The following is a 115343-nucleotide window of genomic DNA, read 5'->3' on the forward strand; positions in this document are numbered from 1 at the left end:
GCCCGCACCGCGACCACCCCGAACCTCACCACGACCGCGCTGCTGGAGAGCCTGCCCGGCAACGCGTGGACGGTCAGCGACGAGGTGCCGTTCACGTCCTCGCTGCGCTGGTCCGGCATGACCACCCGCACCGACACGTGGATCCTCGGCGCCCCCGACGCGCTCACGACCGGCGAGCTGCACGAGCGGGTGGCGCGGAGCGCGGATCAGGGGCTGCGGGTGCTGCTGCTGGCCCGTTCCAGCGGCAGCCTCCGGGACGGTGACGGGCATCCCGCGCTGCCCCGGATCGAACCGGTGGCGCTGGTCGCGCTCGCCGACGAGCTGCGGCCCGAGGTGGCGCACAGCATCGGGCAGTTCCACGCCGACGGCGTGGAGATCAAGGTCCTGTCGGGCGATGATCCCCGTACGGTCGCAGCGCTGGCCGCCCGCGCCGGCCTCGACGACGGCGGGGGTCCGGTGAGCGGCGCGGGCCTGGACCGCCTCGACGACGCGGCGTTCGACGCGCTGGTCGCCCGGACGACGGTGTTCGGCCGCGTCGCCCCCGAGCAGAAGGAACGGATCGTCGCGTCGCTGCGCCGCCAGGGCCACTACGTCGCGATGATCGGCGACGGCGTGAACGACGCCCGCGCGCTCAAGGGCGCCCAGGTCGGCGTCGCGATGCGCAGCGGCAGCGCGGTCACCCGGGACGTCGCCGACATCGTGCTGGTCGACGACTCGTTCGCCGCGCTGCTGCCCGCCCAGCGTGAGGGCCGCCGCATCATCGCCGGCATCGGGATCTCCATGTACGTCTTCCTGGCGCGCGTCGCCACCCAGGGACTGGTGATCCTGGCGGTCAGCATGCTCGGCCTCGGGTTCCCGTACTCGCCGACGCAGGTGGGGCTGACCCTGCTGACGGTCGGGGTGCCCACGTTCTTCCTGACGGTGTGGGCCGAGCCGCTGCCCCCGGACAAGCGCCTGCTCACCAATCTGGCGCGCTTTGTGCTCCCGGTGGCGGTGGTCACTGCGGGGTTCGGTACGGCGATCTACGCGTATCTCTACGAGACGGTGAGCCAGGGGTTCAACGACAGCACACCGGCCGAGGTCATCAGCCAGTTCGAGCGCTACACCGGGCTGAGTTACACCGACACCGACTTCACCGCGGCGGCGGCGACGATCGGCGCGCAGACCGGCCTGTCGACGTTCTTCTGCCTGGCGTCGTTCGTGCTCATTCTCTTTCTGGCGCCGCCGTTGCCGCTGTTCGCGGCGTGGACGACTCCGGTGCGCGATCGGCGACCGGCCGCGCTGGTGGGCGTACTCATAGCGGTCTTTGCCGCCGTTCTCTTCGTCCCCGTGCTGTCGGACTATTTCGGGCTGACCGGCCCGGCCGGACCCGTTTTCGAGGTGGTGCTGCCGGCATTGGTGCTGTGGTTCGCAGCGCTCACGGCGGCATTTCGCTTCCGGCTGCTGGAGAGGGTCCTGGGGCTGGGTTAACTCACGGCCATGATGTGCCGGAGTCTCTGGTGGGGAACGCCCGCGGCGGCGAGCTGCGCGGCGATCCGGGCCGAGGAGTGGTCCAGGAAGACGACGACGTGATGGTCGTCGCCGAGCGCGCACGCCGCGGTGAGCGTGCCGAGGTTGATGGGGTCGAGCTCGGAGACGTCGTGCAGGTCCAGGATCAGGCGCATGGGGCGGACGTGCCGGACGGTGTGCACGAGGACCTGACGGAGCTCGACGGCGTCCTCCGGTCCGATACGGCCGTGCGGGCGCAACTTCACACTGCCGTCGGGACACGTCTCGACGTCAACTGGCGAGTCGGACATCGGCTGACCTTCCGTAACCAGGTGTTGGTGGAGCCGTAAGAATAGGGTCGCGCGCCGATCACGTCGATCGATGCCGGAAGAATTCATCTTCGAAGTGGTGACTTTTCTGACCGCCGCCGGACGTTGCCGGGACACGCCCCGTTTGCCATCCTGAAATGGATGCCGCAACGCGGACATCCCGGACGAGTGTGTGTCGTACCCGGCCTGCCAAGACGACCACTGTCAAAGGTGGGTTCGTCATGGCCTGGTTCGTTCTCGTGCTGTCCGGAATGCTGGAAACCGTCTGGGCAGCCGCCCTCGACCGCAGCGCCGGCCTCAGTCGCCCGCTGCCCGCCGCTCTGTTCGGCGTCACACTCGTGCTCAGCATGTCCGGTCTCGGTTATGCGCTGCGCACCATCCCGGTCGGCACCGGCTACGCCGTGTGGGTCGGTATCGGCGTCGTCGTCACCGCGGTCTACGGGATGGTGTCGCTCGGCGAGCCGGCGTCGCTGCCCCGGATCGGCTGCCTGCTCCTCGTGGTGGCCGGGGTCGCCGGCCTCAAGTTCCTCTAGGCCGCGACGCGTTTCTCCAGGGCGCGCGTTTTCCGATCGTCGCCGAAACGGGGGCACTTGCCCGTAGCTCTCACGGGTGAACGTCGGGGTGACCCAGGCCGTCGATCAGCAGGGTGCACACGGCGTCGAGCTCGTCCTCGACGCCGGGGGTCTGCCAGTCGCCGGTGTGGGCGGGGTGGTGGAAGCGGGTGGTGGCCGAGAAGACGGCCAGGGCCAGCGCGGCCGGGTCGGCGTCCCGGAACACGGCGCTGGTGACGCCGTCGGCGAGGATGCCCTGCAGCTGGCGCAGCAGATCGGTCACGTGCTCGGCCGCCGCGTCGCTGTTCTCGGTGACCAGGATGCGGTACGCCGCGAACAGTTCCGGATCGTCGTGCGCCTTCGCGCGCTTCGACGCCAGCAGGGCGGCGAGCCAGCTCCGCAACCGTTGCCGGGGCGGGATCTCGCTGTCACTCGCGATCGCGGCCAGGGCGTCGCGGTCCTGGTTCAGCCAGCGCCGGGAGACCGCCTCGCGAAGCGCCGTCTTCGACGGGAAGTGCTTGTAGACGGCGGCGTGGCTGACGCCGAGTGCCCTGCCCACGTCGACCACGGTCGCCTTGGCGGGCCCGTGGCGGCGCAGCACATCCTCAGTGGCGGACAGGATCATCTCCGCGTCGAGCGGCCCACCGGCGCGCATCAGACCTCACCGCTCAGCAGGCTGGACATCCCGCCAGCATAGTGCCCAGCCATCCCCTTGGTAACAGAATTCAAATTGTGTAACCTGAACCCCGTTCCCGACGGAAGAGGGTTTGATCATGACCATCCTGGTGACCGGCGCCCGAGGACACGTGGGCGCCGCCGTACTGGACGGACTGCTGGCCGCCGGCGCGACCGTGCGGGCGTCCAGCCGCACCCCGCGGCCCGGGGAGTTCCCCTGCGGCGCTGAGGTGGTGCGCGCCGACCTGGCCGATCCGAGCACGTTCCCGGAGGCGCTGGCCGATGTCCGCACGGTGTTCCTCTACGCGCATCCGGCGACCGCGACCGAGTTCGCGGCGGCGGCCCGCAAGGCCGGGGTGGAGCACGTGGTCCTGCTGTCCTCCGGCTCCGTGCTGGCCGCGGACGCCGCCACCAACCCGATCGCCGCACAGCACCGCGCGGCGGAGCGGGCGCTGGACGACGCCGGCCTCGGCCGGACATTCGTGCGGCCCGGCTACTTCGCGACGAACTCGCTGCGCTGGCGGTCAATCCGCACCGATCGCGTGCTGCGCACCGCGTTCCCGGACGCGATCACCGCACCGGTGCACGAGCGTGACATCGCCGCGGTGGCGGTGCATGCCCTGCTGGACGAGCCCCGCAATGCCGCATATCCAGTGCTCGGCGCGGGCCCGGTGACCATCCGTGACCAGGTCGCCGCGATCGCCGAGGCGCTCGGCGAGCCGGTGCGCCTGGCGGAGATCGACGTCGACACCTACCGCGCCGACCTGCTCACACAGCTGCCCGGGCCGATCGTCGACCGCCTGCTCCAGGCCGGCGGCAGCGTGCCGCAGCTGCCCGCCGAGGTGGCGGTCGATGCCGTCACCGGACTGCTGGGCCGGCCCGCGCTGACCTTCGCCGACTGGGCCCGCGACCATGCGGCCGACTTCCGCTGAGCCGATCAGGAGATCGCTGCGCATGCCCTTCGTGCCCCGGCTCGGCCATCGCGGTGGCCGAGCGGCAGAGCGTTCGCCGCCGGCGTTCCGGCCGGGTGGGTGACGATGGACGAGGCCGACGGCCAATCGAAGTCGCTGCGCGTCTTCATGGAGGAACACGACCAGCCGCACGTGGTCCGCGGCTATTGGCTTCTCGCCCGGCGCACCATCAGCACCGGTGAGCTGGCCTACTACGTCTGTTACGGATCCCGGAAAACCCGGTTGATGGACCTGGCCCGGTGGTGGTCACGCCGGCGCCGCAGAATACTAGGGCGCCACGCGGCCGTGGGTCTCGAAGGCGGCGTGGGTCAGCGGCATCAGTGCCGCCCACTGCGCCTCCATCCGCTCCGCCACCATCTCGATCTCGCGCTGCGGGAACGACGGGACCTTCGCGTTCTCGCGCTTGGTGCGCAGTGACAGGAAATGCATCAGCGAGCGGGCGTTGCACGTCGCGTACATCGAGGAGAAAAGACCGACCGGGAGCACGGCCCGCGCCACTTCCCGGGCGATCCCCGCTGCCAGCATTTCCTGGTACGCCGCATAGCTGTGCCGGTACGCGGATTCCATCGCCGTGACCGTTCGCTCGTGCTGTTCCGCGGTGCCCTCGGCGAACTCGTACTTGCCGGGACGCCCGAACTGCACGAGCGGGCGGTCCTCGGCCGGCGTGTAGAACACCGGCTCCAGCTCCCGGTAACGCCCGCTCTCCTCGTTGTAGGACCAGCCCGCGCGGTGCCGGTGGAACTCGCGGAACACGAAGATCGGCGCCTGGACGAGGAAGGTCATCGAGTTGTGCTCGAACGGCGTACCGTGCCGATCCCGCATCAGGTAGTTGATCAGGCCCTCGGACTTCCCGGGATCGGCGTCCAGCTCCGCCAGCGACGCCTCGCCCGCGGTCGACACCCGCGCGGCGAACAGCACATCCGCGTCCGCCGCCGCACTCTTCACGAGGGTGACGCTCACGTCGTGGCGGAAGTCAGGCTCGGTCATTGCGGATACGTTACTTGCCCTCGGCCCGGTCACCCGTCAGCGAATCGCGCGCGTCCCGCCACGCCCCACCATCACCCAGAAGCACATTCCGCAGGTACGCCGAAACGAGCCGGGCCACCGTGGCGACGCGAGCGGGATCCTCGTCGGTGGTCTCGGCCGCGTCGTACCCGGAAATGCCACCGAGGCCGTGCTCCGCTCCGGCCAGGACCACCAGATCCTTGGGGCCAGGCGCCAGTGTGTACGGGTCGGTGTGCCATTCCCAGCCCGCGGTCGTCAGGTGCGGGGAGGCATCGCGGTCACCGGCGATCACCAGCGCCGGCGTGGCCATCGTGGTGAAGTCGGTGGTCGAGAAGAAGGAGTAGTTCTTCGCCGCGAACTCACTGAGCGCGTCCCCGCCGCGGCCCGGCGCGGCGAGCAGCACGCCGGCCTTGATCCGGGGTTCGGCCAGGTTCACCTGCTCGCCGTCGAGCGGGTCGGTCAGGCGCGCACCCAGCAGCAGGCTCGCGGTGTGCCCGCCCAGCGAGTGCCCGGCGACGGCGACCTTGGTGCGGTCCAGGCGGCCTTTCAGCTGCGGGACCGCGTCCTCGATCGGGTCGAGCCGGTCGAGGACGCGGGTCATGTCGAGCGCCCGGGTACGCCAGAACAGCGGCGCCTCGGCGTCATCGGGATCCACCCTCTGCGCCAGCGTTTTCGAGTCGAGGTGGGTCGGCTGGATCACGGCGAAGCCCTGCTCGGCGAGGAGGGTGACCAGGGGCGCGTACCCGTTGAGTGATGACAGGTTGTTCGACGCGCCGTGACCGTGCGACAGCAGGACGATAGGGAGGCGCTCACCGGTTGTCGGTGCGGTCACCTTTACCTGCAGGTCAACGGCGCGGCCGGGAGCCGCCAGGACGATCGGGCTGACCGAGAAGATCATGACTTGCCCTCCGATGCGATAAGTGGAACCTTGTTCCGTCATCATGTGGAACTTGGTTCCGCTTTGTCAAGGCTGCCGCCCCCGCCCACGTCCCCCGATCGGAGGGCAGTTCTGGATTGTGGGGTCGGACTCCGCTGAGCCGGGTCCCCGGGGCGCGCCGAAACCCATGGAGCAAGATGGGGTCAGTGGGACAGCACCAACCGGACGACGCCCCGGCGCCGGACCGCGCGATGAAAACGGACGACCGCACGCCCCGGTCGCCCGCCGCCGCCCCTGCCCGCACCACGGACTTCACCGCCCTTGGCCTCCCCGCCCGTCCCGAGCCTGCGCGTTCGGACCTTCCGCCTGCTGATCAGGGCGTTGAGGGTGCTGGTGCCGGGGTTTCCGGCCCTGAGACAACTGCGGATCCGGCCCTTGATCCGGAGAATGCGGCGCCGCAACGACGCGGGCAGCCGGAGGGTTCCGCGCCGCAACCGCCCGGGCCGCCGGAGGGTTCTTCGGCGCGGCTTCCCCGGCGAGCTGCGGCGGGGTCTGCCCGGCGGCCGGCGCGGGGTGGGCCGCGGGAGCTTCAGCCGCATCGGATGGCGCTGGCGCTGGCATTGGTGTCGGCGGGTCCGCCTTTGATCATTATCAACGGGCTGAAGGGCGTACCGGTCGCTGTTGCTGGGGTGCTCTATGCGGCCTGGCTGTTGATCGGTAAGAAGTTGCCGCGCCGGCGCCGGTGATCGTTCGTTACCGGGGCAGGTAGCCGAGGGCTTTCTCGGCGCACGTGTCGACGGTGGTGCGGGCGTCCAGGCCGAGGCTTTCAATGGCGACCAGCGCGGTGAACACCACGTCGGCGAGTTCTCCGGCGACGTCCTCGCGGGTGTGGGTGACGCCCTTGCGCGGGTTCTGGCCGAGGACCCCGATCCAGGCCTGGACCGCCTCGCCGGCCTCCTCCGTGATCTTCGCGATCCGCAGCGTCAGCTCCAGATCCTCGGTCCCGTTCCGCTCGTCGAGCGCCGCCCGCCACGTCCGCGCCGCGTCCCACACCGTCATGTCGTCATCAGCCATGCCGGTAATCTCACATCCCGCACCAATCGATCCGGGGGAGGGGTGGTCATGGGCGCGAAGACCGCGTTGCTGGCTTTCACGAAGGGCGACCTGCGGCCGGCGCTGCTCGGGGCCGGCGCGGGAGACCGGGTCAGGGCCGAGGAGCTGGTGCGGCAGATCCATCCCGGGTACGCCGTGACGCCGATCGAGGACGGCCTCCTGTGGGACTGGTGCTACCCGCCCGACGATGTCACCTATGTGGCGATGCTGCCCGGTGCTGAGCTGCTGTGCGACCGGAGGCTGATCCTCGATCGCCCGTCCGAGCTGCCCGAGGACCTGCTGCGGGCCGGTGCGGGGCGGCGGATCGTCATGCACGGCATGCATTCGGTCAGCGACTGGCTCGGCTTCGCGGTGTGGGACGACGGGGTGCTCGTGCGGTCGCTCAGCCTGTCCCCGGACAGCGGGATCGTGGAGACATCGGCGAACCGTACGACTTCGAGCGGTCGTACTGGGCGGGTGAGCACCCGGTCGGCGTGACGTTCACCGGACGCCCGTACCCGCTGCCGTTCCACCCGCTGGAGCTCGGCGAGGACGCGCTGCGAGCCCTGTTCGGTTTCATCCTGGAAGGGCACCCGGAACCGGACGACGTCGACCCGTTCGACGTGCCCGTGCACGGCTTCCGCGTCGAGGACCCCACGGGGCAGGAGCAGGTGGCCCGCGCGGCGGCGCTCGCGGCCTGGATGAAGGCAGCGGGTCCCCCTCGGACAGCGCGCTGGGAATCCATTCAGGGACAGTGAGGGCACACCGTCGGGCAGGGCGTCAGCGGGTCCCGGGTGGCGAGGCCGCTGTGGTGCAGGACGGTCGTGACGGTTTCCTCGAAGGTGCTGACCTCGGGGATGACGGTTTCGCCGGGGGTGGCGAGCAGGTCGCGGGGGGAGTACCACTCGCGCATCTGGTCGGCGGTGACGGGGATCGGTTCGTCGCGGCGGAAGTGGCGGCGGACGGTTTCGTCGAAGGAGACGTCGAGGTAGAAGACATGGGCGGGGCCGGGGTGGCCGGTGATGAGGTCCCGGAGCGCCGTGGCGTAGCGGTCGGTGTGGAGGATTCCCTCGAGGACGACGTGGTAGCCGAGGTCGAGCGCGGTCCGGGCGGTGGCCGCGATGAACGCCGGGGCGACGGGGCCGATGGCGGTGCTGTCGTGTTCGCGGAGAATGACGCGGCGGAGGTGGTCCTGTTCGAGGAGGGCGCAGCCCCGGCCGTACCGCCGGCGTATCTCCCGCGCAGCGGTGGTTTTGCCGCTACCGGAATTTCCTCGCATGACCACCAGCGTCGGGTCCTCTGTCATGGGGAACGGTAACAAGTGTCAGAGCCAGGTGGTGGCCGGCCACACCACGCCGAGGAGCCGGCCGTGGGGCGTATCAGGACCGGGGGTAGCGCGCGCCGTTGAAGGTGACTCTGAGGGTGTACACGGATGATCCCGCGGTGATGAAGAGGTGGTTGAGTTTCGGCCCGCCGAACGTGAGGTTCGCGACCGGTTCGGGCAGCAGCAGTTTGCCGATCAGGGTGCCGTCGGTCGCGAAGCAGTGCACGCCGTCCCAGGCCGCTGCCCAGATGCGGCCGGAGTCGTCGGCGCGCAAGCCGTCGAAGCGGCCGTTGTCGCAGGTGGCGAAGATGTCACCGCCGGTGAGATGCCCGTCGGCGGTGACGTCGAAGACGCGGATGTGGCTCGGTTCCTGGCGGGTGTCGGCGATGTGGAGGCGTTGCTCGTCGGGGGAGAACGCCAGGCCGTTGGGGCGGCAGAAGTCGTCGGCGACGACGCGCAGGTCACCGGTGGCAGGGTCGAGGCGGAAGACGTAACAGTTGTCGTCGAGCTCGCTCGGGGCGAGGTTGCCCTCGTAGTCGCTGGTGATGCCGTAGGTCGGGTCGGTGAACCAGATCGTGCCGTCGCCGCGGACGACCACGTCGTTGGGGCTGTTGAGCCGCCTGCCCTGATAGCGGTCGGCGAGCACGGTGAGGGTGCCGTCGTGCTCGGTACGGGTCACGCGGCGGTTGCCCTGCTCGCAGGTGACCAGCCGGCCCTGACGGTCGACGGTGTTGCCGTTCGCGTAGCCCGAGCCGGTGCGGAAGACGCCGACCGTGCCGGTGGTCTCGTCCCAGCGCAGCATGCGGTCGTTGGGGATGTCGCTCCACACCAGATACCGGCCCGCGGGGAAGTACGCCGGGCCCTCGGTCTTGCGGGCGCCGGTGTGCAGGCGTTCGACGACAAAATCACCGTCGCAGTATTGGAAGCGCTCGTCGATCAGCCGGAACTCGGCCGGGATGGAATACGTCATGCTCATAGCCCCCGATTCGAGACAGCGTTCGGACGAATCATAGGCATTCAGAATCTGCTACGGTCAAGTCGACTTTGAGGCAGATGAGGTTCGTATGGTGGATGACGTTGACCGCGCGCTGCTCGTGCTGCTCCAGCAGGACGCGACGCAGTCCTACGAGACGCTGGGGCAGGCGGTCGGGCTGTCCGCGGGTTCGGCCCACGCACGGGTACGCAAGCTGCGTGACCGGGGCGTCATCCGCCGGACCACCATCGAGGTCGACCCCGCGGCGATCGGGCGGGGTGTCTGCGCGTATGTGCTGATCAAGGCCGGTGAATGGATGGGTGACCCGCCCACCCGGGACGCGCTGCTGGCCATCGCGGGCATCCAGGAGGCGCACATCGTCGCCGGGGCCGCGTCGCTGCTCGTCAAGGTCCGCACCGCGACCACCGAGGAGTTGCAGGCCACGCTGCGCGAGATCTTCGCTGTTGAAGGGGTGACCGGCACCGAGACCGTCGTCGTGCTGGAGACGTTCTTCGAGAAACCGGTCCGGCCGTAGGCGACGCCCCCGGACCGGGCGCCGCCCTGGGCGGCTACCGGACGGTGATGCCGGTGGCGACGCAGGTCACGCCGTCGGGCTCGGTGGCGACCTTGGTGGGCTCGGCGCCGGTGTCGTTGCCTTCGAAGATCTCGCAGACGTGGGTGTCCTCGGGGAGGGTGACGTCGGTGATGGTGACCTTGTCGCCGAGGTTGCCGTTGACGCCGGCGAGGACCTTGCCGGTGCCGGTGGCGGTGACGTTCGAGATGGCGACCGTACGCGCGGCCTGCTCGTCGCAGTTGCCGCAGGAGCGGTAGAGCTTGCCGAAGTCGCTGACCGTGAAGTCCTTGATGGTGACCGAGCCGCCGGCGAGCCGGTTGTCCTGGAAGACCTTGTCGGTGCCGAGCGCCGCGGAGCCGCCCTCGACCAGGACGGTCGCGTTCGTGCCGAGGAACGTCGCGGCGTCCTCGCCGACGTCCTCCCAGGTCACGTCGCGCAGGGTGCAGCTGCCCAGGCAGTGCACCCCGTCCGCGGCCGGGACGCCGAGGATCACGTTGGTCAGCGTGGCGCCGTCGGCCAGCTCGAACATCGCGTCCTGGCCCTCGTCCTGGCCGCCGTCACCGAGCGCGCCGTCCGCGATGAACCGCTTGCCCGCGCCGTCGAAGACCCCGTCGACCTGGATCGTGGCGGTGACGGTCTCCGCCGACTCGGCCGCCGAGGCGAACTGGGTGGTGACCGTCGCCGCCACGGCTGCCAGTGCGACGGCTCCGGCGGCGATGAGCCGGGTCGTTCTGCGCGATCGTTGTGCCATGTGCTGCCTCCCAGGGTCGGGGCGGTCCACGGAGATGGGCCGCTGGGGCATTACACGGGTGGATCGGCTCGGCGGATTAATTAGGACAATTGACTAATCCGCTGGTACTTCCGCGGGTTCGTCCGGGACCGGCTCCGGAACCGGGTCGCTCAGCTGCTCGCGTACGTAGATCCAGAAGACCGCGATGAGTGCGGCGATCGGCACCGCGAGGAGGCTGCCCACGATGCCGGCGAGGCTACCGCCGAGCGTCACGGCCAGCAGGACCACCGCCGCGTGCAGACCCAGGCCGCGGCTCTGCACCATCGGCTGGAAGACGTTGCCCTCGAGCTGCTGCACGGCCACGATGATGGCCAGCACGATCAGGGCGTCGGTCCAGCCGTTCGAGACCAATGCGATGAGTACGGCGACAAAGCCCGCGAACAGTGCCCCCACGATCGGCACGAACGCCGTGACGAACGTCAGCACCGCCAGGGGCAGCACCAGCGGGACGCCCACGATCCACAGGCCGAGGCCGATGAAGACGGCGTCGAGCAGACCCACGAAGGCCTGCGAGCGCACGAACGCGCCCAGCGTGTCCCAGCTGCGCCCGGCGACCGTGGGCACGTCGACGGCGAGCCGGCCGGGCAGCTGGCGGGCGAGCCACGGCAGGAACCGCGGGCCGTCCTTGAGGAAGAAGAACATCAGAAACAGCGCCAGGATGGCCGTGACCAGGCCATTTACGACGGTGCTGACCCCGGTCACGGTGTAGTTGACGATGTCGCCGACGCTGTTCTGGATCCTGTCGAGGGCGGTGTCGAGCGCGCTGGTCACCTGATCGTCACCGATGTTCAGCGGCGGCCCCGACGCCCATTCGCGCAGATGCTGGATGCCGTCGACGACCCCGCTGGCGAGCTCCGGCGACTGCGAGGCCACCGGCACCGCGATCAGCACCACGGTGCCCGCGAGCACGAGCAGGAAGAGCACGGTCACGAGCGCGGCCGCGAGTGCCGGTTTCCAGCCGCGTTTGCGCAGCCACCGTACGGGTGGCCAGGTCAGTGTGGTGAGCAGCAGCGCCACGACGAGCGGCCAGATGACCGACCACATCTGACCGAGAATCCACAGGACCACGCCTGTCATGAGCAGAACGAGCAGCGTCTCCAAAGAGATCCGTGCCGAGGTGCGCAACGCGGTGCGCGTCTTTACTGGGTTAAGCGAGCCGGCCATGTGATCACCCTATGAGCTAAGGCCTGTTTCATAACTGAGGCCGGGCTGCGGCGGGTCCAGTTATGAAACAGGCCTAGGAGCGTTCTTTGAGGTGGGACGCAGGTGCCCGTGAGGTTCGACGGGCATGCTGCGCGGACATCGGTGGACAAATGTGGTGGAGAGGCTCTTGTGAGTGCGTTTCGCGTACCGGGTCGGCTCATGTTCTGGCGCTCCCCGGAGGGCCAGCCCGGCTGGGCACGCCCGGCGCTGCTGGGCATAGCCCTGGTCGCCGCGATCCTCTACGGCCTGCGCATCCGCGACAGCGGTTACGCGCTCTACTACTCGGTCGCCGCCAAGAGCATGTCGGTGAGCTGGAAGGCGTTCTTCTACGGCGCCCTGGACCCCGGCGCGACGATCACCATCGACAAGCTCGCCGGCTCGTTCGTCCCGCAGGCACTCTCGGCGCGGATCTTCGGCTACCACGCGTGGTCCCTGACACTGCCCCAGGTCATCGAGGGCGTCATCGCCGTCCTCGTGATGTACCGGATCGGACGGCGCTTCGCCGGGCCCGCCGCAGGTCTGCTCGCCGCGGCCCTGTTCGGCTTCACGCCCATCATCGCCTCCATGTTCGGCCACCCGATGGAGGACGGGCTGCTCACCCTGTGCCTCGTCCTCGCCGCCGACGCCTTCCAGCTCGCGCTGATGTCACGCCGGCTCGGCCCGCTGGTGCTCTCCGGCGTCTGGGTCGGCGTCGGCTTCCAGGCCAAGATGCTCCAGGCCTGGCTGATCCTCCCGGCCATGGGCATCACCTACCTGATCGCCGCGCACGGCGGGTGGCGGCGCAGACTCGGTCACCTCGCCGCCGCGGGCGCGGTCGCCCTGGCCGTCTCGATCTCCTGGGTCGCACTGTACGAGATCACGCCCGACTCCGACCGCCCCTATGTGGACGGCAGCACCAACAACACCGCCATCGCCATGGTCTTCGGCTACAACGGCATCGACCGCTTCGGCCTTCACGTCCCCGGCGCGGTCCGATCGATGTTCACCGGCGGCGGCAATCAAGGTCAAAATCCCGCTGTGGGTACGCCCGGAGCCGACCAGAGTGCCCAGAATGTCCCGGGCGGCCAGGGTGACCCGGCGGGACAGGGCTATGCGGGAGGTCAAGGCTTTCCGGGTGGGCAGGGTGATTCGGGTGGCCGGGCTGAGCGGGGCGGGGCGGGTGGCGGTGGCGGGCCGGGCGGGGGCGGTGACGGGGCGTCCAAGCTGGTCGGCGCCCGGTACGGCGCGCAGATCGGATGGCTGTACCCGCTGGCGCTGCTCGGTCTGATCTTCGGGCTGGTCGCCGCCGGCCGCGCACCCCGGACCGACGCGTCGCGCGCCAACTACCTGTTCTGGGGACTGTGGCTGGTCACGGTGGCGGCCGTGTTCAGCAAGATGTCGATCCCGCACACGGCGTACATGTCGTCGCTCGCCCCGGCCCTGGCCGCGTTGTCCGCCGCCGCGATCGTCCGGGCCTGGCGCGGCCTGCGTGACGGCAGCGCCCGCTGGCAGCTTCCGGCGCTGGTGGTGGCGGAACTCGCGTGGACGGTCTACCTGGCCGGCCAGTTCCCGGACTTCCTGCCGTGGCTGCGATGGACGGTCCTGGGGATCGGCATTGTCGCGCTCCTGGTCGTCGCTGCGGTGTTCGTGCCGCGGCTGCCCCGGCCGGGTGGACGTGTGCTGACGGTGGCGATGGCACTCGCGGTCGCTGCGATGGTGGCGGTGCCTAGCGTCTGGGCCGGTTCGGTGCTGGATTCCCGGTACTCGGGCAGCGCCTTCGACGCCTCCGCCGGCCCGAGCAGCGGTGGTTTCGGCGGCGGCGGGGGCGGTGGCTTCGGCGGCGGCAACCGGCAGGCCAACGGTGGTGCCGCGAACGGTGGCGGTTATCCGGGCGGCGGTAACCCCGCAGGTGGCGATCCCAGCGGGGGCGGTGCGACCGGTGGTGGTTTTCCCGGCGGCGGGGCGAATGGTGGCGGCTTCCCCGGTGGTGGCACGAACGGTGGCGGCTTTCCCGGGGGAGGGGCGAACGGTGGAGGCGGGTTCCCCGGCGGGGGTGGTCGTGGTGGACCGGGCGGGGACACGACGGCGACGTTGACCGCGGAGCAGCAGAAGCTCGACGACTACCTGACGGCGAACCAGGGCACGGCCCGCTTCGTGGCGGCGACCACCTCCTGGAACACCGCGTCGCCGTACATTCTGGCGACCGGGCACACGTACATGCCGATGGGTGGCTTCAGCGGCAGCGTGCCGCAGCCGACCCTCGCCGGTGTCCAGAAGCTGGTCGGCCAGGGCGACCTGCACTACTTCATGCTCGCGGCATCCGGAGGCAGAGGCTTCGGCGGCCCGGGCGACGGCAGTGGCGGCACCACCCAGGCCATCTCCGACTGGGTCACCGCCACCTGTGCTGCCGTGTCCGACCCGGCGGTGCCGGCGGATCAGCCGCTCTACCGCTGCGGCTGACCCTTCGCAGCCCGCTCGTTCCGAAGGTCATCGTCAGGCCGGCCGGTGTTTACACCAGCCGGCCTGATCCGTGTCAGAGAGTCTTCCAGCGTGGAGGGTCCGCCGGGAAGATCCCGTTCTGACTGCAAACAACCTGCAAACGGGTTTGTCTTCACATCGACATCCGTCTGTGTTGTCCTGGAAACAGGTAAGCGCTTGCTTCGGGCAAAGCGGGCACGGGAACGGTCCCGCCAGCGGATGAGCCGGTCGTGCCGGCCCTGCGGGAACGGGCCGTCGAGGCGGCCCGGCCCGTCATGGCGATGGCATCGACTCGACGCCTGCCGTGATCCGGCAGCGCCCCACCTCCGGGCCGCGATCCCCCGCGCGGCACAACAGAATTGCTAGGAGAACACCATGCGCAAGAAGATGCGCCATCTCGTGCTGGCCGCTTCCGCCGGTGCGACCGGTCTCGCTCTCATCGCGGCGGCCGGAACAGCGAACGCAGCCGACCGCCCCGCGGCCGGGACCGAGAAGGCCGCAGCCGGGCAGGCCGCGGCCCCACTGGCAGCGGTCGATCAGCTGGTCGGCTGGGCCACCCAGAACGGCGGCACCACCGGCGGCGGTAGCGCGGCGACCACGACCGTGACCAGCGCTTCCGCCCTGACGACCGCCGTCGGTGCGACCGCGGCCTCGGTCATCCGGGTGTCCGGGACGATCAGCTGCAGCGGCATGCTGCGCGTTCGTTCCAACAAGACGATCATCGGCAACGCGGGTTCCGCGATCGTCGGGTGTGGTCTGAACATCAACGGCGACAAGAATGTCATCATCCGCAACCTGACGTTCCGCGGGTGGGACGACGACGCGATCAACGTGCAGACGTCCGCGACGAACATCTGGATCGACCACAACACGTTCAGCGACGGGTACGACGGCGCGGTCGACATCAAGCGTGGGTCGGACTTCGTGACCGTGAGCTGGAACCACGTGTTCGACCACGACAAGTCCATGCTGCTGGGTCACAGTGACAGCAACGCCAGCCAGGACACCGGGCACCTGCGGGTGACCTACCACCACAACTGGTTCGACGCGTCCACGCAGCGGCACCCGCGGGTGCGGTTCGGCAACCCGGTGCACGTCTACAACAACTACTACTACAACAACAGTGGGTACGGCGTCGCGTCGACCGAGGGCGCCGGTGTCCTGGTCGAGAACAACTCCTTCGAGGGTGTCGCCGACCCGTATCACCTGGGTGAGGCCGATTCCGGACCGGGGACGCTGGTCGCGCGGGGCAACCTGCTGGTGAACTCCGGTGCGGGCCAGACGGGTGGCAGTGTCGCGAGCATTCCGTACAGCTACACGGCGGATGCCGCTAGCGCGGTGAAGTCGGCCGTCACGGCGAGCTCCGGCGCGGGACGCATCGCGCTCTGACCGGGATCGATCGGGCGACCGATGACCGGGGCCCCCGCCGCACTGTCGAGGCGGGGACCTCCCACGTCCAATACACAATGACGTTCATCAATTCATATTCGTCATGTGGCAGAAATCGCCACGACATATTGCGAGGTGGGTTGTGAGCGGTAACAGTGCCCTGATGAGCAGACTCGCAGCATTGGCCGGCGCGGTCACCCTGGCGTTGATCACCACGGGTGCGACCCCGGCGCAGGCCCTGGCGGCCTATCCGAATCCCGGCGTCGTGACCGGCGACACGGGCATCCACGATCCGTCCATGGTGAAGACACCGGCCGGGACCTACCTGGCGGCGTACACCGGGGCGAACATCCAGCTGAAGACCTCGGCCGACCGGACGGCCTTCCGCAACGCGGGCGCTGTCTTCCCGGGCGGTGCGTCGTGGACGACCGCGTACACCGGGGGCAGTAACAATCTGTGGGCGCCCGATATCTCGTACCGTAACGGCCGTTATTATCTCTATTACTCCGCGTCGACGTTCGGGTCCAACAAGTCGGCGATCTTCCTGGCGACCAGCACCACGGGCGCGTCCGGGAGCTGGACGAACAACGGCCTGGTGATCGAGACGTCGGCGGCGAACGACTACAACGCGATCGACCCGAACCTCTACGTCGACCCGTCGGGAAACTGGTGGCTGACGTTCGGATCGTTCTGGTCGGGCATCAAGATGGTCGCCCTCAACGCGTCCACCGGGAAACGATCGGATTCGACCGTGCGTTCGCTCGCCGGGCGCGGCGGCGGGGCGATCGAGGCGCCGTACCTGGTCAAGCACGGCTCGTACTACTACCTGTGGGTGTCGTTCGACCGGTGCTGCGCGGGGGCTGCCAGCACGTACCGCATCATGGTCGGGCGTTCGACGAGTGTGACCGGGCCGTTCGTCGGCCGTAACGGCACGGCGATGACCTCCGGCGGGGGCACCGAGATGCTCGCCTCGCACGGCTCGATCCACGGCCCCGGCCACCAGGCGGTATTCACCGACACCGACGCGGATGTGCTCGTCTACCACTACTATGCAGACAGTGGTGCGTCATACCTGGGAATCAACCTGATCGGCTACGACTCGGCGGGATGGCCCTTTGTCTACTGAGGATCTGCGGGTCGGCGATGCCGGGATCGCCACCTACGTCACCGACCCGCCACTCGACATCAGGCTCGGCCCGCGCCCCTACCTGCACCCCATCCGCACGCTCGGCGGCGTGCCGGTCACCGAGGCGCTGCCGTTCGATCACCCCTGGCACCTCGGCGCATCCCTCGCCATGCAGGACGTCAACGGCGTCAACTTCTGGGGCGGGCGCACCTACGTGCGTGACAAGGGCTACACCTGGCTCGACGACCACGGCCGCATCACCCCGGACGGCGCGGGCTTCCGGTGGCAGGACCAGGCCGGAACCACGCTGCTCACCGAGGAGCGCAAGGTCTCCGCGCGGGTCGCGCCCGGCGGCTGGGAACTTCGCTTTCAGTACGCCCTGAGCGCACCCGCCACCCGCGACATCACCCTCGGCAGCCCCGCCACGAACGGGCGCCCCGGCGGCGCGGGCTACGGCGGCTTCTTCTGGCGTGCGACGCCCGGCGACGCGGTGGCGTACACGCAGTCGGCGATCGGCGAGGAAGCGGTCAACGGCAGCGCTGCCCCGTGGCTCGCGATCCGCGTAACCCCGGGCGAGGAGCAGCAAGAGGCCGTCGGCGTGCAGCGAGCAGTCAGCGGCGTGCAGCAAGCGGCCGGCGCCTACACGTTGGTGTTCCGGGGATTGCGGGACGACGACCGGTGGTTCGTCCGCACGGGGGACTACGTCGGGGTGTGTGCCGCGCTCGCCTTCGAGCGTCCGCTGGTCATCCCGGCGGGCACGCGCATCACCCGCGAGATCAATGTTCTAGTGGCCGACGGTGTGGCGGGACCGCCCATGCCACCCCTGCTTCGGAGGGCAGTGCCGACTCCCGCGCGGCCCGTCGCAGCACCTCGTTGACGCCGAGGATGACCCGGACCCCGCCGCGCGTCTCGACGTGCGGCGGCCCGAGCAGTGTGGGTGGCGGCAGGTCCGGGGCGGTCAGGGCCTCGATCAGACCCGTGAACGATTCCGTGCGCGACAGCGGCGCGATCAGGGGCACGGCCGGGTCGCCGCGATGCGCGATCAGGTTCTCCAGCAGACCGGTCCGGCCGTCGACCGCTACGAGGCCGGGCTCGCCGGGCAGCATCAGCCGGTCGGTCGGGTATTCGAGGACGGCCCGGCCCGCGCTGGCGTCGACCGCCACCTCACCCGCGATGAAGTCCTCACCCGCGAGCGTCACCGCGATGAGCAGCCGGAGACCGGTCGCGAACGTGATCCGGGCGAACGCCGTGTCGTCGGCCTCGATCTCCCGGGTGCGGTAACGCTCCACCTCCAGGTCCGTCGCCGGCCCCGCCCCGGCGGCGTCCGCCGTCGCGAGGCACTGCATGAGCGCGTGCGCGAGCGGGTTGACCAGCACGCCGTCCACGACCGCCTGCCCGCCGACGCTGCGGCGCCCCGCCCACGGGGCCCGGGCGTAGTACGCGTCGTCGCGCTGCCAGGACGCCACCGCGGAAATGCCGGTCACCTTCTCCTGGGCGACGGCGTCCCACAGCCGGGCGGCGGCCCGCGACCCGAGCGCCTGGAACCCGACCTGACAGGCCCGGCCGGTGGCGCGCACGGTGCCGGACAGTTGGCGGTGCTCGGCGAGGGTCCGGACGGGCGGCTTCTCCAGCAGCACATCGGCTCCGGCGTGCAGCGCGTCCTCGGCGATCGCCAGGTGCGTGTGCGGCGGCGTACAGATGATGACCACGTCGGGTGCGGTCCGCGCCAGCAGCTCCCGGTGATCGGTGAAGGCCCGCGCGCCGTCCGGCACCGGGGGATCGGGCTCGATCGGCTGCGTGTCGGCCAGGCCCACCAGGACGGTGCCGTCGAGGCCCGCCAGGTGGCGGCGGTGGTGGCGGCCGTGGCCGTTGGCGCCGATCAGCGCGACCCTCGTCGTCACACCGCACCCGCCACTGTTGCCTCCACACCGTGTTTGTCCAGCGTTGCCAGCCATTTCACCAGACCCGCCCGGACGGCGTCGTCCTCGGCCAGCTCCGCCGGGAACACCTCGCGCAGCCCGAGCAGTGAGTCGACCACTGCCTCGGGGGTCGAGCCGCCGTCGGCCAGGCGGGCGCGGATCCGGCCGGCGAGGGGGTCGTCGAGCAGCAGTGGCCGGCCGTCGTCCGCGCTGCCCTGGACGAATCTCATCCACGCCGCGACCACGAGCAACGCCCAGGTCGGCACCGCACCGGCGGCCCGGCGGTCCTGGATCGTGTGCAGGACCCGCTGGGGGAGCTTCTGCGAGCCGTCCATAGCGACCTGCACCGTACGGTGACCCATCGCGGGGTTCGCGAATCGTCCGAGCACCGACTCGCCGTACTCCGTCACCGTCACGCCCTCGGGCGGGGTGAGACTCGGGGCGATGTCCTCGGCGATCAGCCGGCTCATCAGCTCGCGCATCCCGGGGATGGCGAGCGCGTCCGCGATGGTCTCCCGGCCCGCGAGGGCACCCAGGTACGCCAGTGCGGAGTGCACGCCGTTGAGCGATCGCAGTTTCAGGCGCTCCCAGGGGCGGGCGTCATCGGTCATGACCGCCCCGGCGAGCTCCCACGCGGGACGCCCGCCCGGGAACGCGTCCTCGATGACCCACTGGCGGTAGGGCTCCGCGGAGACCGCCGCGAGGTCGTCCATGCCGAGGTTGGCTGCCGCCAGGGCCAGCGACTCGGGCGTGGCCGCCGGGACGATGCGGTCGACCATGGTGCCGGGGAAGCTCACCTGGGCGGCCAGCCACTCCCGGGCGCCCGGATCCACGATCCGCTCCATCACGGCGCGCAGATAGCGGCCGTTCGAGGGCAGGTTGTCACAGGTGACCAACGCGATCGGGCCGGCGTCCGCGCGGCACCGCGCGTGGAGGGCGCGAGCGAGGAGGGCTGGAACTGCCGCGCCCTGGGCGTACCCCTTCTCGGTGATGGTGAGGGTGACCACGCGCACGGCCGCGCTGGCGATCAGGGCGACCACCTCATCCGGCTGGGAGTGAGCGTGCAGCAGGCCGGAGAGCGCGCCCACCACCCGGGTCTCGCTGCCGTCCGCGGACAGACTGGTGACGCTGAACAGGCCGTCCTGGGCACGCAGGGCATCGAGGACGCCGGTCGAGTGGGGTGCCACGCCGACCGTGCCCCAGTCGCCGCCGCCCTTCGCCATGGCCTCCTCGGTGTAGACGGCCTGGTGCGCGCGATGGAACGCGCCGAGCCCGAAGTGCACGATCCCGGTCCCGGCGTCACCCGGCGTGATCAGCGGGCGGGTCGCGTCGGTGAGGGCGGCGAGTCCGAGCCTCATCGCCACACCGGGCCGTCCGGGAAGCCGAACTCGGCGATCGATTCCGGTCTCATGGTGGCGCTGTAGCCGGGCTCGGACGGCAGGACGTACTTGCCGTCGTGGGTGCGGACCGGGTCGGTGAAGTGTTCGTGCAGGTGGTCGACGTACTCCACCATGCGGCCGTCGAGGCTGGTGCCCACGCGCAGATAGTCGAAGGCGAACAGGTGCTGGACCAGCTCGCACAGGCCGACACCGCCGGCGTGCGGGCAGACCGGGATGCCGAATTTGGCTGCCAGCAACAGCTCCGCGAGCACCTCGGGGACCCCGCCGACGCGGCAGGCGTCGATCTGCATGACCCGGACGGCGTCGGCCTGCAGGAGCTGCTTGAAGATGACGCGGTTGGCGGCCACCTCGCCGGTGGCGACCCGGATCGGGGCGACCGCGCGCTGGATCCGGGCGTGGCCCAGGATGTCGTCGGGGTGGGTGGGCTCCTCGATCCAGTACGGGTCGGCCTCGGCCAGCGCCTCCATCCGGGTGATCGCCTCGTCGACGTCCCAGATCTGGTTGGCGTCCATCATCAGGACGGCGTCCGGGCCGATCTCCTCGCGGATGATGCGGGCCCGGCGCAGGTCGTCCTCCGGGTCGCCGCCGACCTTCATCTTCATCGCGCGCCAGCCCTGCGCGTACGCACTGCGCGCCAGCTCCCGCACCTTGTCGTCGGGATACCCGAGCCACCCGACGCTGGTCGTGTACGACGGGAGCCCGTCTGCTTCGAGCTCGGCGCGCCGCTCGTCGAGCCCGGTGAGCCCCTTGTCGAGGATCGCGGCCGCGTCCTGAGGCGTGAGCGCGTCGGTGATGTGGTGGAAGTCGACGCAGCCGATCAGCTTCTCGGTGGGAAGCTCGGCCAGGAAGCGCCACAACGGCTTGCCCGCCTCCTTGGCGTGCAGATCCCAGACGGCGTTGACGATCGCCCCGGTCGCCATGTGGATGACGCCCTTCTCCGGCCCCAGCCACCGCAGCTGGACGTCCACGCTGAGCGAACGCGCGAACGCCACCGGATCGGCCCACAGTTCCTCGAGCGTCCTGCCCTGCACGTGATGAGCGAGGGCGCGCACGGCCGCGCAGGTGAGCTCGTTGCCGCGCCCGTTGGTGAACGTGAACCCGGCGCCGGTGTGCGGCCCGTCGGTGTGCAGCTCGACGTACGTGGCCGAGTAGTCGCCCTTGTTGATCGAGTCCGAGCCGTCCCCGGCCGCCGCGGTGGGGAACCGGACGTCGTGCACGTCGACGCTGGTGATTGTCGTCATCGGGACTCCACCTCTTGCGTGGGGGAACGCCGGGCATCCAGGCGGAAGACCCGTTTGGGCAGATGGTAGGCGAGGTCGGCGATCGTCTCCGCGGCCTCGTCGAAGGGCAGGCGGTCCTGGACGACCAGGGACGCCAGGTACGCCGCGTCGACCCTGCGGGCGATGTCGTGGCGGACCGGGATCGAGCAGAACGCCCGGGTGTCGTCGACAAAACCGGCCGTGTTGTAGAAGCCTGCGCTGTCCGTGACCGACTCGCGGAAGCGGCGCAGCCCGTCCGGGGTGTCCAGGAACCACCAGGGGGCGCCGAGGTAGAGCGCCGCGTACCCGCCGGCCAGCGGCGCCAGCTCGCGGCTGAACGCGGTCTCGTCGAGCGTGTACAGCACGATCCTCAGCCGGGGATCGTTGCCGTGCAGGTCCAGCAGCGGCTGCAGTGCGCGTACGTAATCCGTGGCCTGGGGAATGTCGCCCCCGACGTCTCGGCCGTGCGCGGCATGGAGCCACGTGTTGTGGTTGCGGACGGCGCCGGGGTGCAGCTGCAGCACCAGGCCGTCGTCGAGCGACATGCGCGCGAACTCGACGAGCATGTGGGCGCGGAACGTCTCCGCGTCGGCCGGCGAGGCCTCCCCGCGCAGGGCCCGGGTGAACAGCTCGTTCGCCTCGGTCTCGCTCAGGGCGACCGTACGCGCGGTGGGGTGCCCGTGATCCGACGACGTCGCGCCCGCGGCGATGAAGGCCTCGCGCCGGGACCGCAGCGCGGCGAGGAACCCGGGGAACGTCGCGGTGTCCAGCCCGGTGATCTCCCCGAGCCGCGCGACCTTCCCCGCCCAGCCCGCGAACTCCATGTCCACGACCTCGTCCGGCCGGAACGTCGTGATCACCCGCCCGCCGGGCCCGCCCCACCCGTCGGCCTCGAGCTTCGCGTGCCGGGCGAGATCGTCGAGCGGTGACTCGGTGGTGGCCAGCACCTCGATCCCGAACTGCTCGAACAACGCCCGCGGCCGGAACGCGGGCTCGGCGAGCCGCGCCGCGATCGCGTCGTAGACCTCGTCGGCGGTCTCGGCCCGCAGCGGCGTGTCGATGCCGAACACGGTGGAGAACGTACGCTCCAGCCACAGCCGGGACGGCGTACCCCGGAAGAGATGCCAGTTCGCGGCGAGCAGCCGCCAGATCGTCCGCCCGTCGGTCTCGACCCCGGCGTCCTCGGCGGACGACGGCACGCCCAGCCGCGCGGGCGTGATGCCCTGGGACAGCAGCATCCTGGTCACGTAGTGGTCCGGCACGACGAGCAGGCGCGCCGGATCGGGGAACGGCTCGTCGTCGGCCAGGATGCGCGGGTCGACGTGGCCGTGCGGGCAGATCAGCGGCAGCTCGCGGACCGAGGCGTGCAGCTCGGTGGCGATGTCACGCTGCCGTGGATCAATCGCGAAGACGGGACCGGTCACGATCACCCCTTTCGAGGAGCGGGAAGGGAGAGCAGGTCGTCCACCCGGACCGGAGCGCCGGTCCGCAGGGACTCGTTGGCGGCGAGACCGGTGAGCAGCGCGAGTGCTCCGTCCCGGGCGGTGGCAGAGCGTTCGAGCGGGTCCACGGCGGTGCCGAGCAGTACCGAGGTCATCCGGGAGTCCGCACCCCCGTGGCCGCCCTTCTCGTACGCGGGGATGGGCACTTCCACGGGTGGTTCCCAGTACGTCCGCAGTGTGAGCGTTCGCCGTCCCTGTTCGGGGTTCTCGACGACGCCGTGCACCGCCGCGCCCTTGAGCTCGCCGGCTGCGACGGGGCTGACGTGGTCGCTCTCCACGACCTCGAGCTCGAGCCGGCCCTTGCTGCCGTTGACCATCAGGCGGTAACCCTCCCACGGCGCGTACGCCGTGAGGTGGTACGTCATCGTGGCGCCGGTGTCGTACTTGACCAGGACCGCCATGTCGTCCTCGATGGTGACGCCGGGGGCGAACACGTTGAGGTCCCGCTGGTAGCCGTCGTCCTTCTCGGCGTCGAGGTACAGCGCCTGCAGCCGCGGGTTCGCGTCGAGGTGCAGGGCGAACGGGTCGTCCGCGGCGGCGGGGCTGCCGTGCACCCGGTCGTACGGGCGGGCGTAGCCGTGGCGGGCGCCGTCCGGGCCGTAGAAGAAGAGCTGCCCGGACGCGAACACCGAGACCGGTGCCGCGCCGAGCCACCAGTTGACCAGGTCGAAGTGGTGACCGGCCTTGTGGACGAGCAGGCCGCCGGAGTGCTCCTTGTCGCGGTGCCAGCGCCGGAAGTAGTCGGCGCCGTGCCGGACGTCGAGCAGCCATTCGAAGTGCACGGAGCCGATCTCACCGATCGCGCCCGAGGCGAGCAGGGACCGTACCTGTTCGTGCAGCGGGTTGAAGCGGTAGTTGAACGCGACCGAGACCGTGCCGCCGGTGCGGTCGATCGCATCGAGGATGGCCCGGCAGCCGGCGACGTCGACCGTCATCGGCTTCTCCGTGATGACGTCGCAGCCCGCCTCGAGGGCGGTCACGATGTGTCCCGCATGGGTGTCGTCCACGCTGGTCACGACGACGGTGTCGACCTTCTCGCGGGCGAGCAGCTCCGGCAGTGACACATAGCCGGGCACGGGGGAGTGACCCGCCGCGCGCAGCCAGTCGTTGTGGACGTTCATGCGGTGCTGGTTGGGGTCGCTGATCGCCACCAGGTCGTGCGGTGAGGCGGTGATCGCGGTGACGAACATTTCCGCTCGGGCCCCGGTTCCGATCAGGGCGAAGCGTCGGGGCATGTGGTCCTCCGCTACAAACGTTTGCAGGAAAGTTAGACACGTCGATGTGGCTCGGTCAACGCTCAATCCCATTTGTCCGTAAATAGACCGGGTGGGAGCGCGTCCAGTTACGCAGATGAAACAAACTGGCATTGACAGCACTGCAACCGCTTGCATTAATGGCTCACACAGTGACGGACGTCACTATGTCGATCATGAATGGAACAGGGAGGTGGCGACAGTGCCGTCCACCATCCGTGACGTCGCCCGGGCCTCGGGGGTGCACATCTCCACGGTGTCCCGGACCTTCTCCGCCCCGCACCTGGTCAACGTGGAGACCCGCAGCCGCGTGCTGGCCTGCGCCGAGCAGCTCGGCTACCGGCCCAACCGTGCGGCCCGGGCCCTGATCACCGGCCGCACCTGCAACATCGGCCTGATCGTCGCCGACATCGCCAACCCGTTCTTCCCACCCCTGATCAAGGCCGCCGAGGCCCAGGCGCGCCGGCACGACAACCACATCTTCGTCGCGGACACCAACGAGGACGCGATCGTCGAGGAGGAGCTGGTCCGGGCCCTGGCCAAACAGGTCGACGGCGTGCTGCTGTGCAGCCCCCGGATGAGCAACAGCCTCATCGAGCAGCTCAGCCGCGAGGTGCCGCTCGTCGTCGTCAACCGCCAGATCACCGGCCTGCCCGCGGTGGTCATGGACGTGGCGCAGGGCGCGCGCCTCGCCATCGAGCACCTGATCGGGCTCGGGCACCGCAGGATCGCCCTCGCGGCCGGTCCGCGTGGCTCCTGGACCAGCAAGGAGATCCGGCGCGCCGCGATGCTGGCGGTGCGGGGGCCCGGCCGGGAGCTCGTCATCACCGGCCCCAACGCGCCCACCGAGAACGGCGGCCTCGCCGTCGCCGACCAGATCCAGAAATCGGGTGCCACCGCGGTGCTCGCCTACAACGACCTCATGGCCATCGGCCTCATCGAGGGACTCCACACCCGCGGGATCCGGGTGCCGCAGGACATCAGCATCGTCGGTATCGACGACATCACGCTGAGCCGGCTCACCCGCCCCAAGCTGACCACCGTGGCGACCCCCACCGCCGCCGCGGGCCGCGCCGCCGTCGACATGTTGCTCGCCTACGGCGACGACCGGCGCACCACCGCACTCATCAACCTGCAGACCGAACTCGTCATCCGCGACTCCACCGCGCCGCTCTCCTCTCAGGGGAGTGGCGCGGCACCCGTAGTTACGCCGAGCACGACCGAAACGCCGAGCTGAAGCTTAGGAGCGATCTGTCATGACAGGCCATATCTCCCGCCGCAAGCTACTCGCCGCCGCCGTGGCGGTCCCCGTCCTGATGGGAACCGCCGCCGCCTGCGGTGACGACGAGGGCGGGGACGACGGCAACGTCGAGCTCTCCGTCTTCTGGTGGGGTGCCGAGGCCCGGGCCGCCCTCACCGAGAAGGCCCTCGCGCTCTACACCAGCAAGCACCCCACTGTGACGTTCAAGAAGACGTGGCAGGCCAACCAGGGCTACTTCGACAAGCTCGCGACGCTCACCGCGGGCGGCAACCCGCCCGACCTGTTCCAGATCGACGACAACTACATCGCCGAGTACGCGTCCCGCAACGTCACCCTCGACCTGACGCCCTACAAGGACGACGGCCGGCTCGACGTGTCGAAGTTCCCCGAGAGTCTCTGGAAGTACGGCGAGGTCGACGGCAAACTCGCCGGGCTCGCGTTCGGGGAGAACACCCAGGGCCTCGTGTTCAACAAGTCGCTGCTCGACAAGTTCCAGCTGCCCGCACCGACGACCGGGATGACCTGGGAACAGCACATCGCCTGGGCCGTCACCGTGTCGAAGACGGCCAAGGTGCCGGGCACGATGGACCCCAGCGGCAGCTACCAGGCGTTCTGGGTGTGGCTGCGCCAGCAGGGCAAGGACCTCTACAACGGCAAGGAGCTCGGGTTCACCGCCCAGGACGTGACCGCCTGGTTCGAGCTGTGGAAGGGCGCCCGGGACAAGGGCGCGACCCCGCCCGCCGACGTCATCCACGAGGGCAACGTCACCGACATCAGCAAGCAGCTCGTGGTCACGGGCAAGGCCGCCACCTCGTGGGTGTGGGCCAACCAGATGCCGGAGCTGAAGAAGAACACCAAGGACGAGCTCGGCGTGGTCGCCTTCCCCGGTGACCCCAGCGCCCAGTGGGCCCGCGCCTCCATGTACTTCTCGGTGTTCCGCGGCAGCAAGCACAAGGACACCGCGGTCGACGTCGCCAACTTCCTCGCCAACGACCCCGAGGCCGGCAAGATCCTGGGGACCGACCGCGGGCTTCCTTCCAATCTCGATGTACGCAAGGTGGTCGCCGATTCCGTCACGGACCCGGCGATGAAGCAGTCCATCGCGGTCGAGGCGGAGCTGGTGCCCAAGTTCGGGCCGGCGCCCGCGGTGCCGCTGCCGGGGCACAGCAAGGTGAAGACGGAGCTGGTCAAGGCCGCCGAGGAGGCCCAGTACGGGCGGCAGACCCCGGCCCAGGCCGCCGAGGCGTACGTCACCGCCGCCAAGTCCGCGATCGGTCAGGGCTGATCCGTCGTGGCCGTCATGAGTCCCGCGCCGCCCAGGGAGCCCGCCGTCGTCCGGCGGGCCCCCGGGCGGCCCCGCCGGCGCGAGAACCTGCCCGGATACCTGTTCCTCAGCCCGTGGCTGCTCGGGCTCGCCGCGATCACGGCGATCCCGATGCTGCTGTCGCTCTACCTGAGCTTCACCGATTACGACGTGCTCACCCCGTTCACCGAGGCGAACTGGGTGGGCTGGGACAACTACCAGCGGATGTTCACCGCTGACCCGTCGTTCTGGCACTCGGTGCGCGTGACGGTGACGTTCGCGCTCATCGCCGTACCGTTGAAATTGGCCGCCGCTCTCGGGGTTGCCCTGCTGTTGAACCGGGTCTTCCGCGGGGTCGGCATCTTCCGGGGGTTGTTCTACCTGCCGTCGCTGCTGGGCGGCAGCGTCGCGGTGGCGATCGTCTGGGTCAGCATGTTCAACCGGGGCGGCGCGGTCAACTCCCTGCTCGCGGTCTTCGGCATCGAGGGCGCGCCCTGGGTGAGCGACCCGAAGTACGCCCTGCAGACGCTGATGCTGCTGGCGATCTGGCAGTTCGGCGCCCCGATGGTCATCTTCCTGGCCGGGCTCAAGCAGGTGCCCGTCGAGCTGTACGAGGCCGCGTCGGTCGACGGCGCCGGGAAATGGCGGCAGTTCAAGCACATCACGCTGCCGATGCTCTCCCCGGTCATCTTCTTCAACCTGGTGCTGGAGACCATCCACGGTTTCCAGGGCTTCACGTCCGCCTTCGTGCTGAGCAACGGCACGGGCGGCCCGGTCGACTCCACCCTGATGTACACGCTGAACCTCTACATCAACGGCTTCGTCCAGCTCGACATGGGATACGCGTCCGCGATGGCCTGGGTGTTCCTGGTCGCGATCGGGCTCATCACCGTCGTGCTGTTCCGCACCGGCCGGTTCTGGGTCCACTACTCCGACAGCGAGGGCGGCTGATGCGCACCTGGATCCGTCCCACGGCCCTGGTCCTGATCGTGGCCGTGGTGCTCTACCCGCTCTTCTGGATGGTGGGCACCGCCTTCAAGTCCCCCGAGGAGATCGTCAGCAACATCGGCCTGCTCCCCGAGCACTTCACCCCGTCGAACTTCACCAGCGGCTGGTCCAAGTTCGACGTCGGCTTCGGCCGCTTCTTCCTCAACAGCGCGATGGTGGCCGGCCTCACCGTCGTCGGCAACGTGGTGTCGTGCCTGCTCGCCGCCTACGCCCTGGGCCGGCTCCGGTTCCGGCTGCGTGGCATGTGGTTCGCCGTGATGATCGGGACGCTGCTCCTGCCCGGGCACGTACTCATCATTCCGCAGTACATCCTGTTCCGAAGCCTCGGCTGGGTCGGCGGCGAATGGCCGTACCTCCCGCTGCTCGTGCCGCACTTCCTGGCCACCGAGGCGTTCTTCGTCTTCCTCATGGTGCAGTTCATGCGGGGCATCCCCCGCGAACTGGACGAGGCGGCAACCATCGACGGCGCTTCCCCGTACCGGATCTTCCAGCACGTGATCCTGCCGCTGAGCCGCCCCGCCCTGGTGACCACCGCGATCTTCTCGTTCATCTGGACCTGGAACGACTTCTTCCGCCAGCTCGTCTACCTGTCCGACCTCAAGGACTACACGGTCCCGGTGGCACTGACCCTGTTCATCGACTCGACCAGCGAAACCGCCGTCGGCCCGATGTTCGCCATGAGCCTGCTGTCACTGATCCCGGTGTTCCTGTTCTTCGTCGCATTCCAGCGCATGCTCGTCGAGGGCATCAACACCAGCGGTCTGAAAGGCTGAGAATGGACCCCCGCACCTGGCGCGACACGGCCCGCGCCGCCGCCGACCTCGCCGTGCTGGGCTTTCTGGTAACGGGGGCGGCGCTCCCGGTGGTGACCGCGGGCGCGGCGATCACCACCGGCAGCGCCGCGATCCGCCACCACCTGGAGACGGACTCCTGGCCGCCGGCCCGGTCACTGTGGGCAACCTTCCGCCGCTCCCTGCTACCGGGCCTGGCGGCGACGCTGTTGCTCCTGGTGGTGGCAGGCCTGGTGACTGCGGACGTCTTTGCCGTACGCGCGGGAGTGGTCCCGGGTGGCGTACCGCTGGCGGTGCTCCTGGTTCTGCTCGCTGTGGTGGCGGTCGGCTTCGCCGGCCTGCTCGCTGTAGCCGCGCCGCAACACCAGCCGATCGCCCGGGCGCGCGCCCTCGCCCGCCGTCCGGGCCGCCTGGCCGCAGCCGCCGGGATCGTCATCCTCGCGTCCGCTCTGGCCCTGATGGTCCACCCGGTCGTCGCCCCGGTCATGGTCGGCTACGCCCTCTTCGCCCTGCACGTCGTCGCGAACCGCGAGCGGGTAGAAAGGGGTGGTGCCAGGGAAATTCACGAATGAGAACTGAACCGGTCACCGAGGAAACGATCAGCGCGAATCGGCGGTTGGCGCGGGAGCGGCCGGGTGTCGGTCTGCCTGCGTTGGGTCGGTGTCTGCTGCGGTTCGGGTGGCAGGTCGGTCGGGAGCAGCCGGGGCAGCGCCTGCCGTACTTCGAGGAAGCCTGTGCGATCTATCGGGGCCTTGTTGCCGGGGGAGCTGAGGAGCATCTCAATGCTGCCGCGCATGCGGTCGCGTCGCTCGGTTTGCAGTACTCGGTCGCCCACGCTGATGATCTTGCTCTGGCCGCACGTGGGGAGGCTGCGGCATTCGCGCGGCGGGTGAATCTCGGCAGGGATGCCGTACACAAGGAAACCAAGATTCTCATGGATCTGGCGCACGGGCTTGCCGAGGCCGGGCGGTTCGGCGAAGCCGTGACGGTGCAGCTCGAGATCGTCGATTTCTGTCGCGCGTCCGGGGCGCCGGGTAGTTATCCCTTGCCCGACAGCGTGGCGTGGTCGCTGTTGGACCTTGCGATCTACCTCGATCTGGACGGGCGGACCGAGGCGAGCCTGGAGATCGAGCAGGAGATCCTGACGCTGCAGCGCCGCACGGCCGAAGCGGAGCCGCGCCGTGCGACCGGAATGGTGATCTGGATGGCCGGGGCCGCGCTCCGGTTTCTCGATGTCGGCGACGGGCTGTCGGCGCGAGACCTCCTTCGGGAGGCCGTGGCCGCGTGCGATCAGCTCCCGGCCGAGGGTGGTATGGCCAACTTCGGCTTTCATCAGGGCGTCCAGGCCGCGCTCTTCGCCCGATCCGGTGCCCGGGACGAGCGGTCAGAAGCCGGACGGCCGGTCCCGGTCGGCGTCGACCCGGGCCGGAGCCGCCAGCCGGTTGCCGGCCGGGGCCTGCATCATTGGGCGTTCAGCGTGCGGGAGGACTACCGCGCCGGGCTCGAGGCGATCGATCAGGCGATCGCCGATGCCGGAGCGGTTCCGCACGACGCGGCCGGGCTCGGCACTCTGCTGCGTCGACGCACCATCCGTCAGTCGGTGCTCTGCCATGGCCCGCGGGACTTCGCGGACGAAGTCATCCCTGCGTTGGCGTCGAGCGTCGACGTCGAGCGTCGGCTCCTCGGCGCAGGGAGGCTGAGCCGGGCGTTGATCGACCAAGCGCTCGGGCACCTCGTAGCCGGTGCCAACGCCCGGGCTGTCGGCGCTCTGCGTGAGGCGGGTCAGGCGGTGTAGAACGGGGTGGTGTTGGCGAGCATCCAGGCGGTGAGGGGGTCGTTCTCATCGCGGAGGACGACTGTGTCGACCGGGTAGGGGACGGGGGAGCGCTGGGTCGCGGTGCGGACCGCCTCGGCGACCGTGCGGGCGACCGATTCGTCCTGGGTGCGGATGCCGATCAGCAGCGCCGGGGGCTCCTCGCCCACTTGGGCCAGCGCGCGGCGGGCCTCGGTCACCGCGGGGATCGCGCTGAACGAGGCGGCGACGGCGGCCAGGAGCTCGGTTGGCTCCTCGACCGGGTCGCCGAGGCGCATGCGGCGGCCGGCCGGGACCTGGCGGGACTCGCCGCGCAGGACGTCGACGCCGCCCGGGTGGATCGGGAGGCCGATCTCGCCGCCGGGGTTGACCGCGAGGCCCAGCTGCGGTGCCATCAGGGCGGCCAGCTCGCGGCCGGTCAAGACCATGTGCGCGGTGTCGGCGGCGGCGCGGGTGAGCTGTTCCGCGGAGGTGTACGCCGCGACGTACGGACTCTCCTCGATGACCAGCACGGGAAGCTGGGTGTTGCCCTGCGCGTCGGCGCCGCCCGGGAGGGGGACCCACAGCTGGTTGTCGCGCAGGGCGTGCAGCAGCTGATCGGGGGTGGCGGCACCGGAGCGGGCGCCGGCCAGGACCGATTCCAGGGGATTGGCGGGGAAGGGCATCAGGGAATCCTAGTCGCCGACGGCTTTGCGGAGGGTGTCCTGCGTGGCGCCGAAGCGGCCGGGGGGATCGTCCGGGGCGTCGTTCATCAGGTAGAAGTCGGCGAAGTTGTCGCGCGGGGCGGAGTACAGGAAGTCGACGTGCTGCTTGCCGACGGTGAGGGTGTCCTCCGCGGGGCGGTCGGTGCGGGCCAGGTCGGCCTCGAGGTCGAGGAGCCTGGGCAGCCAGAAGGCGCCACGGCGGCCCTCGCCCCGCACGTCGGTGACGAGCTGGGCGACGGCCGCGCGGGCCGTTTCCAGGCGGTCGGTGGGGGACTGGGTCATGGCAGGGGCTCCGATCCGACTACCTTCACCTTGGGTCTGATCTCCCACGGCGTGGGGATGAAGATCTGGTTGCCGCCGCCGACGTAGACGCCGCCCATGTTGCCGACCGGGCCGGGGTAGACCTTGGTGCCGGCCGGGATCTCCACGGCGTACACCGTATTGATGTCCGAGACGCCGGTCAGCAGCTGGGTCTGCGGGTCCACCCACTGGGCCTTGACCGCGCTGTCGATCCGGACGTGCGCGACGCTGTCCGGCGGGTCGGTGGTGAACCACTGGCCCAGCGGGTTGGTCTCGTCGCCGGCACGGAAGAGCACCCTGTTCTCGGGCAGCGTCACCTCGTCGTAGCGGCCGCCGGCGTAGTTCGCCGCCGGGGTGCCCCCGAGGTCGGCGAGCGGGCCGGGGTTCTCCACCATGTTGAACGTGTAGTCGCCGGGGACCTTCGGGGCGAGCGGGTCGGCGTCGACCGCCTTCGCCGCGCGCGGGAGCTTGTTCTTCAGCGAGGTCAGGATCTCGCCCAGCTTGTCGATCATCGGGCTGAGCCGCTTGAGGCTGTTGAGCAGGCCGCGCACGAAGTGCTCGATCTTCGCGACCCACTTGGCGACCAGCGAGCTGACCTGCCCGATCACGACCGGGGTGGCGAGACCCAGGGTCAGGCCCTCCTCGGCCAGCCACTCCGGAAGGCGGACCGCGAGGGTGGCCACGAAGTCGGCGATCAGGTCGCGGACGATGCCGCGGACCAGCCCGACGAGCAGGCCGGCGCCCTGGACGGCGTACGAGATGCCCTGCGACGACGTGGCGATGCCCTCGAGCGCGGTCAGGTGGGCCGAGGCGTGCTCGCGGTACGCGTCACCGGACGCGCCGAACCAGCCGGACACCTCCGAGCCGAGCCGCGACGCGTACTCCGCGCGGGCCGAGTCGGTGAACTTGCTGACGTTCGACCAGGTGGCGGCCTGCGCGGCGACCGCGTCGGCGTTGCCGGCCAGCCAGTCGAGGGCCTCCTTGAGCGGCTTGACGTGCTCCATCAGCCAGCCCACGCCCCACGACACCAGGGCGCCGAGCGGGTCCAGGGCCGCGGACAGCAGGTCCAGCGCGCCGCCGACGCCGCCGAGGGTGACGTCGACCCAGCTGTCGTTCTGGATGCCGGTGGTGATCTGGTACGCGTCCTCGACCAGCCCGAGCCCGGTCGACCAGTTCGTCGAGTCCTGCGTCGCGACGACCAGCGGGTTGGCGCTCACAGTGGCAGCTTCAGCGTGGAACCGATGGACTTCGCGGTGTTCTCGTCGGTGACCGACGCGCCGTCGGCGGTCGCGCGCAGCCCGTCGGCCGTCTCGTGGAGGGCGTCGATGCTGCCGTCGAGCGCGTCGACGACCATGCCGAACACGGGCGACAGGATCGCGGGCAGGAACTGGCACAACTGCCCGAACGCGCCCGTATCCATGGTCACCTCGTGCACGGCCCCGCGTGCCTGCTCCATCGCGGCGCCGACGTTGTCGACCGTGGCGGCGTGCCCGCGCACCGCGTCGATCGGCATCTGCAGTCCGTCAGCGGCCATCGCGGCGCACCTCGTCCGGCTCCGGCTCCTCCGGGAAACGGCGGCTGAACGAGTCGACGACCGCGCGCCCGGTCTCGGTGTCGGTGCCGACGGTCTCGCGCACCTGCTCGGCGACCTCTTGCGTCAACCGGCCCTGCGCTGCCCGCATGACGGTCAGGATCTCCGCGCTGAGCTCGGCGCCGGTGCGGCGCCCGGCGGCCCGGTCGTCCAGGTCGAGGCCGACGATCTGCCCCGACGCACCGACCGTCACCGTGATCGTGCCGTCCTCGCTGCGCGCCTTCGCGCTCAGCGCTGCCACCTGCCGGGCCAGCTGCGCGGTCCGTTCGGCCTGGGTGTTGACCCCGGCCACCCAGGAATCCAGCCAGTCCTCCGCCGCGTCCACGTCACGCACGTCAGCAAACCCCCCGTTTGTCCGTGTGGCACGTTAGGAGACCGGCCGTTACCTGTGCAACCCCGCTATCCGGCCCGGAGGGCACCCGTACGGCCGCATAGGCTTGCGGAGTGCCGAGGCTGGTTGATCACGAGGAGCGCCGGGCCGAGCTGCTGGCGGCGGCGTGGCGGGTCGTGCGCAGCCGGGGCGTCGAGGGCACCACGACCAGGGCGATCGCCGACGAGGCCGGCTGCTCGCTGAGCGTGCTCGCGCACTTCCTCGGCGGCAAGGACGACATCCTCGTGGCGGCGCAGACGGCGGTCTACGACCGGATCGTCGCGCGGGCGTTCCTGCTCGGCGGGGAGCTGTCGGGGTTGGCGGCGCTGCGGGCCGCGCTGGACGCGGTGCTGCCCGCGGATGCCGAGCGGGCGGCGGACGCGCACGTCAACGTGGCATTCGCGGGGGCCGCGCTGTCGCATCCACGGCTGGCGGAGTCGCGGCGGGCCTCCCACGTGCGGATCCGCGAGCTGCTGCGGGTCTGCCTGCGCGAGGCCCGGGAGCTCGACGAGCTGCGCCCCGGCGTCGATGACGACGCGGCCATCGACGACTTCCTCATCCTCGTCGAGGGCAGCACGCTGCTCAGCCTCGTCGACGGCTGGGCGGGCGGGGCCGGCCACGGCGACCGCCTGGACCGCCTCGCCACGGCCTACATCGACCAGCTGCGGAAGTGATCAGCTCCGTGCGCGTTCCTGGGTGATGAGGTCGCGATACCAGTACCAGGAGTCCTTGCGGGTGCGGGCGAGGGTGCCGGGTTCGACGTACACGAGGCCGAAGCGTTCTTGGTAGCCCGCGGCCCATTCGAGGTTGTCGAGAGCTGACCACACGTAGTAGCCGCGGACGTCGACGCCGTTGGCGATGGCGTCGGCGACTGCGCGGAGGTGGCCGTCGAGGTAGGCGATGCGGCGGGGGTCGTGGACGCGGCCGTCGGGCCCGGGTGGCGCGTCGTGGAAGGAGGCTCCGTTCTCTGTGATGATGATCGGGGGGAGGTTGGGGTAGCGCGACCGGAGGGTGCCGAGGATCTCGGTGAGGGCGGCGGGGACGATGGCCCAGCCGAAGTCGGTGCGCTCGTCGCTGGGGACGGGGACGGGTGAGAACGGCAGGCCTTCGGGTACGTCCACCTCGAGCACGCCGTGGTAGTCCTTGCCGGCGCGGGGCGCCTCGATCATCGTCGGCTCGTAGAAGTTGACGCCGTAGAAGTCGAGCGGCGCGCTGATGAGTTCCAAGTCGGTGGCGAGCGTGTCGTCGTCCACGCCGAGGCCGGCCCGGATCAGGTCGTCGGGATACTCGCTGCGCAGGATCGGGTCGGAGAACGTCCAGTTGGTGAGGTTGGCGAAGAGACCGGCGGCTGCCACGTCGGCGGGGTCGTCGCTCGCCGGGTGGACCGGGAAGTGCTGGCCCGCCACGCCGATCGAGCGGGCTCCGAACGCGCGCAGCACCTGGGTCGCGAGGCCGTGGGCGCGCAGCTGGTTGTGGGCCGCTGGCAGCGCCCCGAGGCCGAGGTTGCGGGCGGGGGCGTGGGAGCTCAGGCCGTACCCGTAGAGGGTCTGGACGTTCATCTCGTTCATGGTGATCCAGTCGTGGACCCGGTCGCCCAGGCGGGACACGAGCACCGCCGTGTAGTCGGCGAGCGCTGCCGCGGTGTCCCGGTTCAGCCAGCCGCCCTTGTCCTCCAGGGCCTGCGGCAGGTCCCAGTGGTAGAGCGTGGGCACCGGGCGCACGCCCTTGGCCAGCAGTTCGTCGACGAGCCGGTCGTAGAAGTCGAGGCCGCGTTTGTTGACCGGGCCGCGCCCCGACGGCACGACGCGGGGCCAGCTGAACGAGAAGCGGTAGTCGTGGGTGCCGGCGTCGGCGATGTGCGTGACGTCCTCGGCGTACCGGTGGTAGTGGTCGATGCCGTCGCGCTGGTCGGTGAAGGTGTCCCAGATGCTCGGGCCCTTGCCGTCGAGCTCGGCCGCGCCCTCGATCTGGAACGCCGAGGTGGCCATGCCGAACCGGAATCCGGGCGGGAACGAGGGCAGGGACACGGATGCAACCTCCTAGGTGACGGACCCGCGCAGGCGCGGCAGACAGGCGAGCCCGAGCAGCGCCACGGCGGCGGTGATCAGGTAGAGCACGGGGTAGCCGCCGGCCCGGGTGACCACGACACCGGCGATGACCGGGGCGATCAGCTGGGGCAGGGCGGCGGCGATGTTGGCGACGCCGAGCATGGTGGCGCGGGACTCGGCGTCGGGCAGGACACCGGTGATCACGGCCAGGTCGACGGCCACGAACAGGCCCCAGCCACAGCCGAGCAGCCCCGAAGCGACCAGGACCGCCGGGACCGTGGGGACCAGGGCGAGCACCACGAACCCGAGGGCCAGCAGGACCGCTCCGCCGGCGATGAAGATCCGGCGGCGCCGGTGGCGGTCGGAGAGGATGCCCCCGATCGTCGCGGCGACGGCGGTGAACGCGACGTTGATCAGCGTGGCGATCAGGACGAGGGCGCCCGGGTCGGCGACACCCACCCGGTCGTCGAGGTAGTAGAAGAGGTAGACGAGCAGCAGCGCATTGGCGAGGTTGAGCAGGAACCGGATCAGCCACGCCCAGCCGAAGACGCGGGTGAAGCGGGGCCGTGCCCAGGTCGTGGTGCTCACGACCGTTTCCCGGTGGCTGATCAGCAGGCTCGCGATCAGGGCGGGGACCGCGACGACCAGGGCGAGATACCCGATGCGTACGTCACCGGCGGCGACCGCGACGGCCGTGCCGAGGACCACGCCGACGATCTGGGCCACGCCGAAAAGGGCGCCGACCGTGCCGCGCTGCTCCTCGGGGACCCGGTCGCCGAGCATCGCCGCCAGGGCCGCGAGGGGGCCGTTGAGCCCGGCCTGCACGAGCACCCAGCCGAGGATCATGACCGCGGGCGATTCCGAGGCTGCCAGCACCGCGAGGCCCGCGACGCCGGTCGCTGTGCCGGCGAGCATGATGGGACGTCGCGTACCCAGCCGATCCGAGGCCGCACCCCAGAGCGGGTTGGCGATCAGGGAGGCTGCCGCGCCCACGCCGCTGACCAGGGACAGCAGCGCTTCTTTGCTCAGGCTGCCGGACGCAGCGATGTCCGAGGCCTGCGACGGCAACAGGATCTGGATCGGACCGAACCACCCGGCGGCGACGCCGACCATGGCCAGGACGTAGGCAAAAATCCAGCCCCGCCCCACCTTGGCCGGCGCCACCACCGGTGATGTCACGACTGAGCCATCTTTGTCATGCCCTCATGGCCCTCACCGGCAAGGCCGTTGTCGGCTCGCGGTGAGTGAGGTTCGGTGCAATCGGTCATGACCGAGCCGTCTTTGTCATGCCCTCATGGCCCTCACCGGCAAGGCCGTTGTCAGCTTGCGGTGAGTGAGGTTCGGTGCAATCGGTCATGACCGAGCCCGCTCCCACATGGCGGTGTAGGACTCGGCACCGTTCATCAACTGCGAGCGCAGTGCGGGGCCGTCGGAGCCGGCCTGGCCGATCAGGTCGTTGACCCAGTCGGCGTAGACGCCGTACTGCGCGACGCCGTCGGTGTTGATGTCGAACGTGCGGGTGCCCATCACCTGTTTACTGACGGACGTGCCGTTCGGGGCGGTGAACGGGTACGCGAACGGCTGGGTGGCCGCGGTCAGCCGGGGCTGCGGCTGCTGGGCGAACCCGTTGACGTCGGTGCCCACGCCGTAGCCGGTCATGCCGGTGGCGTGCGGGAGCGCCTTGTTGGCCCGCCATTCGGCGAGGAAGTTGGGCTGGCCGTTGCCGGAGTCGGTGACGGAGAACCCGTAGGTCGCGACGAAACCGCCCAGCGCGAGGATCCGGTCGACGATCGCGCGGTCCGACCAGGTGTGCACGGAGACGACGCCCGGATAGTGGGCCGCCTCGGCGCGGTCCAGGACGGCCGAGGCCGTCCTCACCCCCATGTGGTCGATGTGGATGACCATGCCGCGCTCCATCATCCGGTCGATGAGGTACGCACCCAGCGTCGTCAGTCCCCGCACGTTGCAGATCGGCCCGCTGGGATACACCGGCGCGATCGTGCCCGGGGGCAGGTTCAGCTCACCGAGCGCGAGCAGCCGGGCGATGTCATCGCTGACCAGGGGCTGCTCGTTGTCGTGCGCGCCGGTGCAGGAGGTCGCGGTCCACCAGTGCCCGGTCGACACGAGGTTGCCGATGTTGACGGCCGCCCCGGTCAGGCCCTCGTCGAAGCGGGTGCCGCCGAACGCGTTGTCGAACTTGTGCACCGGGTAGAGGCCGCTGACGCCCATCGCCTGGAGCTCGTCGAGTCCCGCGTCGATGTCGCCGGTGGTGCACTGTGGCACGTTGGAGATCTCGCGGCAGCCGAACAGCTCGGAGATCTCGACGCCGATGGTGACGGCGAGCTTGCCTTCGGCGGCGATCCTGCGTACATCCGCCGGGGTCTTCGCCAACCGGAACCAGCCGCGGCCGGGACCGCCGTTCTGGGCGTCGATGTAGTCCTGCATGGAGGTGAGGTAGCGGTACTGGACCCGCACCCCGTCCATCTCGTCGCAGGGGGTGTCGCGCAGCGGGTACAGCTCGCAGATCACCCGGTTGCCGACCAGCAGCGCGTTGAGCACCCGCTCGCCGGAGCGCCAGGTCCGTTCGATGCTGCGGTAGTACGACTGCTCGTGCAGCAGGCTCTCGGGCTGCGGCCAGTCCCCGAACGTCGGCCAGCCGTCCTCGGCCGAGTTGACCGGGTCGGTGCCGCCGATGATGGCCTCGAAGATCGCGCCGACGCCGAGCGTGGCGTGCGACGGGCAGCCGGCCTGGGCGACGGTGACGCCGCCCGGGGCCCACGCCTCGCCGCAGTGCATCTGGCCGCCGAACGCCGCACCCGCGGTGATGTGCGCGTGCGCGTCGATCCAGCCGTTGAGCTTGCCCGCGGAGGTGACGCCGGGGGCGGCGGTGCCGGTGACGCCGGTCGCGACGTCGGGGGTCGCCGAGCAGCCGGTGGCGGTGGCTGTCGCGAGGGTGGCCGAGCCGGCGCCGACGCTGCCGAGGTACGACCCGAGCTGCTGCCCGGTCAGTGTGGAGACCAGCCGGTAGCGCCCGTCGGCGTAGCTCGCCGTCCAGTCCGCGCGGTCGCCGTAGGAGCTTCCGGCCATGATGAAACCGATGATGCTCTGGTACGCGTACCCGCCGGTGGAGTCGCGGACCGTGAACCGGCTGAGCTGGGTCGCCTCGAACCGGAACGGCTCGGCGGCGGACTTCGTGGCCGTGAAACCGTAGCCACCGGCGCCGTTGCGGTTGACGTAGCCGAGCGAGGTCGTGCCGTTGAACGCCTGCAGCGTCACGCAGGCGTTGTCGAGGTCGTAGGTGGGCGCCCAGGCGGTGGCGGCCTGGGCGCTCGCGGGGATCGTCAGGGTGGCACCTGCGAGCACGGTCGTGAGCAGGGCACGCAGGGGCGAAGAAGGCAGGGGCATGGGGGCACCTTCCTTTTGGTGGATCAATTGATCGACCAAGGGCCCTCAGGATAGGGATCGGCCTATGTGACTGGCAACACTTCGGGGGAGAACCGATCGCCGTACCGTCCGGCAAGCGCGCGGGCCCGCCCGGCGAAATCGGCGTGTTGCCGGGCGAAGCGGATCGCGCCGCCGGTCCACGCGGGGAAACCGATGCCGAGCAGCGACCCGATGTCGCCGTCCGCCTCGGAGCGCAGCACCCCCTCGTCGAGGCAGCGCAGCGCGTCGAGGGACTCGGCGAACAGCATCCGGTCCTGCAGATCCTCGAACGGCACCCGGTCGCCGCCGGCCATCTCCGCCAGGCCGCTCCACAGCCGGGCGCGGCGACCGTCCACGTAGTCGTAGAAGCCGCGGCCCGCCGCGCGTCCGGGCCGGTCGTGGGTGGTGAGCAGGGTGTCGATGACGGCGTGCGAGGGCAGGACCGTGAACGTGGGGTCGGCTGTCTCGTACTGGCCGCGGATGTGCCGCAGCAGGCTGAGCGAGACCTCGTCGGCGAGCGCGAGGGGGCCGGTGGGGTAGCCCGCGGCGAGCGCGGCCCGCTCGATCGACGGCGCGGGCACGCCCTCGGCCAGCATCCCGATCGCCTCGTCGATGTACTTCCCGATGACCCGGCTGGTGAAGAAGCCACGCCCGTCGTTGACCACGATCGGGGTCTTGCGGATCCGCCGGGCCAGGTCGAACGCCCGCGCCAGGGCCGCGTCGCCCGTTTCCGCGCCGACGACGATCTCCAGCAGCGGCATCTTCGCGACGGGGGAGAAGAAGTGCATCCCGATGAAGTCACCCGGCCGGGTGACGCCGCCTGCCAGCTCGGTGATGGGCAGCGTCGACGTGTTCGAGGCGAGCAGCGCGCCGTCTTTGAGCAGCGGTTCAACGTCGGCGAAGACCTTGCGTTTGAGGGCGATGTCCTCGAAGACCGCCTCGATCACCACGTCGCAGCCCTCGAGGTCCGCGAGGTCGGCGGTGGTCGTGATGCGCGGGTGCGTGGCGGCCCGGGCGGCGGCTTCCTCGGTGACGTCCCGGACCACGACGTCCAGGCCGGCGCGGGCGCAGGCGTGCGCGATCCCGGCGCCCATCATCCCGGCGCCGAGGACCGCGACCCGGCGTGCGGGCGGCACCTCGACGGCGGGCCGGCTCGCGCCGCCGTTGACCGCACGCAGGTCGAAGAAGAACGCGCCGATCATGTTCTTGGCGATCTGCCCGGTCAGCAGCGACACGAGATACCGCGTCTCGATGTCGAGTGCGGTGTCGAGGTCGACCTGCAGGCCCTCGACGGCTGCCGCGAGGATGGCCTCGGGCGCCGGCAACCGGTTGCCCTTCAACCGCTGCCGCAACACCGCCGGGTACGCGAGCAGCTGCTTCTCCGGGCGCGGTTCCCCCCAGGGCTGTACCGCGTCCGGGTGGGCCGCGATCCAGTCCCGCGCCCGGTCCAGCATCGCCCCGGGCGTGGCGACCACCTCGTCGACCAGGCCGGCGTCGAGCGCGTCGGCAGGCCGTAACTGCTTGCCGCTGAGCAGGAACGACTCGAGGGCTTTCCGCAGACCGAACATCCGCACCGTACGGGTGACGCCGCCCGCGCCCGGCAACAGCCCGAGGGTCACCTCGGGGAAGCCGAACCGCGACTCCGGCACGTCGAGCGCGATCCGGTGGTGACAGGCCAGGGCGATCTCCAGGCCGCCCCCGAGCGCCGAGCCGTTGAGCGCCGCGACGACCGGCACACCGAGGGTTTCGAGGCGGCGCAGGTCGCGCTTGACGGTGGTGAGCAGCTCGGTCAGCGCGGGGGCGTCGGCCGGCGTCGCCTTGATCATCTCGGGCAGATCACCGCCGGCGAAGAATGTGGACTTCGCGCTGGTCACGATGACGCCGGTGAGCGTGTCCCGTTCCGCTTCGAGGCGGTCCAGCGCGGCGGTCATGGCTTTCGCGTACGCGCGGCTCATGGTGTTCGCCGACTGCCCCGGGGCGTCGAGGGTGAGGACAGCGACGCCATCGTGGCCTCGTTCGTAGGAAACAGGCATCAGCAGCGCTCCAGGATCGTGGCGACGCCCATGCCGCCGCCGACGCAGAGGGTGATCAGGGCCCGGCGCAGGCCGCGACGTTCCAGCTCGTCGAGCGCGGTGCCGATCAGCATCGCCCCGGTGGCGCCGAGCGGGTGCCCGTACGCGATGGCCCCGCCCGTGACGTTGACCTTCTCCGGGTCGAGCCCGAACTCGGCGATGTAGGTGAGCACCACCGCCGCGAACGCCTCGTTGACCTCGAACAGGTCGATGTCGTCGACGGTCAGCCCGGCCCTGGCCAGGACCTTGCGGGTGGCGGGGATCGGCCCGGTCAGCATCAGCGTCGGGTCGGTCCCGGTGCTGGCCGCCGCGACGATCCGCGCTCGCGGCGTCAGCCCGGCGGTCTCGTTCCCGATCAGCACCAGCGCGGCGCCGTCGACGACGCCCGAGGAGTTCCCGGCGTGGTGGACGTGGTCGATCTCCTCCAGCCAGTGGAATTTCTGCAGCGCCACGTCGTCGAAGGGCGTACCCGCGAACGACGGTTTGAGTTTCCCCAGGTCAGCAGCCGTGGTCCCGGGCCGCGGGTGCTCATCGGCGGCGAGCAGCACGAGTCCGTTGCGGTCACGGACCGGCACGACGTCGCCTTGATGGAGGCCTGCGCGTTGCTGGGAGATGACAGCCCAGGCGTCGACGTCGTCGCGGGTGAAGCCGCGCAGGGTCGCCAGGAGGTCGGCGCTGACACCCTGCGGGACGAACGAGGTGGCGAGGGCGGTCTCCGGGTCCATCGCCCAGGCGCCGCCGTCGGAGCCCATCGGGACCCGGGACATCGACTCGACGCCGCCGGCGAGGATCAGGTCGTCCCAGCCGGAGCGGACCTTCGCCGCCGCGATGTTGACGGCTTCCAGCCCGGACGAGCAGAAGCGGTTGAGCTGCATCCCGCCGACGCTCTCGGGCAGGCCTGCCAGGAGCGCCGCGGCCCGGGGGAGATCGCCGCCCTGCTCACCGACCGGCGTGACGATCCCCATGATCAGGTCGTCGACCTTACCCAAAGGGATGCGGTCATTGAGGTGAGAGATCAGTCCGGTGACCAGGGAGATCGGCTTGACGCCGTGCAACGCGCCGGTCGCCCTGCCCCGGCCGCGGGGAGTGCGCACCGCGGCGTACACATAGGCTTCAGAAGTTACGGGGGCTTCAGAGGGCACGGGCGATCAGCTCCTTCATGATCTCGTTGGTGCCGCCGTAGATCTTCTGGGCGCGGGCGTCGGTGTACATCTGGGCGATCGGGTATTCGGTCGTGTAGCCGTAGCCGCCGAACAGCTGCAGGCAGCGGTCCACGACCTCGCACTGGCCGTCGGTCAGCCACCACTTCGCCATCGAGGCCGTCGCGGTGTCGAGCTCGCCGCGGGCGTGCCGGGCGATGCAGTCGTCCAGGAAGACGCGGCTCACCCGGGCCCGGGTCGCGCATTCGGCGAGGACCATGCGGGTGTTCTGATGGCCGATCAGGGGCTTGCCGAACGCGTGCCGTTCTTTGGCGTACGCCGTGGCCAGCGAGACCGCGCGCTCCATGGCGGCGACGGCGCCGATCCCGATCACCAGGCGCTCCTGCGGCAGGCTGCCCATGAGCTGCGCGAAGCCCCGCCCCTCGGCGCCGCCGAGCAGGCCGGCCGCGGGCACCCGGAAACCGTCGAAGAACAGCTCGGCGGTGTCGTTGCCGCGCAGCCCGATCTTGGAGAGCAGCCGCCCGCGCCGGAAACCGTCCGGGTCGCCGGCGACATCGGCGATCAGCAGCGACACCCCGGCGGCGCGCGCGTCCGGGTCGGTCTTCGCGGCCACCAGCACCACGTCGGCCAGCCCGCCGTTGCTGATGAACGTCTTCGCGCCGTGCACCTCGTAGTGGTCGCCGTCGCGGACCGCGCGGGTGCGCATGGCCTGCAGGTCGGAGCCGCCGTCGGGCTCGGTCATCGCGATCGCGCCGACCAGGTCGCCGCTGCACAGGCCGGGCAGCCAGCGCCGTTTCTGCTCCTCGGTGCCGAACGCGACGAGGTACCCGGTGACGATGCCGCTGTGCACGGCCAGGCCGAGGCTGGTGTCGCCGGCGTACGCCTGCTCGTGCAGCAGCACGGCCTCGTGGGTGAAGTCACCGCCCCCGCCGCCGTACTGCTCGGGCACGGACAGGCCGAGCAGCCCCAGCTTCCCGGCGCCGCGGTAGTGCTCGCGATCGGGGTGGCCCTGGGCGAGGACGCGATCGGCGTGCGGCAGCACCTCCCTGGTGAAGAAGTCGCGGACCAGCTCGGCGAGATCGTCGTGCTCCACTGCCATCCGTCCACGATGGCCCCGCTATTGGCGCACTGTCAATAGCTCGGCGCAGCGTTGCGGATCGTCGGGGAACGGCACGTGCCCACAGCCGTCCAGGGCCACGTGCCGGGCCCCGGGGAGCAGGTCCCGGGCGCGTCTGGCCTGCGTACGGTAGGGGAGGATGGCATCTCGCGTACCCCACGCGATCGTGACCGGAAGCCCGTCCAGGGCCGGCGGCCGCCAACGGCCCATCGCGTTGCGGGTGGTGACGAAGCCCGGCCACGTACTCAGCGCGCGGGCATCCTCCAGGCAGGTCCGCGGCGCCACCCGCACCGGGTCGGCGAAGAACAATCCGCACAGGACCGACCGGCCGGGCCGGGTGTCGAGGAGCCTGGGCAGCAGGGGCCGCAGCGCGATCGCCCCACCGCGCGCGGCGGTGACCGCGCTCTGGCACCAGAGCCGCCCGGGAGTACGCCAGAAACCGATCGGGGAGAAGGCTGTGACCGCGCTGACCAGGCCCCGGCCGGCGAGTTCCAGCGCGATGCCGCCCCCGAGCGAGTTGCCGGCGACCTCGGGCCGGTCGATGCCGTGCTCGTCGAGGAACCCGGCGACCCGGTCCGCGAACTCACCGACCGTCCCGGGGCCCGGCAGATTCAGCCCGATCACCTCGCGGTGCCGGGACACCTCGGGCACCACCGGCGCCCAGGCCTGCCGGCGGCTGCCGAGGCCGTGCAGCAGGATGAGCGGGGGACCTTCGCCGCGCCTCTCGTAAGCGATCACGTTGACACTCTGCCAATAGCGGTGTCACGTTGTCGCATGGAGTACGACTACGACGTACTGATCGTCGGATCAGGGTTCGGCGGTTCGGTCAGTGCGCTCCGGCTGACCGAGAAGGGTTACCGGGTCGGGGTGCTCGAGGCGGGTCGCCGGTTCGCCGACGACCAGTTCGCGCGCACGTCGTGGCGGTTGCGGCAGTATCTGTGGGCGCCGGCGCTGGGTTGCTACGGGATTCTGCGGCTCACGCTGCTGCGGGATGCGCTCGTCATGTCCGGTGCGGGGGTGGGCGGGGGCTCGCTCGGTTATGCGAACACGCTGTACGAGCCGCCGGACGCGTTCTACGCCGATCCGCAGTGGGCGTCGATCGCCGACTGGAAGAGCGAGCTCGCGCCGTTCTACGACCAGGCGTCGCGGATGCTCGGCGTCGTCACCAATCCGCTGCGGACGCGCGCGGACGACGTACTGCGCGAGGTTGCCGAGGATTTGGGGGTAGGAGAGACCTTTCGGCGTACCCCGGTAGGGGTCTATTTCGGACCGCCCGCGGCCGATCCCTTCTTCGGGGGAGCGGGGCCCGCCCGCGAGCCCTGCACCGCGTGCGGCGCGTGCATGACCGGGTGCCGGGTCGGCGCGAAGAACACGCTGGTCAAGAACTATCTCTACCTCGCCGAGGCCGCGGGGGCGGTGGTCCATCCGCTGACCACGGTCACCGAGGTGCGACCCGGGCCGGGCGAGGGTTACACCGTGCGGACCCGGGCCACCGGCGGGCTGCGCCGGCGCGACCTCACCGCCCGGCAGGTGATCTTCGCAGCCGGGGCGCTCGGCACCCAGCGGCTGCTGCTGCGGATGCGCGACCGGGGCCGGCTGCCGGGCATCTCCGCGCGGCTCGGCGAGCTGAGCCGGACCAATTCCGAGTCCATCCTCGGTGCCCGGTCCCGGCGCCGTGACCACGACTTCAGCCGGGGCATCGCGATCACCTCGTCGATCCACCCGGACCCGGTCACGCATGTCGAACCGGTGCGGTACGGGCCGGGGAGCAACCTGCTCGCGCTGCTGTCGACCGTGCTCGTCGACGACACCGGTGGCCGGTCCCGCGTGCTGGCCGGGCTGCGCCGGCTGATGCGGGCAGGGCGCGACCTGCGGCTCTACCTCTCACCGCGGCGCTGGTCGCAGGAGACGATTGTGCTGCTGGCGATGCAGCCCCTCGACAACTCGATCACGCTGTTCCGCCGGCGGGGACGGCTGACCAGCCGTCCGGGGGTCGGTGAGCCCAGTCCGGTCTGGGTGCCGGCCGCGCACGACGCCGCCCGCCGGGTCGCGGAGAAGATCGACGGCGTGCCGTTGGGTGCCGCCACCGAGTTGGTCGGACGGCCGGTGACCGGCCACTTCATCGGTGGGTGCGCGATCGGGTCCGACGCCGCGACCGGGGTGGTCGATCCCTACCAGCGTCTGTACGGGCACCGCGGCCTGCACGTCGTCGACGGCTCGGTCCTCGCGGCGAACCCCGGCGTCAACCCGTCGCTGACCATCACCGCGCTCGCCGAACGAGCCATGGCGTACTGGCCGGACGCGAGATCCTCCGATGTGTACGCCCGCGGCCCCCGCGTCGCGCCCGTCGATCCCGTCGTGCCGCCCGGTTCGCCCGGGGAGTTTAGGCTCCAGGAGTGAATCTTGAAGCGGTCGGCGGGCGCAGGCGGCTCGAACCGGACGTGCGGCGCGGCGAGATCCTCAGCTGCGCGGTCCGGCTGTTCGGCGAGCGCCCGTACGCCGAGGTGTCGGCGACCGACATCGCCCGCGCGGCCGGCGTGGCCCGGGGCCTGATCAACCACTACTTCGGCACCAAGAAGGACCTGTATCTCGAGGTCATCCGGGTGATGGTGACGATCCCCGAGGTGGCCGTCGAGCGGCTGCCCGAGGGGGACCTGGCGATCCGGGTGGACGCCAGCGTCACCTGGTTCCTCGACGTGGTCTCCCGGCACAGCACGTCCTGGCTCGCCGCGATCAACGCGACCGGGCCGGGCCGGGACGCCGACGTGGACCGGGTGCTGGCGCAGGCCGAGGACGTCGCCGCCGACAGTGTGCTGGTCGCCGTGGGTCTCGCGGGTGCGGCCGGGCACCGCGAGGAGCTGCGCGGCATGATCCGCGCCTATGTGGCCCTGGCCCGGGCGACGGCCGGGGAGTGGTTGCAGCGCGGTGTGCTCACCCGCCCGCAGGTGCATCTGCTGCTGGTGACGACCCTGCTGGCGATCGTGGAACGCGTCGTACCCGAGGCTATTGGCAACCTGCCAACAGATTGCTAACGTTCCGCAGCATGACGGCCACCCATGGTGGCGCTGCCACCCTCTGTTCCGCGTTTCAGGCCACTGTCGCCCGGATCCCGGACGCCGTCGCCTTGCGCACCGCCGGCGGCGGCACCACCTTCACCTGGTCCCAGTACGCCGCCCGCGTCCGCGAGATCGCGTCCGGTCTCCGCGCCCTCGGGGTCGGCGCGGGAGACACCGTCGCCCTGCTGCTCACCAACCGCCCCGAGTTCCACCTCGTCGACACCGCCGTCCAGCATCTCGGTGCCGTCCCTTTCTCCTGCTACCACAGCTCGTCGCCCGAGCAGGTCGGCTATCTGCTCACGGCATCCGGTGCCCGCACGGTGATCACCGAGAGCCGCCTCGCGCCGCTGCTGCACGGCCGCCCCCTCGACCACCTCGTCTCCGTGGACGGCGCCCCCGGCGTCAGCCTCGACGACGTGATCGCCGCGGGGGAGCCGGACTTCGACCTGGCCGCCGCGGCCGCCCGGATCACCCCCGACCACCTGCTCACCATCGTCTACACCTCCGGCACCACCGGGGCACCCAAGGGCGTGGAGATCACCCACGCGAACATGACCGCGATGTGCCGGATCAGCGCGGCCGCGCTCGGCATGGTCGAGGGTGACCGGCTGATCTCGTTCCTGCCCTCCGCCCACATCGCCGACCGCTGGGCCAACCACTACCTGCACAGCTGGTGCGGCACCGAGCTGACCACGCTCGCCGATCCGCGCGAGATCGTCGGTGCGCTGCTCGACGCCCGGCCCACGCTGTTCGGCGCGGTGCCGCAGGTGTGGCAGCGGATCGCGGGTGGCCTGCAGCGCCTGCCGCGCGAGGTACCCGACCCGCTCGCCCGGCTCGGCCTCGACCAGGTACGGCTCGCGATCACGTCAGCAGCCCCGACACCGCCCGCCGTGGTCGCATACTTGATCTCTGCCGGCGTGCCGCTGAGCGAGGGCTGGGGGATGTCGGAGCTGGCCGGGATGGCGACGATGAACCCGCCGGGCGCCGTCCGCCCCGGCACCGTCGGGCTCCCGCTGCCTGGTGTCGAGACCCGGCTCGAGGCGGACGGGGAGCTGCTGGTCCGCGGCCCGATGGTGATGCGCGGATACCGGGACCTGCCCGACGAGACCAGGGCGGTCCTCGACGACGACGGCTGGCTGCACACCGGGGACATCGCCACGGCGGACGCCGACGGCTACCTCACGATCGTCGACCGCAAGAAGGAACTGCTCATCACCGCGGGCGGCGAGAACATCGCCCCCGCGCCGATCGAGCAGGCGCTCCTGACCCACTGCCCGACGGCGTCGCACGTCGTGGTCGCGGGGGAAGGGCGGCCGTACCTGGTCGCCCTGCTGGTCTCGGACTCCCCGTCCGATGATCTCGAGGCGGGGATCGCCGCCGCGAACGCCACCCTCTCCAAGGTTCAGCAGATCCGGGCGTTCGCCGTGGTCACCGACGCGTGGGACCCGGGAGGCGACCTGCTGACCCCCACCATGAAGGTGCGGCGGCGGCCGGTGCTGCGGGCGTACGCCGATCGCCTCGAAGCCCTCTACCCGGACGCCTGAATGCCGCGCATCGCGATCATCGGGGCCGGCTTCGGGGGCATCGCGGCCGCCGCGGCACTGTTCGAGGCCGGCTTCCGCGACGTGGTGCTGCTCGAAAAGGCCGACCGGCTCGGCGGGGTGTGGCGCGACAACGAATACCCGGGGTGCGCGTGCGATGTGCCGGCGCCGCTGTACTCATACTCCTTCGCGCCGAACCCGGACTGGTCGCGGCGCTTCCCACCGCGCCAGGAGATCCTGTCCTACCTGCAACGCTGCGCCGACGACCGGAGTATCACCGGCGCGATCCGATTCGGCACCGAGGTCGAAGCCGCCGCCTGGGACGACGACGCCAATTGCTGGCGGCTGCGCCTCGCGGACGGCTCGGAGCTGATCGCCGACGTCCTCGTCCCCGCCGTCGGGCAGCTCTCCCGCCCCGCGATCCCGGACCTGCCCGGCGCGGACCGGTTCGCGGGCATCGCGCTGCACACCGCCCGCTGGGATCCGGCCCTCTCCCTCGCCGGTAAACGGGTCGCGGTGATCGGCACCGGCGCCAGCGCCATCCAGCTCGTCCCCGCGATCGCCGGGACCGCTCGCCGCGTCGTGGTCTTCCAGCGCAGCGCACCCTGGACCCTGCCGAAACCCGACCGCCGCTACGGCGCCCTTCACCGGCGCCTCCCCGCACTCATGCGCCTCGCCCGCGCGGGCACCTGGGCGATGACCGTTTTCACCGGCGCGGCGCTGCTCGGCAACCGCCCCGCGGCCTGGCTCCTGCGGGCGGTCTCCGCGGCGCAACGCCGCTGGCAGGTCCGCGATCCCGTGTTGCGGGCGCAGGTCACCCCGGCAGAGCCGATGGGCTGCAAACGGGTCCTGTTCACCAGTGCGTGGCTGCCCACCCTCGCCCGCCCGGACGTCGAGCTGGTCACCACCGCGATCGACACCGTCACGGCGCACGGCGTACGCACGACCGACGGCACCGAGCACCCCTGCGACATCCTCGTCTACGGCACCGGCTTCGCGGCCACCGAATTCCTGGTGCCCCTGGACGTCTCGGGCCGTGGGGGCCGCAAACTCGCCGACGTATGGCGCGACGGCGCTCACGCGTACCTGGGAATGACCGTCCCCGGCTTCCCCAACCTGTTCCTGATCTACGGCCCGAACACCAACACCGGCAACACCTCGGTCCTCTACTTCCACGAGACCCAGGCCCGCTACCTCACCCAGGCGGTCCGCCGGCTCACCCCTTTGGACGTACGCCCGGAAGTGGCCGAATCCTACGACGAAGAGCTCCAGAACCGTCTCGCGGGCAGCGTCTGGACGGCGTGCCGCAGCTGGTACCGCACCGCAACCGGCCGGGTCGTCACCAACTGGCCCGGCTCGGCCGCCGAATACCGCCGCCGCGCCGTCTTCCGGCGCACCGACTTCCGCTGAGGACACCATGGGACCCCTGCAAGGACTCAAAGTCCTCGAACTCGCCGGCATCGGCCCCGGCCCGTTCGCCGCGATGCTCCTCGCCGACCTCGGCGCCGACGTCGTCCGCGTGGACCGCCCCGGCCGGGCGTCCCCCCTCGAGGTCGACCCCCGCCACGACCTGCTCAACCGCGGCAAACGCTCCCTGCGCGCCGACCTGAAGAACGCCGAGGACCGCGAACTCGTCCTGTCCCTGGCCGGGAAGGCGGACGCCCTGATCGAGGGTTTCCGCCCCGGCGTCGCCGAACGTCTCGGTGTCGGCCCGAAACCCGCGATGGCCCGCAACCCCGCCCTCGTCTACGGCCGGATGACCGGCTGGGGCCAGGACGGCCCGCTCGCGGGAACGGCCGGCCACGACATCACCTACCTCGCCCTCAGCGGCGCCCTGCACACCATCGGCCGCGCGGGCGGACCGCCCCAGGTCCCGGTCAACCTGCTCGGTGACTTCGCCGGCGGCTCTCTCTACCTGGTCGTGGGCCTGCTCGCCGCCCTGCGCGAAGCCGCCCGGACCGGTTGCGGCCAGATCGTCGACGCCGCCGTGGTCGACGGAGCCACCCACCTCACCACGCTGCTGTACGGCCTCGAAGCAGCCGGCTCCTGGACGGACGAACGCGGCGTCAACCTCCTCGACACCGGCGCCCCGTTCTACGACGTCTACGCGGCCGCGGACGGCGGCTACCTCGCCGTCGGCGCCCTGGAACCCCAGTTCTACGCCGAGTTCATCCGCCTCCTCGGCCTCACCGGACCCCTGCCCCGCCAGCACGACCGGGCCCGCTGGCCGCAGTTGCGGACCCGCATCGCCGAAGCGTTCCTGACCCGCACCCGCGACGACTGGGCCGCCGTCTTCGACGGCACCGACGCCTGCGTCACCCCGGTCCTGTCCCGCACCGAGGCGGCCCAGCACCCCCACATGGTCCGCCGCGCCACCATCGAACACCGCCGCGGCACCGCCCAGCCCGCCCCGGCACCCCGCTTCTCCGAGACCCCGCCCTCTCCACCGGGCCCGCCCGCCCTCCCCGGCGAACACACCGGCGAAGTCATCATCGACTGGCTCGGCTGACCCCGATCACAGGCCTGCCTCGTCGAGCAGGCGGGTCATGTCGGCGACCGGGAGCGACGGGTTGGCGGCGGCGTCCTCGCCCACGTGCTCGTCGGCCAGCAAGGTGATCAGGAACGCGACGGGCAGATTCGGATGCCGGGCGACCTCACGGCGGACGGCGATGTCCGGGTCGGCGGCCAGCCGGGCGGCGACCGCGGGTGGCAAATCCGGGTCGCGGGGTGCGAGGCAACGCATGCGGGGGTCGAGGTCGCTCGCCAGGCGGCGCAGGACCTCCGGCGGGAACGTGAAGAGGTCGGCCGGGCGCCACTGCGTCCGTTTACCCGGCCGGAACGTACGGTCGATGCGTTCCGCGGTGGCGATGTCGACCAGGTGCGGCGCTGTCCTGGCCATGGTCGTACGCACGATGCTCTGCTCGTCGGCGAGCAGCTGCGTCACCGCGCCGGGCGGAAGCTCCGGGCTCCGGCTCCCGGAGACGCGGAAACAGGCGTAGGGCGATGACAGGTGGGGCAGGGGGTCCGCGGTGACCCATGGCAGGCTGAGCTCCTCCAGTTCGCCGGCGGCCATGGTGGCCTCGACGCGATGTAGAAGGGCGTCGTCGTCCAGGTCCAGGTCGATCGGGCCGGACCGGTCGGTGACCCACGAGTGGATGGCCTGACGCGTCGGGCCGGGGGTGTCGGCGCGGGCGAAGACCCCGATCCGTACGGCCGGATGGGGATCTTCCGCCAGCCGCGCCCGGACCCGCGGGGGAAGGCCGGGGTGTTCCGCCACCTGACGGCGCACCTGCTCGTCCGGGTCGTCGGCCAGCTCCGCCCGGAACGTCGCGTGCCGGACCGCGCCCGCCCGGGTGAGCGGATCGGCGAGCAGCGCCTCGACCAGGTCCGCGGGCGGCACAGGGTACGGCCGCCGGGCGTAATAGAGAGCGCACGCGTGGGCCCGGACCTCGCCGGACGGATCGGTCAGCAGGACCCGCCGCACGTCCTCCGGCGCCTGCGGCCACCACCGGGCGAGCATCGCGCGCACCTCGGGCGCCGGATCATGAGCCAGGCGGGCACGCAGGTCGGCGGGCATCACCTCGTTCTTGGCCAGTTCCTCACGAACCCTCGGCTCCGGGTCGTCGACCAGCCGGGAGAACAGCTCACGGCTCGCCGGGTCCAGGTTGTGGGGCAGCCGGCCGGGCGGCTCGTGGATTGCCGGGGGCGAGGCTTCGGACAGGTTGCGGATCGCCGGGGGCGGGCCGGGGGACAGCTTCCGGGTGATGTCGCGGGCGAGGCCGGTGCGGACGCCGGGGTCCGGGTGGGCGGCGAGGCGGAGGCGGACGGCTGCGGGCACGTGGGGGTTGCGGGCCAGGGAGAGCAGGAGCCCCTCGTCATCCGTGGCGATGATGGCGTCGATCAGGGCGGCGGTGAGGTCCGGGCGGCCTGCGAGTTCGCCGCGGCCGCCTCGGTGGGCAACCAGCCGGTGGGCGAGGGCTTCCGGGAGGGCGGGGTTCCCGGCGAGACCGTCCAGGGTGGGCATCCGACCAGCATGGCGTACCCGATCAACCGAATTATTTGCTCAGTGCATTCATAGGAATGACAAAAGTTGTTGACAAGCGGGCCGGAAAAAGTCGGACCACAGCGACGGAAGGAACTGTGGCATGAGCGAGGTTTTCCGGTTGATGGCGGTGCGGGCGCGGTCCGGTGAAGCGGGTCCGGCGTTTCTCACCGCGGCGGACGGACGGGCGCTGAGCTGGCAGGATCTGGCTCGCTATGCCGGTGCTCTGCGTGAGCTGGCGGCGCACCGGCAGTTACCGGATCGGGCGCGGATCGGTATTTCGTCGGCCGATCCGCTGGCATTCACGGCGGCTTATCTCGGCATTCTGGCGGCCGATCTGACCGCCGTGCCGATCGATCCGCGGCTGACGCAGGCGGAGATCGGGGCGACTGCGGACCGGTTACGCCTCGATGTTCTCCTGGCCGGGGATCCGGCGGTCCAGCCCTGGTTGCCGGATACCGACCTGTGGGACATCGGCTCGGTGAAGCCCCTCCTGGTACGCAGCAGCGCGAGCGGTAACTGGCCCGGTCAGGGGGCGGCGATGCGACCGGCGGTGCTGCTGACGAGCTCGGGTACGACCGGGCGGCCGAAGGGCATCGGGCTGTCGCAGTGGCAGCTGCTGCACGCGGCGCGCCGGGTCGCCCATCATCACCGGTTCGGGCCGGGGGAGCGTGGTTACAGCCCGCTGCCGCTGTTCCACGTCAACGCGCAGGTGATGGGGCTGCTGGCCACGCTGGTGAGCGGCGGTTCCCTGGTCCTGGATCGCAGGTTCGACCCGCACACCTACTGGGAGCGGGTGGCGCAGTGGCAGCCGACCTGGCTGAACACCGTCCCCGCCGTCCTGGCCGCGCTGGCCACCGAGGCGCCGCCGCCCGAGGCCGTCGCTGCCCGGATCAGGTTCGCGCGGTCCGCGTCGGCGCCGTTGCCCACGGCGACCCAGCGGGCGTTCACCGGGGCCACCGGGGTGCCGGTTCTCGAGACCTACGGGATGACCGAGGCCGCCGGGCAGATCACCGCGAACCCGCTGGACGCACGGGCTCGGCGGGTGGGCACTGTGGGCGTACCCGTCGGATTGTGTCTCGAGGTCCTGGATGAGGGCGGCCGACCGGCGAGGCCGGGCGAACCCGGAATGGTCGCGTTGCGGGGCCGTGCTGTTGCCCATCGTTACCTGGAGATCGGGGACGACGGCCGGGAACGGTCGCGTAGCGCGCGGGACGCGGCGGGCTGGCTGCGGACCGGTGACCTGGGGAGCCGCGACGACGACGGGTTTCTGCGGCTGCACGGCCGCACCGACGACGTGATCAACCGGGGCGGCGAGAAGATCTTCCCCCTGGAGGTGGAGAACGTCCTGCTCGCCCATCCGGCGGTCCGGTCGGCGGCGGTGGTCGCCGCGCCGCACGACCGGCTGGGACAGGTGCCGGTCGCGCTCGTGACGCTACACCGGGGGTACGACACGGAGGAGGCGGTCGAGGCGTTGCACGACTGGTGCGCGTACGGGCTCGCCCGTTACAAACGCCCCACCGGCATCTCGGTCGCCGACGCCCTCCCCACCGGTCCCACCGGCAAGATCCTGCGCCGCCGCGTCCGCGAAGCACTGTGAAACGCGAACACCTCGCGGCTGTCGACCTGGTACGCGTCCTCACGGTCGGCCTGGTCGTCGGCGTCCACACCGTGTCGCAGCAGCCCGGCGGCACGGGGCTCACCAACGGCGCCCTGCTCACCGTCATGCACGTGAGCCGCGAGGTGTTCTTCCTGCTGACCGCGTTCGTCCTCTGCTACAGCTACCGCGACCGGGAACCGCGCCGCTGGACGGCGTTCTGGAAACGCCGCTACCTGCTGGTCGGCGTCCCCTATCTGGTGTGGAGCGTGATCTACCACCTGGCCGTGCGCAACGACGGCCTCGCCCGGGAGATCCTCACCGGCACCGCCCAGTACCACCTGTACTTCCTGCTTGTGTCCATGCAGCTCTACCTGGTGTTCCCGTTGCTACGCCGGCTGCTGTCCGCAACCGCCGGACGGCACGGCCGGCTGCTGACGGTGGCGGTCGTCTACCAGCTGGCCGCGTACCACTTCCTTCATCCGAACGCTCTGCTGATCAGCTACCTGGGGTTCGTCGTCGTGGGCGGCATCGCGGCCACCCACGCCCCGGCCTTCCTCGCGCTGACCCGGCGCCACCAAGGGCGGATCTTCACGGGTACGGCGGTGGTGCTCGCGGCCGGCATCGGCTGGTTCCTCGTCCAGGTCCTCTTGCTGGGGCGCTCCACGGTCACCGCCAGCGCCGTCTTCCAGCCCGTCGTCGTGCTGGAGAGCTTCGCCGTCGCCTGGTCCTTTCTCGCCGCCGGGCTCGCCTGGGAGTCCAGGCCCCGATGGGTACGCACGGCGGCCGACGCCTCGTTCGGTGTCTACCTGGCGCACCCGCTCATCCTGCAGGCACTGCTCGCCCTGGGTCTCGGCACGGCCGCCGCCGGGCTCCCGGGACCCGTTGTCACCGTGCTGGCTATGACCGTGGTCGTCCCCCTGGTCTATCTCGGCTGTGTCGCGGGGGTCGTGCTGCTCCGGCGTACCCCACTCAGTCTTCCCCTCACCGGCCACACCATCTCCTACGGAGGTTTGTTATGCGCACGACGAACGGCCTGACCATGATGATCGACACCGGGCTGCCGACCCTGGCCTTCGCCGACCTGATCACCAGCCACGGTGACTACATCGACCTGGTCAAGTTCGGCTGGGGCACCGCCCTGGTCACCAAGGACCTGCAGCGCAAGGCCGACGTGCTCAACGACGCAGGGATCGGGTTCTGCTTCGGCGGCACCCTGTTCGAATATCACGTCTGGAACGACGAGCTCGACCAGTACCTGCGCCTGGTCGACGAGACCGGCGCCACCCACATCGAGGTCTCCAACGGCACAATCCCGCTGGATCAACATGCCAAGGCCGATTACGTACGCCAGATGGCCCGCTACCGCCCGGTGCTCGCCGAGGTCGGCTACAAGGACTCCGACCGCTCCGCGCAGCTCACCCCCGCCGACTGGGTCGGAGCGCTGCGCGAGGACCTCGACGCCGGCGCCCACCTGGTCATCACCGAGGCCCGGGAGAGCGGGCGCAGTGGCCTGGCCCGCCCCGACGGCAGCGTCCGCAGCGACGTCCTCGACGCCGTGCTCGCCGAGATCGACCCCGACCGGCTGCTCTTCGAAGCGCCCACCAAGGACCTCCAGGTCGAGCTGATCGGCCGGCTCGGTCCCGCGGTCAACCTCGGCAACATCGCCGCCACCGACATCATCGCCCTCGAAACCCTGCGCCGCGGCCTGCGCGGCGACACCCTGCTCCGCTTCTCTCTCCTGGAGGACATCCATGCGTGACACCCGGGACGCGTTCCACGTCGCCATCCCCACCCACGACCTCGACACCGCCGTCGAGTACTACGTCTTCGGCCTCGGCGCCCGTCTCGCCCGCCGCTACCCCGACCGGGTCACGTTCGACTTCTTCGGCGACCAGCTCGTCTGCCACCTCGACCCGGCCGCGGTGGTCCCCGAACCGGTCGCCTACCCGCGGCACTTCGGCGTCAGCTTCGCCCGCCCGGAGGACTTCGACCGCCTGCTCACCCTGATCGAGCACCGCAAACTGCCGGTCTTCTCCGGCCCGGCCCTGCGCTTCGAGGGCACCGCCGAACAACACCGCACGATCTTCCTGGTCGACCCCTCGAACAACATCCTCGAGTTCAAACAGTACGAGGACCCGCGGCTCCAGTTCTGATGCTCCGCCGCCTCCTCGGATCCGCCTGCACGCTCCTGCTCCTGCTGTCCTTGTTCGTGGTGCCCGCCGGCTTGATCCGCACCACGTACACGATCACGGTCGCCGGCCTGACCCGCAGCTATCTGGTTGTCCGGCCGGCGACCAGCGACCGGCCGCTGCCGGTGCTGGTCGAGCTGCACGGCTGCTGCACCACGCCCGACGTGGAGCTCGCGCGCAGCGGGTTCCTCGACGTGACCGGGCCGGCGATCCTGGTCTACCCGGCCGGCTACCAGCAGCACTGGAATGCGGGGGCGTGCTGCGGCACCACCCGGGCTGACGACGTCGCGTTCATCACCGCGGTCGTCTCGCGCATCCTGTCGTCGTCCCCTGCCGCCGATCCCGCCCGGCTGTACCTAGCCGGGTACAGCAACGGCGGGCGGATGGCGTACCGGATAGCCTGCGAGAAGCCGTCCCTGTTCACGGCGGTGGCGGTCTTCGGCGCGGTGAACGCCATGGCCTGCCCGGACCCCGCGCCGGTGTCACTGCTGGTCGCCGCGGGCACCGCCGACCCGGACGTCACGGTCCTCGACGACGGCCCCCGGCACACCACCAACGGCTACCTCGAGCCGACCGTCAGCGAACAGGCCGCCCAGTACGTTCGCGCCGACGGGTGCTCGCCATCCCCGACCACGATCTGGAACGAGTGCGCCTCCGGTAAGCGGGTGCAGCTCACGCTCTACGAAGGTGCGGGGCACGGTTGGCGTACCGACATCGCCCGGCTCTTCTGGGATTTTTTCACCCGGTGAGAACCGCTCCGCCGGTCGCGTCGATGTCCTGGCCGGTCAGCCAGCGGGCGTCCGGGGACACGACCATGGCCACGAGGTCGGCGACGTCGGCGGGCTGCCCGATCCGGTTCATGGGAGAGTAGGCCGCCGCGCGTTGCCGCGCCCGTGGGTCGCCGCGCAGCCAGCCGGCGTTCGCGTCGGTGTCGATGATCCCGGGCGACACGGAATTCACCGTGATCCCACGCCCGCCGACGGCCTGCGCCAGCGTGAACGAGAACGTGTCGAGGGCGCCCTTGGTCATCGAGTACGCGACGATCCCCGGCGACGCCACCCGCGTCACCCCGGACGAGATGTTCACGACGCGGCCGTGGTCGCGCATCCGGTCCAGGCCCGCGCGGACGAGGAAGAACGGCGCCTTCACGTTGACCGCGAAGATCTCGTCGAACTGCTCCGGGGTGATCTCGGTAAGACCTGGGGAGTGCGGGATGCCGGCGTTGTTCACCAGGATGTCGAGACCGGGGGCGGCGCCGAGCTCCGCCAGCCCGCGATCGAAGCCCGCCCACAGCCGCTCGGCGTCACCGGGCTCGCCCAGCCGCGCCGCGACCGGGAACGCGGAGCCACCGGCGGCATGGATCTGCGCGACGGTCTGCTCGGCGCCGGCCCGGCTGCTGCCGTAATGGACGGCGACCAGCGCGCCGTCCGCTGCCAGCCGTACGGCTATCGCCCGGCCGATGCCGCGACCCGCCCCCGTGACCAGTGCGGTCTTTCCTGTCAGCACACCCATGGATTCCCTTTCCGTAGCGACCACTATGGAATGGGACCGTAGCAGCATTTCCGTAGTGAGCGCTATAGAATGCGGGGGTGGCAACGAACGTGGGACGACCGCGCGGCTTCGACCGGGAGGCGGCACTGGACGCCGCCCTGATGACGTTCTGGGAGCACGGCTTCGACGCGGCCTCCGTCGCCCGGCTCACGGGGGCGATGGGCATCACCCCACCCAGCCTGTACGCCGCGTTCGGCGACAAGAAGGCGCTGTTCCGCGAGGTTGTCGCCCGGTATCAGGCGACGTGGGGCGCCTATTTCGGTGACGCGCTCGCCGAGGAACCGACGGCGTCCGGCGGCATCGCGCTGGCCCTGCACCGGGCCGCCGCGGCGTTCACGGACGACGCCCACCCGCGCGGCTGCCTGGTCATCAGCAGCGCCGTCCACTGCACCCCCGACGCAACCGACGTCGCCGACGAGCTGCGCGACATCCGCAACGCCAACCTGCTCCTGCTCGAGGAACGCCTACGCTCGGACGGCGAGCCGGCACCCGCGACCCGGGCCCGTTACGCGGGGACGATTCTGCAGGGGATGTCGCAGCAGGCCCGCGACGGCGCGACCCGGGCCGAACTGGAAGCGGTCGCCGCCCTCGCCTGGCCGCCCCCCGTCGCGCCGGCGCTCAGAACGGGAACTGCTTCGGGCGTTGCTGCAGGGTGATCCAGCGCAGGTCGGTGAAGGCCTCGACGCCGGCGCGGCCACCGAAGCGCCCATAACCTGATTCGCCGACGCCGCCGAACGGGGCGGTCGGGTCGTCGTCCACGGACTGGTCGTTGACGTGGGCGATGCCGGTGCGCAGGCGGCGGGCGACGCTCAGGCCGCGGGTGAGGTCGCGGGTCAGGATGCCGGCGGTCAGGCCGTACGGGCTGTCGTTGGCGACGGACACCGCCTCGTTCTCGTCGGCGACGGTGAGGACCGTGCACACCGGGCCGAAGAGTTCCTCGGTGTGGATGCGCATCGACGGCGTGACGCCCGCGACCACGGTGGCGGGATAGTGGGCACCTGTGGGCGTACCGCCGCCTGCGAGTATTTTGGCGCCCTGGGCCGCGGCCTCGTCGACCAGACCGGCCACGCGCCCGGCTGCCGCGGGGTTGATCAGCGGCCCGATCACTGTGTGCGGATCGGCCGGGTCGCCGGACGGAAGGCCCTTCGCCTTCTCCGCGAGCCGCGCCGCGAAATCGTCCGCGACCGCGCGGTGCACCAGGACCCGGTCGGCGGACATGCAGATCTGACCCGAGTTGAGGTAGGCGCCGAACGCGACGGCGTCGACCGCGTATTCCAGGTCCGCGTCGTCGAGGACGAGCACCGCGTTCTTGCCGCCCAGCTCCAGGACCGCGGGCTTGAGGTGGCGCGCGGCGAGCTCACCGATGCGGCGGCCGACCCTGGTCGAACCGGTGAAGTTCACCCGGCGTACCCGGGGATCGGAGATCAAGGTCTCTGCGACGGCTGCGGCATCTGCCGGGTCGTTCGTGATGACGTTGAGTACGCCCGGAGCCAAGCCGGCATCACGCAACAGATCCGCCAGGAACAGCGCGCAGGCCAGGGGCGCATCCTCGCTGGCCTTGACCACGACCGTGTTACCGGCGGCCAGCGGTGCGGCGATCGCCCGAGCTCCGAGGATGAGCGGCGCGTTCCAGGGTGCGAACGCCGCGACCACCCCGGCCGGCTGCCGGATCGCGAGCGACAACGCGTCGGGGTTGTCGCCGGCGAGGACCTCACCGATCGGCAGGGTGGTCAGCGCGGCGGCCTCCCGCAGCATCGACGAGGCCAGGCCCACGTTGAACATCGACCAGCCGAGTGTGCCGCCGGTCTCGCTCGCCATCAGCGCGGCGGCGTCGGCCGCGCGCTCCTCGAGGAGGTCACCGGCGCGGTTCAGGATCTTGCGGCGCTGCGCGGGCGGTGCCTCGGACCAGGTGGGGAACGCCGACGCGGCGGCGTCCACCGCGCGGGTCACGTCGACGGGGCCCGCGGCGGCGACGTGCGCGATGACCTGGCCGGTGTGCGGGTCGCGATCCTCGGTGGTGCGCCCGTCGGCGGCCGGGACTTCCTCGCCCCCGATGAGCAGGGCCCGATCGGGCTGGACCCGGTTGAGCTGGACCCGGTTGAGCTGGGCACGGTCCATCACGCCACCTCCGCTGTTCGCCATGCGAACGTGTGTTCGCTGCGCAACACGCCGGAAACGCTAATCGGGCGGTGCCTGTTTGTCGAGGGAGCGGATTTTCGAGGGGGCGGCCCGGTCGTACCCGCCGACAGCGAGCTCGGGTACGGCCGGGCCGCGTCCTGCGGCGCTCAGACGTCGAGCGCGGTCTCGATGCGTTTCAGCTGGTGGCGGGCCATCGCGAGGTTGGCCCGCGTCTTGGTGAGCGCCAGGTACAGGAACAGGCCCTCACCGGAGCGGCCCTTCAACGGGCGGATCATGTGGTACTGGTTGTCCAGCGTGATCAGGATGTCCTCGATCTGCTCGCGGATCCCGAGCATCTCCATGGCCCGCAACTTCGACCGCACCACGTCGGTGTTGCCCGCCGCGGCCACGGCGAGGTCGAAGTCCTTGCTGCCGCCGGCGATACCCAGCGCCATCCCACTGGTGTAATCCACGAGCGCGACGCCGATCGCGCCGTCGATCTGCATCGCGTCCTTGAGGGCGACGTCCATCTCGGGCATGTGCGCGTACCTCCACCGGTCTGTTCTGTTCTTCTTTGTGAACGACCATCACGTTGGAGATGAGCATCGGGGTTGACGCGACGGATCGGTCGCACTGGATGTGCGACCGATCCGCATGGCACACGTCACCCTGGTCGGTTTGCCCGCTTAGCGCCAGGTGTCGGCCCATGTCGCGGAGCAGGGCGTGGCGGAGGGCGTGGTTCGCGTACGGTTCGGGTCGCTCTCCCAGACCACCGTGGAGCCCTCCTTCTTGATGTACTTGTACTGCACCGCGGTGTTACCGGGCAGCGTCACTGTCGCCTTCCACACCGGGTAGGCCGCCGACGACAGCGCCACGGCACTCGCGGGGTCCCAGTTGCCGAGCGCCGCGGTGTTCCCCGTGACGAAGACGTTCTGGCCGAACGTGGTCGTGGTGTTCGACTCGAACGCGATCGCCGCGGTGGTGCAGCCCGTCGGCGTCGTGCCCGTTCCCCGTGCGTTGATGTGCAGCGCCAGCGCCGCGTTGGCCGCCACGGTCGCCGTGAACTGCCCGCTGCTGTTCACCGTGTACGCCGTACCCGTGCAGCTGCCGTTGGTGAAGTCGCCGGCCATCACGTCGCAGTAGGTCCCGGCGGGCAGCGACGTCTGGAACGTACGGTTCAGCGCCGACCCGGACCGGTTGAACGCCACATACGCCGCGCTGCCCCGCCCGAACGCGATCTGGTTGGACCCGTTGCTCCACCAGTTGCTCACCGCCGTGCCGGACGCCGCGTTGCGCAGCGCCACCATGTTCGCCGTGGTGCGCGCCCGGTGCTCGCACTGCCAGCCGTTGCCACAGCTCACGGCGGAGGTGGTGCCGTTGCTCGCGGCAGGGGGCCCGGCATCATTGTTGGAGAAAGTGAAGCTCGACATCACCTGAGGTACGCCGTACGGGTACGCGATCATGAAAGCTTCACTCAGCGCGTAGCTCGTGCCGTCCTTGTACGTCAGCTTCGCCCGGCCGTTGCGCTGCGTGTCATGGTTGTCGATGAAAGCCACCGCGTCCCCGCTGCCCAGCCGCATCGACCCGGCCAGGTTGTTCAGGTTCGACAGGCTCCCGTCCTTGAACGCGGTCCCCACCACATCGCCGTAACGGAATTCCGTCACATCGCCGATCCCCGTGTACTCCTCCGGCGTCGGCTCACCCGACCCACCCTCGATGACCTCCGAGAACACATACGGATCCCCGTTCACCGGGTCGAGGAACGCAGCCATGTCGGCGGCCGGCATGTGTTTGGCGGCGTCCACCCGGAAACCGTCCACCCCCAGACCCACCAGATCATTGAGGTACGCCGTGAGCTTGCCCCGCACGTACGACGACTCGGTCTTCAGGTCGGAAAGGTCGACCAGTTCGCAGTTCTGCACCTCCCACCGATCTCCGTAGTTCGCGATGTCATCGTTCCCGTTGCGCCCGCAATGATGGAAGTCGTCCGTCCCATAAGCCACCGCCGGGTACGCATAATGGCTGTACGCCGAGCCACCGCTCCCCGTACCCGAAGAAGCCCCACCGGCCATGTGGTTGACGACCGCATCCACATAGATCTTCACGCCCGCCGCGTGACAGGTCGACACCATGCTCGCAAACGCATTCCGGTCACCCCGCCGCGTCGAAAGCTGGTAACTCACCGGCTGATAATCCTGCCACCACGGATAACCCTGGCCCGGCAGCACAACATGCTCCTGAGGCGGCGACACCTGCACCCCACCGAACCCCTTGGGGCCCAGCACCGAGGTGCACTCATTCGCCACCGACGACCACGGCCACTCGAAGAGATGAACGATCACATCTTTGGCACCGGGCGACGCCGGCGACGCCTCGGAAGCCGTCGCATTCACAACGCCGACGGCAAACCCGGTAGCCGCGACGAGCGCGGTCGCCGCGGCAGCCAACAACTTACGGGTACGCATGGGGAGCCTCCTGGGGACGGGGTTCCTGGTCCTTGCCCGGTTTCTGGGGGACCGGGCAGAACCTGGGGCGAGGGGGATCTGGCTGAGCTCAGCGCCGTTTGCGGCTGCGCTGAGCTCAGCGACAGCAGTTGCCGGGCTGAGCTGGGTGCCACTGGTGGCTGGGCTGAGCTTGGTGTTTGCAGTTGCTGGGCTGAGCTTGGTGTTTGCAGTTGCTGGGCTGTACTTGGTGTTTGTGGTGGCTGGACTGAGCTTCGTGCGAGTGAGGATCGGACTGAACTTCTTGCGCAGGGGGACCGGCTGAAACTTCTTGCGCAAGTCCTCGAAAAGTTATCAGCGTGTTTCCGTCCGGTAAAGCGACGTCGCTCGATGTACTGGTGGTTTTTGTCCTGCATGTCGCCCCAAATTTGCAGGAAGCCTTGCTAACTACTCACGTCCGTCGCCTATGGCCGCTGGTCGGACGCCTGCCCGCCACCCGCAGTACCCGCAAGAACTTTCAAAGATCAACTTAACAATTCCCGCCCGGCACAGCCGAACACGATCGCCCCCGGTAACGCCTGGTCCATGCCCATCCGCATCTCAGCGTGCACCGTGAACCCCGCGTCGCGCATCCACGCCGCCACCCGCTCCGGCCGCCGCCGATGAACATGAACCTTCATCGGATGCCCGCCATACCCCTGCGTCTTCACCCTCGACCCGTCCCCGACATGAAACCCGACCATGATCGGCCCCCCGTCCCGCACCACCCGCCGGAACTCCCGAAACACCCCAGGAACCCCCTCATCCGGAACATGAATCAACGACCAGAACGCCACCACCCCCGCCACCGACCCATCCCCCAAAGCAAGCTCCGTCATGGACCCCACCTCAAACCGAACCCCCGGATTCTCCCGCCGAGCCACCTCCACCATCCCCGGCGAAAGATCAACCCCAAAAGCCTCAACCCCAAGCCCCCGCAGGTACGCCGTCACATGCCCCGGCCCACACCCCACATCAGCCACAAGCCCACCACCAGCACTGCCAACCTGCCCGGCAAACAGCCCCAACGCCGCCCGCAGAAACGGCTGCCCCTCCAGCGCCCCGCCCACCAGCTCCGCGTAGCTCTCCGCAACCGTGTCGTACGAAGCGCGAGTATCCGCCAACCACTCATCCCCATTCATGGTCGGCCACATTAGCCCGCCCCCTCCCATGCCCGGCCTTGACAAGTGCCCACTCCGTCGAGGCACTGAGGGCTGGTACCAGCGGTGATCCCGTCGGTCGATCCGGTCGCCGACGCAATCGCCCTCGTGGTCCCGCAGACTTCGCCATCGTCGCCCGCAGGCCCCGCCTTCGTGGTCCCGCAGAACCCGCCTTCGTCGCCCGCGGTGCCGCCCTCGTCGCCCGCGGTGCCCCGCCTTTGTGGTCCGCGGTGCCCGTCGCCGTCGTCCGCGGTGCCTGCTGCTGTCTTCTGTGGTGCCCGTCGTCGTCTCGGCCGTCGTCGTCTCGGCCGTCGTCGTCTCGGCCGTCGTCGCCTCGGACGCCGTCGCCGTCGTCGCCTCGGTCGTCGTCCTCGTAGCCGCCGTCGCCGTCGTCGCCTCGGTCGTCGTCCTCGTAGCCGCCGTCGCCGTCGCTGCGGTTGCTGGCGCTCTCGCGGTTGCTGTCGTTTCCCAGTCCGCCGGAAGACCGCGGTTCTGTCTGCGGTGGCTGTCCGCGGGCTTGTGCGTTCTTGTTCTCGGTGATGGCTGCGCCGCCGGTGCCTGACCGCCCGGCTTCCCGGAAGCCGACCGTCCTATATGCCCGCGCGTAGTGGTCCCCGCCGCCCGGCACAGAAATGCTGCAGGACAGGGCTTTGCGGCGGTGCTTGAGTTCGGCGCCCGCTCGCCCGCTCGCCCGCTCGCCCGCTCGCCCGCTCGCCCGCTCTGCACGGGTGATGCCTTTCGGGAGTGCCCACAGGTCGGGGTGCTCCCGGCGACACCTACGTCGGTCGCCCGGCCGTGACGGCAGGGAGGAGCCCGCTCGCTCGCTCGCCCGCTCGCCCGCCCAGCCAGCCGGCCGGTCTTGTCTTCTTGCGTCTCGTTCTGTCGCCGTGCGCGGGCGGCGATCAGGCTGCGATCTTGGATGCCCTGCCCGGTCTGGTGGTGCTCAGGCTATGAAGGAGGCGACACTTTCGGTTCCGCGCCCGGCGCTTTCCGTGGTCCGGCCGCTTGGTTCTGCGTCGTAGGCGGCGTTTTCGACGGGGCGTGTGGCGGGGTCCAAGTCGTGCACGGGGTTCTCGGTGGGGTGCCTGGCGGATTCCGTGTCATGGGTGGCGCTCTCGGTGGGGCGCCTGCCCGGTTCTGCATCGTGCGCGGGGTTACCCGCCGGGCGTTTCGCTGGTTCCGGGTCGGGGGTGGCGGTGTCCGTGGTGCGGCCGGGTTTTGGTGTCGTGCGGCCGGCTTTGTTGATGGCTGTTGAGCCACGGACAACCAGCTCCGGCGAGAATACGTACTCGGAGCGGGGGGCTCCGTGGCCGTTGATCTCGTCGACGAGCTGGCGGATCGCGGCGTTGCCCATGGCGGCTACCGGTTGGCGCAGGGTTGTCAGGGGTGGGTCGGTGAAGGCGATCAGGGGCGAGTCGTCGAACCCGACCACCGAGATGTCCCGGGGCACGGACAGGCCGCGGCGGCGGGCTGCCCGGATCGCGCCCAGGGCCATCAGGTCGGAGCCGCAGACGATGGCCGTCGCCCCGCGGGCGATGAGTTGCCCGGCTGCCACTTCGCCACCCTCCACCCCGAAGAGAGTGAGCGCTACGAGATCGTCGAGCTCCTTGTCGCGTACGCCTAGTTCTCGGCGCATCGCCGTGCGGTAGCCCTCGAGTTTTCGCTGCACGTTGAGGAAGCGGTGGGGGCCGGAGACGAAGCCGATCCGTTCGTGGCCCAGCGCGACGAGATGGTTCACCGCCAGCTCGCCGGCGAGCCGGTCGTCGCAGGAGATGAAGGGGGCGTCGAGGCCGTCGGCGTACCCGTTGATCAGCACGATGGGCAGTGGCCGGTCCACCAGTCGGCGGTAGCGGTCGTGGTCGGCGGTCGTGTCGGCGTGCAGCCCGGAGACGAAGACGATGCCGGAGACCTGACGGTCGAGCAGCATCTCGACATACTCGTCCTCGGTGACGCCTCCGGGGGTCTGCGTGCAGAGCACCGGCGTGAAGCCCGACTGGGACAGCGCGGATTCGATGGTCTGCGCGAAAGCTGGGAAGATCGGATTCTCCAGCTCGGGCACGACCAGGCCGACGAGCCCGGCACTGCGTTTGCGCAGCCGCTCCGGCCGCTCGTAACCGAGGACGTCGAGCGCCGTGAGCACCGCCTGACGGGTGTCGGCGGACACGCCGGGCCGGTCGTTGAGCACCCGCGACACCGTCGCCTCGCTGACCTCGGCCTGGCGCGCGATGTCGGAGAGTCGTGCGCGCATGGGCGTCACTGTAGACCCTGGAACTTTTTGCGGAAGCCATGCAAACACTTCCATGGATCGAAACGCTTTGCTCCGGCCCATCGCTGCCTGGCCCCAGCAGGCGAGAACGGTGATCGAGGCCGCTGTGAACATCCCGGTCGTGACCCACTCGATTTTTGTCATGGGTTCAGCCTTGCGTCTCCCCTAAGGGGAGACGCAAGGCTCATGGCATGTCAGTTGAAATTGGCCGGGTGAGGCCCGGTCCTCAAGTTCCGCTCCAGGCCGGTGACCTGGGCCAGCTCGTCCTCGGTCAGGTTGAAGTCGAAGACCGCGAGGTTCTCCTTGATCCGCGAGGGCGTCACCGACTTCGGGATCACGATCCGGCCCTGCTGCAGGTGCCACCGGAGCACGATCTGTGCCGGGCTGCGGCCGTGAGCGGCGGCGATGGCCGTGATCACCGGCTCCTTCAGGACGGCGGCCTGGGCGAGCGGGCTCCATGCCTCGGTCGCGATTCCCAGAGCGGTGTTCGCCTCCTGGACGTCGCGCTGCTGCAGTGCCGGGTGCACCTCGATCTGGTTCACGGCCGGGATGATGCTGCCGAGGTCGGCGAGGCGGCTCAGGTGCTCGGGCAGGAAGTTGGAGACCCCGATCGCCCGCACCCGCCCGTCCGCGTAAAGCTTGGTGAGCGCTCGCCACGAGTCCATGTAACGGTCCTGGGCCGGGGCCGGCCAGTGGATCAGGTAGAGGTCGAGGTAGTCGAGGCCGAGACGGTCGAGGCTCGCGTCGAAGGCGTGCAGTGCCGAGTCGTGGCCCTGGTCGCTGTTCCACAACTTGGTGGTGATGAACAGCTCCGAGCGGGGCACGCCGCTCGCCTTCAGCGCGTCGCCGACCCCGGCCTCGTTGCGATACACGGCAGCGGTGTCGATGTGGCGGTAACCGGCGGCGAGGGCGGAGGTGACGGCCTCGGCGGTCTCCGGTGGCGGCACCTGGAAGACGCCGAAACCGAGCTGAGGGATGTCGATGCCGTTGTTGAGCAGCAAGGCGGAGCCTTTCAAGAGACTGCGGGGGACAGGGCTCGGGAGCGGGCCCACGTGTATGCGAAGGCCATGACGACAAGCCCGGCGAGGGTAATAACGGCTCCGGCCCACAGCGGTGATGTGTATCCGAGGCCGGCCGTGATGGTGGCGCCTCCGGCCCAGGCGCCGAAGGCGTTGCCGAGGTTGAAGGCGGCGATGTTCGCACCCGAGGCGAGCGTGGGTGCTTCGTCGGCCCAGTGCATGACCCGGGTCTGCAGGGCCGGCACCGTCGCGAATCCGAATCCGCCCATCAGTACCAGGGCCACGATGGTCGCCGGGCGGCTCGAGGCGGTCAGGGCGAAGGCGGCGAGCACCACGGTCAGGCCGGCCAGGACCGCCAGCAGGGTGCCGTCGACGGAACGGTCGGCGAGCCGGCCGCCGATCAGGTTGCCGGCGAAGAGTCCGGCGCCGAAGAGGACGAGGAGCCAGGGCACGGCACCTGCGGAGAATCCAGAAACTTCCGTGAGGGTGTACGCGATGTAGGTGAACGCGCCGAACATGCCCCCGAACCCGAGAACCGTCACCAGCACCGACAACCAGACCTGCCCCGAGCGGAAGGCGCGCAGCTCATGGCGTACGCCGGAAGAAGGTGGAGCGGCTACGGCCGGGACCATCGCGAGAATGCCGAACCATGCGATCACGCCGACCGCGGTGATCGCCCAGAATGTGGAGCGCCAGCCGAACTGCTGACCGAGCAGCGTGCCGAACGGGACACCGAGCACGTTCGCCACGGTCAGGCCGGTGAACATGAGGGCCACGGCGCCGGCCCGGCGTTGCGGGGCGACCAGGCCCGCGGCGACCACCGCGCCGATGCCGAAGAAGGCACCGTGGCAGAGCGCCGCGATGATCCGGCCCAGGAGCATGACGCCGTACGTGGGCGCGATCGCGGAGACCAGATTGCCGGCGATGAAGAGCGCGAGCAGTCCGAGCAGTACGGGTTTGCGGGGCAGCCGGGTGGTGGCCGCGGTCAGGCCGAGCGCTCCGGCCACTACCGCCAGGGCGTATCCGCTGATCAGCCATCCGGCGGTGGCCTCGGTGACGGTGAAGTCGGCGGCGACCTGGGGCAGCAGCCCCGCGATCACGAACTCCGTGAGCCCGATGCCGAACGCTCCGACGGCCAGGGCGAGCAAGCCGAGCGGCATGAGGTGACCCCTCTCGTTAAGATAGTTGCAGACGCGGCATACCGAAGAGTTGCACGCGCCGATATGCCGCGCAAGCAACTATTGGGTGGAGGAGAGGAGCGCCACAGTGGGAATCGCCGACGACGCCGTGGAGGTGCGCGCCCAGGGGTGGCGCCTGCTGGCAGCCCTGCACGGGCATCTGGAGACCGCACTCGAGAAGGCGCTGACCAGCGCCGTGTCTCTCTCCGTGGTGGAATACACGGTGATGGACGCGCTGCGTCGCCAGGACGGCTGGCACATGCGGATGCAGCAGCTCGGCCGGGCCGCGGCGCTCAGCGCCAGTGCCACCACCCGGCTCGTCAACCGGCTGGAGGACCGTGGCCTGCTGACCCGGGTGCTCTGCGCCGACGACCGCCGTGGCGTCTACACCGAGCTGACCCGGGCGGGACATGCCCTGCTGACCGAGGCCAAGCCGGTGCACGACACGGCGCTTGCCGAGGCGTTGAGCGAGGCCGAGCGGCTTCCCGAGCTGGCCGACCTGGTGGATCAGGTGCGAGGAGCCACCAAGGCGTAGTCCGTCTGCCGGCGGTCTCCCTCGATGTCTTGGGCAGGCATCGAAATGTTTCGCTAGCCGTGGCGTGTCCCCGTCCGTGGCCGAGCCCGGTTGCCGTGGATACTCATGGCCTTCGACCGCAGACTCAGGGAGATTTCACCATGGCCGATAGGCCGCCGCGCTTCCGATCGTGGACGTTGCGCAGCCGCGTCATGGCACTCTGTGGCGCCCTGGGTTTCCTCCTCGCCGCCCTTGGCGTTGCGGCGGTCGTGATCGCCTCCGACAGCAACGATCGCATCGACGTTCTCACCAACAAGACCGGGCCGATGCGGACCGCAGGGCAGTCGCTGGACGCCGCCTTCGTGGATCAGGAGACAGGCGTACGGGGCTTCCTGCTCAGCGGTGAAGAGGAGAACCTCGCACCGTACGAGCGGGGGCGGGCCGCCGAGACGCAACTGATCGACCAGATCACCCGGCTCAACACCTCCGGCGACTCCGATGCGTCGATCGATGCCGACCTCGCCCTCGTTCGCGAGCGCGCTGCCGAATGGCGCTCGGCCGTCGCCGATCCGGCGATCGCCGCGGTGCGGAGCGGTGGTCCGGCGGCCGGCCAGGCGGTGACCGGAGCGTCCAGCACCGCGCAGTTCGACGCAGTCCGAGCCTCCGTCTCGCACCTGCAGAGTGACATCGCCATCGTCCGCAACACCGCGGTAAAGGCCGCCAAGCAGACCGGCAGCACCCTCGTCGCCCTGGAGATCATCGCAGCGGCCGCGGTCATCGTCGCCGGAGCGGCACTGATGCTGCTGCTCGACCGCCTGGTCAACCGGCCGGTCCTTGCGCTCGCCGACCAGATCCGCGCCGTAGCGGCTGGTGACTACGACCGTGACATCGCGGGTCGCGGCGCTCCGGAGTTGCTGCGGCTCGCCCAGGACGTGGACGCCATGCGCCGCAAGATCGCCTCGGAACTGCGCGAGGTGCAGCAGGCCCGGGCCCAGATCGAATGGGGAAACGCCCAGCTCAAGGTGCAGGCCGAGGAGCTGACCCGGTCCAACCGCGACCTCGAGCAGTTTGCGTACGTCGCCTCGCACGACCTGCAGGAGCCGCTGCGCAAGGTGGCGAGCTTCTGCCAGCTGTTGCAGCGGCGCTACTCGGGCCAGCTGGACGCGCGGGCAGACCAGTACATCGCGTTCGCCGTCGACGGTGCCGACCGCATGCAACGGCTGATCAACGACCTGCTGGCGTTCTCCCGCATCGGCCGGCTCACAGCGGGATTCACCCAGGTCGACCTGGACCGCGTGCTGACCGTGGTGCGTTCACAACTCGAGGAACGAGCGGGGCCGGACGCCGAGATCACCTGGGCCGGCCTCCCCACCGTGCGAGGTGAGGAAGCCCTGCTCACCACACTCTTCATGAATCTGATCGGCAACTCCCTCAAGTTCCGCCGCCCCGGCATCGCACCCAAGATTCACGTGACGGCCGAGCGCGCCGGTGACGAGTGGCACCTGCACGTCCGCGACAACGGCATCGGCATCGAGGCCGAATTCGCCGACAAGATCTTCGTCATCTTCCAGCGCCTCCACCCCCGCGAGACCTACGACGGCACCGGCATCGGCCTCGCCATCGTCAAGAAGATCGTCGAGTACCACGGCGGCGCCATCAGCCTGGACACCGAGGCAACCGAGGGCACGGCCTTCGCCATCACGCTCCCCACCCCGAAGCCCGACCCCGGCACGGAGCCGGGCGGGGGATCGGGTGCCAGGGAGGACTTCGTGTCTGCGGTTGTCCCGGAGCCTGGAGCAGAAGCCACATCCGTTCCCGATGCAGGAAGCGGAGCGGGGGAAGCGCCGGATCAGAGGCCGGAGGCGGAGCCGAGATGACTCAGCGGAGATGACTCAGCGAATTGATCCAGCCGAGATGACTCAGTCGCTCGACGCACTCCGAGCCGAATGTGCGGCGCTGAGCGCAGCGATGTTCACCGTTACGGCTGACGACTGGACACGACCGACCGGCTGCCAGCCCTGGGATGTCGCCGGGCTTCTCGGCCATGTGGATGTCATTCTTGCGTGGCTCCCGGGGATGCTCGGGACCACGGGCCCATCGCCGGGTGCGGGCGGCAATCGAAGCCGCGCCCGGGATGCTGACGCCGCACCTCCGTTGCCGGAAGACGGTGGCGGAGCACCCGGAAAATCCCGGGAAGGCGTTTCCGCGGTGGGGTATTACCGGGCGGATGAACGGTTCTCCGTAGCGACCAGTGCGAAGCGGATCGAGCTGGGGCAGGGACGCGCCGGCTTGGCGGGCATCGATGCGTTGCCGGCGGTGTTCGAGCGGACGTGGCGGGAGGTCGTACGGCTCTGCGAGCACGAGCCGGAGGACCGGGTCGTGGTGACCCGGCACGGTGATTCGATGCTGCTGAGCGACTTCCTCGCGACGCGGGTTGTCGAGGTCGGGGTGCACGGGCTCGACCTGGCGGCCGCACTGGACCGGGATGCGTGGCTGACACCGGCGGCGTCCGAGCTGCTCGTGGGGCTTTTCGGGCCGGACCTCGTGGCGGGGCGCGACGACCTCACCTTTATCCGGACTGCCACGGGGCGGCTTCCGCTTGCGAACGGCGAGCTGCCCGGGCCGAACTGGCCGTTTCTCGGGTAACCGTGGATGCCCCGGTAACCATGGATGCCCCGGGGCCGAAGAAGAGTCCAGCGCCTTCCGCGAACGTGGCGGCCAGGGTGATCTTGCGGAACTCGTCGTCTGCGGAGCCCGGCCGGCGACTGGGTCCTGATCCGCATGTGGCGCGGGTGCGTTCTGACGTCGGGGGAGCGGGGGTGTTGCGGTGATCGAGGCGCTGCGGGTGCGGGATTTCCGGTTGTTGTGGGTGGCTCGGTTCGTGAGTCTGCTCGGGACGTGGTTGCTGGTTGTGGGGGTTCCTGCTCAGGTATTTGAGCTGACCGGGTCGGTGGCGGCTACGGGGTTCACCGTTGCCGTTCAGTTTCTGCCGCCGGTGGTGCTCGGGCCGTTTGCCGGGGTGCTGGCTGATCGGTGGGACCGGCGGCGGTTGATGATCGGGGCGGACCTGCTGCGGGGCGTTGCCGTGGTGTTGCTTCTGCTGGCGCAGGAGCCCGGGGATGTCTGGCTGGTTTATGTGGCGTTGCTCGTGGAGAGCGTCGGCACTGTGGTGTTCCGCCCTGCCGCGCAGGCGCACACGCCGGCGGTAGTGGGTACGGGGACGGCGTTGAGCAGCGCGAACTCGTTGAACGCGGTGAGTGATGGCATTGTGCGGCTCGTCGGGGCGCCGGCGGGTGGGGTGCTGTTCGCCTGGGCGGGGTTCGAATTGCTGGTGTGGCTCGATGCGGGGACCTACGTGGTGTCCGCTGTCGCTGTCCTGATGACGGCCCGTCTTGTTGCGCCTGCCACCCGTCGGGCCCGGGGTGGCATTCGGGAGGGGCTTCGGTTTCTCCTTGCCGAACCTACTGCTCGGGCCCTGCTGCTCGTGACGACGGTGTTTCTGGGTGCCAATGCGGTGCTGAGTGCGCTGCTTGTCCCGTACGGGATGACTGTCCTGGGTGGTAGTGCCGCGACCGGGCTGGTGATGTCGGCTCTGGGGGTGGGGTTTCTGCTCGGTGCGCCGCTGATCCGGGTGCTGGTCGAGAGGGTCGCGCCGGGGTGGCTGCTCGGGGGAGCGCTCGGGGTGACCGGGTGCGGGTTCGTGTTGTTCTTCTCCGGTGGGGCGACGGGGCTGGTTGTCGTGGTTGTGGCTGCGGTTCTGATCGGGGTGGCGGGGTCCACGGCTCTTGGCGTTACCCAGACGACGCTGCAACGGGTTACGCCGGATGAGGTGCTCGGGCGGACGAGCGCTGCGATGTTCACCGGGGAGGCGGCTGCCACGTTCGCGGGGGCGCTCGCCGGGCCGGGGCTTGCGGCGGCGTTGTCGGTGAGCACAGCGGCCTACATCGCCGGTGGGGCTACTGCCGCGGCGGGTGTACTCGCCGTGGTGCTGATCCCGAGGCGGCCGGAGGCCGCCCACGTTGACGAGCCCGGCCACGCCGCGAATCGGGGCCGGTCGGCGATGCCGGGAGAACCCGCGAATCCTGGCCCGCGGGCGAATCCCGGCGGGCCCCCAATTCCCGGCGGGCCCCAATTCCCGGCGGCCTCGCGAAATCTGGCGGACTCGGAAAGTCCGGTGCGGCCGCGATGCCCGCGCGAGCCACCAATTCCCGGCGTGGCTGCGAATCCCGGCGGGACCGTGGAGCTGGGCTGAACCCCGGAGCCCGGCCGTGAGGGTGCGGCGGCCGGGCTCGGGGGCGGTTACTGGCCGATCAGGGTTTTGAGGCGGGTGGGGCCTGCGGAGAGGAGCAGGGTGGGGAGGCGGGGGCCCGTTTCCTTGCTGATCAGGAGGCGGTAGAGCAGGACGAAGAAGGTGCGCTGGGCGACCTTGAGTTCCTGGGTGGGTCTGGTGTCCGGGGGGAGGCCGGCCATCTTCTTCGGGACGCCGTAGACGAGCGTGGTCAGGCCTTCGAGGGACCAGTTGGCGTCGAGGGATTCGGCGAGCAGGCGCAGGGATTCGCGCTGGGTGTCGTCGAGGGAGGCGAGGAGTTCCTTGTCCGGCTCGGTGCGGAGCTGGGTGCGGGATTCCGGGGGGAGCTGGGTGTTGACCCAGGTCTGGGCCTTGTCGAGGCGGGGGCGGACCTCGGCGAGGTCGGTGACCGGGTTGGCGGGGTCGATGTCGCTGAGGATGCGCAGGGTCTGCTCGTCGTGGCCGGTGGTGATGTCGGCGATCGAGGCAAGGGTGCGGTAGGCGATGCGGACCGGGGTGGAGGGCAGGACCGTGGTGGCCGTGCGGATGGCGCGGTCGTGGGCGGCGACGTCGGCGGGGGCGGCGGTGCCTGCGGCGATCTTGGTTTCGAGGGCGTCCCACTCGTCGTAGAGGCGCTGGATCTCGGCGTCGAAGGCGACCTTGAAGGACTGGTTGGGGCGGCGGCGGGCGTACATCCAGCGCAGGAGCGGCGCCTCCATGATGGCGAGGGCGTCGCTGGGGGTGGGGACGTTGCCCCGGGAGCTGGACATCTTGGCCATGCCGCTGATGCCGACGAAGGCGTACATGGGGCCGATCGGCTGGGCGCCGTGGAAGACCTCGGCGACGATCTGGCCGCCGACGACGAACGAGGAGCCGGGGGAGGAGTGGTCGACGCCGGAGGGTTCGAAGTGGACGCCCTCGAAGGCCCAGCGCATCGGCCAGTCGACCTTCCAGACGAGCTTGCCGCGGTCGAACTCGTTCAGCAGGACGGTCTCGGTGAAACCGTCGAGCGTGCAGACGTACGTGAGGGCTGTGGTCTCGTCGTCATAGGCAGTGACCGTGGTGAGGTCCTTGCCGCACTGGCCGCAGTAGGGCTTGTACGGGTAGTAGTCCGCACCAGCAGCCGCGCCGTCGTCCTCGTCGGCAGCACCGGAGCCCTCCGCGGCCTCGGCGGCGGCAGCGGCCTCAGCCTCGTCGAGCTTCTGAGACTGCTTAGGAGCGGCAGCCGGCCGTCCCTTGGTCCGGTAGCGGTCGAGGATCTCGTCGATCCGGCCGCGCTCGCGCATGGCCAGCAGGATCTGGTCGCGGTACGCCCCCGAGGTGTACATCTCGGTCTGGCTGATGCCCCGGTAGTCGACGCCGAGCTCGGCGAGCGCGTCGATGATCGCGGCCTTGAAGTGCTCGGCCCAGTTGGGGAAGCGGCTGCCGGGCGGGGCGGGGACGGCGGTGAGCGGTTTGCCGATGTGCTCGGCCCACGAGGCGTCGATGCCGGCCGGGACCTTGCGGAACCGGTCGTAGTCGTCCCACGAGATGAGGTGCTCGACCTCGTACCCGCGGCGGCGGATCTCGTCCGCGACCAGGTGCGGCGTCATCACCTCGCGCAGGTTGCCGAGGTGGACCGGACCGGACGGGCTCAGGCCGGACGCGCACACCACCGGCTTGCCCGGCGAGCGGCGTTCCGCTTCGGCGATCACCTCGTCGGCGTAGCGGGTCACCCAGTCGACGGGTCCTGCAACTTCAGTCACGATCTCCAACTTCCGTCTCGTCTGTCGGACCCCATTTTCCCGCATCGCGGCATCCGGCCCAGCACTGCCCCCGAGGCAACGCGGAAACCCCAGGACCGAAGACCTTCGAGCCTCGAAGCGACGGGTACGCTGCCAGCTGTGGACCACCCCGATCTGGAGCCCGCCGTACGCGCGAACCACGAGCTCTTCATGCGCACGAGCGACCGCATCGCGGAGCCCCTCGCCGCGCACGGCCTGACCCACGCCACCGCCCAGGCCCTGTGGGCGATCGACCCGGACGAGAAGCCCCCGTCGATGAAGGTGATGGCGGAGCGGCTGTTCTGCAACGCGCCCAACCTGACGTTCGTGGCGGGTCAGCTCGCCGATCAGGGCCTCGTCGAACGCGCGGTCGATCCGGCGGACCGGCGTTCCCGGGTGCTGATGCTGACGGAGCGGGGTAGGCGGGTCCGGGCCGAGGTGATCCGGGTGACCTTCGAGCAGACGCCGTTCGCGCAGCTCAACCCCGAAGAGCTGGCCGCGGTCGCCGGGCTGCTGCGGAAGGCTCTGTCGAGAAACCACTCCCGTACGCCGTAGCGAACGCGATCTCCCCCAGTGCGGCCCGTGCACGCCGGGTGAGCTCGCGGATCTGCGGATCGTTGCGATCGTGGGCGCCGCGCAGCCGGGCGGCGGTCCCGAGCAGAACGGCAGCGTCGTGATGCCGGCCGTGCCCGTCGGCGAGCGCCGCCGCACTGACCGCGACCAGCGACTGGATGGGCAGGTCCCGGGTCTCCTCGGCGGCTGTGTACGCCGCCACGAGCGCCTTCTCCGCGCCGTCCGGATCGCCCAGCGCCTGGCAGAGCAGGACCCGGACGCTGCCGGCGAGCGCCTGGACGTGACCGCTGAGGAAGGTGTCGTCGTGCAGGCCACGCTCGGCGTCGTCGAGCAGCTCCCGGGCCCGGGCGAGGTCGCCGAGCCGCAGCCGGATGCCGGCCGCGCGCGCGGCGATCAGTGCCTGCATGTCCGCCGAGCCCGCGCTGCGCACCCGATCCCGGACCGCGTCCAGCAGGGCGACCGCCGGTGCGTGGTCGCCGCGCCGCAGGTGCAGGTCGATCCAGCGCAGGTCCCGGAACACCTCGTCGTTGAGGCTGGGCGTGCCGAACTCCCCGGCCAGCGACCGGGCGGCGCTCAGGTCGGCGAGCGCGCCGTCGAGGTCGTCGTCGTACTGTCTCAGCTGGGCGCGCAGCGGCAGCACGGTGGCCTGGCCCCAGCGGTCGCCGGCCTGCCCGAAGCGGGCCAGCGCGGCGTCGACGTCGGCGTGCATCGTGGCGAGCTGTCCCGCGTTCTCGGCGAGTTCGGCCCGGAACATGTGGGCCAGCCCGGCCAGCCATCCGTCGTCGCCGCCGGCCGCGCGGTCCAGGAGTGCGAGCGGGGCTGCCGTCTCCGCCGACAGAAATGCCAGCGTGAAGGCGGCCAGCACACCGTAGAGGCCCGGCAGGTCCGGGTACGCGAGCAGCCGCCCGGCCACTGCGGCGAGCGGCTCCCCGACCGGCGTTCCCGGGTAGGTCTCGGTGCTCTTCAGCAGGCGGATCGCGTGCGCACAGTCCCTTTCGGGTGACGGTCCGCCGCCGGGCACCGCCAGCGCCTCGCCGAGCCAGTAGGCCGCGTCGCCGCTGCGGCCGAGCATCTGCCAGTACCAGGTCAGCGACAGGGCCAGGGTTACCGCGCCGGGGGAGTCGCCGGTGTCGCACCGCCGGCGCAGGGCTGCGAGCGTGTTGTCGTACTCGGCGCCGATGATCCGGATGGCAGCCACCTGGCCGGGCCCGCGCAGCTCGGGGTCGTGCCCGGCGATCAGGTCCGTGAAGTGGTCGGCGGCGAGGTCGCGCACGGCGTCGAGCTCGCCGGAGGCCGCCAGCCGGTCGATGCCGTACTCGCGCAGTGTCTCCAGCATGCGGTAGCGGCCCGGCTCGGGGGCGAGTTGCAGCAGCGACCGGTCGACCAGCCCCGCGAGCAGGTCGGGGATCCCGGTGGTGCCGGCGCAGACCGCGGTGGCCGAGGCCGTGGTGACCCCGCCGGGCAGGACCGAGATCCGTTCGGCGACCGTACGCTCCTGGGCGCTGAGCAGGTCCCAGCTCCACGCGATCACCGCGCGCAGCGTGCGGTGCCGGGGCAGCGCGGCACGGCTACCTGTGGTGAGCAGCCCGAACCGGTCGGACAGCCCGGCGGCGAGCTCGGGCAGCGACAGCGTGCGCAGCCGGGCCGCGGCCAGTTCGAGGGCCAGGGGCATCCCGTCCAGGCCGCGGACCACCGTCGTGACATCGGTCAGAGCTTCACGATCCACATCGAAGCCGGGGCGTACGGCAGCCGCGCGCTCGATGAACAGCCGCACAGACGCCGCCTGCCGCGCCCGCTCGACGCTGTCCCCGGGCTCGGGCAGCGGGAGCGGCCCGAGCGGCACCAGGGTTTCGCCGTCGATGGCGAGGGGCTCGCGGCTGGTGGCGAGCACCCGCACGCCGGGGCAGCGGGACAGCAGCGCCGCGACCAGGTGCGCGACGGCGTCGATCAGGTGCTCGCAGTTGTCGACCAGCAGCAGGCTGTCCCGGCCGGCGAGCTGCTCGACGAGGATGTCCAGGTCGTCGCCGCGGGCCTCGAACATCGTGGCGTTACGCAACCCGAGCCCGGCGAGCACGGCCGCACCGATCTTGGCCGGCTCGGTGACCGGGGCGAGGTCGATCAGGAAAGCGCCGTCGTGGTGCCGGCGGGCGGCCTCGACGGCGAGCCGCGTCTTGCCCGCACCACCGGGGCCGAGCACGGTGACGAGACGCCCGGCGGCGAGCAGCGCCCCGATCCGGGCGACGTCGTCGTCGCGCCCGATGAAGCTGCTCAGCGACGCCGGCAGGGAGGAGCGGGTGGCGGCGGGGACAGCGGTTCCGCGCAGCAGCCGCAGGTGCCGCTCGCTCAGGGCGGCGCCCGGGTCGGCGCCGAGGGCATCGGCGAGGGCCTCGCGGACCCGTTCGTAGACGGCCAGCGCTTCGGCCTGGCGGCCCTGGACGGCGAGGGCATCCATGAGCAACGCCGCCGCCCGCTCGTGCCCGGTCTGTTCGGCGAGCAGTGCCGTGAGGCGGTCGGCGGCCACCCCGGTCCGGCCCAGCGACAGCTCGGCGTCGGCGAGGTCGGCGACAACCTCGATCGAGACGAGGGCCAGCCGGGTCGCGGCGGCGGGAGCCACCGCGGCGACGACAGCGGGCTCGATGCCGGGGCGATCACCCCACAACGCCACGGCCTCACCGAGCGCGTCCGCCGCGGCACCCGGATCCCCGGCCCGCAGCCTGTCCCGGCCCGTCACCGCGAGCTGCTCGAACCGGAGCACGTCCACGTCGTCCACGTCCAGCCGGTAACCGCCCGCGACCTGGGTGACATCACCGGCCACCCCGAGAGCCCGGCGCAGCCGCGAGACGAGAGCCTGCAGGGCGTGACCGGGCGCGGCCGGCGGATCCTGCGCCCAGATCGCCTCGACCAGCACGCCCGGCTCGACCGAGCGCCCACCGGCCAGCGCCAGCCGCACGAACAGCCCCTGCAACCGCGCACCCGGGACCGCCAGGACCTCGTCCCCGCGTAACGCCCGGAACCCGCCGAGCAGCGTGACGCGAAGCTTCATCGCCCGATCCTCCCACCATGTCAGCGCCGTGCACGCCGCGTGTGAGCGGCACCGGTCAGTCTTCGCCCATGAACACTCCTGTCACCATCATCGGCGCCGGCCTCGGCGGCCTCGTTCTGGCCCGCGTCCTGCACGTCCACGGCATCCCGGCCACGGTCTACGAGGCCGACGCCTCTGCGGCGCACCGGGTCCAGGGCGGGATGCTCGACATCCACGACTACAACGGCCAGCCGGCCCTGACGACGGCCGGTCTCACCGACGAGTTCCGCGGCATCGTGCTGGAGGGCCGCCAGGCGATGCGCGCCCTCGACCCGGACGGCACCGTCCTGATGGAGAAGGGCGATGACGGCACCGGCGGACGCCCCGAGGTGCAGCGCGGCGAGCTGCGCCGGATCCTGCTCGACTCGCTGCCCGCCGGTACCGTCCGGTGGAACCACAGGGTCACCGGCGTCCGCGCCCTCGGCGAGGGCCGCCACGAGGTGAGCTTCGCCGACGGCACCACGGTCGTCGCGAGCGTGCTCGTCGGGGCGGACGGCGCCTGGTCCCGGGTCCGGCCGCTGCTCGTCGACGCTGCCCCGGAGTACTCCGGCACGTCGTTCGTCGAGACCTTTCTCTACGACGCCGATGCCCGGCATCCCGCGGCGGCGAAGGCGGTCGGCGGCGGGTCCATGTTCGTGCCCGGTTCCGGCGGGCGGCAGATCACCGCGCACCGGGAGAGCGGCGGGACCCTGCACGCGTACGTCGAACTGGCCCGGCCCCTGGACTGGTTCACCGCCGCCGGCCTGGGTGCACGTACCGCGGGGGAGTTCGCCGGCTGGGCTCCCGAGCTCCTGGCCCTCATCACGGACAGCGACACCGAGCCGGTCCACCGCCCGCACTACGCGTTGCCGATCGGGCTGCGCTGGGACCGGATCCCGGGCGTCACGCTGCTCGGCGACGCCGCGCACCTCGCGCCCCCGGACGGCGAGGGCGCCAACCTGGCCATGCAGGACGCGGCCGGGCTCGGCACCGCGATCGCCGCACACCCCGGGGACGTCGAGGCCGCGCTCACGGCGTACGAGAAGGAGTTGTTTCCTCGCAGTGAGCAGCACGCGGAGGCCGCCGCCTACCAACCCACGCGGGAGGACATGATCGAGTTCTTCAGCTGAGCCGTCGTGCGCCCGAGGCGGGCCGGCCGTCGGGGCCGACCACCGGGCGGCCGGTTTCGCCGAGGCGGATCGTGCCCGAGGTGAAGCGCGCGCGGTAGGTGGTGGCCGTCAGGCCGTAGTGGGCGCGGAAGCGACGGGCGAAGTAGTTCTGGTCGGGCCAGCCGACGCTCTGGGCGATCTGGGTGATCGGGTCGTCGGTGTGCAGCAGGCGGCCGGCGGCGGTCTCGACGCGGTGGCGGGCGAGGTAGGCGACCGGGGGCAGGCCGGTGGTGGCCTTGAAGATGCGGACCAGGTAGCCCGCGCTGAGGCCCAGCCGGCCGGCGAGCTCGGTCAGGGTCCAGTGCCGGGAGAGGTCCTCCTCCATCAGCTTGATCGCGCTGGTCACCGCGGGGTGCACCGGGCCGGCCGGCTCGCCGTCGCTCTGGGTGCGGGAGCGGTCGACCGCGCGGGACAGGCAGCTGAGGAACAGGGTCAGGCGGCCGACCAGGTCACCGCGGTGCGCGTGGGCGGGGCGGGCGCGGAGCTCGTCGAGGGCGCGCAGGTGGACCACGCATTCGGCGAGCTCGGCCGGGTCGAGGGCGGCGGTGAGCATGCCGCGGCGGTGCATGGCGTACGGGCCGGTCCAGAGGAGGTAGCCGAGCAGGGGGTCGTCGCGGGTCCAGGCGAGCTCGCGGTGCAGCAGGTCGACCGAGAAGCAGCAGTTGTAGAGCTGCAGGTTGTCGCAGCGGTCGTAGCCGTGCCAGACGCCGGGGCGCAGCAGCACGACGTCGCCGACAGCGAGGGGCTGGTCGCCCAGCATGGAGCGGTGCACGCCGGCGCCGCCGGTGATCACCGCGAGCTCGACGAAGCTGTGGGTGTGGTCGGTGCGCGGCTCGTCGTGCAGGTAGTGGCCCGCGTAGACGAGCGAGCCGTCGTTGAAGTAGAGCGTGCCGCGGATCTCGTCGACGGGGTCGTCCGGCATGGCGGCACGGTACTCCCCGGCCAGGTGAGCGCACCAGGGCAAGCAAGGTCAGGATTGTGCTAGTCGAGGTGCAGCACGGGCTATCGGGAGCCTGTGACCGGCCCCACTATTGACCTGCCCCCGCAACAGTTCGTTAATGCAGTCGAAACCGGGCTCGCTGTGGGTGAAACGATTCATGATCCCCCGGGGAGAGCAGATGACCCGTGTTTCGGCGCCACGCTTCGATCATCACGACGGACCCGGCCCCGTGCTGGGGCTCGGTGCCCCCGCCCCGCGACTGTCCTGGGTGGTCACCGATGCCGGCGAAGGATGGGCGCAGCGGGCTTACGAGATCGAAGTGACCCGCGACGGCGCCGCACCCGAGGTCTTCCAGCGGGAGAGCGCCGATCAGGTCCTGGTTCCCTGGCCCGCCGCACCCCTGCAGGCGCGCGAGCAGGTATCCGTCCGCGCGAGGGTCCGCGGCGACGACGAGTGGAGTCCGTGGAGCGAGCCGGGCGTGGCGGAGGCCGGACTGCAGGGCGACTGGCGCGCGCGAATGATCACGCCGGAAGGAGAAATGTCGGTATTGAGGGGAGAAATGGGCCTCCCCGACATAGCGAAGGCCCGCCTGCACATCACCGCCCAGGGCCTCTACCGCGCCTACCTCAACGGAAAGCGCGTGGGAGACCACGAGCTGGCGCCGGGATGGACCAGCTATCAGCACCGCCTGCGCCACCAGACGTTCGACGTGACGGACCTGCTGGTCGAGGGCGAGAACACCCTGGACGTCCAGCTCGGCAACGGCTGGTACCGGGGCCGGCTCGGCTTCCAGGGCCGGCGCGCGATCTACGGTGACGAGCTCGCCCTGCTGGCCCAGCTCGAGGCGACCACCGAAGACGGCACGCGACACGTCCTCGCGACGAACAAGGACTGGCGGTCCGGCCCGGGCAACGTGCTCGAGGACGACCTCTACGACGGCCAGCGCACCGACCTGCGCCTCCCCGCGCTCCCGGCGGAGTTCCCCGGCACCGTGCGGGAGATCGACACCGACCTCACCCGTCTGGTCGCGCCCGACGGCCCGCCCGTGCGCGTCGTCGAGACCATTCCCGCGACGGGTATCGAGGGGTCCGTCGTCGACTTCGGGCAGAACATCGTCGGCTGGGTCCGGCTGCGGGTCCGGGGCGCCGAAGCGGGTCAGGAGGTGACTATCCGGCACGCGGAGGTCCTCGAGGACGGCGAGCTCGGCGTCCGCCCGCTGCGCACGGCCAAGGCCACCGACACCTGGATTCTCACGGAGGGTGACCAGGTCCTGGAGCCGTGGTTCACGTTCCACGGCTTCAGGTACGCCGAGATCGCCGGACTCGCGGGCCTGCGCGCCGAGGACGTCGAGGCGGTCGTGATCAGCTCCGATCTGCGCCGCACGGGCTGGTTCGAGTCCTCGCACGAGCTGCTCAACCGCTTCCACGACAACGTGGTCCGGGGCATGCGCGGCAACTTCGTCGACGTACCCACCGACTGCCCGCAGCGCGACGAACGGCTCGGCTGGACCGGCGACATCCAGGTCTTCGCGCCGACGGCGAGTTTCCTGTTCGACAGCGCGGGCTTTCTCACCTCGTGGCTCGCCGATCTCGCCGCGGAGCAGCAGAAGGATGGCTCGGTGCCGTTCGTGATCCCGGACGTGCTGCGCGACGCGGGACCGGCCGCCGCGGCGTGGGGCGACGCCGCCACCGTCGTGCCGTGGGTCGTGCACGAGCGCACCGGCGACCGTGACCTGCTCGCGCGGCAGTTCCCGTCGATGCGCGCCTGGGTGGACCGGGAGGCCGGCCTGGCCCGCGCGGACGGGCTGTGGGCGGGCGGGTTCCAGTTCGGCGACTGGCTCGACCCCGCGGCCCCGCCCGAGGACCCGTTCCGGGCGCGGACCGGCCCGGACGTCGTGGCCACCGCATACCTGGCGAGGTCCGCCGACCTGGTGGCGGACGCTGCCCGGACGCTGGGGGAGGACGCCGCAGCCGAGCGGTACGCCGCGCTGGCCGCCAAGGTGCGGGCCGCGTTCGCCACCGAATTCGTCACCCCCGGCGGGCGGGTGCTCGGCGACGCGCCCACCGGGTACGCCCTGGCCCTCGAATGGGCTCTCCTGCCCACCGCGGAACAGCGGGAAAACGCGGGCAGGCGGCTCGCGGACCTCGTCCGTGCCGGCGGTTTCCGGATCGCGACCGGGTTCGTGGGCACCCCGTTGATGGCCGACGCGCTCGCGAACGCCGGGGAGGCCGGGGTCGCGTACCGGCTGCTGGTGCAGACCGGCTGCCCGTCCTGGCTGTACCCGGTCACGATGGGCGCGACGACGGTGTGGGAACGCTGGGACAGCATGCTGCCCGACGGGTCGATCAACCCCGGCGAGATGACCTCGTTCAACCACTACGCCCTCGGCGCGGTCGCGGACTGGCTGCACCGCAGGGTGGCCGGGCTGGCCCCGGCGGCGCCGGGCTACCGCAGGATCGAGGTACGCCCGCTGCCCGGCACGGCGCTGACGTCGGCGGCGGCGAGTCACCTGACTCCGTACGGTAAGGCCTCCGTCTCGTGGCAGCGTGCCGGCGGCCGCTTCGACCTGCGGGTGGAGGTCCCGGTCGGCGCGTCCGCGACCGTGCACCTGCCCGGCGGCGACGTCCACGAGATCGGGCACGGCACCCACACCTGGCGGACCGCCGACCCGGTGCCGGAACCCGCCCCGCTCACCCCCGGATCCACCGTCCGTGACGTCCTCGACGACGAGCCGCTGTGGCAGCGCGTGGTCGAGGCGGCGGTCGCCACCGGTGCGGCCGACGGCGAGGCCTCCGCCGCCGACCGGGTCGCGCCCTATCTCGACGAACCCGCGAGCCGGCTGATCGACGCGCTCACCGCCTCCGGCTTCATGCCCGGCGCGGACGTCATCCAGCGGCGGCTCGCCGAACTGCTTCCCCGTTGAACCCCCTGTGAGGAGCTCCGTATGAAACGTTTTCTGACGCCACTGGCCGTACTCACCACTGTTTTCGCCCTGACCGCATGCAGCGCCGGAAGCCTCGGCTCGAGCGAGGGTGACGGCGACGGGGTCACCCTGTCGTTCCTCGTCGACAACTCCGAGACCGCCGCCAAGGTCGGCGCGGGCCTGGCCAAGGACTTCAGCGCCCAGAACCCCGGCATCACCGTCAAGGTCGAGACCCGGCCGCAGGGCACCGAGGGCGACAACCTCATCAAGACCCGGCTCTCGACCGGCGACATGAGCGACGTGTTCGAGTACAACTCCGGGTCGCTGCTGCAGGCCATCGCCCCGGCGAAGAACCTCGTCGCCGTTGACGACCAGTCGTACGCGGGGCAGCTCGACGACAATTTCAAGACCAGCGTCACATCGGACGGGAAGCTCTACGGCGTACCCTTCGGCGGTTTCATGTCCGGGGCGATCCTCTACAACAAGGCGGTCTTCGCGAAGAACGGCCTGCAGGTGCCGAAGACGTGGGCCGAGTTCATGGCGAACAACACGAAGCTCAAGGCGGCCGGGGTCGCACCGGTGATCCAGACCTATCAGGAGACCTGGACCTCGCAGCTGTTCGTGCTCGGCGACTTCCACAACGTCGCCGCCGCCGAGCCCGACTTCGCCACGAACTACACGAAGAACCAGGCGAAGTATGCGACGTCGCCCGCCGCGGTGAAAGGCTTCCAGCGGCTGCAGCAGGTCCACGACGCCGGGTTCCTCAACAAGGACTTCGCCTCCGCCAAGCTCGACGACGGCGTCCGCGAGCTGGCCACCGGCGCGGGCGCGCAGTACCCCATCCTGAGCAGCACCATCGCGCAGCTCGCCGCGACCTACCCCGACAAGGTCAAGGACATCGGCCTGTACGCGATCCCGGGCGACGACGCCGCCACGAACGGGCTCACCGTGTGGGCGCCACCGGCCGTCTACATCCCCGCGAGCACGTCCGGGGCAAAGCTCGACGCCGCGAAGAAGTTCCTGGCCTTCATCGCCAGCCCGCAGGGATGCACGTCGCAGGCGAACGCGTACCCGCCCACCGGCCCCTTCGCGGTCAAGGGCTGCACGCTGCCGGCCGACGTGCCGCAGGCGGTCAAGGACATGCAGACCTACATCGACACCCCGGGCGCGTCCAGCCTGGCCCTGGAATTCCTGTCCCCGGTCAAGGGCCCGTCGCTCGAGCAGATCTGCGTCGAGGTCGGCTCCGGCATCCGCAAGGCGGACGCAGGTGCCGAGCTGTACGACGAGGACGTCAAGAAGCAGGCCCAGCAGCTCGGTCTCGCGGGCTGGTAACGGATGAAGAGCCCGTACCCGCGCTGGTTCTACCTGCCCGCGGCCCTCGTCTACGCCGTGCTGTTCGTGGTGCCCACGTTCGCGTCGTTCTACTTCAGCCTCACCCGGTGGACGATCTTCGAGTCGCACTTCATCGGCCTGGACAACTTCGTCACGTTCTTCCAGGAACCCGCGCTGGTGAAGGGCTTCGTCAACACCCTGATCTACGGGATCGTCACCAGCGGCCTCAAAGTGGTCCTCGGCCTGGGGCTGGCGGTGCTGCTCACCGGCCGCATCGCCGCCCGCGGCTACCTGCGCTCGGTGGTCTTCTTCCCGGTCCTGGTCAGCACGATCGGGGTCGGCCTGACCTTCACAGTGCTCATGAACCCGGAGCGCGGGCTGATCAACCAGGCGCTGGGCACGGTGGGCGTGGACGGTCCCGGCTGGCTCACCGATCCGGCGTACGCGCTGCTGTCGGTCGCCCTCGTCGACGTCTGGAAGGGCGTCGGCCTCGCCACCCTGATCTTCATCGCGGGCATCGTCTCGATCCCGCAGGAGTACTTCGAGGCAGCCCGCACCGACGGCGCCTCGGCGTGGGACATGTTCCGCAACATCACGTTGCCGCTGGCCCGCCCGGCCACCGTGACCGTGGTGATCCTGTCCCTGATCGGCGGCCTGCGCTCGTTCGACCTGATCTGGGCGATGACCCGCGGCGGCCCCGGCTTCACCTCCGACGTGGTCGCCTCGGTGATCTACAAGCAGTACCAGGCGGGTTTCGCGGGCCTGTCCACGGCGGGCAACGTGGTCCTGTTCGTGATCGTCACGGCGATCGTGCTGCCGCTCTCCCGCTTCCTCAACCGCAAAGAGGTGGAGCTGTGAACGGTAGACGCAACTGGGTGCTGAGCATCGTGGCGATCGTCGTGTCGGCGGTGGTGTTCCTGGTGCCGTTCGCGTTCATCGTGCTGATGGCCGGCAAGGACCGGGCGCAGGCGTCGCTGCTCGACTTCTCGTGGCCGCACCAGCTGCAGTTCGTGCGCAACTTCATCGACGTGGTCGAGGCGCGGGACTACATGCTGATCATCGCGTACATCAACAGCACGGTCCTGACCGTGGCGTCGGTCGCCGGGATGGTGGTGCTGGCGGCGATGGTCGCCTTCGTGCTGCAACGCCGGCCCGGCCGCTGGGGCGGTTTCATCAACTTTCTCGTCCTGGCCGGGCTGATCGTGCCGCCCGCGGTGGTCCCGACGATCTGGGTCCTCAAGGGCACCGGCACGTTCGGCACGATGCCCGGCCTGATCCTGGTCGAGATCGCGTTCGGCCTGTCCTTCTGCGTCCTGCTCTTCCGCGCGTTCATCGCCACGATCCCGCGCGAGCTCGACGAGGCAGCGGTGATCGACGGCGCCGGCCCGCTACGGCTGTTCTTCCGGGTGATCTTCCCGCTGCTGCGCTCGGTGATCATCACGGCCGTCGTCGTCCAGTCGGTGACCGTCTTCAACGACTTCGTGAACCCGCTCTACTTCCTGCCCGGCGACCCGACCGTCCAGCTGACCCTCTACAACTTCGCCGGTCAGTACACCTCGGAGTACAACCTGCTCTTCATGAACATCCTGCTGATCACCGTGCCCCCGCTGGTGATGTTCCTGTTCTTCAACCGCCGCATCGTGGCCGGCATGACCGCCGGCGCGATCAAGGGCTGACAGCCTTGAGCACCGATTCGTGGACCGCGACCGGGGCGGCGGCGGCCACCCGGTCGCGGCCGGCGTGCTTGGCGGCGTAGAGGGCGCGGTCGGCGGCGAGGACCAGTTCGTCGACGTCGTCGCAGGGGTGCGGGATGCCGGCGAGGCCGATGGAGACGGTGACGGCGTGCATGCGGTGGGGGCCGGCCGACATCGGGGTGGCGGCGATGCCCCGGCGGATGCGCTCGCCGACGGCGTGGGCCTCGGACAGGTCCGCGCCGGGCAGGACGACGGCGAACTCCTCGCCGCCGTAGCGGGCCACCAGGTCGCCCGGTCGCACGAGGTGCCGGAGCCGTTCGGCGATCTCCACGAGGACGAGGTCGCCGCCGTGGTGGCCGTACGTGTCGTTGACGGTCTTGAAGTGGTCGATGTCGAGGAGCAGCATCGCGACCGGGACGCCGGAGCGGGCCGAGCGGGCCGTCTCGGTGTGCAGGGCCTGGGTCAGGTAGCGGCGGCTGCGCAGGCCGGTCAGCCCGTCGGTGATGGCCGCGTGCCGCTGGGCCTGGACCAGTCCCGCCATCCGGGCCAGCACGAGCAGGAACAGCAGGTCGCAGGCGATCATGCCGGCCGCGACGGGGATGCGCCCGCCGTGCATGTGCAGTACGAGCATGGTGGTCGGGGCGACCAGGGCGGCGACGGCGAGGACCGCGAGCCTGCCGGGGGTGGCGTCCGGGGTGACGGTCGACGACGGCGCGACCATGACCTGGACCGAGGGGTGGAGCACGCCGGCGGCGAGGATGTAGGAGGAGAGCATCCACAGCGCGTCCGCGGTACCACCGGGGACGTACGTGCTGTCGAAGCTCTGCACGCTGTAGACGGTGTCGGCGATCAGCAGCAGCACCAGGTAGGAGCCGAGTGCGCCCAGCGACGGGGTGCGGGGTCCCGCACCGAGCAGCAGCCGCGCGCCGACGGCGACGAGCATCAGGTCGCCGATCGGGTACGACACCGACACCAGCTTGGTGTAGTTGTCCGGGCCGACGGCGACCATGGGGGCGATGACGAGGGCGTACACCAGGAAGCCGGCACCGACCGCGACGATCGCCGCGTCGACGACGCTGGCGAGGTCCCAGCCGGGGGTGCGGCGGCGCACGATGAGCACGAGTCCGACGGCGGTCAGCGGGTATGCCGCGACGTAGCCGATGTCCGCGATGCTGGGATAGCCGACCTCGCCACCGACCAGCGCCATGAAGTAGAAGATGAGGTCCGCGCTCACGTTGGCGGCGGCACCGGCGGCGATGAACAGCAGCGCGGAGCGGGCCTGCCGGTGCCGGCGCGCGGCGAACAGCGATGCGGCGACCACGCTGCCGTTGGCGCTGGCCACCACGACGACCCCGGCGAAGCCCCAGCCCGGCTCGACCGTGACCAGCAGGTAGTACAACCCGATGGCGACGGGGCCGGCGGCCAGCAGCCACTGCCAGGCGGCCAGCCGCCGGGGCAGCGCCAGCGCGTCGATTCTGCTCATGGGGTCAGCGTCGGGGTCCTGCGGTAGCGATCCGGTCCGGTCCGGGTGCGGAGAGGTAGTTACCCCTCCGCACCTTTCCCGAGGTCAGGAGTAGTTACAGGTGGAGCGCCACTCCTGGATCGCCGTGCCGGAGGGGTTCGGGCAGAGGAACTGGTCGTAGCGGGTGTCGTTGTCGATGAAGCGCTTGAGCCAGGAGATGCTGTACTTCGCCACCGTGACGTTCGTCGACGTGGGCGCCGAGTGCGACGCGTTGTTCAGTTCGAGGTACGCCTTGTCGAGGCTGCTCGGGAGGCTGGTGTAGAACGGCTCGGCGTGCGAGGCCACCGGGGCCACCGTGTCGCTCTCGGCGCCGATGATCAGCGTCGGGGTCTGGACCGTGGTCCACGACTTGGTGGTGTGGTACGGCGTCATCGGGATGGAGGCCTGCAGCGCGGGTCGGGTGCGGGTGGCCGCGAGGCTGCCGCCGCCGCCCATCGAGTGGCCCATGACGCCGAGGCGGGTCGCGTCGATGCGGGTGCGCACCGAGCTGCTGCCGGTCAGGTAGTCGAGCGCCGCGAGCAGCTGGGTGCCGCGGCTGTCGGGCGAGTCGAGCGTGCTGCTGGTGTCGATCGTGAAGATCACGAAGCCCTGCGAGGCCAGCCGCGGCCCGAGCCAGGCGACGGCGGACTGGGAGGCGGTGAAGCCGGGGGAGATGGCGACCGCGCCGAACGTGCCCGCGGTCGTGCTGGTCGGGTAGTAGATCGTGCCGCCGCCGAAGCCGCTGACGGCCGAGCGGGCAACGGTGACCTTGGCGGTGGCGAACGAGCCGGTGGCGGCTTCGATGCTGGCCACGGTCGGGGCGGGGCCACGCTCGTAGGGGTTGGCCGCGGCCGCGATCGCCGGGGCGGTGACTCCCGTGAACGTCGTGGCCAGGGCGAGGGTGGAGCTGATCAGTGCGGCGCGCAGGGCACGTGTCACTCGTGATGACATGCTTCGTACTCCCTAGGACGGGGTGCGCCTCAAATTGAGACTTATCGATACACTACGTGTGTGCACGTGAACAGGTAATCCCTGTTGTCCACCGATGTCGGCGGTATGGCAGCGCTGTCAGCATCCGCCACCAGGTTTTCCTTATCCTCAGGCGCCCCGTGCGACAGCCGATGTCAGAGCGTGGCACAAAACCGGGGATCGGGTGATCGGGTGGCTTCGGCCGCCGTGGCGGGCAGCGGGTTGCTGGTGGCCGGTTTCCTCGTGTTCTACCTCGCCGGCTGGGGCGGCGCCGAGCTGAGAGCCGTCATCACCGACGCCGTCTACGTGCCGATCGCGGTGGTCTTCACCCTGCTCGCCGTCCGCGTCGTCCGGTTGCCGGGCCTCGACGCCCGGTCCCGCCGCGCCTGGCGGTTCATCGCCTTCGCGTTCGCCGCCAAGCTCGCGGCCCACGTCTCGTGGTTCATCGAGGACGGCGTCCTGCACCGCGACGTCTACCCGGCGGCCGCAGACTACCTGTTCTTCGCCTTCGTCCCGCTGATGCTGCCGGGGCTGCTGATGCTGCCCGGGGTCACCCGCACCCGCGTGGACCGCATCAAACAGACGCTGGACTCCCTGATCGTCGGGGCCAGCGCCTTCATGATGCTCTGGTACCTGGTGCTCAGCCCGATCCTCGAGCAGGGGTTCGCCGCCTCGGCGCTCGTCCTCGCCGCCGGCCAGCCGATCGGCGACCTGCTCCTCGTGCTCGCCCTGGCCGTCCTGCTGCTGCGCCGTTCCGCGGGGGCCGACACCTCGGTACGCCTGCTCGCCGGCGCCCTGGCGATGTTCGTGGTCGGGGACACGTCGTACTCGTACCTCAGCCTGCACAACGGCTTCGTCACGGGCACGTGGCCCGACCTGCTGTGGTTCACGAGCTGCTACCTGCTCGTGCTGGCCACCCACCGCCGCTACCGCGAGGCCGTCCAGGACCCCACCGCCACCCACTCGCGCCGCACCGGCACCACCTGGCTGCCGTACGGCGCCATCGCCCTCGCCTACGCCCTGCTCGGAACGCTCGCCGGGAAGCTCGGCCTCTTCCCGCTCGGCGGCATGATCCTCGGCGCGATCCTGCTCACCGCGCTGGTCGTCGCCCGGCAGATGTACGCCCTGCGCGAGAACCGCCAACTCGCCGTCACCGACTCGCTCACCGGTCTCGCCAACCGCACCCTGGTCACCGAGCGCCTCGCCCAGCTGACCGCCCAGAGCGTCCGCGACGGCAAGCACGCCGCGGTGCTGCTCATCGACCTGGACCGGTTCAAGCCCATCAACGACGCGTACGGCCACGAGGCCGGCGACGCCGTGCTGTCCGCGGTCGCCACGGCGCTGCGCTCGGTCATCCGTGCCGGGGACACCGCGGGCCGCATCGGCGGCGACGAGTTCGCCGTCATCCTGCAGAACCTGCCCGACGCGGCGGTCGCCGAACGGATCGCCCAGCGCCTCGTCGACGCCCTGCGCACCCCGGTCATCTTCGGTGAGCACGTGCTCGGCGTCGAGGCCAGCATCGGGGTGGCGCTGCGAGGGCCCGACGCCGTCGACGCCGAGGTGTTGCTGCAGCACGCCGACACCGCCATGTACGCGGCAAAGCGCTCCGGCCGTGCCCGCTACCAGGTGTACACGCCGGAGCTCGACCCGCGCGCCCGCGACACCGAGCTGCGCCGCGCCGTCGACGCCGGGGAGATGGTCGTGCACTTCCAGCCCGCGGTCTCGCTCACCGACGGTTCCGTCAAGGCCGTCGAGGCGCTGGTGCGGTGGAACCACCCGGAACGCGGGCTGCTCATGCCCGGCGAGTTCATCGACTTCGCCGAGGAGACCGGTGCGGTCGTGCCGCTCGGGGAGTGGGTGCTGCGGGACGCGTGCCGCCAGGTCGCGGGGTGGCACGCCACGATCCCGGGTGCGGACCGCGTACGGCTCAGCGTCAACCTCTCCCCGAAGCAGGTCGTCCAGCCGGGCCTGGTCGACATCATCCGTGGCATCCTCGCCGAGACCGGCTTCGCCGCGGACAAGCTGATCCTGGAGCTGACCGAGGGTGTCGTGCTGGAGCCGGACGTGCAGACCGTCGCCCGGCTCGAGGAGCTGCGTGACCTCGGCATCAGCATCGCCGTCGACGACTTCGGCACCGGCTATTCCGCGCTGAGCTACCTGCGCCGGCTCCCGGTGAACATCCTCAAGATCGACCGCTCGTTCGTCACCGGCATCGCCGACGACCCGGAGGCCCGCACGGTCGCCGAGGCCATCGTCCGGCTGGGCATGGCGTTCCGGATGAGCGTGGTCGCCGAGGGCATCGAGACCGCCGAGCAGGCGCGGGTCCTGGCGGACATGGGCTGCGGGTACGGCCAGGGCTACCACTTCTACCGCCCGATGGAAGGCACCGCGGCGGCCGAGGCGCTGCTGGCACTGTCCCGCGGATAAGCTCGGTCTTCATGACCTACTCGGCCCTGAGCCACCTCGAATGCTCGCGCACCGCGCAGAAGTACGACGCCGACACCGTGCAGGGTGTCAGCGACGAGGGAGTGCCGCTGCTCGCCCGCTACGACATCGAGCTGGCCGCGCGCACGCTGACCCGGGAGGCACTCGCGGGCCGGCCCGCGACGCTGTGGCGCTATCACGAGATGCTGCCGGTCCGGGACCCCGCATCGGTGGTGACGCTGGGGGAGGGGATGACGCCGTTACTGCCCCTGCCGCGCTACGGCGCGCGGATCGGCGTACCGAATCTGCTGATGAAGGACGAGGGTCTGATCCCGACCGGCTCGTTCAAGGCCCGCGGGGCCGCCGTCGGGGTGTCCCGTGCGGCCGAGCTCGGCGTCAAGGGCGTCGCGATGCCCACCAACGGCAACGCGGGCGCGGCCTGGGCGGTCTACGCGGCCCGGGCCGGCCTGGAGAGCCTGATCGCCATGCCGGTCGCGGCCCCCGCCATCACCCGCACGGAATGCGTCGCCGCGGGCGCGGAGCTCTACCTCGTGGACGGCCTGATCGGCGACGCAGGCAAGATCATCAACGCGGCGGTCCGCTCGCGCGGCGGCTACCAGGAGGTGTCGACGCTCAAGGAGCCGTACCGCCTCGAGGGCAAGAAGACGATGGGCTACGAGATCGCCGAGCAGCTCGGCTGGCAGGTCCCCGACGTCATCCTCTACCCGACCGGCGGCGGCGTCGGGCTGATCGGCATCTGGAAGGCGCTGCTGGAGATGCAGGAGCTGGGCTGGATCGGCCCTCGCCTGCCGCGCCTCGTCGCCGTCCAGGCCGAGGGCTGCGCGCCGATCGTGGATGCCTTCACCGCCGGCGCGGACGTGAGCGAGCCGTTCCCGGACGCGCACACGGTGGCGTTCGGCATCACCGTCCCCAAGGCGCTGGGCGACTTCCTCGTGCTCCGCGCGGTCCGCGAGACCGGCGGCACGGCGATCGCGGTCAGCGACGACGACCTGCTCCTCGAACAGCGCCGCCTCGCCGCGGACGAGGGCACGTTCGTCTGCCCCGAAGGCGCGGCGTGTTTCGCGGCTGCCCGGGACCTGCGCGCCACCGGCTTCATCGGCGCCGGTGACCGGGTGGTCGTGCTCAACACCGGCACCGGTCTCCTCTACCCGTCCACCATCCCGGTCGACGTTCCGACACTTCCCGTGACCGGAGAGATCTCCCCGCGCCGCTGACGCTCCAATATGGTCGGTGAGTGGCGAAGATCTTGCGGAGAGTGGTGGTGACGGGGTGCGGGGCGGTCACGCCGCTGGGCCCCGACACGGCCTCGTTGTGGCGGGGCCTGCTGTCCGGCGAGTGCGGGGTCCGGGCCCGCGATGACGGGTACGTCGCCGCGCCGGCCCCCACCCCGACGCTCCCGCCCGTCCAGGCCCGCACGATGAACCGCTCCGCCCAGTTCGCCGTCACCGCCGCCCGCGAAGCCTGGGCCGACGCCGGGTTCGGCCCGCGCGACCTGCACGACGGCATCCTCGACCCGGCCCGCGTCGGGGTCACCCTCGGCACCATCATGGGCGGCATCGAGGTCCTGCTCACCGCCGACCGCATCGTGCACGGCCGCCCCCTGGCACCCCGCACCGCCCCGATGGCGATCCCCAGCGCCGCCTCCGCCCACATCGCCATGGACCTCGGCGCCCGCGGCGAGGCCCGCACGGTCGTCTCGGCCTGCGCCTCCGGCACCGAAGCCATCGGCCAGGCCCTGGACCGCATCCGTCACGGCCACACCGACATCGCGATAGCCGGCGGCACCGAGGCCATCATCAACCCGACGGTCCTCGGGTCCTTCGCCGCGATGCGAGCGCTGTCCGCGACCGGCTCCCGCCCCTTCGACCGCACCCGCGACGGCTTCGTCCTCGGCGAAGGCGCCGGCCTGCTCATCCTCGAATCCCGCGACCACGCCCTCGCCCGCGGCGCCCGCATCTACTGCGAAGCCGCCGGCTGGGGCCTGTCCGCCGACGCCCACCACGTCGTGGCCCCCCGCCCCGACGCCACCGGCATCACAGCAGCGCTGACGAAAGCCCTCGCGGACGCGGACGCCGTACCCTCCGACGTCGCCCACATCAACGCCCACGCCACCGCGACCGTCGCCGGCGACGCCGCGGAAACCCGCGCCCTGCTCGCCCTCTTCGGCCCGGACGTCCCGGTCACCGCCCCGAAGGGAGCCATCGGCCACCTGCAGGGCGGCGCAGGCGGCGTCGAAGCCGTGATTACGGCCCTCACCCTGCACCACGGCCTCATCCCGCCCACGGTCGGCTGCACCGACCAGGACGGCACCCTCAACCTGGTCACAGAAAAACCGCAGCCCCTCCCGGCCAACGGAAACATCGCCCTCAGCAACTCGTACGGCTTCGGCGGCCACAACGCCGTCCTCGCCCTGCGCCGCCACCCCTGACTCTCAGACGATCTCGCGGATGGCCCGCAGCAGCTCCTCGTCGGCGTGGATGCTGCCGAAGTCGTCGCGGCGCGGGCGGGCCAGCTCCGCACGCAGCATCGGCAGGGCCGGTCCCGCGGCATCTCCCATCCTGCCCAGGCACCCGACGACGAAGGGGGCCGCTGCGGGATTCTTCTCCCAGGCCGTCAGCAGGACGTCCAGCACGACGGGGGACCCGTCGATGTCCCAGAGCGCTGCCGCGCAGTGGAGCCGTACCCAGTCGTAGCTGTGGGTGAGCAACTCCCACAGGCGAGGCAGGGCCGCCGCGGCCGGTGTGCCGATGGCACCGAGCACGTCGGCGGCGGCCGTGAGCTGGAACCACAGATCTCCGGCCAGCAGTTCCCGCGCGAGCGTTTCCGCCGGGCCGCCGGCGGACTGGAGCGCGACGACGGCGGCTGCCCGCACCTGACTGTCGCCCGCCCCGGTCAGCGACCGGATCGTGGCGAGCGCGGGGGCCGCCGCGAGCCCGAACGCGGTCAGCGTCGTCAGCGCCGCGCACGCGACGTCGTTCTGCTCGTGCCGCACCGCCGCCGCGAGTACGTCGGCGACGCACGGCACCGCCGCCGCGTCACCGAGGCCGGAGAGCGCGGACAGCAATGGCTGTGCACTCATCCGCGCCCATTGCCCAGCGAGATCGACCCGGCGGAGGTGGTCGCAGAGGCGCGGCACGAACTCCGCCGCCGCCTGCCCCAGGCTTCCGGCGACATCGATCGCGCGCCAGCCATCCACGTCGTCGTCAAGTGCGGCCAGGAGAATCGGCACGGCGCGACCGTCACCGAAGTGGGCCAGCGCTCGCACCGCCTCCTGGTAAGCCCGCCTGAGCTCCGGTTCGGACGCTCCCCACGCCGTGGTGCCGTGCCCGGCGACGAAGGCTGCCAGCGCCTCCCGGGCCGGCTCGGCGATCGCATGGCACTTCTCGAGCGTCGCCGCGGCCTCCGCGGCGATCCCGTGATCCGCCTCCCCGAGATGCCCGGCGACCAGCAGGACGAGCGTCGTGTGATCGCCCCGCCACGTCGTCATCAGGTCCTCGGCCATCCGCAGGGCGTCCAGCCGAGCACCGGGATCGGGGCTGCGCAACTGCTCCGCCAGCAATGCCGTCCGCTCGGCCACCCGTCCCTCGAGCGCCTGATGGAGGGTCCTCAGCACCGTCGTCGCCGGTGTGTGCACCTGATGGTGCCGGACGAGTTCCGTAAACGCGGCAACGATCTGCGGCGGTGCCCCGCCACCCGACGCAGTGACCCGCCCGGGAGACGCATCCAGGAAACCGGACAGCTCCGAGGCCTGCGCCATCCCCCGCAGCAGCCCCAGCACGACCGGAACCAGCCCGTCCCCGGGCTCGACCCGGAAACGGTGCACCACCGCGGCGAGCCGGGTGGTGGCATCCACCCCGGCATCACCAGCGATCCCGTCGAACCACACCACGGCACCCGCGGCACACCCCGGCAGCCGCAGAGCCAGCGTCGCCATGGTCTCCACCACGAGCAACCGCTCGGCGACACCAGGCTCGGCGATCAGCCGCGCCCGCAGCATCGCCGCCGCCCGCTCCCCGTCATCGAAGAACAACCCCAGCGCCGGAACAGCGGCCCGGCGTACCTCCGGATCGTCCTCCGCCACGAAGCCGCCGAACACCGCGGCCCGCGCCCGCACCACTGCCGCCGCGCCCGCGTAATTGAGCGGCCCGAACTCCTCGCCATCCCCGGGTTCCGCCCGCGCGACCGCCTCACGACCGATGCTGACGAGCAGCCCGACGATCCCGGCCCGCCCGGGGGTGCCGGGATCAACGGCGAAATCGAACAGGAACGGCAGGCTCGCCGTGGTGCTGCGGTACACGTCGCCCTGGTGGTGCACCGCGCCGTAGAAGCTGTCCAGCGCTGTTTTCCGCTCCGCCGGGTCCGCCGACCGCAATGCCGTCAACATCGCCGGAACATCCTCGGCCGACCCATACGCGTGCTCCAGCGCCGCCCAGTCCACCTCATGCAAACCATCGACCACGGCGAGCACTATCCCAAAAGCCGGGCCCTCACCCGTCAACCGCACTCAACGAACGTCAGCTGTCAGCGATCCAGGAGGGGTTTTCCTGCAGGAACGCCGACACCTGGTCCTTCTTCACGGCCTGCAAAAGCTCCATCGTCGTGTCGCTGAGGATCTCGACGCTGCCGATGCCGGACACGGACTCGCTGTTGAACTTGCCGTTGTTGGTCTTGATGGTGACGATGTCGTCGGGCTTGGTGTTGCGCATCGCGAACGCCCAGTCCTCGAGCGAGATGCCACCGCTGTCGACCGTCATCGTCTTGCCGATGGCGGTGATGAGCTTGGGGAGCTTGGTGGGCGAGTTGAACCCGTCCTTCACGGCCTGCTTCATGATGGCCTTGAGGAGCTGCTGCTGGTGGCGCTGCCGGCCGTAGTCGGAGTCCTTGAGGGCGAGCAGGTCACGCTGGCGGGCGTAGTCGAGGGCCTCGGTCGGCGTGAAGCAGTGGTCGCCCTTCTTGTAGAAGTTGGCGGTGACGCCGGGGACCTTGCGGGGGTTGAGGCCCGCGGAGTCGGTCTTGTACGGGACGGCCTGCTTGCCGCTCGCGGTGTAGCCGACGTGGATGGAGGTGACGTCCTCGTCGACGTACATGCAGACCTTGCCGAGGACGTTGACGACGTCCTTGAAGCCGGTGAAGTCGATGATGGCGCCCGCGTCGGGGGTGATGCCGGTGAGCTTCTTGATGGTGAGGGCGAGCAGCTCGAAGCCGTGCGACTCGGCCTTGGCGCCGTCGAGGCCGCGGCTGCCGAAGGCGAACGCGGAGTTGATTTTGTTCTTGCCGCCCGGGTAGCTCTGCGCGCCGTTGTCGTACGCGGGGATGTCCACGTAGCTGTCGCGGGGCAGCGAGATGAGGTACGGCTGGGAGTGGTCCTCCGGCAGGTGCAGCAGGATGATCGAGTCGGAGCGGCTCGGTTCCTTGTTCTTCCAGCTGGGCCGGGTGTCGAGACCGACGAGCAGGATGTTCTTGGCGCCCTTGACGTCGGCGTGCTTGCGTTCGGTGGTGGTCACCGCGTTGCCGAGCAGGTTCTGCTGGGCGACCGCGCCGGTGGCGGACTTCAGCACGACGTTGGTGGCGACGAGTGAGCCGCCGCTGGCCACCACCAGGAAGACGCCGGCGCCGATCAGCCAGCGTGTCCACACGGGGGAGCGGTTCCGCCTCGCTCGCGCTTTCTTCGTCACAACAGTCCTTTCGGCCGGTGGACCCTCACTATTAAGACGGGCGCCGACCCTCTGAAGATTGCATAGATCAAGAAAGTCATGCAGCGGCGGAATGCTAGCCCAAGATCCTGTGTCTTCCCGTTCGCCCCGGAGATCGGCCCTAAAGCCGTGGAAGGAACTTTTCGGCGCCCTGAAACGGCTTCCGTGCGTCCCGGGAAGCGCTATTTGGGCAGAGGTGTCCAAATCTGCGCTACCCGAGCGCTCACAGGCTGTGAGATCCGTCTCTTAGTTGATCAAGTCCCGATACGCCGCCCACGGCACGGAAGGCCGGGCCAGTCCCCGTTTCGCGAGATAGCGCCCGGTGGTCGCCCGGCAGCGGCGCAGGGTCGTCAGCGTGTCACGCGGCCCGCGCCCCGCCGGCTCGATCACGCCCGACGGCGCGAGCACCCACGTGTCCCCGTCACGGCCGAGCGTGCCCTTGATCAGCGCGTGGTGCATCTTGTTCAGCTTCTCGTCGTGCCGATGCACCAGCAGGGCACCGGGTCCGGGCTCGAAGCCTGCCTCCGCGGGCAGGGAGACAGTAAAGCCTCCCGGGTGGTCGGCCACGGCGGTCCGGCGCAGCACGGGCGCACCAGCGGCATCAAGACCCGAAACCACAGCATTGGGGTACGCCGAGAGCAGCCCGCTTCCCGCCACAGTGGACTCTGACACCGTCGAAGAACCCGTGGGAGCGTCGAGCACCTCCACCGATGTCGGCTGCACGTCGATCAGCAGCCGCATGAAATACCAGTCGGCGATCCGGCGCGCCGGGAACGACAGGTATCCCCGCGAGTGCGGCTGCCGGACCAGGAGCCGCTTCCACAGCTCGCCCAGATCCCCGGACGGCTCGGTGTGCACCGCGTCGGCGCAGGTGGCGGTGCCCTTGACGAGGACGTGCGGCGGGTTGTCGAGGCCGCTGCCGGTGGGCTCGGAGAAGAGCAGGGCGACCCGGGCGTCCCGGCGCACGTTGAAGGCCTTCTGCGGGAAGGCGATGGAGGTCGTCAGCAGAAAGGTCCCGTCGGTGCGCGGCAGCCCCGACGTCGGCCACGGCACGGGCGTGCCGTCCTTGGCGAGGGTGGCGAATTCACAGGTGCGGTAGGCATCGACCAGCGGTGCCACGGAGGGATCGGCGAGCATCACGCGGACATGATGCAGCATCGGGCCGGAGTGAAGTGGATCACTGACCTGAACGTGGACATCGGGGCGGAGTCTGTGTTGCGGACGCAACCTTCGCGCCCAAGGAGTTCGATGCGACCGGTACCCCTTCTGGTCATCACGCTGCTCGCCGGAGTGACTGCCACAGCCGTCACCACTCCCGCCACGGCCCAGGAAACAGCAATCGCACCCCAGGACACCACCGCCGTCCACGACGTCACCCTGATAACGGGTGACACGGTGCACGTCGGGGCCGTCGCGGGACAGACCACCGTCGACGTCTCGCCCGGCCCCGGCCGCGAGCACATCCCGTTCTACACCAGCAGTGCGGGCAGGAGCGTCCGGGTGATCCCGGCCGACGCGGTGCCGCTGCTGCGCGACGAGCGCCTCGACGAGCGGCTCTTCGACATCTCCACGCTGATCGGCTTCGGCTACGACAACGGCAGAGACCTACCCCTGATCATCAGGTACGCGCAGAGCAGCACCGCCCGTCGCACCGTCACCGGTGCCCGGGTCACCCGCGACCTGCCGGCCGTCAACGCGGTCGCCGTCGAGCAGGAGCACAGCACCGCCCTCTGGACCAGTGTCACCGCGGCACGCAGGTCAGGCGCGCCGGGTATCGACGAGATCTGGCTCGACGGGCTGCGCAAGCCGTCGCTGGATGTCAGCGTCCCGATGATCGGTGCCCCCGCCGCCTGGTCGGCGGGCCTGACCGGCAAGGGCGTCAAGGTCGGCGTGATCGACACCGGCGTCGACACCACCCACCCGGACCTCACCGGCCAGGTCACCGCCGCCCAGGACTTCACCACGGACGGCGACACCCGCGACCACGTCGGGCACGGTACGCACGTGGCCTCCACGATCGCCGGCACCGGAGCCGCGTCGGACGGGCGCTACAAGGGCGTGGCCCCGGGCGCGAGCATCTACAGCGCGAAGGTCTGCGTGGCGGAAGGCTGTTCCGACTCGGCCATCATCGCGGGCATGACCTGGGCCGCCGAGCAGGGCGTCAAGGTCGCCAACATCAGCCTGGGCGGCCCGGACACCCCGGCGACCGACCCGATCGAGGCCGCCGTCCACGACCTCACCACCCGTTATGGCGTGCTGTTCGTCGTCGCCGCGGGCAACGACGGCGACGCCGCGGCGACGGTCGACTCCCCGGGGAGCTCGCCGGACGCGCTGACGGTCGGCGCGGTCGACAAGACCGGTGCGATGGCGTCCTTCTCCAGCCGCGGCCCCCGCGTCGGCGACTACGGGTTGAAGCCGGACGTCACCGCGCCGGGTGTCGGCATCGTCGCCGCGCTCAGCGCGGACTCCGAGTTTCCGCCCACCGGTACGAACCCGCGATACACGGCGCTGAACGGCACGTCGATGGCGACCCCGCACGTGGCGGGTGCCGCCGCGATCCTGACCCAGCAGCACCCGGACTGGGCGCCGGCGTGGATCAAGGCGACCCTGATGGCCGCGGCGAACCCGAGCCCGAACGCCGGTTCCTACGACCAGGGCGCCGGGCTCGTCGACGTCGCCCGCGGCATCGGCCAGCAGGTCACCGCAGAGCCGGTGAGCCTCGCGCTGCAGCGCGGCACGACCCGGAACACCGTCACGTACGCGAACAGCGGCCCCACCGCCCTGACGCTCGCGGTTGCCGTGCACCCGCGCGAGGCCGCACCGGCGGGAGCGTTCACGGTCAGCCCCGCGTCCGTGACGATCCCCGCGGGCGGCACCGCGAAGGTCACGGTCACCGCGGACAGCGCCGCGCTGGCCGCCACGGCGTACACCGGGCAGCTCGTCGCGACCGGCGGGACCGTACGCGTCGAGACCCCGTTCGCGCTGGACGTCGAGCGGCACGCGCTGACGCTCGAGGCGATCGGCCAGGACGGCAGGGCGCCCACGGCGGATCAGAACTGGGTCACGCTGCTCGTCGACCTCGACCGCGGCACCTCGCAGGTCTTCGCCAACGAGGCGTCGACGACGGTCGGCCTGCCGGTCGGCCACTACGTCGTGCAGACCTACGTCGAGACCGTGGTGAACGACGAGTACCGGGTCGTGTCGCTGGTCGCCCCGACCGTGGTCATGGATCGCGACCGCACCCTGAGCGTGGACGCGCGGGCGGCGAAGCAGGTCAGGTTGTCGCTGCCGAGGAAGGAGGCCACGCCGCTCTACCAGGAGGCCGGGTGGACCATCCGGACCAGGGAACCGGAGATCTGGGGCAGCAACGACCCGTACGCGAACCTGACCAACATCCCGCTCAGCTACATCTGGACCGGGCAGATCGGCACCGGGCGCACGCCGGGCTTCAACTCGTACGTCAGCGGCATGTTCGGGCCGCCCGGCGAGATCTCGAACGTCGCGTACGTCTACCGCGCCTACTTCTACGAGCAGGGTACGCAGATGGCGGGCCTCGCCAAGGACCTGAAGGCGAAGGACTTCGCGACCGTGCACGCGAGCGTCGGCGCTGATGTGGCCGGCGTCCAGGCCAGCCGCAACGCTGTCGCCCGCGCGCCGGGCAACTCGGCGGTCTACCGCAACACCGAGGGCCACGGCACGATGCCCAACTACAGCTACGACGTGCCGGCCACGGTCACCGAGTACTACACGCAGGACAAGCAGACCGAGTGGCAGATGGCATCCGCACAGAGCGGGTACACGTACTACCAGTCGGCGTGGAGGTCGTACCGGGCCGGGAAGGCGTACACCGAGAACTGGGCGAACCCGGTCATCGGGCCGGCCTTCCCGGAGCCGGACTTCGCCCAGCAGCACGCCACCCGCTACGCCGGTGATGTGCTGAACGGTCCGGGACCCCTGTTCGGCGACAACGCGGGGCACGCCGGGTTCCGCTTCACCCGCGAGGGCTCGGCCGCGCTGACCGTCTACCGCAACGGCGTCAAGGTGGGCGAGGACGACGAGACGCCCCAGGCGTTCGACGTCCCGGCGGCGACCGGCACCTACAAGATCGTCGCCGATTTCCGCAGCGACCCGGCGTTCACGCTGTCGACCCGGGTCACCGGGGAGTGGACGTTCAGGTCCGGGCACGTCCCGGACGGGCAGCTGGTGAAGCTGCCGATGACCGCGATCCGCTACACGCCGCGGGTGGACGTCACCGGGCAGGCGGCGGCCGGTCCGCTGCTGAGCATCCCGGTCACGCTGGAGCGGCAGGTGGGTGCCGCCGAGGCGCACACCACGAAGCTCGGCGTGGACGTCTCGTTCGACGACGGCGCCACGTGGCGTCCCGCGCCGGTGCTCCGGGCCGGCGAGCAGGGCGTCGCGCTCATCGCGCGGCCCCGGGGCAGGGGCTACGTGTCGCTACGGGCGAGCGCGGCCGACAGCAGCGGCAACACCACCACGCAGAAGATCATCCGCGCGTTCCGGTACTGAGAGCGGACACCGGCACGGCCCCTGGGCCCAATTGACGGCTTTCGGGGGCCGCGCCGGTGGCGTGGAAGGTGGAGTATCCATGGACATGGACACACCCATGCTCGAACGGATCCGCCGGGGCCTGATCGGCGCCGGGGACATCCTGGACGGACCGTACGGGCCGCGCCGGCTCACGTACGCCGACTACACCGCCTCCGGCCAGGCACTGGACTTCGTGGAGGACTTCGTCCGCGAACAGGTCCTCACCCGCTACGCGAACACGCACACCGAGGCGACGGCGACGGGTTCGCAGACCACGGCGCTGCGCGAGGAGGCCCGCGCGATCATCCACCGCGGGGTCGGTGCCGGCCCGGACGACGTGGTGCTGTTCTGCGGCTCGGGGGTCACCGGCGCGGTCAACAAACTCGTCGGCATCCTCGGCCTGCGCGTGCCCGAGCAACTTCAGGACACGTGTACGCCGCCCGCCGAACCCCCGGTCGTCCTCGTCGGGCCGTACGAGCACCACTCCAACGAACTGCCGTGGCGCGAGACGATCGCCGAGGTGGTGGAGGTGGGCGCCGACCGGCACGGCGGGGTGGACCTGGCCGACCTGCGGTTGCGGTTGTCGGGCTGCTCCGGGCGTACTCTCATCGGCAGTTTCTCGGCCGCGTCCAATGTGACCGGCCAGATCACCGACGTGGCCGGGGTCTGTGCCCTGCTGAAGGAATTCGGCGCGCTCTCCTGCTGGGACTACGCGACCGCCGGCGCCTACCTGCCGATCGGGATGACCGGCAAGGACGCGGTGTTCCTCTCCCCGCACAAGTTCGTCGGCGGCCCGCAGACCCCCGGCGTGCTCGTGATCAAGCGCGCCCTGCTCACCAACCGGGTGCCCGTCAGCCCCGGCGGCGGCACGGTCGCGTTCGTCAACCGCAGCACCCACCGATACCTCGACGACCCCATCGCCCGCGAGGAGGGCGGCACCCCGGCGGTCGTCGAATCGATCCGCGCCGGCCTCGCCTTCGCCGTCAAGGAAGCCGTCGGCACCGACGCCATCGCCGCCCGCGAACACACCCTCTGGGAGCGTGCCCTGACCCGCTGGACCACCCTGGACAACCTCGACCTGCTCGGCGACATCCACGCCGACCGCCTCGCCATCGCGTCCTTCCAGATCCGCGCCGGCATCCGCCACCTGCACCACAACTTCGTCGCGGCGCTGCTCAACGACCTCTTCGGCATCCAGTCCCGCAGCGGCTGCTCCTGCGCCAGCCCCTACGGCCACCGCCTCCTCGGCATCGGCGACGCCCGCTCCCGCGAGTTCCAGGACGGCATCCTCGCCGGCTGGGAAGGCATCAAACCAGGCTGGACCCGCCTCAACTTCGCGTACTTCCTGTCGGACACGGTCGCCGAGTACCTCGTCGAGGCCGTGGACCTCGTCGCCCGATTCGGCGCCCGGATGCTCCCCGACTACCGCTTCGACCCGCGCACCGGCCGCTGGACCCACGCCGCCCACCCGGCACCCCGGGTCCGCCTCGCCGACCTCTCCCTGGGCGCGGACGGCACGATCACCATGCCCGCACCCCGCCACGGCCTCGGCGAAGAGGTCCTGGCCGGATATCTGGACGAGGCCCGCACCCGCATGACCGCCCGCGCCGAGCCGGCCGACGGCTCCGACCTCGCCCTCCCCGAGGAGTTCGAACGCCTCCGCTGGTTCCTGCTGCCCGACACCTGCCTGGACCAGACCTACCGCGCTGCCCGCAACGCCGCCGCGACCTGAACAACATCCAGCTCCCTCAGCCGGGGTTGGCGACGGCTTCGCGCAGGAAACGCTCGAATTGCCCGGGGTCGGAGAACATCGGGTAGTGGTCCGCGTCCGGCGCGGTGAACAGGCTGGCCGTGGGTGCCTGGTCCGCGAGCCGTTTCGCCCACAGCTGTGTGCCCTCGAAGTCCCGGCCGCCCGCGAAGACGGCGACGGGGGTGCCGATTTCCGCGAACCGTGTCTTGACCGGCGGGTCGAGCTCCACGCCGTGGTACTGCTCCATCGTCAGAATCCGGGCGTTCGCGACATGTCAGCCGATCAACCGGCGCCGATCGTCAGGGTCGGCCGCAGGGCTCCACGCATCGACGTCCACGACCGAGGCGGCGAGAATGTCCCGGTTGCGCACATGTTCCTCCACCTCGGCGAACACCTCGCGCATCCGCCGGCGGGCGGCGGTCTCCTGCGCGGACGGGTCGGGGAACTCGCCGAACGAGCTGGCCACGGCGCACACCTTGGACACCCGGTCCGGGTGCCGGTGCGCGAAGGCCAGTGCCTGGCGCCCGCCGTCGGACACGCCCACCAGCGTGGCCCGGGAGACACCGACGGCGTCCAGCACCGCCTCGAGGTCGTCGATCTCGCTGTATGACCCGCTGCTCCAGGACGACAAGCCGGTGTCGCGGTAGTCCCAGGTGGTGACCCGGGCGATGCCGGCGAGCCACGCCAGGGTCGTATCCCACATCCTCATGTCGGCCAGACCCGCGTTGAGCAGCACGACATCCGGTCCGTGCCCATGCTGGCGGTAGTAGAGGTAACCATGGGGAACTTCTACGAAACCGTCCACAACTGTCCTCATAGGCCCCTGAGCATGTGACCTGTCCGCCGCCGAAGCAAACAGATAAGCACCGATCGGCGATCGGCGCGGGCCTGAGCCCCCGGACACCTCCGGTCAGTCTTCCGCGGCGAGCTGAACCGGACGGGCACCCGGAGCCGTACCAATAGCATGCGGAACAAGAAGGTCTGCCCGCTCGCCGACGTGACGAGATTTCTGCGTCTGGACGGGCCCCCTCAGGGCGGTGACCTGCTGCTTCAGCGGGTGCTGAGGCGGATCAGAGCAGAGGCTTCGGGTACGCAACCCGAGCCCCGTCGCCCCTGAGGTGAACTGGCGGGCCCGTGGTCCGTTGTGTACTTGCATGTTGAACGACATCCGGGCGCTGACCCCCAGGATCCGCGAGCTGGCCCCGGGGATCGCCGCGACCGGCACTATTCCCGGCGCGCTGCATTCCCGGCTGGCCCGCACCGGAGTGTTCCGGCTCGCCGCGCCGCGTTGGGCGGGTGGGGTCGAGGCCGACCCGCTGGTCACCGCCGGGGTGCTCGAGGAGCTGGGCTGGGCGGACGGGTCGGTGGGCTGGTCGGTGATGGTCGGCGCGGTGGCGGGGCTGGCGCTCGGGTTCCTGCCGCAGGGGGTGACCGCGGAGCTCCTGGACGATCCGGGGCTGGCGATGGCGGTGGTCCCGGAGCCGGCCGGGCGGGCGATCGCGGTGCCGGGCGGGTTCCTGGTGAGCGGGCACTGGGCGGTCTCGGGCGGCGCCGAGCACGCGACGTGGCTGTCGGCCGGGTGTCTGATCGGCGGGGTGGCGGTGCGGCAGATGCTGTTGCCGGTGACGGCGGTGACGGTCCACCACGGCGAGCCGGCCGCGGGGCTGCGCGGGGCCGGGGCCCGGGAGTTCGACGTGGCGGGGCTCTTCGTGCCGCACACGCACTCGTACGCCCTGACCGACCAGCCCTCGGACCCCGGCTGGCTCTACACGTTCCCCACGAGGTCGCTGTTCGCGTTCGGCGTCGCCGCCGTGGCGCTGGGCATCGCGCGGGCCGCCATCGACGACGTCGCCGAACGGGTGCGGGACACCGCACTGGGGCGTGACTTCGCGGGGGTCGCGGTGGCGCGGGCGACGTCGTTGCGGGACGGCGGGTTCGCGTACCTGATGTCGGAGATGGCCGCGGAGGGCAGCGACGCCGTACGGCGGGCGAGGTTGCGGCTGGCGATCGCGTCCGCGGCGCAGAACGCCGCCCGCGCCGTCGACCTGGTCCACGACGCCGCCGGCAAGGCCGAGCTGGACCTCGGGGACACCCTGGACCGGCGCCTGGCCGACGTCCACGCGGCGGCCCGGCACGAGATGGTCAGCGACGACGTCGTAGCCGCCGCGGGCGCCGTGCTGGCAGGGGACGAGCACGCAGCCGCAGCGCTCTGAACCAAGGGGGACGAGCACGCCGCCGGGGCGCTCCGGACAGAGGGGGACGAGCACGCAGCCGGGGCGTTCCAGGAAAAGACGGTCCACTATCCTTCGGCGGTGTTCGCGCGCGGTGTGTCCCTCCTTGTCCTTCCCCTGCTGCTCGGTGGGTGTGTCGTGCCCGTGCTGGCTCCCGTCGCGCTGTCCGCCGCGCCGACCGCCCTCGTGTTCGATTACGAGGGGGAGAGCGCGGAGGAGGACACGATCAACCAGCTGCTGACGATCGACAACAACGGCACCGACACGTTCGCCCCGCTGCTGGAGCTGACCGCGATCGACTTCCTCGGCGCCGAGCTGCCGGACATCGAGGTGTCGACGATCTTCGGCAGCGACCGGGGTGAGCTGGTGACGCCGCCCGGCCCGAACGTCGACGTGCTGCGCTTCACCGGCGAGGACCTGACCCGCGTCGACGACGTGCGGGTCAAGGTGCTGCGCGCGCAGGTCGTCGAGCCGGTCGAGGTGGAGTTCGACCCGCAGACGGAGCTGCTGGACGACGACGGCGAGGAGGTCGGCCGCAACGAGCGGTTCTCCTGGGTGAGCGTCTACAACGACAACGACGTACCGATCAGGGTGCGGCTTGTCTACATCGTCTGGGATGTTCCCCCGCCGGGGCGCACCCAGCAGGCGATCGCGACGTTCCCGGTCCGCGGGCTGGTCACGGTCGGCGCGGGGGACTCCGAGATCGTCGGGCTCAACGGCAGCGCCGAGGCCGCCAACGCCAAGTACGCCGGGAAGCAGCCGACCAGCGTCAAGGCGTACTTTTCACGCTAGAGCGGTCTTGAGCGCCCGTAATGCGTAATGCGCGCGGGATTTGACCGTGCCGACCGGGAGGCCGAACTTCTCGGCGATCTCCTCGGTGCTGCTGCCGCGCAGGTAGACCTCGGACAGGATGTCGCGGTGGGCCGGGCTGAGCCGGTTGAACGCGTGCTTCATGGAGTGGGTGGCCAGCGCGGACGCGGTGGTGTCGTCGGCGCCGGGGATCCAGGTGAAGTCGACCAGGCCGATCTCGGTGGGCCGGGTGCGGCGCATCCGGACGGCGTCGATGACCAGCCGCCGGGCGACGGTGAACAGCCACCGCCGGGCGCTCTCCTCGTCGCGAGGCAGGGCGCCGATGTGCCGCCAGGCGCGCAGCATCGTCTCCTGCAGCAGGTCCTCGGCGGTGTGCCGTTCGCCGCGGGTCAGGACTAGCAGGTAGCGCATGACGTCGCGGGAGTGCCCGGCGTGCAGCGCGGTCATCCGGTCGTCCATTTCCCGGTAGTGCGTGGAGGGCATTTCCTGGTAGTGCGTGGACGGTTCCTGGACGCAGGTCACGACGATCCCCCCGTACTCGCGAAAGGCGGCGGCGGCACCGCGCGGCCCGAGCGTAGGGGGGTGCGCTGATATCTGACTTACACGCGACTGTCAAAGCAGTGTAATGACCATGGGCATTATTTTGACCACTGAAAGTGACGAAGGAATCGATCCCGAGCTATAAGTTTTATCACGAGCCCATCGTGGTCACCCGCTCGCGGAGCCGCCGGGACACGGGGGACTGTTCGTGGGCGAGCAGCGCGAGGGCCTCACCCCAGGCCTGACCGGCGGCCTCGACCTGCCCTGCGGCCGCCATGGCGTCGCCGGCTGCGGCGAGCGCGTCCGCGGCGGGGGCGTCGGCGTCCGCCTCGTGATAGAACCGCGCTGCCCGCCGCCACGAGCGCACCGCCTCCGGCAGATCCCCGGCCTGCGCGTGGGCACGGCCCAGCACCTGCCAGGCGTCGCCCAGCCCGGTGACGTCCTGGTAGCCCTCGAAGAGCCGCATCGCCTCGCGGGCCAGCCGCTCCGCCTCGGTGCCGCGGCCCAGCTCCGCGGTGCTCGCCGCGATCCCGGCCAGGGCGTCGGCGAGCAGCTTGTCGTCACCGGCCGCGCGGGCCGGGCCCACCAGTCCGGACAACTCGGCGATCGCCTCCTCGTGGCGGCCCTCCGCACGCCGGATCATCGCGAGGTTGAGCCGTGCTCGGCTGAGCTCCCCGGTCAGCCCCAGGCCGTCCAGCAGGTGCCGGGCCCGGTCCAGGTGCGCGGCGGCGTCGGGGAGGCGGCGCATCGAGTAGTGGGCGCCGGCGAGCGTACGGTGCATCCGGGCCTGACCCACCAGATCGCCGCCGGCCACCGCGGCCTGCAAGGCGGTCCGCGCCGTCGAGACCCAGTCCAGCCAGCGGCCGCTGCGCTCGAAGAACTGCTGCATCGCGATGGTGAGCTGCCACGCGTCGGCGTGCTCCCCACGCCGCCCGCCCCGCCGGACCAGCTCGGTCAGGGCGTGCTGCTCCGCGGCGAACCAGCGCATGGCGTCGCCCTGACCGGCGAACGCCAGCGGGGTCGCGCCGGGCCCGGGATCGCCGAGCGCCTGATACCCCGGGTAGGCGAGCAGTCGCCGGTGCGCGGCGTACGCGGTGGCGCGGTAGAAGCGGGCACAGGCGGCGGTCGCGGCGGTCCGGGCCTGCGGCGGGTCGTGCTTCTCGCTCAGCTCTGCCGCGTACGCCCGGAGCAGATCATGGGTCCGGAACCGCCCCGGCCGGTCCTCGGTGATCAGATGTGCCCGTTCGAGTTCGGCGATGAGGGCGCGCCCGGTCCGCAACGGCACCCCGGCGAGCCCGGCGGCGGCCGCGATCGACATGTCCGGCACGGGGTGCAGCGGCATCAGCCGGAACAGCCGCGCCGCCGGCTCGGACAGCGCCCGGTAGGACCAGGAGAAGACCGCGCGCAGATCGGTGTGCGGGTCGGTGCTGCCGAACCCGGCGAGGCTGCCGTGCGCGAGGGCGAGCTCCGCCGCGATCCGCCCGAGCGGCACCCCGGGATGCCCGGCCGCCCGCGCGCTGAGCACCGCGAGGGCCAGCGGCAACCGCCCGCATCCCTCGATGATCCGGGCCGCGGCGGCGGGTTCCCGCCCGACCCGCTCCGGGCCGAGTCGGCGTTCGAGGGCCTCGCGTGCCTCGGCGGCACCGGGCAGTCCCAGCGGCAGCGGGTGCGCGCCGGACGACGTGAGCAGGCCGGTGAGCTGGGTACGGCTGGTCACGATGACCAGGCAGCCGGGGGAGCCGGGCAGCAGGTGGCGCACCTGCTCGGTGTCGCGGCAGTTGTCGAGCACGATCAGCACCCGGCGCCCGGCGAGGGCGCTGCGGTAGAGCCCGGACCGGCCGTGCAGTTCGCCGGGGATCGCGTCCTGCGGCACGCCGAGCGAGCCCAGGAACCCGCGCAGCGCCTTGCCGGGGCTCAGGACGTCGTCGTGGCGGTCGAAACCGCGCAGGTCGGCGTAGAGCTGCCCGTCCGGGTAGTCGCCGGCCAGCTGGTGGGCGAGACGGACGGCCAGGGTGGTCTTGCCGACGCCCGGCATCCCGTCGATGGCCAGCACGGTCGTGGTGCCGCGGTCGGCACGCGCGACGATGCGGTGGGCGCGGGCGAGCGGGCCGGTGCGCCCGCTGAAGAACGGCGGGTCGGGCGGGAGCTGGGCGGGCCGGGCGGGCGGGGGTGCGGCGGTGACCCGCTCGTACGCCGCTCGCAGCTCGGGCCCGGGATCGGCCGCGGTGTGCAGGACCGCCGCCGCCTCGGCCTGCCTGCCGTCGGCCGCGTACGCGAGCAGCAGCCGCGCCTGCAGAGCCTGGTCGAGGGGATGGTCCCGGGCTGCCGCGGCCAGCAGGGGCAGGACGCGCCGCAGCTGACCGGTGGCATCGGCGAGGTCGCCGGCCTCGCGGGCGGCGCGGGCCCGCTCGGCCTCGACGGCGGCGAACGCGGGATGGGTCCGGCCGGGGGGTTCCAGCCCGGCGGCGCAGCGTCCGCGCCACAGGGCGAGTGCCTGCGAATACAGATCCAGCGACCGCTCCTGGCGTGCCCGCCCGGTGAGCTGACGGAAGTCCTCGAGGTCGAAAGTGGACCCGGCCGGGCTCAGCCGGTATCCCGACAGCCGGCTGCTGATGAAACTGCCGCCCGAACGCGCGGGCAGGCCCGGCTCGAGCAGCCGGCGCAGCGTGCCGACGTGCCGGTGCACGACGTTCGCGGCGCTGGCCGGGGCGGCACCGTCGTAGAGCAGCCCGATCAGGTCGTCCATCGGCACGGGCGAGCCGGCGCGGGCGAGCAGCAGGGCCAGGACGAGCCGCTGCTGACGGGCCCCGAGGTCCAGCCCGGTGCCGGCCCGCGTGACCGTCAGCGCACCGAGGAGGGAGAACTGGATCGCCATCGCCACCCACGGTAACCCTTCACGCGCTGGGGACGGTGGCGCGCCCGGCCAGCTCCGCGACCATCCCCGCCGAGGCGAGCCGGGCCGCTCCGGCGAGGACCGGATCCCCGGCCACGGCGCTGCCCACGATCCGCGGGGGAGTCGGCACCCGCCGGGCCACGGTCTCGCGGACCTCGTCGAGGAGTTCGTCCGACCTGGTCAGCGGGCGGCTCAGCACCACCAGCGCCGGGTCCGCCACCATGCAGACCAGCGTGATCGCGGAAAGGGTCCGCTCGTGGCCCTGCGGCAGCCCGGCCAGGTGCGGGAACATGCGGTGCACCGCCCCGGCGGCTCCGTGGCGCCCGGTGCGTGGCTTGCCGTCCAGCACCATGGTGACCCGCAGCGACGGGTCCGCCGAGACCAGGACGAAGTCGCCGCAATCACGCCCGGCACCGATCTCGGCCTCGGCGAGCGCGGCGAGGTGCGCGTTCGGGCGTACGCGTACCGATGATCCGATCAGCTCCGTGGCCCCGGCGGCGAGCCGCTCCGCCGTGCCCGCCGGCAGGTCCGAGGGAATCCCGACAACGACCTCCCGGACCCGCTCCGCTCCATCGCTGACCTGCGCGCACAGCCCGGCGATCCCCTCCGGCGAAAGATCACCGGCCACGGTCACCACCCGGCCGATCCCGTACGCGTCCACCCCGCGCGCCACCATCCGCAGCCCGTCGGCGTGCACCGTCACGAACCCGGCCCGCGGCACCCGGAAGACCCGCGGCTTGGGCCCCTTGGCGACCCGCCGCCGGGCCACCTCCTCGATCGCCCCGGCGGCGGTCAGCGCATTGAGCAGCTTGTTCGCCGTGACCACGGACATCCCGACGGTCTCGGCCACCTCCCGCACCGTGAGCATCCCGCCGTCGCTGATGGCACCGATCGCCCCGGCCGCCAGGCTCCGCCGCATCTCCTTGTTCGTCTCGATCCACCGGGTGTTCCCGCCGGCACGCTTCACCAGATCGCTCACACCAAGCTCCGACGGCGAAAACCCCCGTCAGGTTCAGCCGCTGTCGCGTCTCTCACGTCCACTACTTCCCGTAGCGTCACGAGTACGCGTACCGTTTCCATCGCATTCAGGGGGAATTGTCATGCACCGCCGCCTGCCCGTCCTGGCCGCTCTCTCCACCGCCTTCTTCGCGCACGGAGCGGCCGTGGTCGTCGCGCCCGCCGTCGCCGCCGCACCCGCACCTGTCTGCGGCTCGGTCATCGCCGACTGGGAAACCCTCGGTCTCGCCGCGTTGTACACCGGCAGGGCCACCGGGCAGTTGACGGCCGGCGACGTCGGCATCGTGCTGGTCGCCGGCCGGGGCACCACCACGGCGGCGGACAACACCTCGCTCAACCTGACCGCCGCCGAGGCGCGAATCGCGGGATACCGCTACGCCAACCAGCCGGTCCTGCTCATCCATGGCGCCGACGTGGACTGGTCACTGCGGCTCCCGGTCTGCGCCGACCGGCTGGCGCCGGCCCGGGTCACCGCTGCCCAGGTCGACATCCAGCCGTCCGGCCAGGGCGCACCCGCCGCGACCGGCGGGGTGACCCGGCGGCTCTAGATGCCGCCCTCCTCGAGGATGTTGTAGCGGGACATGATCGCGGCGCGGCGGGAGTGGTTGACCGTGCGGACGCGGCGGGCGATGAAGAACACGTCGAGGAGGGTCCAGATGCCGAGCCCGCCGAGCGTGAAGAGCATCGCGATGGAGCGTGCGGTGTCGCCGAGGTAGAAGCGGTGGCCGCCGAGGATGCCGACGACGCACCACAGCCCGTACGCGATGCGCTTGTCCTTCTTCACCGAGTCGTACTCGGCCTCGGCGCGCTGCACCCGGATCTTCTCCCACTTCGGCAGCGCGGCCGGCCCCAGGCTCATCGGCGTAACGATAGCCCGCCCATCGCGGCTTCGAACTCGGTCCGGTCCCGCACCCTGATCTCCCCGCCGCCGCCCCCGCCGGTGGTGGCGGCGACCGCGATCTCACCGACCTGATCGGCGGTGACGTCGCCCGAATCGGCCACCCGGGTGCGTACCGGCCCGAGCACCAGCGTGAACGCCCGTTTCTGCTCGGCCCGCAGCACCTCGGTCATCATCGACAGTGCCGCCTGCTCCATGCTCACGAGCCCGCTGCCGGGGATCGGGGTGAAGGCCGAAGTGCCGACGATCAGGGTGTACGCCCCCAGCGCGCTCAGCCGCGGCACCGTGGCCCGCATGACAGCCATGTGTGTCGTCGCGAGCCCGACGAAGGCGGTCTGCCAGTCGGCTTCGTCGATCTCCCACAGCTTCTTCCCGGCCCACCAGCCCCCGATCGGCGCGACCACGTCGTCGATGCCCCCGAGCCGTCGCTCCATCTCGGCGGCGAGCCCCTCGGCCCCGGCGAACGTCGTGTAGTCGTGGACCACGAGGTGCAGCCGATCGGTGGCCGCCGAGCCCAGGACCTGCCGGAACTCGTCCGCCCGCTGCGGGGTGCGGGTCGGCACGACGACGTCCGCGCCGGCGTTCAGGAACGCGCGGACGATCCCCTCGCCCACGGCGCCGGTGCCGCCGGGACGAGAACCCGGCGGCCGTTGCTGCTGCTGGTCATGATGACTCCGTTGTTTGTTGGTTGTGCCAACGTTGGCTTGGACAACATAGCTTCTTTCTGTTGGCCTGACCAACGGTCGAGGATGTGGCACGGCCGACAGTGAACTCAGGGGCCCGGGCGACGTCTGTGCGGGTGTGGCGGCCGTCGTCCCCCGTTCGGCGGCCGTCACCACGTGGTTGCGGGGCGCGGTGTGATCACTGGCACGCTTATTTCGGCGGTGATCTCTGAATAGTCTTCGCGTCGTGGCGTTGTATCAGCATGTGAGAAAGATCTGGGTTCCGCACAAGTCCGGGCTGCCCTACTTCGAGGGTCTGCCCGCGGACGTCGTGGTGGAGGTGGCGGACGATCCCGCACTTCTGCCGTCGTCCACGGCAGGCGTCGAGTTCTGGGTGCCGACGTTCCTCAACCAGCTCTCGCTGCGGGGGCTGATCGGTGAGCTGCCCGATCTGCGGGTGATCCAGCTGCCGAGCGCCGGTTCGGACGCGTGGGCCGGGATCGTGCCGGCCGGGGTGACGCTGGCCGACGCGCGGGGCGCGCACGACTCCGCCACCGCGGAGTGGGTGATCACCGCGATCCTGGCGAGCCTGCGGAACTTCCCGGCGTTCCAGCGGGCCCAGCACGCGCGGCAATGGGCGCACGACTGGCTGACGCCGACGCGGGAGCTGCGGGGCAGGCGCGTGCTGATCATCGGGGCCGGCAACATCGGCACCGCGGTCGCGCGCCGGCTCGAGGCCTTCGAGGTGGAGCTGACGCTGGTCGCCCGGACGGCCCGGCCGGGGACCGGGGTGCGGGGGACCGCCGAGCTCCCCGGGCTGCTGCCGGAGGCGGACGTCGTGGTGCTGCTGACGCCGTTGAACGACGAGACCCGTGGCCTGGTGGACGCGGAGTTCCTCGCTGCCCTGCCCGACGACGCCCTGGTGGTGAACGCGGCGCGGGGCCCGGTCGTCGACTCGAAGGCGCTCTACGCCGAGCTCAGCTCCGGGCGGATCTCCGCGGCCCTCGACGTCACCGACCCCGAGCCGCTGCCGTCGGACGATCCGCTGTGGACCCTGCCGAACGTTCTGATCACCCCGCACTCGGGGGCGATCACCGAGGGGCTGCAGGATCGGGTCTACCGCCTCGCCGCCGCCCAGGCCCGCCGCCACTTCACCGGTGAGCCGCTGATCAATCAGGTCGTGAAATAAGGCAACAGCACGATCACGATCGTCGCTGCGGATCAACGGGTGAGGCTGCAGCGGCGTTCAAGCCTCTATAGTCCCCTTCGCGGTACGGGGGCCGAAGGGGAGAACGCGACATGAGTCTGGTGGTGCGGCGAGCGGGTGCCGCGCGCTCGCTGCTGGCCGCCGCGGGCGGGCTGGCGTTGATCGCGACGCTGCTGCTCACGGGGCTGGTCGCGTACAGCCGCGAGGTCGTCGGGGCCGGCGTCAACGGCGCTCTGGACGCCGCGGCGCCGCAGGAGAGCTCGGTGCTGGTCCGTGGCTCCGCGGGCAGGACCACATCGGACCTGGCCGCACGCGACCGCGCGGTGCGGGAGCGGCTCGGGGCGGCTCTCGGCGGGCGGCCGGTCAGCGTCTACTCCGCCGGGTACGGTGCCGGCCGCGCCCTGTCCGGGAAGACCGGCGACGCCGTGCCGGACTCGGGTGGCATCGTCTACGCGTCGGTGATGTTCCTGCAGGGGCTCCCGGAGCACGCCGTGCTGAGCGGAGGCGCGTGGCCCGAGCCGGGGGCGTCGCCGGTGCAGACCGCCGTGGGGGAGGGCGCCGCCCGGGTCCTCGGGCTCGCGGCCGGTGACCGCGTCCCGGTGACCGACCGGGTGAGCGGGAAGGTCACCACGCTGGTGGTCAGCGGGGTCTGGCGGCCGAGGGACGCCAGGGATCCCTTCTGGCAGCTGGCTCCCGACGTCGCCGGCGGTGTGGCGCCGAGTTCCGCGACGTACGGCCCGCTGGTCGTCGATCACGCCGACTTCGACCGCGGCTTCGCCCGCAACGCCTCCGCCGCGTGGCTCGCCGACGTCCAGCTCGCCGGGGGTGGCGTCGCCGGGGCGCGGCAGGCCGCGGCGGCCATCGCAGCCGAGCGCGCCGACCTGCCCGCCGCGACCGGCCTGGGCAGCTCCGGGAGCGTGCAGAGCAGCCTCGGCGATCTCGCGGGCCGGCTGGCCCGCGCGGACCTCGTCGGCCGGTCCACCCTGGTCACCCCGATCCTGCTGATCAGCGTGCTGAGCGGGCTCGCGCTGGTGCTGGTCGCGGTCCTGCTCACGGATTCCCGGCGCAGCGAGTCGGCGCTGCTGCGGGCCCGGGGTGCCACGTCGTGGCAGCTCGCCGGGCTGACCGCGGGCGAGGCCGTCGCGGTGGTGCTGCCCGCCGTGCTGGTGTCGCCGCCGCTGGCCGCCGCGGCCGTGCACCTCGCGGGCACCCGGGGCTGGTTCGGCCTGTCCGGGCCGGTGGGCTGGCAGGCGTACCCGGGACTGTGGCTGGTCGCCTTTGTCGCCGGGGCCGGCTGCGCCCTCGCGATCACCGTGCCCGTGCTGCGCGGCGGCACCTACACCGAGGACATGGTCGCCCAGTCGCGGCCCACCCGGCGTGGTGTGATCCAGCGTGCCGGGGCCGACCTGCTGCTCCTGATCGTCGCCGTGCTCGGCTGGCTGCAGCTGCGGCAGTATTCGTCGCCGCTGTCCTCCGGGGTGGGCGGCTCGCTCGGCATCGACCCGCTGCTGGCCGCCGCCCCGACCCTCGGCATCCTCGCCGGGGCGGTGCTCGCCCTGCGCCTGCTCGCCCCCGCTGCCCGGCTCGCCGAGCGGCTCCTCGGGCGCCGCGAGCGGTTCGCGCCGCTGTTCGGCATGTGGCAGGCCGGTCGCCGGCCGCACGCCGGGCCGGTGCTGCTGCTCGCGCTGGCCGTCGCCGCGGGCACGGTCGGCTGGTGCCTCGCGGGGACCGCCGGGCGTTCCGTGACCGACCAGGCCGACCACGGTGTCGGCGCGGACCTGCGGCTGGAGGAGATCGCCGGGGCTGCGCCCGAAAGCCGCGCCGGGAAGCTCGCGGCGCTGCCCGGCGTCACCGCGGTGCTGCCGGCCTGGCGGGAGACCGTCCAGAGCAGCGCCGACGACGGCGCGGTCGAGCTGATCGCGCTCGACGCCGCCGCGGCCCGGGGCACGCTGCGCGTACGCAGCGATCTCTACGACGGCGGAGCCGGCGCCCTCGGCACGGCCCTGGCCGCGGCCCGCAGCACCCCGCCCCTGGTGGACCTGCCCGCCGGGAAACGGCTGACCGGCACGCTCGCGGTCACGGGCGGGCTCGGCGTCCCGTCGCTGTCCGCGGTCGTGCTCGACGCCTCCGGCGCCCAGTCCACCCTCCCGCTGACCAGTGGCAGGTTCAGCGCGGCGCTCCCGGCGCCCAGCGGGTTGAAGCTGGCCGGGTTCATCGTGGACACCGACGCGTTCTACGGCTCGGCGCTCGAGTTCGCGCTGACCGGTCTCGCGGTCGACGCCAGCCCGGTCGCGCCCGACGACGGGTGGTCGGCCGTCGGGCGGATCCCGTCGGTCGGCAGTTCCGAGGTCACCGGCACCACGTTCACGCTGGGCGTCAGCGCGGCCGACTCGGGGCGCACGAAGTTCGCGATCGTCCGCCCGCTCCTGGCCCAGCCGGTGCCGGTGCCGGTGGTGGCGACGCCCGACGCGCAGCGCCGGCTGCGACTCAGCAGTCACGGGAGCACGACCCTGCGGATCGCCGGCGCCGACGTGCCGGTGCGGCTGGCCGGCAGCATCGTCGCGGTGCCCGGCTCCGAGCAGGGTGCCGCGATGCTCGTCGACC

97 protein-coding genes, 3 pseudogenes and 1 riboswitch (2 of these 101 cut by a window edge) are annotated in these 115343 nt (G+C 70.9%); of the genes and pseudogenes, 50 read left to right on the plus strand and 50 right to left on the minus strand.

All coding sequences use genetic code 11. The features are described 5' to 3' along the window. Window positions 1-1470 carry the 3' portion of an HAD-IC family P-type ATPase gene (locus tag Aco04nite_RS09600; RefSeq protein WP_212996845.1) on the plus strand. Its footprint begins 981 nt before the window's first position, so the window shows 1470 of its 2451 coding nt (coding positions 982-2451); its start codon lies off the left edge, out of view; its stop codon occupies window positions 1468-1470. Here the strand turns inward: Aco04nite_RS09600 and Aco04nite_RS09605 are convergent. After that, entirely contained in the window at window positions 1467-1799 is a 333-nt protein-coding gene (locus Aco04nite_RS09605; protein ID WP_212996846.1) for a hypothetical protein, read from the minus strand. The genes Aco04nite_RS09600 and Aco04nite_RS09605 overlap by 4 nt on opposite strands. Before the next feature lie 156 nt (window positions 1800-1955). Next, window positions 1956-2022, plus strand: a riboswitch (guanidine-III (ykkC-III) riboswitch). 16 nt (window positions 2023-2038) lie between these two features. On the opposite strand from Aco04nite_RS09605, the gene Aco04nite_RS09610 reads away from it, so the two are divergent. Further along, window positions 2039-2350, plus strand: coding sequence for a DMT family transporter (locus Aco04nite_RS09610; RefSeq protein WP_212996847.1), 312 nt, complete (start codon window positions 2039-2041; stop codon window positions 2348-2350). 70 nt (window positions 2351-2420) lie between these two features. Here the strand turns inward: Aco04nite_RS09610 and Aco04nite_RS09615 are convergent, their stop codons facing one another. Further along, window positions 2421-3023: a TetR/AcrR family transcriptional regulator gene (locus tag Aco04nite_RS09615; protein WP_212996848.1), complete on the minus strand. Its 603-nt coding sequence runs from the start codon at window positions 3021-3023 to the stop codon at window positions 2421-2423. 118 nt (window positions 3024-3141) lie between these two features. Between Aco04nite_RS09615 and Aco04nite_RS09620 the strand changes: the two genes are divergently transcribed. Beyond that, entirely contained in the window at window positions 3142-3975 is an 834-nt protein-coding gene (locus Aco04nite_RS09620) for an SDR family oxidoreductase (protein WP_212996849.1), read from the plus strand. Window positions 3976-4041: 66 nt separating this feature from the next. Continuing rightward, a pseudogene (locus tag Aco04nite_RS50210) lies at window positions 4042-4254 on the plus strand (IS701 family transposase); the annotation flags it as partial. 27 nt (window positions 4255-4281) lie between these two features. Here the strand turns inward: Aco04nite_RS50210 and thyX are convergent. Together thyX and Aco04nite_RS09630 are read right to left on the minus strand one after the other, a co-directional pair. Further along, window positions 4282-5001, minus strand: coding sequence for an FAD-dependent thymidylate synthase (gene thyX, locus Aco04nite_RS09625; protein ID WP_212996850.1), 720 nt, complete (start codon window positions 4999-5001; stop codon window positions 4282-4284). Between the two features lie 10 nt (window positions 5002-5011). Further along, on the minus strand, window positions 5012-5917 hold the full coding sequence (locus tag Aco04nite_RS09630) for an alpha/beta hydrolase family protein (RefSeq protein ID WP_244875847.1): 906 nt from the start codon (window positions 5915-5917) through the stop codon (window positions 5012-5014). Window positions 5918-6498: 581 nt separating this feature from the next. Here Aco04nite_RS09630 and Aco04nite_RS09635 point away from each other — a divergent pair. Further along, entirely contained in the window at window positions 6499-6642 is a 144-nt protein-coding gene (locus Aco04nite_RS09635) for a hypothetical protein (RefSeq protein ID WP_203840425.1), read from the plus strand. 7 nt (window positions 6643-6649) lie between these two features. Here the strand turns inward: Aco04nite_RS09635 and Aco04nite_RS09640 are convergent, their stop codons facing one another. After that, a complete protein-coding gene (locus Aco04nite_RS09640; protein ID WP_244875848.1) occupies window positions 6650-6970 on the minus strand; it encodes a MazG-like family protein in 321 nt (106 codons plus the stop codon). Between the two features lie 48 nt (window positions 6971-7018). Here Aco04nite_RS09640 and Aco04nite_RS50215 point away from each other — a divergent pair. Further along, window positions 7019-7746, plus strand: a pseudogene (locus tag Aco04nite_RS50215) (DUF6928 family protein). Here the strand turns inward: Aco04nite_RS50215 and Aco04nite_RS09650 are convergent. Continuing rightward, window positions 7734-8294 carry an AAA family ATPase gene (locus Aco04nite_RS09650; RefSeq protein WP_212996852.1) on the minus strand — a complete coding sequence of 187 codons (561 nt, stop codon included), beginning with the start codon at window positions 8292-8294 and terminating at the stop codon, window positions 7734-7736. The pseudogene Aco04nite_RS50215 and the gene Aco04nite_RS09650 sit on opposite strands and share 13 nt — an antisense overlap. 73 nt (window positions 8295-8367) lie before the next feature. Then, a complete protein-coding gene (locus tag Aco04nite_RS09655; protein ID WP_212997253.1) occupies window positions 8368-9282 on the minus strand; it encodes an SMP-30/gluconolactonase/LRE family protein in 915 nt (304 codons plus the stop codon). A 94-nt stretch (window positions 9283-9376) separates the two neighbouring features. Between Aco04nite_RS09655 and Aco04nite_RS09660 the strand changes: the two genes are divergently transcribed. Continuing rightward, window positions 9377-9820 (plus strand): Lrp/AsnC family transcriptional regulator, encoded by a 444-nt coding sequence (locus tag Aco04nite_RS09660; RefSeq protein WP_212996853.1) that lies wholly within the window; start codon window positions 9377-9379, stop codon window positions 9818-9820. Window positions 9821-9854: 34 nt separating this feature from the next. On the opposite strand, the gene Aco04nite_RS09665 is transcribed toward Aco04nite_RS09660, so the two are convergent. After that, the gene (locus tag Aco04nite_RS09665; RefSeq protein WP_244875851.1) at window positions 9855-10610 is read right to left on the minus strand and encodes a pectate lyase; all 756 of its coding nucleotides are present in this window, start codon (window positions 10608-10610) and stop codon (window positions 9855-9857) included. Window positions 10611-10703: 93 nt separating this feature from the next. After that, window positions 10704-11813 carry an AI-2E family transporter gene (locus tag Aco04nite_RS09670; protein WP_212996855.1) on the minus strand — a complete coding sequence of 370 codons (1110 nt, stop codon included), beginning with the start codon at window positions 11811-11813 and terminating at the stop codon, window positions 10704-10706. A 198-nt stretch (window positions 11814-12011) separates the two neighbouring features. On the opposite strand from Aco04nite_RS09670, the gene Aco04nite_RS09675 reads away from it, so the two are divergent. From Aco04nite_RS09675 to Aco04nite_RS09690, 4 genes are all read left to right on the plus strand, one after another. Beyond that, window positions 12012-14291, plus strand: a complete 2280-nt coding sequence (locus Aco04nite_RS09675; protein WP_212996856.1) for an ArnT family glycosyltransferase — start codon at window positions 12012-12014, stop codon at window positions 14289-14291. Between the two features lie 393 nt (window positions 14292-14684). Then, on the plus strand, window positions 14685-15698 hold the full coding sequence (locus tag Aco04nite_RS09680; protein ID WP_244875852.1) for a pectate lyase family protein: 1014 nt from the start codon (window positions 14685-14687) through the stop codon (window positions 15696-15698). Between the two features lie 163 nt (window positions 15699-15861). Further along, complete coding sequence (locus Aco04nite_RS09685) at window positions 15862-16824, plus strand: arabinan endo-1,5-alpha-L-arabinosidase (RefSeq protein WP_212996857.1); 963 nt, start codon at window positions 15862-15864, stop codon at window positions 16822-16824. Beyond that, complete coding sequence (locus Aco04nite_RS09690; RefSeq protein ID WP_212996858.1) at window positions 16814-17701, plus strand: DUF6807 domain-containing protein; 888 nt, start codon at window positions 16814-16816, stop codon at window positions 17699-17701. Before Aco04nite_RS09685 ends, Aco04nite_RS09690 begins: the two co-directional genes overlap by 11 nt. Here the strand turns inward: Aco04nite_RS09690 and Aco04nite_RS09695 are convergent. Genes Aco04nite_RS09695 through Aco04nite_RS09715 form a run of 5 tightly spaced genes read right to left on the minus strand, consistent with a single transcriptional unit; the run spans window position 17601 to window position 24139 of the window. Next, on the minus strand, window positions 17601-18725 hold the full coding sequence (locus Aco04nite_RS09695; RefSeq protein ID WP_244875853.1) for a Gfo/Idh/MocA family protein: 1125 nt from the start codon (window positions 18723-18725) through the stop codon (window positions 17601-17603). The genes Aco04nite_RS09690 and Aco04nite_RS09695 overlap by 101 nt on opposite strands. Then, on the minus strand, window positions 18722-20101 hold the full coding sequence (locus tag Aco04nite_RS09700) for a mannitol dehydrogenase family protein (RefSeq protein ID WP_212996860.1): 1380 nt from the start codon (window positions 20099-20101) through the stop codon (window positions 18722-18724). The genes Aco04nite_RS09695 and Aco04nite_RS09700 overlap by 4 nt, the downstream gene beginning before the upstream one ends. Then, window positions 20098-21384 (minus strand): enolase C-terminal domain-like protein, encoded by a 1287-nt coding sequence (locus Aco04nite_RS09705; protein WP_212996861.1) that lies wholly within the window; start codon window positions 21382-21384, stop codon window positions 20098-20100. Before Aco04nite_RS09705 ends, Aco04nite_RS09700 begins: the two co-directional genes overlap by 4 nt. Then, window positions 21381-22826 carry a glucuronate isomerase gene (gene uxaC, locus Aco04nite_RS09710; protein ID WP_212996862.1) on the minus strand — a complete coding sequence of 482 codons (1446 nt, stop codon included), beginning with the start codon at window positions 22824-22826 and terminating at the stop codon, window positions 21381-21383. The genes Aco04nite_RS09705 and uxaC overlap by 4 nt, the downstream gene beginning before the upstream one ends. Before the next feature lie 2 nt (window positions 22827-22828). After that, a complete protein-coding gene (locus Aco04nite_RS09715; RefSeq protein ID WP_212996863.1) occupies window positions 22829-24139 on the minus strand; it encodes a Gfo/Idh/MocA family protein in 1311 nt (436 codons plus the stop codon). A gap of 220 nt (window positions 24140-24359) precedes the next feature. Here Aco04nite_RS09715 and Aco04nite_RS09720 point away from each other — a divergent pair, with 220 nt between their 5' ends. From Aco04nite_RS09720 to Aco04nite_RS09745, 6 genes are read left to right on the plus strand one after another with little or no spacing between them, the layout of a single operon-like run. Next, window positions 24360-25394 (plus strand): LacI family DNA-binding transcriptional regulator, encoded by a 1035-nt coding sequence (locus Aco04nite_RS09720; protein ID WP_212996864.1) that lies wholly within the window; start codon window positions 24360-24362, stop codon window positions 25392-25394. Window positions 25395-25413: 19 nt separating this feature from the next. Then, on the plus strand, window positions 25414-26703 hold the full coding sequence (locus Aco04nite_RS09725; RefSeq protein ID WP_212996865.1) for an ABC transporter substrate-binding protein: 1290 nt from the start codon (window positions 25414-25416) through the stop codon (window positions 26701-26703). Window positions 26704-26718: 15 nt separating this feature from the next. After that, window positions 26719-27672 (plus strand): carbohydrate ABC transporter permease, encoded by a 954-nt coding sequence (locus tag Aco04nite_RS09730; RefSeq protein ID WP_212996866.1) that lies wholly within the window; start codon window positions 26719-26721, stop codon window positions 27670-27672. Then, window positions 27672-28502 (plus strand): carbohydrate ABC transporter permease, encoded by an 831-nt coding sequence (locus tag Aco04nite_RS09735; protein ID WP_212996867.1) that lies wholly within the window; start codon window positions 27672-27674, stop codon window positions 28500-28502. The genes Aco04nite_RS09730 and Aco04nite_RS09735 overlap by 1 nt, the downstream gene beginning before the upstream one ends. 2 nt (window positions 28503-28504) lie before the next feature. Continuing rightward, entirely contained in the window at window positions 28505-29092 is a 588-nt protein-coding gene (locus Aco04nite_RS09740) for a DUF624 domain-containing protein (RefSeq protein WP_212996868.1), read from the plus strand. Next, a complete protein-coding gene (locus Aco04nite_RS09745) occupies window positions 29089-30315 on the plus strand; it encodes a tetratricopeptide repeat protein (protein ID WP_212996869.1) in 1227 nt (408 codons plus the stop codon). Before Aco04nite_RS09740 ends, Aco04nite_RS09745 begins: the two co-directional genes overlap by 4 nt. On the opposite strand, the gene Aco04nite_RS09750 is transcribed toward Aco04nite_RS09745, so the two are convergent. From Aco04nite_RS09750 to Aco04nite_RS09770, 5 genes are read right to left on the minus strand one after another with little or no spacing between them, the layout of a single operon-like run. After that, window positions 30303-30998: an enhanced serine sensitivity protein SseB gene (locus tag Aco04nite_RS09750; RefSeq protein ID WP_212996870.1), complete on the minus strand. Its 696-nt coding sequence runs from the start codon at window positions 30996-30998 to the stop codon at window positions 30303-30305. The genes Aco04nite_RS09745 and Aco04nite_RS09750 overlap by 13 nt on opposite strands. Window positions 30999-31007: 9 nt before the next feature. After that, complete coding sequence (locus Aco04nite_RS09755; protein ID WP_212996871.1) at window positions 31008-31319, minus strand: hypothetical protein; 312 nt, start codon at window positions 31317-31319, stop codon at window positions 31008-31010. Continuing rightward, window positions 31316-32554, minus strand: a complete 1239-nt coding sequence (locus Aco04nite_RS09760; RefSeq protein WP_212996872.1) for a hypothetical protein — start codon at window positions 32552-32554, stop codon at window positions 31316-31318. Before Aco04nite_RS09760 ends, Aco04nite_RS09755 begins: the two co-directional genes overlap by 4 nt. Beyond that, window positions 32551-32871 carry a hypothetical protein gene (locus Aco04nite_RS09765; protein WP_212996873.1) on the minus strand — a complete coding sequence of 107 codons (321 nt, stop codon included), beginning with the start codon at window positions 32869-32871 and terminating at the stop codon, window positions 32551-32553. Before Aco04nite_RS09765 ends, Aco04nite_RS09760 begins: the two co-directional genes overlap by 4 nt. Next, complete coding sequence (locus Aco04nite_RS09770; RefSeq protein WP_212996874.1) at window positions 32861-33262, minus strand: YbaB/EbfC family nucleoid-associated protein; 402 nt, start codon at window positions 33260-33262, stop codon at window positions 32861-32863. Before Aco04nite_RS09770 ends, Aco04nite_RS09765 begins: the two co-directional genes overlap by 11 nt. Window positions 33263-33372: 110 nt before the next feature. Here Aco04nite_RS09770 and Aco04nite_RS09775 point away from each other — a divergent pair, with 110 nt between their 5' ends. Further along, complete coding sequence (locus Aco04nite_RS09775) at window positions 33373-33972, plus strand: TetR/AcrR family transcriptional regulator (protein WP_212996875.1); 600 nt, start codon at window positions 33373-33375, stop codon at window positions 33970-33972. On the opposite strand, the gene Aco04nite_RS09780 is transcribed toward Aco04nite_RS09775, so the two are convergent. The 7 genes from Aco04nite_RS09780 to Aco04nite_RS09810 form a co-directional block, all read right to left on the minus strand. Continuing rightward, entirely contained in the window at window positions 33973-35325 is a 1353-nt protein-coding gene (locus Aco04nite_RS09780; RefSeq protein WP_308161628.1) for a GH1 family beta-glucosidase, read from the minus strand. A 12-nt stretch (window positions 35326-35337) separates the two neighbouring features. Next, window positions 35338-36525: an MFS transporter gene (locus Aco04nite_RS09785; protein WP_244875854.1), complete on the minus strand. Its 1188-nt coding sequence runs from the start codon at window positions 36523-36525 to the stop codon at window positions 35338-35340. Between the two features lie 174 nt (window positions 36526-36699). Then, a complete protein-coding gene (locus Aco04nite_RS09790; RefSeq protein WP_244875855.1) occupies window positions 36700-38751 on the minus strand; it encodes a hypothetical protein in 2052 nt (683 codons plus the stop codon). Window positions 38752-38813: 62 nt separating this feature from the next. Continuing rightward, window positions 38814-40802 carry a 3-hydroxyacyl-CoA dehydrogenase NAD-binding domain-containing protein gene (locus tag Aco04nite_RS09795; protein ID WP_212996876.1) on the minus strand — a complete coding sequence of 663 codons (1989 nt, stop codon included), beginning with the start codon at window positions 40800-40802 and terminating at the stop codon, window positions 38814-38816. Further along, window positions 40802-41983, minus strand: coding sequence for an acetyl-CoA C-acetyltransferase (locus tag Aco04nite_RS09800; protein ID WP_212996877.1), 1182 nt, complete (start codon window positions 41981-41983; stop codon window positions 40802-40804). Before Aco04nite_RS09800 ends, Aco04nite_RS09795 begins: the two co-directional genes overlap by 1 nt. After that, window positions 41973-43100, minus strand: a complete 1128-nt coding sequence (locus tag Aco04nite_RS09805) for an acyl-CoA dehydrogenase family protein (protein WP_212996878.1) — start codon at window positions 43098-43100, stop codon at window positions 41973-41975. Before Aco04nite_RS09805 ends, Aco04nite_RS09800 begins: the two co-directional genes overlap by 11 nt. Window positions 43101-43118: 18 nt before the next feature. After that, window positions 43119-43856 (minus strand): alpha/beta fold hydrolase, encoded by a 738-nt coding sequence (locus Aco04nite_RS09810; protein WP_244875856.1) that lies wholly within the window; start codon window positions 43854-43856, stop codon window positions 43119-43121. A gap of 36 nt (window positions 43857-43892) precedes the next feature. Between Aco04nite_RS09810 and Aco04nite_RS09815 the strand changes: the two genes are divergently transcribed. Genes Aco04nite_RS09815 through Aco04nite_RS09835 form a run of 5 tightly spaced genes read left to right on the plus strand, consistent with a single transcriptional unit; the run spans window position 43893 to window position 50224 of the window. Beyond that, window positions 43893-45518: an FAD-dependent oxidoreductase gene (locus Aco04nite_RS09815; protein WP_212996879.1), complete on the plus strand. Its 1626-nt coding sequence runs from the start codon at window positions 43893-43895 to the stop codon at window positions 45516-45518. Next, the gene (locus Aco04nite_RS09820; protein WP_212996880.1) at window positions 45515-46150 is read left to right on the plus strand and encodes a TetR/AcrR family transcriptional regulator; all 636 of its coding nucleotides are present in this window, start codon (window positions 45515-45517) and stop codon (window positions 46148-46150) included. The genes Aco04nite_RS09815 and Aco04nite_RS09820 overlap by 4 nt, the downstream gene beginning before the upstream one ends. An 11-nt stretch (window positions 46151-46161) precedes the next feature. Next, window positions 46162-47718, plus strand: coding sequence for an AMP-dependent synthetase/ligase (locus Aco04nite_RS09825; protein ID WP_212996881.1), 1557 nt, complete (start codon window positions 46162-46164; stop codon window positions 47716-47718). Further along, on the plus strand, window positions 47719-49125 hold the full coding sequence (locus tag Aco04nite_RS09830; RefSeq protein ID WP_212996882.1) for a flavin-containing monooxygenase: 1407 nt from the start codon (window positions 47719-47721) through the stop codon (window positions 49123-49125). Between the two features lie 7 nt (window positions 49126-49132). Then, window positions 49133-50224, plus strand: coding sequence for a CaiB/BaiF CoA transferase family protein (locus Aco04nite_RS09835; RefSeq protein WP_212996883.1), 1092 nt, complete (start codon window positions 49133-49135; stop codon window positions 50222-50224). Between the two features lie 6 nt (window positions 50225-50230). On the opposite strand, the gene Aco04nite_RS09840 is transcribed toward Aco04nite_RS09835, so the two are convergent. Next, window positions 50231-51739, minus strand: coding sequence for a hypothetical protein (locus Aco04nite_RS09840; protein WP_212996884.1), 1509 nt, complete (start codon window positions 51737-51739; stop codon window positions 50231-50233). Between the two features lie 121 nt (window positions 51740-51860). Between Aco04nite_RS09840 and Aco04nite_RS09845 the strand changes: the two genes are divergently transcribed. The 5 genes from Aco04nite_RS09845 to Aco04nite_RS09865 are packed head-to-tail and all read left to right on the plus strand — an operon-like array spanning window position 51861 to window position 56295. After that, window positions 51861-53357, plus strand: coding sequence for an AMP-binding protein (locus tag Aco04nite_RS09845; RefSeq protein WP_212996885.1), 1497 nt, complete (start codon window positions 51861-51863; stop codon window positions 53355-53357). Then, window positions 53354-54394, plus strand: a complete 1041-nt coding sequence (locus Aco04nite_RS09850; RefSeq protein ID WP_212996886.1) for an acyltransferase — start codon at window positions 53354-53356, stop codon at window positions 54392-54394. Before Aco04nite_RS09845 ends, Aco04nite_RS09850 begins: the two co-directional genes overlap by 4 nt. Then, window positions 54373-55116, plus strand: coding sequence for a phosphosulfolactate synthase (locus Aco04nite_RS09855; RefSeq protein WP_212996887.1), 744 nt, complete (start codon window positions 54373-54375; stop codon window positions 55114-55116). Before Aco04nite_RS09850 ends, Aco04nite_RS09855 begins: the two co-directional genes overlap by 22 nt. Continuing rightward, a complete protein-coding gene (locus Aco04nite_RS09860; protein ID WP_212996888.1) occupies window positions 55109-55510 on the plus strand; it encodes a VOC family protein in 402 nt (133 codons plus the stop codon). Before Aco04nite_RS09855 ends, Aco04nite_RS09860 begins: the two co-directional genes overlap by 8 nt. Then, the gene (locus tag Aco04nite_RS09865; RefSeq protein ID WP_212996889.1) at window positions 55510-56295 is read left to right on the plus strand and encodes a CE1 family esterase; all 786 of its coding nucleotides are present in this window, start codon (window positions 55510-55512) and stop codon (window positions 56293-56295) included. The genes Aco04nite_RS09860 and Aco04nite_RS09865 overlap by 1 nt, the downstream gene beginning before the upstream one ends. Here Aco04nite_RS09865 and Aco04nite_RS09870 read toward each other — a convergent pair. Then, on the minus strand, window positions 56285-57058 hold the full coding sequence (locus tag Aco04nite_RS09870; RefSeq protein ID WP_212996890.1) for an SDR family oxidoreductase: 774 nt from the start codon (window positions 57056-57058) through the stop codon (window positions 56285-56287). The two genes, Aco04nite_RS09865 and Aco04nite_RS09870, sit on opposite strands and share 11 nt — an antisense overlap. 77 nt (window positions 57059-57135) lie before the next feature. On the opposite strand from Aco04nite_RS09870, the gene Aco04nite_RS09875 reads away from it, so the two are divergent. Next, window positions 57136-57753 (plus strand): TetR/AcrR family transcriptional regulator, encoded by a 618-nt coding sequence (locus Aco04nite_RS09875; RefSeq protein ID WP_212996891.1) that lies wholly within the window; start codon window positions 57136-57138, stop codon window positions 57751-57753. Here the strand turns inward: Aco04nite_RS09875 and Aco04nite_RS09880 are convergent. From Aco04nite_RS09880 to Aco04nite_RS09895, 4 genes are all read right to left on the minus strand, one after another. Then, window positions 57716-59215 (minus strand): aldehyde dehydrogenase family protein, encoded by a 1500-nt coding sequence (locus tag Aco04nite_RS09880; RefSeq protein WP_212996892.1) that lies wholly within the window; start codon window positions 59213-59215, stop codon window positions 57716-57718. The two genes, Aco04nite_RS09875 and Aco04nite_RS09880, sit on opposite strands and share 38 nt — an antisense overlap. Window positions 59216-59382: 167 nt before the next feature. Next, window positions 59383-59754: a hypothetical protein gene (locus tag Aco04nite_RS09885; RefSeq protein WP_212996893.1), complete on the minus strand. Its 372-nt coding sequence runs from the start codon at window positions 59752-59754 to the stop codon at window positions 59383-59385. Window positions 59755-59901: 147 nt separating this feature from the next. Continuing rightward, window positions 59902-61680 (minus strand): carbohydrate-binding module family 20 domain-containing protein, encoded by a 1779-nt coding sequence (locus tag Aco04nite_RS09890; protein ID WP_212996894.1) that lies wholly within the window; start codon window positions 61678-61680, stop codon window positions 59902-59904. A gap of 500 nt (window positions 61681-62180) precedes the next feature. Next, on the minus strand, window positions 62181-62837 hold the full coding sequence (locus tag Aco04nite_RS09895; protein ID WP_212996895.1) for a class I SAM-dependent DNA methyltransferase: 657 nt from the start codon (window positions 62835-62837) through the stop codon (window positions 62181-62183). A 289-nt stretch (window positions 62838-63126) separates the two neighbouring features. On the opposite strand from Aco04nite_RS09895, the gene Aco04nite_RS09900 reads away from it, so the two are divergent. Further along, window positions 63127-63417 carry a hypothetical protein gene (locus tag Aco04nite_RS09900; RefSeq protein WP_212996896.1) on the plus strand — a complete coding sequence of 97 codons (291 nt, stop codon included), beginning with the start codon at window positions 63127-63129 and terminating at the stop codon, window positions 63415-63417. Window positions 63418-64089: 672 nt separating this feature from the next. On the opposite strand, the pseudogene Aco04nite_RS09905 reads toward Aco04nite_RS09900, so the two are convergent. The 3 genes and pseudogenes from Aco04nite_RS09905 to Aco04nite_RS09915 all read right to left on the minus strand — a co-directional run. Next, a pseudogene (locus Aco04nite_RS09905) lies at window positions 64090-65103 on the minus strand (LacI family DNA-binding transcriptional regulator); the annotation flags it as partial. 212 nt (window positions 65104-65315) lie between these two features. Then, entirely contained in the window at window positions 65316-66122 is an 807-nt protein-coding gene (locus Aco04nite_RS09910) for an aldo/keto reductase (RefSeq protein WP_244875857.1), read from the minus strand. A gap of 11 nt (window positions 66123-66133) precedes the next feature. Then, a complete protein-coding gene (locus Aco04nite_RS09915; protein WP_212996897.1) occupies window positions 66134-67300 on the minus strand; it encodes an MFS transporter in 1167 nt (388 codons plus the stop codon). 106 nt (window positions 67301-67406) lie between these two features. Between Aco04nite_RS09915 and Aco04nite_RS09920 the strand changes: the two genes are divergently transcribed. From Aco04nite_RS09920 to Aco04nite_RS09935, 4 genes are all read left to right on the plus strand, one after another. Beyond that, the gene (locus tag Aco04nite_RS09920) at window positions 67407-67853 is read left to right on the plus strand and encodes a MarR family winged helix-turn-helix transcriptional regulator (protein WP_212996898.1); all 447 of its coding nucleotides are present in this window, start codon (window positions 67407-67409) and stop codon (window positions 67851-67853) included. 140 nt (window positions 67854-67993) lie between these two features. After that, a complete protein-coding gene (locus tag Aco04nite_RS09925) occupies window positions 67994-69709 on the plus strand; it encodes a sensor histidine kinase (protein WP_244875858.1) in 1716 nt (571 codons plus the stop codon). Window positions 69710-69746: 37 nt separating this feature from the next. Beyond that, window positions 69747-70478 carry a maleylpyruvate isomerase N-terminal domain-containing protein gene (locus tag Aco04nite_RS09930; RefSeq protein ID WP_212996899.1) on the plus strand — a complete coding sequence of 244 codons (732 nt, stop codon included), beginning with the start codon at window positions 69747-69749 and terminating at the stop codon, window positions 70476-70478. 181 nt (window positions 70479-70659) lie between these two features. Next, entirely contained in the window at window positions 70660-72084 is a 1425-nt protein-coding gene (locus Aco04nite_RS09935) for an MFS transporter (RefSeq protein WP_212996900.1), read from the plus strand. Window positions 72085-72131: 47 nt separating this feature from the next. Here Aco04nite_RS09935 and lysS read toward each other — a convergent pair whose 3' ends face one another. Next, the gene (gene lysS / locus Aco04nite_RS09940) at window positions 72132-73865 is read right to left on the minus strand and encodes a lysine--tRNA ligase (RefSeq protein WP_244875859.1); all 1734 of its coding nucleotides are present in this window, start codon (window positions 73863-73865) and stop codon (window positions 72132-72134) included. A gap of 138 nt (window positions 73866-74003) precedes the next feature. Here lysS and Aco04nite_RS09945 point away from each other — a divergent pair, with 138 nt between their 5' ends. Next, window positions 74004-74438, plus strand: coding sequence for a MarR family winged helix-turn-helix transcriptional regulator (locus Aco04nite_RS09945; protein ID WP_212996902.1), 435 nt, complete (start codon window positions 74004-74006; stop codon window positions 74436-74438). Here the strand turns inward: Aco04nite_RS09945 and Aco04nite_RS09950 are convergent. Beyond that, window positions 74362-77499: an AfsR/SARP family transcriptional regulator gene (locus tag Aco04nite_RS09950; RefSeq protein ID WP_212996903.1), complete on the minus strand. Its 3138-nt coding sequence runs from the start codon at window positions 77497-77499 to the stop codon at window positions 74362-74364. The two genes, Aco04nite_RS09945 and Aco04nite_RS09950, sit on opposite strands and share 77 nt — an antisense overlap. 68 nt (window positions 77500-77567) lie before the next feature. On the opposite strand from Aco04nite_RS09950, the gene Aco04nite_RS09955 reads away from it, so the two are divergent. After that, a complete protein-coding gene (locus Aco04nite_RS09955; RefSeq protein WP_212996904.1) occupies window positions 77568-78647 on the plus strand; it encodes an FAD-dependent oxidoreductase in 1080 nt (359 codons plus the stop codon). Here Aco04nite_RS09955 and Aco04nite_RS09960 read toward each other — a convergent pair. Continuing rightward, a complete protein-coding gene (locus Aco04nite_RS09960) occupies window positions 78640-79608 on the minus strand; it encodes a helix-turn-helix transcriptional regulator (protein ID WP_212996905.1) in 969 nt (322 codons plus the stop codon). The genes Aco04nite_RS09955 and Aco04nite_RS09960 overlap by 8 nt on opposite strands. 196 nt (window positions 79609-79804) lie before the next feature. On the opposite strand from Aco04nite_RS09960, the gene Aco04nite_RS09965 reads away from it, so the two are divergent. The 4 genes from Aco04nite_RS09965 to Aco04nite_RS09980 are packed head-to-tail and all read left to right on the plus strand — an operon-like array spanning window position 79805 to window position 85557. Beyond that, the gene (locus Aco04nite_RS09965) at window positions 79805-82549 is read left to right on the plus strand and encodes a glycoside hydrolase family 78 protein (protein ID WP_212996906.1); all 2745 of its coding nucleotides are present in this window, start codon (window positions 79805-79807) and stop codon (window positions 82547-82549) included. Window positions 82550-82570: 21 nt separating this feature from the next. Further along, window positions 82571-83881 (plus strand): ABC transporter substrate-binding protein, encoded by a 1311-nt coding sequence (locus Aco04nite_RS09970; RefSeq protein ID WP_212996907.1) that lies wholly within the window; start codon window positions 82571-82573, stop codon window positions 83879-83881. Between the two features lie 3 nt (window positions 83882-83884). Beyond that, window positions 83885-84739 (plus strand): carbohydrate ABC transporter permease, encoded by an 855-nt coding sequence (locus Aco04nite_RS09975; protein ID WP_212996908.1) that lies wholly within the window; start codon window positions 83885-83887, stop codon window positions 84737-84739. Further along, window positions 84736-85557, plus strand: coding sequence for a carbohydrate ABC transporter permease (locus Aco04nite_RS09980; RefSeq protein WP_244875860.1), 822 nt, complete (start codon window positions 84736-84738; stop codon window positions 85555-85557). Before Aco04nite_RS09975 ends, Aco04nite_RS09980 begins: the two co-directional genes overlap by 4 nt. Here the strand turns inward: Aco04nite_RS09980 and Aco04nite_RS09985 are convergent. Further along, window positions 85547-87058 (minus strand): GGDEF domain-containing protein, encoded by a 1512-nt coding sequence (locus Aco04nite_RS09985; protein WP_212996909.1) that lies wholly within the window; start codon window positions 87056-87058, stop codon window positions 85547-85549. The genes Aco04nite_RS09980 and Aco04nite_RS09985 overlap by 11 nt on opposite strands. A gap of 84 nt (window positions 87059-87142) precedes the next feature. Further along, window positions 87143-88027, minus strand: a complete 885-nt coding sequence (locus Aco04nite_RS09990; RefSeq protein ID WP_212996910.1) for a poly(ethylene terephthalate) hydrolase family protein — start codon at window positions 88025-88027, stop codon at window positions 87143-87145. A gap of 210 nt (window positions 88028-88237) precedes the next feature. On the opposite strand from Aco04nite_RS09990, the gene Aco04nite_RS09995 reads away from it, so the two are divergent. Genes Aco04nite_RS09995 through Aco04nite_RS49555 form a run of 3 tightly spaced genes read left to right on the plus strand, consistent with a single transcriptional unit; the run spans window position 88238 to window position 92918 of the window. After that, window positions 88238-90472 (plus strand): putative bifunctional diguanylate cyclase/phosphodiesterase, encoded by a 2235-nt coding sequence (locus tag Aco04nite_RS09995; RefSeq protein ID WP_244875861.1) that lies wholly within the window; start codon window positions 88238-88240, stop codon window positions 90470-90472. Window positions 90473-90483: 11 nt separating this feature from the next. Then, window positions 90484-91704 (plus strand): threonine synthase, encoded by a 1221-nt coding sequence (locus Aco04nite_RS10000; RefSeq protein ID WP_212996911.1) that lies wholly within the window; start codon window positions 90484-90486, stop codon window positions 91702-91704. Window positions 91705-91724: 20 nt separating this feature from the next. Further along, on the plus strand, window positions 91725-92918 hold the full coding sequence (locus Aco04nite_RS49555; RefSeq protein WP_212996912.1) for a beta-ketoacyl-[acyl-carrier-protein] synthase family protein: 1194 nt from the start codon (window positions 91725-91727) through the stop codon (window positions 92916-92918). A gap of 3 nt (window positions 92919-92921) precedes the next feature. Here Aco04nite_RS49555 and Aco04nite_RS10010 read toward each other — a convergent pair whose 3' ends face one another. The 3 genes from Aco04nite_RS10010 to Aco04nite_RS10020 form a co-directional block, all read right to left on the minus strand. Further along, window positions 92922-94949 (minus strand): hypothetical protein, encoded by a 2028-nt coding sequence (locus tag Aco04nite_RS10010; protein ID WP_212996913.1) that lies wholly within the window; start codon window positions 94947-94949, stop codon window positions 92922-92924. A 55-nt stretch (window positions 94950-95004) separates the two neighbouring features. Continuing rightward, window positions 95005-96126, minus strand: a complete 1122-nt coding sequence (locus Aco04nite_RS10015) for an LCP family protein (protein WP_244875862.1) — start codon at window positions 96124-96126, stop codon at window positions 95005-95007. Between the two features lie 303 nt (window positions 96127-96429). Next, on the minus strand, window positions 96430-97341 hold the full coding sequence (locus Aco04nite_RS10020) for a pyridoxamine 5'-phosphate oxidase family protein (RefSeq protein ID WP_212996915.1): 912 nt from the start codon (window positions 97339-97341) through the stop codon (window positions 96430-96432). A gap of 90 nt (window positions 97342-97431) precedes the next feature. Between Aco04nite_RS10020 and Aco04nite_RS10025 the strand changes: the two genes are divergently transcribed. Both Aco04nite_RS10025 and Aco04nite_RS10030 read left to right on the plus strand, forming a co-directional pair. Then, window positions 97432-100710: a S8 family serine peptidase gene (locus Aco04nite_RS10025; protein ID WP_212996916.1), complete on the plus strand. Its 3279-nt coding sequence runs from the start codon at window positions 97432-97434 to the stop codon at window positions 100708-100710. A gap of 79 nt (window positions 100711-100789) precedes the next feature. Further along, window positions 100790-102463 carry an aminotransferase class V-fold PLP-dependent enzyme gene (locus Aco04nite_RS10030; protein WP_308161629.1) on the plus strand — a complete coding sequence of 558 codons (1674 nt, stop codon included), beginning with the start codon at window positions 100790-100792 and terminating at the stop codon, window positions 102461-102463. Window positions 102464-102479: 16 nt separating this feature from the next. Here Aco04nite_RS10030 and Aco04nite_RS10035 read toward each other — a convergent pair whose 3' ends face one another. Together Aco04nite_RS10035 and Aco04nite_RS10040 are read right to left on the minus strand one after the other, a co-directional pair. Then, complete coding sequence (locus Aco04nite_RS10035; protein WP_212996917.1) at window positions 102480-102728, minus strand: alpha/beta fold hydrolase; 249 nt, start codon at window positions 102726-102728, stop codon at window positions 102480-102482. A 27-nt stretch (window positions 102729-102755) separates the two neighbouring features. Beyond that, the gene (locus Aco04nite_RS10040) at window positions 102756-103298 is read right to left on the minus strand and encodes an alpha/beta fold hydrolase (RefSeq protein WP_212996918.1); all 543 of its coding nucleotides are present in this window, start codon (window positions 103296-103298) and stop codon (window positions 102756-102758) included. 337 nt (window positions 103299-103635) lie between these two features. Here Aco04nite_RS10040 and Aco04nite_RS10045 point away from each other — a divergent pair, with 337 nt between their 5' ends. Together Aco04nite_RS10045 and Aco04nite_RS10050 are read left to right on the plus strand one after the other, a co-directional pair. Further along, window positions 103636-104694 (plus strand): acyl-CoA dehydrogenase family protein, encoded by a 1059-nt coding sequence (locus Aco04nite_RS10045; RefSeq protein ID WP_212996919.1) that lies wholly within the window; start codon window positions 103636-103638, stop codon window positions 104692-104694. Window positions 104695-104793: 99 nt separating this feature from the next. Beyond that, window positions 104794-105504, plus strand: coding sequence for a hypothetical protein (locus Aco04nite_RS10050; RefSeq protein WP_212996920.1), 711 nt, complete (start codon window positions 104794-104796; stop codon window positions 105502-105504). On the opposite strand, the gene Aco04nite_RS10055 is transcribed toward Aco04nite_RS10050, so the two are convergent. The 3 genes from Aco04nite_RS10055 to Aco04nite_RS10065 form a co-directional block, all read right to left on the minus strand. Next, a complete protein-coding gene (locus Aco04nite_RS10055) occupies window positions 105496-106044 on the minus strand; it encodes a sigma-70 family RNA polymerase sigma factor (RefSeq protein ID WP_212996921.1) in 549 nt (182 codons plus the stop codon). The two genes, Aco04nite_RS10050 and Aco04nite_RS10055, sit on opposite strands and share 9 nt — an antisense overlap. Window positions 106045-106213: 169 nt before the next feature. Beyond that, window positions 106214-108937: an ATP-binding protein gene (locus Aco04nite_RS10060; RefSeq protein WP_212996922.1), complete on the minus strand. Its 2724-nt coding sequence runs from the start codon at window positions 108935-108937 to the stop codon at window positions 106214-106216. Window positions 108938-108956: 19 nt separating this feature from the next. Then, window positions 108957-109934 carry a hypothetical protein gene (locus tag Aco04nite_RS10065; RefSeq protein ID WP_212996923.1) on the minus strand — a complete coding sequence of 326 codons (978 nt, stop codon included), beginning with the start codon at window positions 109932-109934 and terminating at the stop codon, window positions 108957-108959. 121 nt (window positions 109935-110055) lie between these two features. On the opposite strand from Aco04nite_RS10065, the gene Aco04nite_RS10070 reads away from it, so the two are divergent. After that, window positions 110056-110520 carry a hypothetical protein gene (locus Aco04nite_RS10070; RefSeq protein ID WP_212996924.1) on the plus strand — a complete coding sequence of 155 codons (465 nt, stop codon included), beginning with the start codon at window positions 110056-110058 and terminating at the stop codon, window positions 110518-110520. Here Aco04nite_RS10070 and Aco04nite_RS10075 read toward each other — a convergent pair. Together Aco04nite_RS10075 and Aco04nite_RS10080 are read right to left on the minus strand one after the other, a co-directional pair. Continuing rightward, window positions 110517-110831: a TM2 domain-containing protein gene (locus tag Aco04nite_RS10075; protein WP_244875863.1), complete on the minus strand. Its 315-nt coding sequence runs from the start codon at window positions 110829-110831 to the stop codon at window positions 110517-110519. The genes Aco04nite_RS10070 and Aco04nite_RS10075 overlap by 4 nt on opposite strands. Further along, the gene (locus tag Aco04nite_RS10080; protein ID WP_308161630.1) at window positions 110828-111709 is read right to left on the minus strand and encodes an SDR family NAD(P)-dependent oxidoreductase; all 882 of its coding nucleotides are present in this window, start codon (window positions 111707-111709) and stop codon (window positions 110828-110830) included. Before Aco04nite_RS10080 ends, Aco04nite_RS10075 begins: the two co-directional genes overlap by 4 nt. 88 nt (window positions 111710-111797) lie before the next feature. Between Aco04nite_RS10080 and Aco04nite_RS10085 the strand changes: the two genes are divergently transcribed. Both Aco04nite_RS10085 and Aco04nite_RS10090 read left to right on the plus strand, forming a co-directional pair. After that, entirely contained in the window at window positions 111798-112721 is a 924-nt protein-coding gene (locus Aco04nite_RS10085) for a 2-hydroxyacid dehydrogenase (protein WP_212996926.1), read from the plus strand. 110 nt (window positions 112722-112831) lie between these two features. Beyond that, window positions 112832-115343: the 5' portion of an FtsX-like permease family protein gene (locus tag Aco04nite_RS10090; protein ID WP_212996927.1), read on the plus strand. The gene runs 614 nt beyond the window's last position; only the first 2512 of its 3126 coding nucleotides appear in the window; it begins with the start codon at window positions 112832-112834; its stop codon lies beyond the right edge, outside the window.

Origin of the sequence: Winogradskya consettensis (assembly GCF_018332715.1) — a bacterium.
Taxonomy (GTDB): Bacteria; Actinomycetota; Actinomycetes; order Mycobacteriales; family Micromonosporaceae; genus Actinoplanes; species Actinoplanes consettensis.

Coding starts and splice junctions, on each gene's coding strand:
- Aco04nite_RS09855 (WP_212996887.1), top strand. CDS start 54,373: ATGCGCACGACGAACGGCCTGACCATGATGATCGACACCGGGCTGCCG.
- Aco04nite_RS09615 (WP_212996848.1), bottom strand. CDS start 3,023: ATGCGCGCCGGTGGGCCGCTCGACGCGGAGATGATCCTGTCCGCCACT.
- Aco04nite_RS09790 (WP_244875855.1), bottom strand. CDS start 38,751: ATGCCCCTGCCTTCTTCGCCCCTGCGTGCCCTGCTCACGACCGTGCTC.
- Aco04nite_RS10035 (WP_212996917.1), bottom strand. CDS start 102,728: ATGGAGCAGTACCACGGCGTGGAGCTCGACCCGCCGGTCAAGACACGG.
- Aco04nite_RS09870 (WP_212996890.1), bottom strand. CDS start 57,058: ATGGGTGTGCTGACAGGAAAGACCGCACTGGTCACGGGGGCGGGTCGC.
- Aco04nite_RS09815 (WP_212996879.1), top strand. CDS start 43,893: ATGGAGTACGACTACGACGTACTGATCGTCGGATCAGGGTTCGGCGGT.
- Aco04nite_RS09665 (WP_244875851.1), bottom strand. CDS start 10,610: ATGGCACAACGATCGCGCAGAACGACCCGGCTCATCGCCGCCGGAGCC.
- Aco04nite_RS09960 (WP_212996905.1), bottom strand. CDS start 79,608: ATGCCGGACGACCCCGTCGACGAGATCCGCGGCACGCTCTACTTCAAC.
- Aco04nite_RS09860 (WP_212996888.1), top strand. CDS start 55,109: ATGCGTGACACCCGGGACGCGTTCCACGTCGCCATCCCCACCCACGAC.
- Aco04nite_RS09965 (WP_212996906.1), top strand. CDS start 79,805: ATGACCCGTGTTTCGGCGCCACGCTTCGATCATCACGACGGACCCGGC.
- Aco04nite_RS09740 (WP_212996868.1), top strand. CDS start 28,505: ATGGACCCCCGCACCTGGCGCGACACGGCCCGCGCCGCCGCCGACCTC.
- Aco04nite_RS09895 (WP_212996895.1), bottom strand. CDS start 62,837: ATGAATGGGGATGAGTGGTTGGCGGATACTCGCGCTTCGTACGACACG.
- Aco04nite_RS09840 (WP_212996884.1), bottom strand. CDS start 51,739: ATGCCCACCCTGGACGGTCTCGCCGGGAACCCCGCCCTCCCGGAAGCC.
- Aco04nite_RS09620 (WP_212996849.1), top strand. CDS start 3,142: ATGACCATCCTGGTGACCGGCGCCCGAGGACACGTGGGCGCCGCCGTA.
- Aco04nite_RS09885 (WP_212996893.1), bottom strand. CDS start 59,754: ATGCCCGAGATGGACGTCGCCCTCAAGGACGCGATGCAGATCGACGGC.
- Aco04nite_RS09925 (WP_244875858.1), top strand. CDS start 67,994: ATGGCCGATAGGCCGCCGCGCTTCCGATCGTGGACGTTGCGCAGCCGC.
- Aco04nite_RS09830 (WP_212996882.1), top strand. CDS start 47,719: ATGCCGCGCATCGCGATCATCGGGGCCGGCTTCGGGGGCATCGCGGCC.
- Aco04nite_RS09680 (WP_244875852.1), top strand. CDS start 14,685: ATGCGCAAGAAGATGCGCCATCTCGTGCTGGCCGCTTCCGCCGGTGCG.
- Aco04nite_RS09650 (WP_212996852.1), bottom strand. CDS start 8,294: ATGACAGAGGACCCGACGCTGGTGGTCATGCGAGGAAATTCCGGTAGC.
- Aco04nite_RS09715 (WP_212996863.1), bottom strand. CDS start 24,139: ATGCCCCGACGCTTCGCCCTGATCGGAACCGGGGCCCGAGCGGAAATG.
- Aco04nite_RS10075 (WP_244875863.1), bottom strand. CDS start 110,831: ATGAGCCTGGGGCCGGCCGCGCTGCCGAAGTGGGAGAAGATCCGGGTG.
- Aco04nite_RS09880 (WP_212996892.1), bottom strand. CDS start 59,215: ATGGACCGTGCCCAGCTCAACCGGGTCCAGCTCAACCGGGTCCAGCCC.
- Aco04nite_RS09975 (WP_212996908.1), top strand. CDS start 83,885: ATGAAGAGCCCGTACCCGCGCTGGTTCTACCTGCCCGCGGCCCTCGTC.
- Aco04nite_RS09640 (WP_244875848.1), bottom strand. CDS start 6,970: ATGGCTGATGACGACATGACGGTGTGGGACGCGGCGCGGACGTGGCGG.
- Aco04nite_RS09835 (WP_212996883.1), top strand. CDS start 49,133: ATGGGACCCCTGCAAGGACTCAAAGTCCTCGAACTCGCCGGCATCGGC.
- Aco04nite_RS09730 (WP_212996866.1), top strand. CDS start 26,719: ATGAGTCCCGCGCCGCCCAGGGAGCCCGCCGTCGTCCGGCGGGCCCCC.
- Aco04nite_RS10045 (WP_212996919.1), top strand. CDS start 103,636: ATGTTGAACGACATCCGGGCGCTGACCCCCAGGATCCGCGAGCTGGCC.
- Aco04nite_RS09805 (WP_212996878.1), bottom strand. CDS start 43,100: ATGGCAGTGGAGCACGACGATCTCGCCGAGCTGGTCCGCGACTTCTTC.
- Aco04nite_RS10060 (WP_212996922.1), bottom strand. CDS start 108,937: ATGGCGATCCAGTTCTCCCTCCTCGGTGCGCTGACGGTCACGCGGGCC.
- Aco04nite_RS10070 (WP_212996924.1), top strand. CDS start 110,056: ATGCACCGCCGCCTGCCCGTCCTGGCCGCTCTCTCCACCGCCTTCTTC.
- Aco04nite_RS10040 (WP_212996918.1), bottom strand. CDS start 103,298: ATGAGGACAGTTGTGGACGGTTTCGTAGAAGTTCCCCATGGTTACCTC.
- Aco04nite_RS09970 (WP_212996907.1), top strand. CDS start 82,571: ATGAAACGTTTTCTGACGCCACTGGCCGTACTCACCACTGTTTTCGCC.
- Aco04nite_RS09655 (WP_212997253.1), bottom strand. CDS start 9,282: ATGACGTATTCCATCCCGGCCGAGTTCCGGCTGATCGACGAGCGCTTC.
- Aco04nite_RS09605 (WP_212996846.1), bottom strand. CDS start 1,799: ATGTCCGACTCGCCAGTTGACGTCGAGACGTGTCCCGACGGCAGTGTG.
- Aco04nite_RS09825 (WP_212996881.1), top strand. CDS start 46,162: ATGACGGCCACCCATGGTGGCGCTGCCACCCTCTGTTCCGCGTTTCAG.
- Aco04nite_RS10020 (WP_212996915.1), bottom strand. CDS start 97,341: ATGCTGCATCATGTCCGCGTGATGCTCGCCGATCCCTCCGTGGCACCG.
- Aco04nite_RS09765 (WP_212996873.1), bottom strand. CDS start 32,871: ATGGCCGCTGACGGACTGCAGATGCCGATCGACGCGGTGCGCGGGCAC.
- Aco04nite_RS09725 (WP_212996865.1), top strand. CDS start 25,414: ATGACAGGCCATATCTCCCGCCGCAAGCTACTCGCCGCCGCCGTGGCG.
- Aco04nite_RS09865 (WP_212996889.1), top strand. CDS start 55,510: ATGCTCCGCCGCCTCCTCGGATCCGCCTGCACGCTCCTGCTCCTGCTG.
- Aco04nite_RS09685 (WP_212996857.1), top strand. CDS start 15,862: ATGAGCAGACTCGCAGCATTGGCCGGCGCGGTCACCCTGGCGTTGATC.
- Aco04nite_RS09750 (WP_212996870.1), bottom strand. CDS start 30,998: ATGCCCTTCCCCGCCAATCCCCTGGAATCGGTCCTGGCCGGCGCCCGC.
- Aco04nite_RS09985 (WP_212996909.1), bottom strand. CDS start 87,058: ATGAGCAGAATCGACGCGCTGGCGCTGCCCCGGCGGCTGGCCGCCTGG.
- Aco04nite_RS09705 (WP_212996861.1), bottom strand. CDS start 21,384: ATGACGACAATCACCAGCGTCGACGTGCACGACGTCCGGTTCCCCACC.
- Aco04nite_RS09915 (WP_212996897.1), bottom strand. CDS start 67,300: ATGCCGCTCGGCTTGCTCGCCCTGGCCGTCGGAGCGTTCGGCATCGGG.
- Aco04nite_RS09930 (WP_212996899.1), top strand. CDS start 69,747: ATGACTCAGTCGCTCGACGCACTCCGAGCCGAATGTGCGGCGCTGAGC.
- Aco04nite_RS09670 (WP_212996855.1), bottom strand. CDS start 11,813: ATGGCCGGCTCGCTTAACCCAGTAAAGACGCGCACCGCGTTGCGCACC.
- Aco04nite_RS09735 (WP_212996867.1), top strand. CDS start 27,672: ATGCGCACCTGGATCCGTCCCACGGCCCTGGTCCTGATCGTGGCCGTG.
- Aco04nite_RS09795 (WP_212996876.1), bottom strand. CDS start 40,802: ATGCCTGTTTCCTACGAACGAGGCCACGATGGCGTCGCTGTCCTCACC.
- Aco04nite_RS09955 (WP_212996904.1), top strand. CDS start 77,568: ATGAACACTCCTGTCACCATCATCGGCGCCGGCCTCGGCGGCCTCGTT.
- Aco04nite_RS10000 (WP_212996911.1), top strand. CDS start 90,484: ATGACCTACTCGGCCCTGAGCCACCTCGAATGCTCGCGCACCGCGCAG.
- Aco04nite_RS09990 (WP_212996910.1), bottom strand. CDS start 88,027: ATGTCATCACGAGTGACACGTGCCCTGCGCGCCGCACTGATCAGCTCC.
- Aco04nite_RS09610 (WP_212996847.1), top strand. CDS start 2,039: ATGGCCTGGTTCGTTCTCGTGCTGTCCGGAATGCTGGAAACCGTCTGG.
- Aco04nite_RS09845 (WP_212996885.1), top strand. CDS start 51,861: ATGAGCGAGGTTTTCCGGTTGATGGCGGTGCGGGCGCGGTCCGGTGAA.
- Aco04nite_RS10030 (WP_308161629.1), top strand. CDS start 100,790: ATGGACATGGACACACCCATGCTCGAACGGATCCGCCGGGGCCTGATC.
- Aco04nite_RS09890 (WP_212996894.1), bottom strand. CDS start 61,680: ATGCGTACCCGTAAGTTGTTGGCTGCCGCGGCGACCGCGCTCGTCGCG.
- Aco04nite_RS09630 (WP_244875847.1), bottom strand. CDS start 5,917: ATGATCTTCTCGGTCAGCCCGATCGTCCTGGCGGCTCCCGGCCGCGCC.
- Aco04nite_RS09700 (WP_212996860.1), bottom strand. CDS start 20,101: ATGAGGCTCGGACTCGCCGCCCTCACCGACGCGACCCGCCCGCTGATC.
- thyX (WP_212996850.1), bottom strand. CDS start 5,001: ATGACCGAGCCTGACTTCCGCCACGACGTGAGCGTCACCCTCGTGAAG.
- Aco04nite_RS09675 (WP_212996856.1), top strand. CDS start 12,012: ATGTTCTGGCGCTCCCCGGAGGGCCAGCCCGGCTGGGCACGCCCGGCG.
- Aco04nite_RS09950 (WP_212996903.1), bottom strand. CDS start 77,499: ATGAAGCTTCGCGTCACGCTGCTCGGCGGGTTCCGGGCGTTACGCGGG.
- Aco04nite_RS09745 (WP_212996869.1), top strand. CDS start 29,089: ATGAGAACTGAACCGGTCACCGAGGAAACGATCAGCGCGAATCGGCGG.
- Aco04nite_RS09660 (WP_212996853.1), top strand. CDS start 9,377: ATGGTGGATGACGTTGACCGCGCGCTGCTCGTGCTGCTCCAGCAGGAC.
- Aco04nite_RS10025 (WP_212996916.1), top strand. CDS start 97,432: ATGCGACCGGTACCCCTTCTGGTCATCACGCTGCTCGCCGGAGTGACT.
- Aco04nite_RS09755 (WP_212996871.1), bottom strand. CDS start 31,319: ATGACCCAGTCCCCCACCGACCGCCTGGAAACGGCCCGCGCGGCCGTC.
- Aco04nite_RS09635 (WP_203840425.1), top strand. CDS start 6,499: ATGGCGCTGGCGCTGGCATTGGTGTCGGCGGGTCCGCCTTTGATCATT.